Genomic DNA, 105,911 nt, shown 5'->3' with positions numbered 1-105,911 from the left:
AAACAATGCGTAAGACTTTCGTCTTACGCATTGACTTGCTCCGCAAGTCAATCTCATGCTATGCTACCCCCAAACCGCACTTCATTTTTATAAAAACAATGCGTAAGACTTTCGTCTTACGCATTGACTTGCTCCGCAAGTCAATCTCATGCTATGCAGCCGCTGCATTCTGCAAGCAGATGCAGCGGCTGCATAGCATGAGATTGTTTTTCTCCGCTTTATACAAAAAAGCAGCCTCCGAAGAGACTGCTTTGATTTTTGTATTTGATTGCTAATTACAGCAGGCTGCCAACGCTCAGGAACAGAGGAGCGAATACCAGAGAAACTACTGTCATCAGTTTGATCAGGATGTTGATGGAAGGGCCGGAAGTATCCTTGAAGGGGTCACCAACTGTGTCGCCGATTACGGCTGCTGCATGAGCATCGCTGCCCTTGCCGCCGTGGTTGCCTTCTTCGATATACTTCTTCGCATTATCCCACGCACCGCCGGCATTGGACATGAAGATCGCCATCATAACACCTGTTGCCAAGGAACCAGCCAGCAGGCCGCCCAGTGCGCTTGTGCCCAGCAGCAGACCAACTACCAGAGGAGCTGCAACTGCCATAATACCAGGAACCAGCATTTCTTTCAGCGCTGCTGTTGTGGAAATTTCTACGCATTTCTTGTAGTCAGGTTTGCCTGTACCTTCCATGATACCAGGGATAGTACGGAACTGACGTCTCACTTCTTCGATCATCTGGAATGCAGCTTTCCCTACGGACTGCATTGTGAATGCAGAGAACAGGAAAGGCAGCATACCACCGATCAAGAGACCGATGATAACTCTGGGTTCCAGCAGAGAGATTTCTGTCAGTTTTACAGCTTCTGCATAGGATACGAACAGAGCCAGAGCTGTCAGGGCAGCGGAACCAATCGCGAAACCTTTCCCCATAGCAGCTGTTGTGTTACCAACTGCGTCCAGTTTATCTGTGATGTTTCTTACAGAATGATCCAGACCACTCATTTCAGCGATACCACCAGCGTTGTCGGCGATAGGGCCGTAAGCGTCAACGGCTACAGTGATACCTGTTGTTGCCAGCATACCTACTGCGGACAGAGCGATACCATACAGGCCGCATGCTGTGAACGCAATGTAGATACCAATACAGATCAGGATGATAGGGATCGCTGTGGATTCCATACCTACAGCCAGACCGGAGATGATTGTTGTCGCAGGACCTGTTTCAGACTGGTCTGCAATCTTCTTAACGGATTTGTAATCGCCGGAAGTATAAACTTCTGTGATCATACCAATGATCTGACCAACAACCAGACCAGCGATTACTGCGATAGCAGCTTTCATGTGGCCGAACAGCTTCATGCTCAGGGCAAGGGAAGCAATCGCAACCAGGATGGCTGCTGTGTAAGAGCCTGTTTTCAGAGCTTTGTGAGGGTTGGAGTTTTCATCGCCCTTAACAAAGAATGTACCGATGATAGCAGCCAGGATACCTGTAGCAGCCAGCACCAGAGGGAAGATTGCGCCTTCTGCGCTGTAGTAAACCAGACCCAGTGTGATGGCAGAGATCACGGAACCAACATAGGATTCGAACAGGTCGGCACCCATACCGGCAACGTCACCTACGTTGTCCCCTACGTTATCGGCGATAACGGCAGGGTTACGAGGGTCGTCTTCAGGAATACCAGCTTCTACTTTACCTACCAGGTCAGCACCAACGTCGGCAGCTTTTGTATAGATACCGCCGCCAACACGGCCAAACAGCGCGATGGAGGAAGCACCCAGAGAGAAGCCGAACAGGATATCAGCGTTGCCTGTGATTGCATAGATTGCGCCTACGCCCAGAAGGCCCAGACCAACTACGCACATACCCATAACTGCGCCGCCGCTGAATGCGATAGACAGGGCTTTGTTCATACCGCTTGTTCTTGCTGCGTTTGCAGTTCTAACGTTTGCATTTGTTGCTACTGTCATACCGAAGAAACCTGCCAGTGTGGAGAAGATCGCACCCACTACAAAGCAGATTGCTGTAGGCCAGCTTACGCCGAACCCGATCAGCACAAACAGTACAGCTGCGAAAATAACCAGAATTTTGTATTCTGCAGACAGGAATGCTCTTGCGCCTTCTCTGATGCTCGCAGCGATTTCTTTCATTCTGTCCGTACCTTCGTCCATTTTGTTAACCTTGCTTGCCAGGACAAAGGCGAACAGCAGCGCCACGATGCCAAGCACAGGCGCCAGGTAAATCAATTTTTCCATGATAATCCCCCTATTTCTTAAAATTAGAATGTGGATGATAATAACGTGAATATGCCATGCCGTTTTGCCAAGGCAAACGGCATCTCCCACAGAGCAGCGTCAGCCTATTTCTTTCATGGCGTCCCCCAAAAGGGGATGTCATGAAAAAAACAAATACACTGCCGGTTTCCTGTGTGCACGAAAGCCCTGTCTTTGTTCTGCACACGGGCGGCGTGTATCTCCTCCAAACATCTTTCCTATGGGTCAAGTCATATTCTGTCCCACTGATAAGTATAAACGAAAGGCTTTCAAAAAATCAACCCCCATAGCGCACGCAGATATACTAAATTTGACGATAAATTTTGTTATTTTTGAACAATTTTTTCGTATCTTTCTATACAAAAACATAAAACCCCCTTCGCCAGGCGAAGAGGGTAAATTTTTCGATTCGTTTTTTTACTGACACAGGAACTGAGCCACTAACGGAAGGGTCACCACAGAAATGATCGTAGAAACAAAAGTATACTGGGAAGCCCGTTTTTCATCAGCGCCATATTGATCTGCAAAGGAAGGCAGAGCCGCCGCCGCAGGGGTACCCATCAGCACCACCAGAACGCTCAGCGCCATTCCGCTCATAAAAGTACCGCAGATCAGCTTTGTGATGATCGGCATCACGATCAATGTGAAGAAGCTGAAAATATAAACCAGCTTGTCCCTGAAAATTTCCTTTACATTTGCCGCTGCCAGCAGAGAGCCAATGTAAATCATAGACAGACATACTGTGGTATTGGCGGAATATTGTAATACATCATAGATGGGCTGCGGCAGGGAAATGGAATTTACGAAACAGAACACCCCAACCACTGCGGAAAGGCAGATCAGGTTGATGAAGGCTTCTTTCAGCATGCGCCCTACAGATTTCTTAACCCCGCTGCCCATGGCAAACAGCACGGAGCAGACAGTGAACAGGAATACATTGCAGGTAAACATAACAGCCACACAGAAGATCAGCCCTTCTGCGCCATACATGGCCAGAATCAGCGGCTGCCCCATAAAGATTACGTTGCTGTAAACGCCGCCGCCGCTGAACAACCCCAGTTCTCTGGGCTGCATCTTCAAAAACTTCCCAACAATGAAGAACATCAGGGCGCCGATACAACACATCAGATAGGTGGCAACGCAAGTCACCAAAAACCCCCGAAAAATTTCAGGAGAATATTCCCTCTGCAGCAAAACTACCATATTACAGGGGACTGCCACCCGGGTCAGCACAATAGAAAGACCCTTGGCATTTGCCAGAGATAAGAAATTTTTCTTATGTAACACCACCCCAATGACCATCAGAATGACCATTGTGATCAATTGATAAATTACAGGTATCGCCATTGTTTCAACTTCCTTCCTCCTTGGTTTCCCCCTCATACTTTCCATAAAGCTAACTTTTATTTTACTGCAAACCATCTGATTTTGCAATATTTTTTCGTAGGGGTTTCCATATTTTCAACCTTTTGTTTGGAAATCGGGTGTTTGATTTTACAAAATAAGATTTTTTATTTTTACGAATCAGATGCTCTGGGTTCCATCTATCCGAAAAACCCGCTGCACAGCCTTCGCCATGAAAACGCCGATAGCCGCCCCCGCCAGCACATCCGTGGGAAAATGCACCCCCAGATACAGCCGGGAAAAGCCCATCAACGCCGCAAAAACATACGCCGCTGTCCCCCATCTTTTATCTATGGCATAAAGGGCCGTTGCCGCCGCAAAGGATGCCGATGTATGCCCCGAAGGAAAAGACGCATCTCCCACCGGAGGAATCAGGATATCATATCCCAAAAGGTCATAGGGCCGGATCCGGTTCACCAGCGGCTTCAGCAGCAGATTGCAAACCAGCGCATTCGCCGCCAGGGAAAACAGGAGCAGCAGCCCCCGCTTCCGCCAAATCTTATGTTTCCATCCCATCAGCAGAAACAAGACCCCTAGGGCAATCCAAAGAAACCCGCCATCCCCCAGGGCAGAAATAAAAATCATGATTTGATCCATAAGCGGATGGGCAAAAATCCCCCTCAGCCAGAGCAAAAACTGTCCATCCATCTCTAAGATCCACTCCATGCAACGACCTCCTTTCTCTTTTCCGTAGGGTTTATCGTATCATATAGAATATCCCATGGTCAATGAGAAATACATCGAAAAGCGCTTTAGCACCAGGGCCGCAAAAAAACGAAAAACCGGAAGTATCCTTTTCAGGGATTCCTTCCGGTTTTCGTTTTGAAATGAGTACGCTTTTCATTGTTCTTTCAAATGCTTCTATTTATCATTGCGATACAATCTTGTAGATATTCGCCTTGTGGAAAGCTGCGCCAACCACCAGGAAGATCACAAAACCAGCTGCCCCCTGAACGATATTTTCAGGGATAGAGGTTGCTGCTACGATAAAGCTGCTTTTCAGGATGCCGCCGCCGATAAAATAGCCGATGACCATCCAAACAACACCAACGACAGATGCTGTCAGGTTGCGGGCTGTGAAAAATTTTTCTCTGCTGCCTGCGCCTTCAGCAATCTTACCGATCAGCCACCCCATCAGCCCTTTGATGATCAGGGTAAAGGGTACCCAATGGGCATAGCCGCTCAAAAGATCTGCCAGAGCAGAGCCAACGCCGCCGGCAATCATGCCGCATCTTGCGCCGAAAAAAACACCGATCAGCAGAATCATGCTGTCCCCCAAATGGATATATCCCTGCGTTGCGGAAACAGGTATCTGGATCACCATGGTGCACACTGTAACCAATGCGATCATCAAAGCCTGCAGGCAAAGTTCCTTTGTCGTCATTTTCATAAAAATTCCCCCTGTTTTATTGTTTTTTCTGTATCAAGCATATCATACACTTCCAGGGGAAGGCTATCCCTCTGCGTCCGCAAGCCAATATTGCACCCATACAATTTACAAAACTGTTTCGATACAATCATCCATTGCATTCCTGTTTCAGCCGTTCCAGCAGACGTTCCAATTCAAAGGATGCCATCAGGCGGTGGTTTTCCCGATCCAGCAGGCGAAAATGCCCGGAAATCAGATTCTGCTGGATACGATATCCCTTCTTTTTCATAATTTCTCTCCACCAGACCTTGCCGCCCAGTGTCTTAGGATACTGCGGATCTGCATCCGAAAAGGCCAACGCTTCTACCAAATCCGCCAATTCTCCGCCGTATGCCTCCTGCAAAATGCGGCTTTCGCTAAAAATGGCGGCAAAGGCTGCCGCTCCTGTCCACCCCAGGGAGCTGCGGCCTTTTTCGATTTCCACCAGGGTTTTCTTGGAAATTCCCAGCACCGCCGCCATTTTTTCCTGAGTGAATCCATATTCTTTTCGCACGGCTTTCAGGCTTCCGTCCATCTGTGCGGCAAATTCCTTTTTCGTCATCCTTCTGCCTCCTTACATCGGTGGTAAATACATCAGATAAGGGGCCGTCAAGACTGCCATCCCCAAAGCGATTTTTTTCTTTTGTCCTTCTTCCAGCGCATACTTTTTCCACACGAATTTTCGCTGGAAAATATAAATGAAGATGCCCGCCAAAAGCACTGCCGCCGTTGTAAACAGAAACGACGGAATACTGCTGTAGGGCAAATAGAGATTCACATCTGCATCCTGAAAAACAGCACTCAGCCCCTCGCTAAGGATCCAAAAAATGCCCGATGCCAAAAAATCCGCCAAAAACCCAAATCCCCATGTCTTTAAAATCGTTTTTTGATACCACGCTTTCTTTTCCGGCATCTTCAGCCATTGAAACAAAAGCAGCAGCACAAGGCTGTCCACCAAAAAATTTGCCGGCAGTAAAATCAGCAAAAATACGGGAAACAGCAGCCCAAAGAAATAGATGCTCCACATGGGAAAAATCAGATTATACAGCTTGATATCTCTTTTCATCCAGACCCCTCCTTTTTGTGTAATTTTACACTTTTTGAGATTGTCTGTCAAATATAAAAAGGGGTATCCTTTCGGATACCCCTCTAAAATCATCATATATCTTTTATTATGCGTCTTTGATGTCGCTGACACGGCCGTCATCTGCAAAGGTCAGTTTTACGTCATATCCTTTGCCATCCGCCTTGCCGTCTTCCAGTTTGCTCTGGTCCAGCCCGTTTACATCGCAGCTGTTCAGCTTGCTGGGCAGATCGAAGGAGAATTTGTTGCCGCTTTCCGTCAGGATGCGAACATAATTGTTATCGCAGGACTGCAGTTCGCCTTCCGCTTTTCTGACATATACGTTGATGAGCTCGATTCTGTCCTTTTCATCCGGTGTTACTTCTACATAAACTTCCACATCAGGGTCTTCGATCATTTTCTTTACAACGCTGAGGGATTCTGTAGGGCTACTGTAAACACGCAGTGTCGTTCTGCTTTCACTCAGCCAGGTATATGTCTTGCTGCTGCCCTTGATCTTCAGGCCATCTGTCGTTGCAGTTGCAACGCCTTTGATTTTGCCCACAGTGCCGTTGCCCTTATAGCCATTTTCCAGGGTAAGCTTATTGACAACGCCGTTGGTGTTGAAGCCCAGTTCAATGGTCTCGCCTACATATTTGGAAGTTTCGATATCATCCAGTGTGAAATAATCTTCATCTTCATCGGTCAGCTTGGGCTTGCTGAGGGTTTTCAGTTCATATTCGCCCTCGCTGGTTTCAATCTTGATATATTTTTCTTCCTGATCATATTCCACCAGCTTACCTTTTGCCGCTGTCAGTCTTGCATCCACTTCTACCACTTCATTGTTGCCGTTTGCAACGATTTCTGCATACAGTTCCATATTGCTGTCGTTTGCCATTCTGGTCAGCAGTTTCTTGGATTGTGTTTCAGAACCGCCGATCTTGATATCGCCGTCAGCATATTTTGTTTTCATGGTATATTCTATAGAAGATGTTTTAAATTTCAGAACATCATCGACAATAGAAGCAACGGTGCCTTTTCTTTCTGTTCTGTTTTCATCAGAATCATCCCATGCACTCTTCTTTTCAGAAAGGTAAACTTCGCTGAGCTTTCCGCCGCTGTTGAAAACGATCTTACAATAAACAGTGCCGTCCGCATCATCCACAAAGGCCTCTGCTTTGTCTACATTTTTCAGTTCCTGCCAGTCGCTGTCGTCCTTATCATCTTCATCAACGACCCATTCGTAAAATCTGATATTGTCCAGAGGGTTCGTTGTGCCGAAAACATAGGTTGTATCTTCGCCGCCGGCTTCCAGAGTCAGCTTCTTATCCGTCAGTGTTTTTACTTTATAAGTTTTGCTTACGTCTTTTTGGCTGTCCTCAAAAGCATCTTCCGACATGATGACTTTGATCGCTTTCTCGTCTGTGTTTACTGTCACTTTTGCGTAGGTTGTGCCGCCGTCATTCAGTTCCTTCAAATCGGAAACCGTTTCTTTGGAATCGCCAATATAAAATTCACAATCGGATGCGAAGGTAAATGTTTTTTCAGAGCTGCCGCCTGTGGGTTTTACGCTGATGCTCTTCAGGCCGAAATCTTTTACTTCGCCCGTTGTCACATATTCATCTGTAAATGTAACATAGAGCTCTTCGATATAGGTTACATCTTCGTAAACACCGTTGTTCTTTTCCCGTTCTACCGATGTATTGGCCCCTGCGTATGCATGTTCATTATACCGTTCCGACAGCAGATCATCCAATTGCGCACGGGTAACCTTATTCCCTTCCACATAAATATTAACACCGGATTTCAGGGTATATTTTGTTGTTTCACCGGTATTTTCGTTTTCAAAAGAAAGCACATTGTTTTTCAGGGAAATGATATAGCCAGTCATATCATATTTGCCCTGGTTGGTTGTGCCCTTCAGCTGACGCAGGGCTGTTACGTTGTTGCCGCTGCGCACCAGAACGACTTCATCCCCTTCGCTCAGCTTGCTCAGGGAAATGGTTTCAGAAGTATTGCCCACATAAACAGGGAATTCACCCAAAGTTGCCTGGAATCCTTCTCTGCCGCCGGCATCCAGTGTCACTTCGATGTAGTAATATTTATTTTCATTGACTACCAATTCTGTAATCGTCCCGCTGGCGCTGACGCCTTCTGTCAGTACGCTGTTGGTTTTATTCAGCATAACCGCCATTTCCGCACGGTTGATATTCTTTTTGGGGTTGAATCGGTTGGTTTCATCCCCGCTTACGATGCCCAGTCTTTTCAGCAGGTCGATCTGCACCAGGCTGTCTGCAGAAATGCTGTAGTAATCCAAAAATTCCTTGGCTGTGGCAGCATCTTTTTCTTTATCATAGAACATTGCCATGGCATTGCCGAAGATCAGGGCAACATCCTCCCTTGTAGCCGCCTGGTTGCCGCCGGAAAATTTTGTTGCAACCATCTGCATATCGATGATGCCGTTATGCAGGCCATAGGCTACTGCCATCTGGCACCAGCTGGGCACTTTATATGTATTCAGCACTGCCATATAAGAATAGGCATCCACCGCGTCCATAGCCTTTGCTGCCCCTGTTTTGATCAATACGTTATACACCATCTGCATAGCTTCGCAATAGGTAACATTATTGCGGGAACGGATGGTGCCATCTTCATAGCCGCTCAAAAGGCCCAAATCCGCCACGCTGTTGATAACATCCGCCGCGCCGGACCAGGGTACATCATTGATATCTTTGAAATTTGCCGCATAAGCTGTCATGGGCAGGCAGGAAGCTGCCATCACCGCAGACAAAAGCAGCGCCAGTTTGCGTTTCATAACTTTTTACCCCCTTAGGTTTTATTTTTGCAATGCAATAGATCCTACTTCTCCATTGTTACTCTTTAGTTTACCATATTTGTTTGATTCTGCCTAGTCCTTACCTCTTAAGGTTTCTTAAAAAATAAAGGAGGAGCCCCGCGTCATCCCGCCCGTTTCCGTTCCATATCCTCAATGAGGGAAACGATATAGGTGTTCATGGTGATGGAAGTGCTTTCGATCAGCTCATCCGCCTCCTTGGCGGCAGCATCAGTTTCTTTTTTGACGCGGCTCAGGTCATTTTGTTCCATATTTTCTTTCAGCCGCAGCCCAATGATGGCTGTATGCCCTTCCACCACCACGGCGCAGCCTGTCACTTCCTCAATCTGATAAATCCGCCGCTTGATGGCAACAGCCCGTTCTTCCGGGCTTTTTTCCCCTTCCATATCCTCATATTTCACAAAATGCAGTTGAGATAAATTGTTTTCCGTCATTTCCGCCCTGCATCCCGGCAGCATGGCCGCCGCCAAAAAAAGAATCAACCCCGCCTGTTTTTTCATTTCCGCCGCCTCCTTTTCCCATAGTATGGCGTTTTGGCGGATTTTTATAAAAACAAGATTTGTCATCAAAAAGATACGGAAATGGTGTATACTAAAGAAAATCGGGAAATAAAAAAGGAGGACTTTTTTATGCATGAAAAAAGAAAACATTACCGCGTAGCAATGAAAGAAATAAAAGAATCCCCGGCGGAGGGTATCTATGTCACCAATGAAGAACTGAGAAAATGCGGCCTTTATGCTGCCTTTCTATTCGTGATGCTGACGATTCTTGCCATTTTCAACCGAAAAAACTGACACAAAAAAGCAGTACCGACATTCGTCGATACTGCTCTTTTTTATGTAAGCTTAATTTTCTGCCGCTGTGGTATCGGCTGCATCCGCTGTTGCCGCAGCCTTTCTCTGAAATTCCGGATCACTGACCGTATCCCCCGCATCCACAGAGAACCCCTTCCTTTTATTTTTTACCCCTTAAAATAAAATATGAACCATTCTTCCCATATTCAAAAAGTTCTCTTCTTATAATTATGGCATTTCTGTTCCTATTTGTCAAAAAAACTGGGAACTATGATTCCTATATCACCGTATTTAGGAGGAATTTTCATGCTTATTTTTGACTTCAGAAAAATAGGAAATAAGTTGTTCCAGATCTGAAAAAGAGCAGGATTGACCCAGGCCGAAGTGGCCGAAGCCACAGATCTATCTGACCGTACCTACGCCGATATTGAGCAGGGCACGGTAAATATGCGGATTGAACCCCTCCTGACCATCTGCAATCCCTGAAATAAAAGCTTTTTCCCCAATTTCACCTTGCCAAGCCCCCTTCTTTCCGATATACTAAAAGGCAGGCAATAATGAGCGCATTTCGCTTTTGAAAAGAAGAAAAACTTTGAAAGGAAGAACTTAAAATGAAATTAGGTATCGTAGGTTAATTGCCTGTTTCATATCTCAATATACCTTTATAAAGCTCAATAAAACCCATATTTGCGTACTTTTCTGTTACATAAATCCATGTATCTACATATACTTTCATGGCAAATTGGTGCGGAATTGGTGCGGCGTATGGAAATCAATACTCGGGAAACAGGGTTCATCACGACAGATTAAAATAAATCTGTAAGGAGATCGAAACCGTGAGCCAGTTATTATTTTGTGAAATCAACTACACCCTTGTAGGTGACTACTACATCCCCAATATCGCCCTGCCGGAAGAAAACAGACCCATTGGTCGTTGGGGCAGGCTGCACCGGGATTACCTTGAACAGCATCATCCGATCCGCTTTAATGACCTTGTTCTCAGCGGTCAGCTCTGGACATATCTGGCTGATCTGAACGAGCAGGCGCAGGAGCGTTTGTCCTTGATTGTTGAACAGATGAAGGCATCCGAGGGCGTGACAGAGAAACTGAAAGCCGCCGATCAGATGGCGTGGGTTGGTGCTATGAACAGTATCCGTAACCGGGCAGAGGAAATTGTGAAAAGCGAATTGATATATAAATAATGCCACAGCGGGACTTGTGTTCAAATTGAGCACAAGTCCCTTTTCATTTCGCACAAACCGTGTAGAAATTGTTATTATGCTGATCCGCTGAGTATTGTGTATCATTTGAGCAAACAATTTTTCGGGATTGACAATATCGTCAGACGATATTATAATATCTACAGATGATATCGTGTTGCGATATTGGAGAGGAGGTGTCGCAATGGCAAGTAAAGAGCGTGCTGCTTTGACAGAACCGATGTTCTATGTACTCATGTCTTTTTTGCGGCAGGAAATGTGCGGCATTGAGATCACAGAATTTGTGGAAAAGAAAACCGGGGGCAGGGTACGCCTTGGTCCGGGTACGCTATACACATTGCTGGGTAAATTTCAGGACGAGCACCTGATCGAAGAGACCCAGATTGAAGGCCGTAAACGCACATATCGTATAACGGATAAAGGTCGGGAGGCATTTCAGGAAGAACTTGAGCGCCTGCAGGCCTGTGTTATGAATGGAAAGGAGGAGTTGATGTGAGTAAAAGCGTTATCCGAGTATCTCCTTTTGGTGGTTTTGACATACCGGGGTTGGAAAGTTGGCTGGAATCAATGGCAGCAAAGGGTCTGCGCTTTTCTATGACTACAGGTCCGCTGTGCTGCTTTGAAAAAACTGACCCGGAAACAGTTCGTATTCATCTGGAGCCGATACAGGGTGCTGCTAATGATAATCCGGAACTGAATGAGCTCTATGAAAACGCTGGTTGGCATTACTGGGGTATCTTTCGTGGAAGTTTTTATGTGTTTGCATCCTCCAATCCAGAAGCCGAATCACACACGGATGCGGAGACACTGTCTTATGCACTGAGCAAATTTTTTAAAGGAAAACTAATTTCCGGCGTGCTGCTGGTATTGGCAAATATTCTTTTACTGGGACTGTATCACAATGGTGCGCCTTGGGAGATCAGTATGACACGGCTTCAGTATTACCCAGTGGAAACACTCTCCAATGGATCGACGATTCCCTTCATGCTGTCGCTGCTTGGACTGTTATTGATTGACATTTCTTACCTCATAGGACTTTTCCACCTGCTGCAGTACCGAAAAGCGATTAAAAGCGGAAGTAAAGTTCGGGGACACAAAGGGACTGGCTGGCTGCTGATCGTGGGACTTCTGATTTTGCTGCCGGTTTTCATCAACAGTGTTCAGTTATTCATGGGGCGGGACTATAGCCCCTACGACTTGAAGGATTCCGGCTTTGTTACCTTGACGGACATTGAGGGAGAGGATTTCCGACTCACTGGAGACCGTATGTTTAATATGGATTACATCTCCCACGGTGGGACACTGTTAGACCCAGAATACTGGTATTTTCAACAGTACGGTACAGTCCGACATGATCAGAGTATCAATGATGTACCGCACCTCGAGATCAGTATTACCCGATATCCTCTGGAAATTCTGGCAGAACTGAGGACTGAGGAATGGAGCCGCCAAAAATTCAATGGTTCCGGAGACTATGAGCAGTTCGATGTACTGGATGAATGTCTGTATGCCAAACGTGAAGGGCGGACGCATGTCAGTGAGATAACCGGAGAAACCCGTGTTTTTCTGCCTGGTGGAATCCTCGTGCTGCGCCGTGGAAACACCGTGCTTTTCGCAGATTATTATGGCGAACAGGACCTTTCTACATATTTCGAGCAGTTTGCAAAGATGATGATCGGCCTGTAAAGGAGGTGCAAAGGTACTATGAAAAAGATTCGGAAAATACTCCCATTGTCCATTTATGATATTCCCGGCATAGAGCGTTGGCTGGAAGAACAGGCAAGCAACGGGCTGTTTCCTACCTTTATCGATGCATGGGTGACGTTTACGCCAAATGCGGTGGCAGGTACACGGTTTCGTCTCGAGCCTTATGGCAAGATAGGAACCGAGCCTACGGAAGAGCAACTGATGATCTATCGAGAGGCTGGATGGGAATATGCCTTTGCAGTGGGAAAAGTCTATTTTCTCTTCTACACTACCAATCCGGAAGCAGTTGAGTTGTATTCCGACCACGAGAGCCGAGGACTGTCTATCGAGCGGTTGGAGCAGCGGGTACATAAGTACCAGCGGACCCGTCGAGTAATTTATTCCTTGCTGGCAGTTGCGTTGGTATGGGCGCTTTTTTTCCATCAGAGCAAATATGATGTCCAGCCCGACCGATTTGCCAGGATGCCGTTGCTTCTGTTAGAATTGTGCAGCCCGATTCTCCTAACCTTTTTGATCATAGCAGCATTCTCGTGGTGGCGGAATCGACGGGATATACGCATCCTAAGTGAAACATGCCGTGCACTAAAAGAGGGATTTTCTCCTCCGGCATCCCCCGGCCCCAGCAAAGGTATCATATGGGAACAAAAGATTGCCCTTGCCTTGATTCCGGTCCTGCTGATTCTTACTGTAATTTCCTATATGGGGACGCACGGTAATATGGCGAAACCTTTGGATTCATTCTCTTTGCCGTATGTAGTATTGCAGGAGCTGGAACAGGAAGAGGTGGTTGCCTATCAAACGCTGTTTGGCTTTGATGAGCATTACGAAGAAGAAAATTTGGCTGAGCACCATTTGTCACTCCTTGCACCGGTCTGGTATGAGGTGCTGCAGGAAGGGTATGCTACGGCAGCAGGGGATTATCGTGGATTCTCCACCTATCCAGAAGCAGATGACCGCTTTGAGTTAAGATATACCCCAAATCTGGATGCAGTATATTTCCAACTGCTGATACCTGCATTGGCACGCCCGGTAGCCGAAGCACAACTGGATGCTTACCGCCTTGTCAACCTAATGTGGAGCTATGAGGAAGTGGAAGTTCCCGATTTGGACTTTGTCATCCTTGCGGATGAGCCGGATGGAATATGGCAGATGATTGCTATGGGGAAAGGCAACCAAGTGGCAGTGTTCCGCTACGGGGGCCGTGAGGATCTGAGTGAGCATTTAGACTTGCTGGCCACTGCTGTAAAATGAATGCTGATTTACTGCTATACCATTGGATTATCTATGATGATTGGCCAATAAAGGAGGTGCTTCCATGGTGATCAAAAAATGGTTACCCTGCTCCATGTGGGATTTTACAGGGTTGCAAGACTGGATCAATGAGCAGGCCGCTGCCGGCTATGCGCTGATGGCCTGGCCCGGTGTATGGGATATTGGCCGCATTTCGTTTCAGGAAGATCCGACCGCCCGCACTGCAAGGTATCGGCTGGAGCCGATTGATGACCGCATCTGGGAACAGGAGCGCAATGAACTGTACGCCCAGAGCAGCTGGACGTTTATTACGAAGATTCACAAGCTTTACGCTGTCTATCGCTGCGATGATCCCGAAGTGCCGGAGTTGTATGCCGATCCGGAGACCCTTTCGCTGACGTTCAAGAAGCTGATTAAGCGTCAGTGGATAGACATGATTTTTGCCTTTCTTTGGGTCGGCTATTGGATGAGGGATGTGATAGTGGATCTGTTCACGGCGCCCGCACTAATTCCTTTGCAGCTGATCCTCTCCACCGAGATATTGTTGCCGCTGTACCTGATAATGATTGTGGGCATTTCTGCATTCCTGATTCGGACGATCCAACGGTTGATCAGGCTGCGGCGGCTGCGCAAGCAGTTGGCACTGGGCGTTCTGCCAAAGGCGGGCAAACGCCGTTATCAGGAGATTTGTGATAATTGGAGCGCACTGGTCATGTTCCTGTGCGCAGTCTATCTGGTGGTACTGGGAATCTCCGGCGACATGCATACGCAGTATCTGGAAAGCCGAGAGGAATGGGATTTTCCCCACGTTGCGTTGGAAGAACTGGTTTCCGAAAACACAGAACTTCGGATGTATAACGATCAGGAACTGCTGTTCTCCGATAAATTCAAACATTCTGCACTTGTACCGGAGCAGTACGAAACAGCGCAAGGAGCGATGGCTACACTGATAGATGGTACCGAACTTGAGTACCGCCTCTATATCGATTATTTTCGCACCGAATCTCCAGCTGTTGCTGAACTTGTATACTGCGGAAAGATCGCCGAACGGCAGAGGGAGCTGGAGGAATACCGAAAGAACTGGGAAGAAAACGCTTCTACTCTACACATCAACGAGCCTAATGCTTACGACTATGTCCGGCAAGAGGCACTGGACGATTCCGTTCTGGATGATTTGTATGTCTTCACCTATCAGTTTTCCGACCGGGAGCATCCAAATGTCCACTATGTTGGGCGCTACAATGAGCAGGTCTTTACCATGATGTGTACCGGCGGTATTGACGGCGAAGCTGCGCTGGAAATCTTAACACAGAGACTTGCGACGGAACAATAGATTATAATTAAACCGCTGCAATCTTCATCCGGCAATAGGATGAAGGTTGCAGCGGTTTTTTGCTTTTATCAGTACCACCACGGCAGTTCCAACCACACATTATCCAGAGCAAGTGCTTCCGTGGATCTCGCTCTGCTTTCAGACAGATGGAAGTGCTTCGCCGTTTCATTCAGCGGGTGGTATATATCATCCTCAAAACCAAAGCGATACCAGAGGTACGCCCGTTCCCGGCGGTCGATCCGCTGCAATGCGGTATGGATTTCCTCGTGGGTTTCTTTGGCGATATAGATCTGCTCCGGGTTCTTGACTCTGGAATCGGCAATAAACTCATGTCTGCCCTTATTTTCATCTTTTACCACATCATCCAGACGGACGATGCTTCCCAGATTCTTCGCTTCAAAGGTGGGGTTCCATCTGCGGATGTAGTCCACCATAGCGTTGCGGATCGCCGGTGCTGCGTAGGTCAGAAACTTGTTGCCTGTGTCGGGGTCATAACCGGGGATGCAGTCCAACAATCCCAGAGACCCTTCCTGCACCAGATCGTTGATTTCGATACCAAGAGCGGCGTTCAGTTCCCGCTGTGCGCTCCACATTTCATAGGCAGTTCTTTTTATGAAGCGAAGATTGTTCTCTACAAGAGCATTTCTCGCTTCTGTATCGCCGTCCAGGGCGGCAATACAGAGCTGCTCATTACTCATCTGGCTTGTCATTATGTGATTTCATGGCCTCTGCAAAGCCGAGCAGAGCCTTATTTAACTCGTTCAGTGTATCCTGATCGACACCATGCATATTGGAAACCGTACCGGTAATTGCATCAGCAAACTGCTGCGGCACAATAGAAGGGTTTCGCATATCCTGCCCCTTGGTCAGCGCAGCAAACATATCTGCAGTAATTTCTTTGCTGATGGCTTTCTGGGCTTCCACATCACTGCCAAATTCCTTTTTCACCTCTTTTACCGCAGCCATAAAGGTGCTCTGGATATTGGTCAGATCTGCCTGATACATTGGCACTTTACAGGCATTGGCATCTCTTGCCGCCTGTACTGCAGCAGGTGTTTTGTTCTCCGCCAACAGCATAGAGCCAATAGATGCGAGCATCTGGTTTTGTGCAGCAAAACCGGCAGCTGTTATATCATCGAGATACTGCGCAATCATATAAGTAACGGTTGCAAACCGAGGGCTTTCTAAAAGACGATTCACAACATCGGGTTTGACCTTTCCGGTGTAAAGATTCTTGGCAGCTTCCACGGACAAGCCCAACTCGGAAATATCATAATTCTTTTTGTCGGGGATGTTTGTGGTTCCCAAGATAAAGTCCGTGGAAACATTGAACACTCTGGCAATGCGGATCACGCTTTCTTCGCTGAGCTTTTCTGTTGTGCCGTTGAGAAAGCGCCCGAGGGTGCTTTCATGCACACCAATGGAAAGCGCCAGTTTCTTCTGTGTGACCTTGCGCTCTTTCATCAGATCTATAATTCGGGGACGAACGTCAGCCGGTAAATAGGTGTTGGACATTAGCTGCCCTCCTTTTCGTTGGTATGGTGTTTATTTTATTCCAGTAAAAGCCAATCAGCGATGTCGTGGATCTCAATCCCCTCATAGCTGTACTTCGGGTGCTTTGTTCTGGCGATGATCATCTTCGGATAAGCATCCCGGATCTGAAGCAGAGGAGAACATTCTCTCTCAAAGGTTTCCTGTCCGGAGATATTGTCGCTTACCTGAATATAAATTTTCTCGCTGCCCCGCTGAGCAACAAAGTCGATTTCTTTTTGGTAGAGCTTGCCGACATAAACATCGTATCCACGGCGCAGAAGCTCGATACAAACCATGTTCTCATAAACTCTGCCATAGTCCATATTTCTGCTCCCCAAAATTGCGTATCGAATGCCGGTATCGCACAGATAGAACTTTTCAGAGCTTTCAAGATACTTCTTGCCACGAATGTCGTATCGCTTAACATCATAAAACACAAAGGCGTTGCACAAATACTTGATATACTTGCCGATGGTTACATGGTTGGTCGGGGTATCATTTGCGGTCAGAAGCTGGCTGACCTTGTTAGGCGAAGTCAGATTGCTGATGTTGTCCATCAGGAACTCGCTCAAACGCTGCAAAACCAAAGTGTCCGGCAGAGCGTATTTCTGCACCAAGTCCCTTGTTACAATCGTTTCATAGACTTCCTTGATATAGTTCGATCTGTCTTTTTCGGTTCTGTAGGCATAAGATCCTGCCAAACCGCCCTTGATAGCGTAATCATCAAAGAGCTTGTCTTTATCGGTAACATCATCGTAATACTGGCAGTACTCACGGAAGCTGAACGGGAACACATGGATTTCGATGTAGCGTCCGGTAAACAGCGTTGCCAGATCCGCACTCAGCAAAAAAGCGTTGGAGCCGGTTACATAGATGTCGTATTTTCCCTTGGAGTAAAGGCTGTTGATCGCCAGCTCGAACTTGGGACACATCTGGACTTCATCCACGAACAGATAGTTTGTTTTACCTTCCTGGTAATGTTCTTCCACATAGGCGTGCAGGGCATGGTATTCCTTGATTTCTTCATAAGCCAAGTCCATGAAATCAATGAAAATGATATTGATGTTTTCCGCACTGTTCTTCAGGTACTCGATATATGCCTGCATCAATTTAGATTTACCAGATCGACGAATACCTGTAATAATCTTGATGTCAGGGGTTCCATTCAGTTCGATAATTCTGTCGAGATAGTTCGCTCTCGTAATTGTTTTCATATGGTCACCCGCTTTCAAAAGTTGAATAATTTTCGTTTCTTGAAACTGTCCTACGCTCATTATACTGCCTATCATTAGTATATGCAAGTGCACGCTTTCCAAAACACAAAAAATTTACATTTTCGAAAGCGACAAATAAATGATATGGATTTGCCAACATCGCCGCTCCTAAAATTGCATTTTTGCAATTTTTAGGAGCGGCTTTTTTGCTTTCTTGCATGAGCGCCTAATTTTTCGGTTGAAACTGATTTTTTGCGTATATTCGGGTGAGACGAAAAGAAAATCGTCAAAAAAACTCAAGGAGGTACGCAAATGACAATCTATGAAACCATCAAGGCGGCTGTTCCCATAAAGCAAGCCGCCGAACACTACGGGCTGAAAATGAGCCGCAGTGGTATGGCTTGCTGTCCGTTCCACCATGACCGGCATCCAAGCTTGAAGCTGAATGAGGACTATTTCTTCTGCTTCGGCTGCGGAGCCAAGGGGGATGTGATCGACCTCGTGGCAAGACTGTTCGATCTCAGCGGCTATGAGGCGGCGCAAAGGCTGGTATCTGACTTCGGTATCAGCACTGAACCGGGGCAGGCTGCAGCAGCATCCTGCAAGCCCAAACACCTCCACATCCGACAGTTCCGAGAGGACGAAATGATGTGCTTCCGGGTGCTGACCGACTATCTGCATCTTCTGGAGGATTGGAAAGTGCGGTATTCGCCCAAGACACCGGATGCTCTCAGGGTTCCCGCCGAAACCCAGCAAAGCGGTTTCGGTGGGAAAAGGACGAGCAGCGAAATGAGCGAACTCTCGCCGCAAGGCGGGAGCGAGGGATATGGAGCTTGTGAGGACGTGGATGACCGTTTTGTGGAAGCCTGCCAGATGCTCGATTATATCGAATATCTGGCAGATATTTTGACAGTCGGTGATTTAGAAGAAAGGGTTGCTCTGGTGGACGAGCTGATGAAAGACGGTAAAATTGCCTTTCTGAAAGAGTACACCGCACGAAAGAAAAAGGAGGTGGCGCACCGTGGCGAAGAACCGGAAAACGCCTGATAGGAACTTGCCCATGTGGTTTGATGGGCAGAACATCAATGAAGCTCTGTTTTGTGAAGAATTTCTGCAGGAGCGCAGAATCATCTTTGCAAACGGAGCTTTTTTCACGCCCGATGGTCGGGTGACGGATGATCTTCCTCTCCGTGGAGAGATTTACGACAAACTGAAATTCTGTGCTGTGAACAACATCCCCCGGAAGATCACCAACATTCTGGAAGTGCTGAAGCTGGAAGCACAGGTGCCTGACTTTCCACCGGAACAGGATCGCATTCATGTGTCCAACGGTACGCTGCTGCTGGACGGCACATTTACCGATGGCAGACCGGCTATTGTGCGGAGTCGTCTGCCTGTTGCTTACAATCCCGATGCACCTGCACCTGTAATCTGGCTGAATTTTCTGGATGAACTGCTCTATGCAGAGGATATTCCCGCCTTACAGGAATTCATCGGCTACTGCCTGATCCCCTCCAACAAGGGACAGCGCATGATGGTCATTAAGGGCAACGGCGGCGAGGGCAAATCTCAAATCGGCGCTGTGCTGTCCACTATCTTCGGCACGAATATGAAAGACGGAAGCATCGGTAAGATTTCTGAAAATCGCTTCGCCCGTGCCGATCTGGAACACATCCTGCTGTGCGTGGATGATGATATGCGGATGGAAGCCCTACGCCAGACCAACTATGTCAAATCCATCGTGACCGCACAGGGCAAGATGGATTTGGAACGCAAGGGAAAACAGAGCTACCAGGGCTGGATGTTCGCCCGTTTACTGGCGTTCAGCAACGGTGATCTGCAAGCTCTGTATGACCGCAGTGACGGCTTTTACCGCAGACAGCTTGTGCTGACCACCAAGGAAAAGCCCGTAGGCAGAGCTGACGATCCCGACCTTGCAGAGAAGATGAAGGCCGAAGCCGAGGGTATCTTCCTCTGGGCTTTTGAGGGATTGCAGCGGCTTGTTGCCAACAACTTTAAGTTTACGGAGAGCGACCGCATCCGTGCAAACCGGGAAGCGGTCAAGCGTGACAATAACAATATTTTCGATTTCATGGAGTCAGATGGATACATCCGACTGAAAGCGGATGCGTCTATCAGCTCCAAAGACTTCTATGCGATCTATCGGATGTGGTGCGAGGAAAACTCTCTTGCACCGCTGAAATCCCGCAGCTTCAGCGACGCCATGGTTGCCAATGCCGGGAAGTACAATCTGGAGCATTGCAATAATATCACCAACTCTGCCGGACGGCGGGTGTGGGGATTCATGGGCGTGGAGGCTGTGGCACGACCTGATATAAATGGGTTTTACGGAGATTTGCCGTGTACGTACGTACCGGAGGAATGGCGAAACGGAGCATAAAACCGATTGCTGGTACGTATGTACGCAGCAAAAGAGCGTGAAACGCTCGTTATAGAAACAGCACATCCCCCTCGTTTGGGCTGTTTCTATGTCCACGGACTTTTGAAAAAAGCTCCTGTGGACACCGGCTGCAAGAGGAAGTTACTCAGAACAGCTTCATGCAGACGGGCTGACCATGAGAAAAGTTGCAGACATTTTCGCCTTGGTCAGCAGAGGTCACCGCAGTGACCGCACACCCCCTCGGGAGAGCCCACGGCACTTTGCAGCCAGAATGGATGAAAGTGTCATAGTGGGTTATTACACTTTGAAAAAGTGCCGTTCCCCAGCCATCCCGTTGTCTGTAAATCTCAAAAAAAGGAAACGCCAATGGCAAGAAACGATGGAATAGATCGTACCGTAGCCCGGAATCAGGACTTGGAAACACCGGCCGATGTGGCAAAGGTACAGGAACACAATGAACGTGAAAAGGACAGCTACAGCAATCAGGATATCGTGCCGGACCGCTCTGTGCTGAATGTTCACTACAAGGCTCCCACAGACGATTATGTGAAAATGTTTGAGCAGATGGAACAGGATGGCGTGATCTCCACCAGAGGTCTGAAGCCGGATGCCATCAAATACGGCGAGTTGGTTTTCGATGTGAACTCTGCTTACTTCTACAACCACGGCGGCTATGAATTTGCAAAACAGTTTTATGCGGATGCCTATAAAGCCGCCGTGGAGATCGTGGGCGGTGAGCAGTATATCCTCTCCGCTGTGATGCACGCCGATGAGCGAAACCGGGCAATGTCCGAAGCGCTGGGCGAGGATGTGTACCACTATCACCTTCATGTGGTTTATATCCCGGTGGTGGAAAAGCAGATCCTTTGGTCGAAGCGGTGCAAGGATGAAGCCCTCCGGGGAACCGTAAAAGAAACCATCACACAAGTCAGCCGCAGCAAGAAATGGGACTCCAAGCCGGTGCTTGATGAAAACGGAAATCCCATGCTCAATGCAAAAGGAAAAAAGATTTTGAAGTCGTCCTACAGTGTGCTGCAGGATGACTTTTTCAATTTCATGCGAAACGCCGGCTATACCGATGTAGAGCGTGGAGAGCGTGGCAGTACCGAGGAACATCTGACGGTGACACAGTTCAAGGTACAGGCGGAACAGCAGCGACTGGAAGCTGTGACCGGGCAGGTAGCACAGGCCGAGCAGAGTTTGGAGGATGTCCAAGCTGCCACGAAGAAGCAGAAAAAGAAACTGGAAGCTCTGCAAAAGGAAACCAAGACAGTACAGGCCATTGCGTTCACCGCACAGGAGATCGAGTCGATGGGCAAGAAAAATGCCCTCACCGGCAACATCACTCTGACACCGGCCGAGTGCCGCACCTTGAAGGATTATGCTGTCAGCAGCTTTGCGGAAAAGGCTGAGAAGATCAAGTACAAGCAGAAATTCGAGCAAGCGGAGAAAAGCGCAAAGACATGGAAGCAGCGGTACGATGCGCTGCACGAACAATATACAGAACTCAAAAAGAAAGCCCAACCTTTTCTGGATGCACTGGAAATCTCATCCGAAAGGGTTCGGGCTTTTCTTGATGTTGTCCTCAGCAGAGGAAAGGAAACACAGGAACACAAGCAGTCTGCCCGCCGCCGTGGGCATGACATGGGACACTAAAAGAAAGGAAAAATTCTGCCTATGATGAATCATGACCAGCAGGCGATGCCCCTGCCTATTGACCGTAAAATGCTGCTCTCCATTCGTGAGGCAGCCGAGTACAGCAACATCGGAATCAATAAGATTGATGAGATGCTGAAACAACCAAACTGTCCCTTTGTTTTATATGTGGGTACTAAAAAACTGGTAAAACGCAAGGCTTTTGAAGAGTTTATCGAAAGCAGAGTTGCGATTTGATTATAAGGTGATCCGTATTGGTGCGCACCAAATTCATCCGTTGGTGCGCACCAAAAGCATTGAAATCTATTGAAAAAATCATGTTTTTATGTTAGAGTAGAGTGTCGTGATGAACTCACGTTTCCTACTCTAAGGAAAGGAGTTCATTATATGGGCAAAAACTTAAAAGGCAAAGAATGTGGCAAGGGTATCTGCCAGAGAAAAGACGGTAAGTACGCCGCAAGATATACCGCAAAGGACGGTTCCCGCAAGGAAAAGCATTTTGACACGCTTCCGGAAGCCCGCAACTGGCTTGCCGATGCGCAGTACGAAGATAAGCACGATGTTCATAACCCTTCCTCCGAAATGACGGTGGATGCCTGGTTTGAGTTCTGGATCACCAATCTGATTGCCGATCTGGCTCCCAATACCAAAAGGAACTACCGGGAACGGTATAAAAGGAACATCCAGCCGGTCATCGGAACAATGCGTATGTGCGATGTCAAACCCATGCATTGCAAGATCATCCTCAATCGCATGGAAGCAACCTATGCAGGCTCCACCATCCGACAGGCGTATATTGCGATGGGAACTATGTTCCGGGCAGCAGTAATGAACGATATGCTCACCAAGCACCCTATGGACGGAGTTCGTTATACGAAGCCTGTCCGTGCTGTGGATGACATCAAGTTCTTAACTGTGGAAGAACAGACAGCCTTTCTGGAAACCGCAAAACGATCTCACAACTACAGACAGTATGCGCTGCTGTTGGAGACCGGGCTGCGCACTTCGGAAATGATCGGGCTGACTTGGGATTCCATCGACTGGAAGAAGCGTACACTGACCGTGAGCAAGACGCTGGAATATCGGCATAACACAAAGGTTTGGCGTGCCGGTCCTCCTAAGTCAAAAAGCAGTTACCGCACCCTTCCGCTGACAAATCGTGCGTACGATATACTGAAATCGTGCTACGATGAACGTCACACTCGCAAGGAATCGGAAGTCCTGTCTCAGATTCTTGAATACGTGGATCGCCGTACAGGCGAAACCAAGTATCTCTGCATGAGAGATCTGGTGTTTATCAATTTCCGCACCGGAGAGCCTGCAAAAAACAGTTCCTACGATACTCATCTCTACAAGCTGTGCGATGAGGCCAAGATCAAGCGATTCTGTATGCACGCACTGAGACACACCTATGCGACTCGTGCGATTGAAAGCGGAGTTATGCCGAAAGTCTTGCAAAAGCTGCTCGGTCATGCGAGCATCAAAACAACCATGGATCGTTACGTCCATGTCACCGATTCATCCCTCTCCAACGCCATCAAACAGTTCGAGCAAAACACCGATCTGGCAAGTTAAAAATTGGTGCGCTGCTGAAAAATTGGTGCGGAATTGGTGCGGAATGCATCCCCCTAACCCGAAAAACCATTGAAAATAAAGGAGATTTTAGATATATGAAACTTGGTATCGTAGGTCTGCCCAATGTGGGCAAAAGCACCTTATTCAATTCTATGACACTGGGCAAGGCAGAAGCTGCCAACTACCCCTTCTGCACCATCGACCCCAACGTGGGCGTGGTTGCCGTTCCCGATGAACGTCTGGCAAAGCTGACAGAAATGTATCATTCCGCAAAAACAACCCCCGCAGTCATCGAATTCGTTGATATCGCCGGGCTGGTACGGGGTGCCTCCAAGGGGGAAGGTCTGGGCAATAAATTCCTGAGCCATATCCGTGAAGTAGATGCCATCTGCCATGTTGTGCGCTGCTTCGAGGATACCAATGTGGTGCATGTAGACGGCTCCATCGACCCTATCCGTGATATTGAAACCATCAATCTGGAGCTGATCTTCTCTGATATTGAAATTTTGGAACGCCGTATCTCCAAAACCGTGAAACTGGCAAAACAGGATAAATCCCTGCAGCGGGAACTGGATATCCTGATGAAGCTGAAAGAAGCCCTGGAAGCGGGAAAATCCGCAAGAAGCGTGGAATTCGATTCCCCCGAGGATTATGAATTCGTACAGTCTCTGACACTTTTGACAGCAAAACCCGTTTTATATGCCGCAAACGTAACCGAGGATGACTTGGCCGATGACGGCGCATCCAACGAATTTGTGGGCAAAGTCAGAGAATATGCTGCCGCAGAGCATAATGAAGTATTCGTACTGTGCGCGAAAATCGAAGAAGAAATTTCCGATTTGGATGAGGAAGATAAAAAAGAATTTCTGGCAGAGCTGGGCGTGGAAACCAGTGGCCTAGACAGACTGATCGCTGCCAGCTATAAACTGCTGGGGCTCATCAGCTACCTGACAGCAGGCCCCCAAGAATCCCGTGCATGGACCATCACAAAAGGCACAAAGGCACCTCAGGCAGCCGGGAAGATCCATTCCGACTTTGAACGAGGCTTCATCCGCGCGGAAGTGGTACATTATGATGACCTGATGCGCCTGGGCTCCTATAACGCAGCAAAGGAACAGGGTCTGGTTCGTTCCGAAGGGAAGGAATATGTGATGAAGGACGGCGATGTAGTGCTGTTTCGATTCAATGTTTGATAAAAAAGCAAAAAGCGAGACTGTTTCATTTTTTGTGTATGATTTACATAACGCCTTTTTGAAGATACAAGATAACAGAGACTCTGTAAAGGCTGGAAATCTTACCTTGACAGAATCTCTGTTATCTTGGCTTTGGTAATCAAGGCGTCGATGAAAAATTATGTAAACAATATTTACACAAAACTCGAAAGACTCCCCAAAAAGCAGTGCAAATACACTGCTTTTTTTATTGCATCGGCTCTAAATGCAAGCCCTCGAAAATCCAAACCTTTCAAATTTGCCTAGTCGGGGAAAAACAACAGTCAATTGTTTGCAACGGCAATAAACTCGAGTTCTCGAAACTCCAAATCCACAGCCTTGCGCCCTTCGGCGAAAAATACCGGTTAGACAAACCTGCTGCTCGCCCTTTTAGAACCATCTCGGCAAAACAAAGAAGCCCTTTCTTACTTTTTATGCCAAAAAGTAACAAAAACCCGGGCCCCCTCCTCATGGGTCCCGGACCCCCACAGGAGGTCTAGGGGAAACGATGTTTCCCTTAGATATCCCTTCCCTACAAGCCCCTTCGGGCAGTATAAAGTGCCTTTCCGGCACGGCTTTCCCTCTTTTCTAATCGCTGTAAATGAAAAACAGCCACCGAATCATTCGGGACTGTTATTTTTTTCGAGGATATGGAGTGGAAACATCTGTTAGTTCCAAAAGATAGTCGGTACTGGTATCAAAAAAGAGGGCAAGTTTTTTGAGAGTATCTAAAGGAATATTGATCTTGCCAAGTTCATAGTCAGAATATGTTGTTTGCGCCACTTTGAGAATCTCCGCCATTCTTTTCTGAGAAATATCCCTATCTTCACGCAATTCTTTCAATCTTTGCAGCATATTACTCATTCGCTTCAGCATCCTCTACTTCGCAATTTTCCAATGCATATTCTAAAAGCAAACCGATCAGTTCATTTCTACTATATCCTGTTTTTGCGCAAATTTCTTCCAGCTGTGTTACAATTTCATCTTTTATACGAATGGAAAAAACCTTATGTCCGTCTTCTCCCCTTGGTTTTTTAGGTTTTACAATCAACTTTTTGTTCTCCATAGAATCGCCTCCTTGCACATAGTTTATAGTTGCAATTCGGCCATAATATATGTTATATTTTATAACATATATTATGCTCAAAAACGAAGTGGAAAAGATGGAATTATACCGAGATATGTTATGTAAAATATTAGAATCTGAAGAATTTGAAATTCTGTTGCCAAAATGGAAAATGAATGTAGAAGAAATGCTGGAAATGAAGTGTTATCAAGCGTTAAATGAAATTAAAAGAATTTTGGAAGATGAATCCTTAGATGACAGCGATTGCTTTAAAAGCATCGAGGAAATCATCTCTGTTTTCGAAAGACTAGGCAGCGGCATAAATGAAAGACATGATTTTGGATAAAACATAAACGTTTGCCAGCGTTTTTCCTCTAGCCTTCTCTGCCCCCGCAAACAGCCTAATGATGCGGGAAGAGGGCAGCTCGAAAAACCCCCTAAGCCAAAAAATCCCCCTGGGCATTTTCGCCCAGAGGGGTTTTCATTTTTCTAATATTTTTCCTGTTACAGGGATGCTTTCACTTTATCGAATTCATCCTGAATTTCTTTCGAAGGTTCTGCTGTTGCCAGGCTGACGATGACGATTGCCGCCAGTGCCAGCAGGAATGCAGGCAGCAGTTCATAAATATCCCAGATGCCGCCCAGGGGACGCACCAGATATTTCCATACGAATACCATCACACCGCCAACGATCATCCCCGCCAATGCCCCCTGTTTATTGGAGCGTTTCCAGAACAGAGCTGTCAGGACAACGGGGCCGAAAGTGGCGCCAAAGCCTGCCCAGGCAAAGGATACGATACGGAATACGGAGCTGTTGGGGTCTCTGGCGATAAACGCACCGATCACCGCAATGCCCAATACAGAGGCTCTTGCCAGTGTCATGGCTGTTTTATGGGAGATATTCACACCAAAGAAGCCGCGGATCAGGTTTTCAGAAAAACTGGAGGAAGCTGCCAAAAGCTGAGAATCCGCCGTGGACATAGTAGAAGCCAGGATACCCGCCAAAATGATGCCGCCCAAAATGGCCGCCAATGCGCCATACTGGCTCAGGAAATCAGAAATCTCTACAATGATGGTTTCAGAAGAAGAGCCTTCCAGGAAGGGCAGGGCGCCTGCCGCTGTCATGGCATTGCCCACAACGCCGATGAAAATCGCAACACCCATGGCGATGAATACCCAAATGGTGGCGATTCTTCTGGAAAGTTTCAGCTTTTCTTTATCTTCAATGGCCATAAAGCGCAGCAGGATATGGGGCATGCCAAAATACCCAAGGCCCCAGGCCAGTGTGGAAACGATGGTCAGGAAGCCATAAGGGGTTGTTGTGCCTTCGCCTACGGCATGGCTTGCTGTCAGGCTCAGGTAATCCACCATAGAATTTGCGTTTGCCGCTACTGCGTCAATGCCGCCGGCAACATGGATACCAAAGAAAACAACCACCAGCAGAGCAATACTCATAACGATACTTTGGATCAGGTCGGTTGTGCTGGCTGCCAAAAAACCGCCTGTTGCGGTATATGCCACAATGACAATGGCACTGATAATCATGGCAGGCAGATAATCGATGGCAAAAATACTGCTGAACAGCTTGCCGCAGGCCGCAAAGCCAGATGCAGTATAGGGGATAAAGAAAACAATGATAAACAATGCCGCAATCCCCATCAGGATGTTTTTATCATCTCTGTATCTCAAGGAGAAGAAGTCGGGCAGAGTGATGGCATTTACTTCGTGGGTATAGGTACGAATACGCTTTGCCACCATGAGCCAGTTGATATATGTGCCGATGCCCAGGCCAATGGCTGTCCAAACAGGTTCTGCGATGCCGGCAATATATGCCAAGCCAGGCAGCCCCATCAAAAGCCAGCCGCTCATATCCGATGCTTCCGCAGACATAGCCGTCACAAAAGGCCCCAGTTTTCTGCCGCCCAGATAAAAGTCACCTACATTTTCATTTTTCTTGGAACAATAAATTCCAATGCCGACCATACCGCCCAAATAAACGATAATGGTAAGCATAATCAATACTTTTGCTGATACCATAATTTTTACCCCTCTCCTTTTTTCAAAATTCGAACACTTCTGACAGTTTAACACACTTTTCACCAGAACGAAATACAGAACAAAGTCCGAACTATTATTTGGACGATAAAAATAAAAAACAGCTAAAAATATTGAAATATCAATCTTTTTTAGCTGTACGATTTTCAAAACGCATTTTTGTTCAAAAAAAATTCTTTTTAGATTATTTCTCGTCTGCGTCATTTTTTGCCCGGAAGCTTCCCAAAAAAATGGGCATCATTTCCTTGGCATATTGGCAAAGGGAATAATCCCCATTGCTGATGCACCAATCGTAAATCAACGCCCGCTCGCAAAGGGCGTAGGCTTTCACGATTTCATTGACGGAAACATCCTCCCGCAGTTCGCCCTTCTTCTGCCCTTCCGTTACAATCTGCCGCAGCAGCTTATAATAGACACGGTTGTGATCAAGGAGGTGTTTTTCCCCGGACGTCACCAACTGGGAGGAATACATTCTTGCCACCAAATCCAGAGAAACGCTGTTATCAATCATCAAAAATAATTCCTGATTCAGATACATCAGTTGATCGAAACGATCCATCGTTTCATCCAGCGTGGGGATCAGTTCCTGATATTTGTCATCAAATAAATCGGAAAGGGAACTGAGCAGGGCATCTTTTCCACTGAAATAATGATAAAAAGAGCCCTTGGAGGTGCCGGATTCTTCCACGATTTCTTCCACTGTGGTATCATCATAGCCGTTTTCATAAAACAGCTTCCACGCCGCCGAAACGATACGGCTCTTGGTGTTTCGGGTATTTTTCTTCGCCAAGGCGCTCTCCTCCTTACTTCAAGCACTTAAAATTTTCCGGAAGGGTTCGGAAAACAAAGGGGTTCCTGCATGGAATCCGCCGGCGGCATTCCCTTCCGATGAAAAAAACAGGCTGTCGCCCTCAGCCACAGATCTGTTTATTCTTTTGTCTCTCCATTCAAAAGCCTGCTTTCCAGTTAGCACCCAGCGCTATACTTTTTTCCATTTCAGATTCACCAAATCGTGTTCTCTGATGGTTCTGACCAGCCGTTCCCGGAAATCCGGCGCCAGAATATCTCTTTCATCCAACATTTCCAACCCCAGTTCCTTGCAGCGTTCATAGGTGCCGGTCTTTTCCTGTTTTTCTCTGCTGTATGTAACGATCACACCCTTGGAAAACCAGCCGCCCAATCGTTTTTTTGCAATGAGCAGTTCATTCAGTGCCGCCGTATCCGCATCCCGCAGCTTGCAGGAAATAAATACCGGCAGGGAATCATCCATCAGCATCACATCAATTTCATTGCCGCCGATCTTCAAGCCATCATAAGCATCCCAGTCGATCATGGTTCCCAGCTTTACATCATCGAATACGCCGCTGCTGTCTGCCGCTACATAAACATACAGCTCCAGCCATACGCCATAGTTGATGCCATACTGCTTATCTTCCATGGTGCAGAAATCAAACTGTATCCAGTTCTTCTCCAGTTCCAGGTTTTCAATAAACCCGTTTTCCTGAAATTCCATCAAAACTCCATCATCCGGCGCAACGGGTCTGCCGCTTTTCATATGGATTTCTCTGCGGCTTTCTATATGCAGCTCATGGGGCAGCCCACGGGATGCCACCGTTTGCAGCCAGCTGCAGGTGGGTTTCCATTCCTTCAAATGACGGAACAGATACTGCGCCATTTTATTGATGGATTCATATTTTTCCGGCCGTGGCGGGCGATGGGATTCCCCCATAAAGCAGGCCCCCTTGGCATCAATAAAATTTTCCAGGGTCAGCGTCACCGTATCGGCAATCTTTTCATCTGTCTCAATATCCGTAATGCAGCGCTGCACCAAATCTGTATGCACCATCCGAATCCCTGTTTCCATTCCCGCCTTATAGCCGGCAATCATCATTAATTCACTGCCACCGGTCAATTCCAGCGTACAGTTTTCGCCGCCATAGCGTTCCACCACCCGGCAGGTGGCCGCCCGCAGCTTTTCCACGGAACTGATATCCACCGGATAATGCTCCACAATGACATGGGGCATACTTTTTTGAAAACAATTGTGCAAGGAACGGAATACATTCATATCCTCCATCCCTCTGTCATAAAGATAAATCACCTTATCTGGCCGCAGTGTCAGCGGTGCCACGATGTTTTTCAGGACATCTTTATCATAATATTCAATCAAAACCTTCATTAGAGAGCCTTCCCCCTTTCGGCTCAGCGCATCTTATTCTTCCACAATGGTTTCTTCTTCAAATTTCACTTCTTCTTTGGGCGCTTTGCTTTTATTCCTGCCTGTGAAAACAGCACCGAAATTCAGCTTATTCACCACACCGGGCGCCATATCGATCAGCTTTGTCAGGGCATCCTGATTTTTTACATTGATGAGCTGTGTGCCCTCGGGGTGGATCATCAAAATGGCAGAAGGGGTGATCTTTGCCCCCATGCCGCCGGCAGCATTTGCGCTTTCCTTCGCCCCAACCCCTGCGCCTACTGCCACTTCGATCAGGGGCAGCAGTGTCAGATCGCCAATCACAATGGCTTCCCCTACTACTGTTTTTGTAGAAACCAGATCGTCCACTTTATGAAATAATACTTCTACCGCTTCATTAAAATCCTTGCTCATGCGTTTCACCGTATCCTTTCCTCTGATTCATCTTTCTTTTTCAGGAATCTTATCATTTTCAGAAGGGCCTTTCGTACCGGTTTCGCCAATGCGAACGCCAATACCGCCCCTATCAATTTGCCCAATACAATCTTGCCTTTGACCCGCACTTCCATATCCTCAGCTGTGGCTTTGGTGAAATCTCCTTTGATCTGGATATCGTTACCAAATTTTGCCGTCAGGATACCCGCCAGTGCCAAAATATAGCCCGTAGTAGTAGGGTCGCCGGTGCCAATGGTGGCCTTGAGGAACAGATTTCCCGGCAGGATTCCCCTCATCAGCCGCTTCATTAGTTTTCCCAGGGCTTTCAGAATGCCTTTTTTATCCTCAATGTGCCAAAGCTCCTTCACAACAGGAGGCACTTTTTCTTTCTTTTCCTCTTTTTCTGCTTCTCCCGTGAAAAAAGCAGCATCCTCCTCTTCCAGTTCCAGTTGGATATCCATATCCTCTGTGGGAGGCTTTTCCTCTATTTCTGAAAGCTTCACGCGGAACACCGTCTTGGGCTGTTTTTGCTCCATCCGCTGCTGCCTTGTCTTTGACGGTTCTGCGGAGGGGGCTGCCGCTTCCCTCTCCCCCTTGGGCGGCGCGGCTTTCTCCGCTTCCTGTTTGAGGGGCTCCTGCCCTTGGGGGGCTTCCGCCTGTGCCGCCGCAGGCGCTTTCTTCGGTTCTGTTTTTTCCGCCGCCTGCAGATCCGGTTTCAGTTCTTCTTTTTGCGGCGCTTTTTTCTTCTTTTTCGGCTTCTTTTCTTTTTTCTTTTTAGGCTCCCCGCCGATAAGGTCGAACCAAAGCACCTTGACCTTCAATTTCAGCGATTCCGCCGGAGTATAGCCGCCGTCAACCTTGACAGCTCCAAACAGCCAGGACACGCCAAAAGAACCGCAAAGCTCCGCCTTCTTTTCCCCCGCCAGCCGATACCGTATGGGCGAAAGCAGCACCACAAGCACCAACAGCAGGAAAAGCAGCAGCAGTGCCAGCAGCACAATGCCGATCCCTTTTAAAATTCCCAGCAAAATCAGTAAAACCTTCATCATAACATTCCTTTGTTTTTTGCCTTTTTCCTGAACAGCCCCGCCCCCAGCCAGAGAAGAAAGCTGACCGCAAGAAACAAGGCCGCGATGGTATAGGCTGTATCCCGGAAGAAACCTTCGGGTACAATATTGATCAGCAGATCCGTCTTCGGATTCAAAAACCAATCATCATTATCAAAAAAGATCAGATGAAAATAAGTAAAATACTTTGTAAAATCCGTAGCGGCCAAGAAAGCCAGCCCCGCCATGCCGCCAATAAAAAGCCCAACGCCCCACTGCAGCATCCGCAGCAGCACCGGCCCCTGCTTTTTCAGCAAAAGAACCGCCGCCGCCAGCCCAGTGATTCCAACCGCCCCGCGGCGCAGTTTGATGGCGCCTAGGAACAGCCCCTGCACATCGGCCATATGGCGTTTTTCCTTTTCATTGAAAAATTCCCGTTCTTTTCCGTCCACAATGGTATTTACGACCAAATCTTCCCGGCCGCCTTTCAGGTAATCCATCATTTCATCGGTCACATAGAGCAGGTCGTCCATTTCCATATGCACTCGTTCCAGCACATGATATTTTCTGTATTCCTTTTCAAAATAGCCATCGTTACAATAGACCACAGCCTCTACCGATGTGATGAGAACCGTAAACATCAGGCAGAAAGCGGCAAGCAGCCCCATGGCATGATACAATGCTTTCATTTCTTCACCTTACAAAATCAAATCTTTTGGATTTCCGGGGTTTCGTCCGTTTTTCCGCACTTCTTCTGCCATAAAAACCAGCAGATCTACCGTTTCCCTTCTGCCCATGGCAATGCCGGCAATTTTCCCGGGGCGATTGCGGTTCCGTTCCTGAAACAGATCCTGAGAAGATAAAATTTCCAGACGGTTTCTGTCCTCAAAATAAACGATACAATAAAGATGCAGCACAGGGATACCGCGGCGCAGGCTATAAACGATAGTTTCCAGATTCGTCACATTGCCGCCAACAAATAAATTTTCAATCAGTTCCATACTGCTGCAGCCCCCTTCCTCCAATTTCCGAAAAATACCTACAGATAGGTAAAGTATACCATAAATTTGAACAGGAAGATATAGAAAATAGAAAATCCTTTCCCATTCTGCCGGAAAGGGCTGCCCCGCCGGGACAGCCCTTTCCGCTACAATTTCGCCAATGCTGTTTCCAGCTCATTCAGCCGGTCAAGGGGGTACATCCGCAGCAGCTCCTTATACTGGGCGGCGCTCAGCCCCGGCGTTTCCGTATAAATAGAAATCTTCCCCGCTACGTCCGCCTGGGCAAATTTCAGCTTCAGCCTGATAAAATCATCCTTTTGCATTTGTTTTTTCTCCTTTCTTCTCTTTTTTCTTTTTAAAAATCTCACTCAAGCCCATCAAAAACAAAAACCCTCCGAAAATCTTTTTCAATATCTCCGATTCCAGCGATACTGCCAGAAATGCCCCTGCCGCCGCCCCGGCCAAGCCCATCAGGGCAAGGGGCTTTGCCGTTTTCCAGGAAAGATTGCCTTTTTTCTGATGGGTGATGAGTGCCGTGACAGCAGTGGGGATAAAATAAATCAGATTCACCCCTTGGGCCTGATGCTGGTCGATCTCCGTCAAAAACAGCAGGGCAGGAATGAGGATCGTCCCGCCGCCGATGCCCATGCCGCTGATGATGCCGGAAAAAAAGCCAATGGCCGCCACACCCCACATCATAAAATCATCCTCACAGCTGCTGCCAGCATGAATGCGCCGAAGATACGGTGCAGCCAGATGCCGCTGACCTCATTCAAAAGCTTCGCCCCCACTACGCCGCCGGCCAAGCCCCCTGCCGATGCCCAAAGGGCGATGGGCCACACCTGCCCCAAGCCTGTTTTCCAAAGATAGATGGCAAGGGAAAGGATGGACAGGGGCAAAATAACGGCAATGGCAGTAGCATGGGCTTTATGCTCCTCCACCTGTAAAAAGCGTTCCATGGCAGGCACGACGATAGTACCGCCGCCGCTGCCGAAAAGCCCATTGGCAAAGCCCGTTACTGTGCCAATGAGCAATTTTTTCCATTTCTGCGTCAAATCTGCCGCCCCCTTTCGCCTTTAGTATGGAAAGTTTTTCTTTCTTTATTCTTTCCAGAAAGAAAAGCGCGGGTTCTTCCGCGCTCTTCTCTAAAAAAATCAGTCTACCACACTGTTTGTTCTCACATTGGTATTTGTGTTGGTAGTCTTGGTATTGTTGGTGCCTGTCAGGTCATCCCATGTGTTCCGGATATCCTGCCCCAGGGTGGTGCCGCCGTTTCTGGTGCCATAAGTGTCATAATAGGCACCATTATAGCCTGTGCCGGTCAATGTTCTGCCGCTGTTGATGCCATAACCATCCCAGTAGGCTGCGCCGCCGCTGGAATATGTCCCTGTGTTATAACCATTATAGCTCCCATTGCTGCCGTTTCTGGTGCCGCCCAGGTTTGCCCCGGCATTGCCGCAGCCGCCGAAGAGCATCATTGCCACCGCCAGCACCGTAAAAAGTCCTGTTTTTCTGCCAAACATAAAATCCCTCCCAGATTTCATTTTTTATTTTTGCAATGCTTTTGGATTGCTCTGTTATTGTTTGCTGTTTGGAGAGAAAAAAACGTTACTTTCTCTGGCACAGGCGACAGATTTTGACAAAGCCAAAAAAGAGAATAAGCCGCTCAAATCTTGTGAAAGAATAAAAATATTGATATAATAAAAGTTCCGATAAGTCATTTCAAAATATACAAACAATTTTTTCAAAAAATTGTTTCCCAAATATAAAGGAGTGTAACTTTATGACCAAAAGAAAAAGCGGTATCCTGCTGCATCCCACCTCTCTGCCCTCTGCTTTCGGCGTGGGCGATCTGGGGCAGGCGGCATATACCTTCATCGATAAACTGGCAGAAGCCCACCAGACCCTTTGGCAGATTCTGCCCCTGGTGCCCGCCGATGATGGCGGCTCCCCTTACGCAAGCTGCTCCGCTTTTGCCGGCAATCCCCTCCTCATCAGCCCGGAAGAACTGGAAAAGGATGCCCTGCTGACAGCGGATGACCTGAACGCTGCAAAAGTTGAACCCGCCGCAAGGGTAGATTATAAAAAGGCCGCCGCTGTCAAGCTGCCCCTGCTGGAAAAGGCCTTCCAGAATTTTAAAGCAGCGGAAAAGCCGGAGGATTACATTGCATTCTGCGAAAAAAATGCCTTCTGGCTGGAGGATTATGTGCTGTTTGTGGCCCTGAAAAACCATTTCCGCGCCGAACGTGCCGCGGAGGAAACCACAGAAAATTTTGATGCTTTTGCAGCAGAATGTGAAGGGCTTCCCCTGACAGAAAAACAGAAGAAGGACTACTATATCGGCGCCAATTGGAATTCCTTCCCCAGGGGGCTGAAAAAACGCAATCCCGCCTCCCTGAAAAAATGGAGAAGAGAATTGGCAGAAGCCATTGAAAAAGAAACCTTCCTGCAGTATATCTTCCAGAAACAATGGCAGGCCATAAAAGCCTATGCCAACGAAAAAGGTATTTCCATCATCGGCGATGCGCCTATCTTCGTGGCCTATGACAGTGCCGATGTATGGGCAAATCAGAAGCTGTTCCGTCTGGACAGCAAAGGCTTCCCCACCTGTGTGGCAGGGGTACCCCCCGATTATTTCAGCGAAACAGGGCAGCTTTGGGGCAACCCTCTTTACGACTGGAAACAGCATGAAAAAACAGATTTTGCCTGGTGGACTTCCCGTATCCAAAAAACTCTGGGGGATGTGGATCTCCTCCGTATCGACCATTTCCGGGGCTTTGAAGCCTACTGGGAAGTGCCCTTTGGGGCAGAGGATGCCCGGGGCGGCAAATGGGTGAAGGCCCCCGGTCTGAAATTCTTCCAGCGCTTGGAGGAAAAGCTGGGCAAGCTGCCCCTGATCGCAGAAGATCTGGGCATCATCACCGATGAGGTTGTAGCCCTGAGAGATGCCGCAGGCTTCCCCGGCATGCGTATTTTACAGTTCGCCTTCGGGCAGGATAAAAACAATGCTTACCTGCCCCATAGCTACGATAAAAATACCGTTGTATATACCGGCACCCACGATAATGATACCTGCCGCGGCTGGTATGCGGCAGCGCCGGAGGCGGAAAAAGACCACTACCGCCGCTATATGAACGTGGACGGGCAAAATGTGGCCTGGGATCTGATCCGACTGGCCTTTTCTTCCCCTGCGGATATGGCCATCGTTCCTTTGCAGGATGTGCTGAACCTGGGGACAGAACATCGAATGAATATCCCCGGCACTTCCGCGGGCAACTGGGGCTTCACCTTTGCCTTCGACTGGTGGCAGGAAGGCTTCACCGATGGCCTGAAATACCTTTCCGAACTCTTCGGCAGAAACGAAAAAGAAGAACCAAAAACAGCAACAGAATCCCCTGAGTAAGTTGCTTTTCCCACCCCTTTGTGCTACAGTTAATTTGTAGTTTTATGCAATTCGCCTTTTTCGGTTTTTAAGGAGGAAAAAGATATGTGCGGCTTTTGCGGCTTTACCGGGCAGATCGCTACGCCCGAAGAAATATTGGAAAACATGAAAAATAAGATCATCCACCGTGGCCCCGACAGCGGCGGCTCCCATATTGACGACGGCATCGCCATGGGCTTCCGCCGGCTGAGCTTTCTGGACTTGGAGGGTGGCCATCAGCCTATTTATAATGAAACAAAAGATATGGTCATCACCTTCAACGGTGAAATTTATAATCATCAGGAAATTCGTGAAGAATTGGAAGCTAAGGGTCATGTGATGGGCAGCCGTGCCGATACGGAAGTTCTGATTCATGGCTACGAGGAATGGGGGGAAGATATCCTGCAGAAGCTGCGGGGGATGTTTGCCTTTGTCATTTGGGATAAGAAAAACCAGTCCCTTTTCGGCGCCCGCGATTTCTTCGGCATCAAGCCCTTCTACTATACCATCGTCAACGGCAACCTGATCTATGCTTCTGAAATCAAAAGCATTTTAGAGCATCCCGATGTAAAAAAAGAAGTAAACCCCGTTGCCCTGGAAAATTACCTGACCTTTCAGTACAGCGTTTTGGAAGAAACCTTCTTCAAGGGCATTTTCAAGCTGATGCCTGCCCATTGCTTCACCTTCAAGGATGGCAAAATGGACATCAAACGCTATTGGGAGCCTGTGTTCGAGCCCGATCACAGCAAATCTCTGGAACAGTATGTAGAAGAAATCGATGCTGCTATGCAGGATTCTATTCAGGCCCATAAAATTGCCGATGTTGAGGTTGGTTCCTTCCTTTCCAGCGGCGTAGACAGCTCTTATGTAGCTGCCTGCTTCCACGGAGATAAGACCTTCACCGTGGGCTTCGATTACGCAAAATATAATGAAATCGATTATGCCAAGGCGCTTTCTGAAAAAATCCAGATCAAGAACCACAGTAAGCTGATTTCTGAACAGGAATATTGGGATTCCATCCCCAGCGTGCAGTATCATATGGACGAGCCCCTGGCAGATCCTTCCGCCATTGCTCTGTATTTTGTTACAGGCACAGCAGCCCAGTATGTCAAAACCTGCATGAGCGGTGAAGGCGCCGATGAGCTCTTCGGCGGCTACAATATCTATCGAGAGCCCCACGACCTGCTGCCCCTGACCCGCCTGCCCCGCCCTGTCCGCAAAGGCTTGGGCGCAGTGGCAAAAAAGCTGCCCAAAATGAAGGGGAAAAACTACCTCATCCGCGGCAGTAAAGATTTGCAGGAACGTTTCATCGGCAACGCCTTCATGCTGAATGAGGAAGAACGGGAACGCATCCTGAAAAACCCTACAGGCAAATACAACCACATGGAGCTGACAAAGCCCTTCTATGATAAGGTGAAGGATTTGGACGATGTGACAAAAATGCAGTATATCGACATCCATTTCTGGCTCATCGGAGATATCCTGCTGAAAGCAGATAAAATGAGCATGGCCCATTCCTTGGAAGTGCGTGTTCCTTTCCTGGACAGAGTGGTATTTGATGTAGCCCGCAAGGTGCCTCCGGAATATAAAGTAAACAAGGAAAATACAAAATATGCCATGCGGCAGGCAGCCCACCGCTATCTGCCCGATATGGTGGCGGAAAAGAAGAAACTGGGCTTCCCTGTGCCCATCCGTGTATGGCTGCGGGAAGATAAATATTACAACATCGTAAAGGAAGCCTTCCATAGCCCTGCTGCCCAGGAATTCTTTAAAGTAGATGAAATCATGAAATATCTGGACGAGCATAAGGCCGGCAAGGCGGACAACAGCCGCAAGATCTGGACGGTCTATATGTTCCTGGTATGGCATAAGCAATTCTTTGAGGATGCCGCTTGATTGGTACACTAAGACCTTGAGGGCTCTGCCCTCAAACCCCCGCAAGGGCATGATGCCCTTGACCCCAATTTAAAAAAAACAAACCCCTGCACTCACATTTTGTGAGATACTGGGGTTTATTTTTTTGTGATTCTATCCCCAAAGGGTATCCAATTTCAGGCTTTTTCTTTATGGAGATGCAAAACTTTCCCCCATTCCACCACGGAAAGCAGCACTGCGGAAAATACGATCAGCCCGCCGATTAGCACCTTCGGTGTAAAGGGATCCCCATACAACACAACGCCGCAGAAATACCCGATGACCGATTCCGTAGAGATCAGCACCGCCGAATGGGTATCAGAAGTATACCTTTGGGCTACATTTTGCAGCGTATAAGCCACCACCGTATTGATAAACAGAAGATAGGCCAGTGCCCCAATGCCTGCCGCAGGATATGCCGCAGTTTTTTCCTCGAAAAGCAGCGTTGCTCCAATAGAAAGAATGCCTGTTGTCAGATATTGAAAAAAAGACATGGCAAGGGGATTGACCTGCTTCGCCAAAATGCCTGTCGCAACGATCAAAAAAGAATAGAGCAGGGAAAACAGCAGCGTCAGCCCATCCCCCAGTTCCATACCCAAAGAACCGCTGAAAGAAATCAGCCCAATGCCTGCCAATGCCAGCGCCCCCGCCAAAAACGCCTTGATTCCCGGCCGTTTCTGCAGCACCAACCAGGAAATAAAAGGCACGATGACCACATAAGTGGTGATCAGAAACGCCTGTTTAGAGGGGGAAGTATATCGCAAAGCAATGATCTGGATGGGCTGGGCAATAAAAAGGAGACTTCCCAAAATCACTCCCGCCTTCCAATCCGCCTTGGTGCTGCTTTTCACATGGCGGCGGAATAAGATCCCCAGAAAAAGAGCTGCCCCCGTAAAACGAATTGCCATGATAAAAAAGGGCGGAAAATTTTCCGCAGCAATATCCCCTGCCACAAAACCCCCACCCCAGCAAGCCGCCGCCAGCAGGAGCGACAGATCTGCCAGCAGCATTTTTTTCTTTTCTTCCATTTTTCCCGACTCCTTTCCAAGATGTATCAAAAGAATACCATTTTCATACCTCTATTTCAATATCGAATATATTGAATGTTTTGATAAATTCAATCAAAAAAGATGATGATTTTCTTTCCATAGATTTCGTCTGAAAATAATATTTCTCTAAAAAACAGTCTTCTTCTAAAAAAATAGGATGAATCCCAAAAGTTTAAGGATTCATCCTATTTTACTATTTTAACAGTTTCCTCTAAGGATGCGCCTCCTGCGAGGAGCTTTTCCTATTCTCTTTTCTTAAATTGCAGCAACCTTTGCTTCGATATCCTGATCCAGCAGAGCCACTTTATCCTGGGCAGCCTGCAGACTGTCCGCTTTCACGCCGATATAGAATTTCAGCTTGGGTTCTGTGCCGGAAGGACGGATGCAAACCCATGTACCATCCTCCAAAGTATAATGCAGCACATCGGAAACGGGCAGAGGGCTGCCGCTTTCTTCCCCTGTCACCAGGTTTTTGAACACCTGTGTCTTATAGTCTTTCGCAACGACAACTTTATAGCCGCCCAGTTCCGCAGGAGTATTTTCCCGGAAGGTTTTCATGATGAGCTGGATGCGAGCCATGCCTTCCAGACCTTTCATAGTCATGGATTTTACGCCTTCCCGATAGTAGCCGTATTTTTCATACAGAGCCAGCAGTGCTTCGTAGAGAGTCATGCCTTTTTCTTTATAATAAGCCGCCATTTCACAGATCATCACAGAAGCATAGACAGCATCCTTGTCTCTTGCATAGGTGCCTGCCAGGCAGCCATAGCTTTCCTCGAAACCGAAGAGATAAGTGTTGGAGCCTGTCTCATCGAAGCCCTTGATCTGTTCGCCGATGAATTTGAAGCCTGTCAAAACGTCGATTTTCTTCACACCGTATTCTTCGCAGATGGGTGCAATCATTTCCGTACTTACGATGGTTTTGATAACAGCACCGTTTTCCGGCAGTCTGCCCTGTTCTTTTCTGCGGGCAAGGATATATTCTGTTGCCAGTGCCCCCACCATATTGCCGGTCAGGGGAACAAATTCGCCGGTTTCATTTTTCACCATAGCCCCCACACGGTCGCAGTCAGGGTCAGTACCGATGATCACATCGGCGTCTACCTCTGCCGCCAGCTTCTGGGCCAGAACGAATACCTTTGTATCTTCGGGGTTAGGGTAATCCACTGTAGAGAAGGAGGAATCGGGCTGTTCCTGTTCCTTTACGATATAAACATTTTTGAAGCCTGCTTTTGCCAGATTGCGGCGAACAGGCAGATTGCCGGAGCCATGGAGAGGGGTATAAACGATATTCAGCTTGTCCCCCATGCGCTGGATCATATCGGGGCACATCAGCTGTGCCTGTACGTTTTTGTCAAAGGCTTCATCCACTTCCTCGCCAATCAGGTTGAACAGCTTCTTTTCTACAGCTTCTGCCTTATCCATCCGCTGAATCTGACCAAAATCCGTTACAGCGTTTACTTCTGTGATGATGCCTTTATCTCTGGGGGCTACCACCTGGGCGCCATCTGCCCAGTAAACCTTATAGCCGTTATATTCGGGGGGATTATGGCTGGCTGTCAGCACAACGCCCGCCGTGCAGCCCAATTCTCTGACCGCGAAGGAAAGCATGGGAACGGGGCGCAGGGAAGGATACACGAAAGCAGGGATGCCGTTTGCCGCAAAAATCAGCCCTGCCACTTCCGCAAATTCGGGGGACATGAAACGGGAATCGTAGGCAATGGCCACGCCCTTTGCCTGTGTGCCTTCTTTTTTGATATAGTTTGCCAGCCCCTGAGAGGCTTTCCCTACGGTATACTGGTTCAGTCTGTTGCTGCCGTTGCCGATGATCCCCCGCAGGCCGCCGGTACCAAATTCCAGTTCCTTGAAGAAACGTTCCTTAATCTCATTTTCATCATTGGCGATGCTTCTCAGTTCCGCCTTTGTTTCCTCATCAATAGAGGGGTCATCCAGCCACTGCTGGTATCTTACGCGATATTCTTCCATATGCTCTTCCTCCTTACATTGAGTTCTATTTTCAATCACTCTGCTTTTATTCCATGGTTGCGTGGAGCGTTGCCGTGCTTCCCTGAATCTGGATGGTCTGCCGGAAATCAGCATAGCCGCTCTTTTGTACCATTACATTATAGGAACCATAGGGCAGGTTCACCTGCATCGGCGCTACGCCATATTCCTCACCGTTGATATAGACCCATGCACCATCCACATCGGCCGTTATGGTCAAGGTGCCATACTGGATATCCCGCTGCAGTTCCGCATTGACGGTCACACTATCCTGCTGCAGGGATACATGCTGGTTCCATTCCGTATAGCCATTTTTTAAGATCACAAGATCATATTCACCCAAGGGCAGCACTGCGGGGCTTTCCGCCGCTGCACCGTTGATATAAAGCTTATAGTTGCTCACATTGGCATTGACGATGATGACACCCACCTTTTCCTGGGCCTTGGAAAGATCATATTCCAGTTCCCCGCCGGCTTCCACCAGAATGCTGTCCTCTCTGGTCTCAATATTAGAACCAGTCACCGTCACAGTATGTCTGCCTTCCTTTGCGGCTATCCGCATGCCTTCTTCCAAAGAGACAGGTTCCTCTTCATCCAGCTGCAGTTCACCGTTTTTGATATTCTTTGCATTTTCTACAAGGATATAACCATGATATTCCTGCACTTCCACAGACCAGACGATATCTTCATAGCTTTTCAGCAGCAGCACATCACAGGGCTCCAGATCCGCCGGGTCGATCTCTTCCGCATCATAAAGGAACAAAGTTGCCTTATCATATTCATAGGTTTCCTCTTCACCGGAAAGGGTCTGTCTTCTGGTATCCGTTTCCAGCCCGGTCACTTCTTCCGTTTCGATGGCGGGGCTGCTGTAATCAATGGAAAGAACCGTTTCCCCGTTCTCATCCAATTCTGCCAGGAAAAGATCGCCCACTTTTATGCCGCCAGAGGAAACCGAACGCCCCCCTTCTTCGATCATCTTTGTTGTTTCCGTCAGCTTCAGGGGCTTTTTTTCTCCAGCGGAGATATCGTAAACGATGAATTCTTCCGCATCCAGAATTTCTTTCACCAGCATGGGGGAAGCCTCTCCGGAAAGGGCCACCGGGGCCTTGCTGGGGTGGAACCCGCAGCGCACCAGGGAAAACCCAAGGATGCAGGCAAGAACCCCCACCACAGCCAACAGGGTGACGGTTTTTTTGCTCAGGCCAAAATAGCCTTCTTCTCCCTCTTCATCGTATTCTTCCCATTCTTCTTCGTCCGTTTCTTCCGGGGGCAGGGGGCGCTGCACAGGCACAGTCTGCCGGGTATTGCCCAGTTCTTCCTCCTCCGCCTGTTCTTCTATAGGCGTATCAAATTTTTCCGATTCAAAGGCATCCAAAAAAGCATTGGCATCGCCCAGTTCATCATCGGTATCGTTTTGTTTCAGTTCTTTTACTTTTTCGTTTATGGTATCCAGACGCACCGTCTGGTCAAAATCCTGATTATCTTTTTGGAAATGATAATCCTTCATCTGTTTCTCCTCCTTCGGGGAAAATTTCGCAGAGTTCTTCATCCTCTATTTTAATCCCTTCACAGAGAAGTTGCAACAGAAAAAACACAAGGAAGGCCGTTAAGAGAAGCCTTTGCTCCTCTCAACAGCCCCCAGCAACCATATTTTTCAGTTTTACACCGTTTTCTTCTTCTCTGGCTGCCGCTGCCAGCCGTTCCTGCATGGCAGGGGAAACGCAGGCCCTGCGCCGGTTGTAGTATTCATTGACCAGCCGCAGGAATTTTTCCGGATAGACCAGCATGCCCTGCAGGAGGGTCAGGTCTTTTTCCGAAAGGGGGCAATGCTTCCCATAACTTTCCAGCATGGCGTGGATGCCTGCCTCTGCCCCATCGGTCTTTTTGAGATATCTTCTCAAGTAAGCAGCCAAGTCCGCCAGGGGCAGCTCCGTGGTGCATTTATCAAAATTTCCCACAAAAATACGCCCTTTTTCATCCAAACGGAGGGCTTCTCCCTTATAGGCATTATGGCAAAAGCCCCCTTCCCTCTCCGCCTTTTCCACGGCTTCACCGTAGCCGCCTTTTCGCAGCAATTCCTCCGCTTCCGCCGCCTGGGCCATATATTGGTCGTAATACTGCAGCAGCAGCAGATCAATGGCATCATAGCTGCCCCGTTTGTCATTTCGCCGGCGCACTTTCGCCAGTTCGCTCCGCCGTTTGGCATACAGCCTGGGCAGACGGTCTTTTTCCCAGCGGGCAGCTCTGCTTTGCAGGCCCTTTGCCGCCTTGTGCATTTGCCCCAAGGTATCCGCCCCCCGGATAAAAGCGGCTGAACTGTCTTCCTCCAGAACCCCCTGCGGCATCACATCCTCCAGCAGATACAGCACCCCGTCATAACAATAAAAAGGTTCCCCATCCAAAGCGCAGTAAAATCGGCTGATATTGCAGAAGCCCCTTTTTCTGAGCTGCTCCTTCACATCGAAGGCCAGGCGCAGGCTGTCCATACTGCCCCGGGGCTTTTTCAATTCCCGCACGCCCAGATCCGTGCGGCAGACCAGCCCCGTTCGCGTCCTTGTGCCATGTTTAAAATGCAGGCCGTATCCTTCCCACAATATTTTTTCGTAGATCTCCTCCATATTCACTCCCCCTGCTTCCCGACCAAAAATCGTCTCTGAAACATTCTATGGAACAGGCAATCAAAAAAGACCACCAAGGTGGCCTAAATATTCGGCAAAGCCCTGCGGGCATAAAAAAAGAAGCGAGCCAAGCATAAAGCTTAACCCGCCTCTCCTTTATAAGATGCGCCCTCAGGGACTCGAACCCTGGACCCACTGATTAAGAGTCAGTTGCTCTACCAACTGAGCTAAGGGCGCACATCTCAACTGCAGGGAATATAATACCACTAACTTTTCCAAATGTCAACATATTTTTTAAAAATAATTTTTTGTAAATTTAGGCCTGCTCTGCAATGGAATTGGGGCTATCTCTATTCAATTTTTCAGAATTGTGCTATGATGGATACAGAGTAACTTGCAGCAATCAATGGAGGGGATATCATGAAATATCAGAAACTTGGAAATACAAATATCGATGTTTCTGCTGTTGCACTGGGCACATGGGGGCTTGGCGGCGGCAGTGTATGGACAGACAGGGATTCTACGGTGGAGGATACTAAAAATCTGCTGGATGCCTGCCGGGAATTTGGCATCAATTATATTGATACTGCACCCGTGTACGGTACCGGTGTCAGCGAAGAATTGCTGGGAAAAGCACTGAAGGGCCGGCGGCAGGATTTTGTCCTGCAGAGCAAATGCTCCCTGAACTGGCGGAACGAAGGCGGAAATTTCCATTATGAACGGGATGGCTATACCGTCAATAATGATACCCGCCCTGCGGCGATCAAAAAAGACGTGGAGGACTCTCTCCGCAGAATGCAGACGGATTATCTAGATTCTGTCATCGTACATTATGTCTGCGGCAGTTTCCCTGTGGAAGAAACCGTGGGTGCCTTGGAAGAACTCATTCAAGAAGGGAAAATCCGCACCTATGGTCTTTCCAACAGCCAGCCTGCCGATTTGGATGCATATCAAAAGGCTGCTGCAAAAGGTTCTGTTGGTGCATCTGTTGTGCAGGAATTTTTCAGCATCCTTTCCCCTTTCCACGGCAGAGAATATTTTGAAACCTGTAAAAAATACAACACTGTATTCCAGACCTACGGCGTATTGGAAGAAGGTTTCCTGACTTCTCCCCAGTTTATGGACAAGCAGTTTCAGAAAACCGACATTCGTTCCAGACTGCCTTGGACGGAAGAAGCCCGTAAGGAAGGCCTGCGCCGTGCCTTTGAAATTTGGACACCCCTGTGCGAAGCATATCAGTGCAGCTATGCAGCCCTTGTGGAGGCATGGGCTTTGTCGCAATATGACAGAATGAGCCTTCTGGTGGGTATGCGCAGAGCATCCAGTGTAGAAGATACCGCAAAATGTATCGATATCAACCTGCGCCCCGAGGATGTCAAAAGAATGGAAGAGGCTGTGAAATCCATTCAGGTAGAAGTGCTTGATAAATAAGATACCTTCTTAACCCATCATTTTCATACGTATTTTATCATTTTATGCCTAAGCGGAAGTCCGAGATACCAGAGATGACAACTATGCCTGCCAGATTTTGATTGATTTCAATAAAGCGGAACGGGAAGTAACGCCTGGCGATATCAAATAGACTCCTTAGCAAAAGCAGACTTGCATCCCTTTGATGATGAAAAAGTCTGCTTTTTTGCTTCTGTTTATGGTATACTAAGGCAAATCTATCAATTTTATCTGGATGGGAGGGTTTCCCTTTGCGAAAACTGAAAATTACCATACCCGCAGATGCGGCATTGATTTTAGATACCCTGAACAAAAACGGCCACGAAGCCTATATCGTAGGCGGCTGTGTGCGGGATTCTATCCTGGGGCGCATCCCGCAGGATTGGGATATCACCACTTCTGCCCTGCCCGAAGAAACAAAGGCTCTTTTTGACCGTACTTTCGATACAGGCATTCAGCATGGCACCATCACCGTTGTGCTGCATAAAGAAAATTACGAGGTGACCACCTATCGGGTGGACGGCAAATATGCCGACTGCCGCCATCCCGATGCCGTTTCCTTTACCAAAAACCTGACGGAGGACTTGCTCCGCCGGGATTTCACCATGAATGCCATCGCCTATCACCCTGCTGAAGGCTTCCGAGACCCTTTCCATGGACAGGAGGACATTGCGGCAAAAACCATCCGCGGGGTGGGCGACCCTGCCCTGCGCTTTCAGGAGGATGCCCTGCGGATGCTGCGCTGTGTGCGCTTTGCGGCACAGCTGGGCTTTGCCATTGAACCGGAAACCTGGGCGGCCCTCTGTGCCAATACGGCTTTGATCCAGAAAATCAGCGTGGAACGGATTCGGGAGGAGCTGGAAAAGCTATGGCTTTCTCCTTTTCAGGAAAAAATGCCCCTCCTTTGGGAAAGCGGCCTGCTGGCCCAGATCGACCCAACCCTGTCTGCCCGGCTGATTGCCCACAGCCAGCGCATTTTGGATGAACTTTCCGCCTGCCCCAAGAATGCCCTGCTCCGCTGGTGTATTGTTTTGCAGGATTATACACCCGCCGAAGCCAAGGCTTTTCTAAAAGGCTTGAAATTTGATAATCATACCCTGAGACGGGTCTGCCTGCTGTTGGAATATCTGCCCAAGGATGTGCCTACAGAAGCCTACCCTTTGCGAAAACTGGTCAGCATCATTGGCGAAGAAGCCACAGAACAGCTTTTGCTGCTGCAATCCATCCTGCGCCCCGCTTCCCCCCATCGGGAAAGCAAAGCATTATTTGCAAAGATTTTGGCAGACGGCAACTGCCTGACCCTGAAGACCCTGGAAGTATCCGGCAAAGACCTGATGGAGATCGGCGCCCCCCGGGGGAAAGAACTGGGCAGCCTCCTTGGGACGCTGCTGGAAATGGTTCTGCAGGAGCCAGAAAAAAATACAAAAGAAATTCTGACAGAACAGGCTCGCTCTCTTTTGAAAGAGAAAAACTTGCAATAAGGAGGAATCATATGATCGGTGAAAAAGGATTCGTTTTGGAAAACGGTGTAGAACTGCCCTTTTTGGGCTTCGGCACCTATCTGGTAAAAGAAGAAAGCATCCTTCTGGATGCACTGCAGGCGGGCTATCGCCATCTGGATACTGCCAGAAGATATGAAAATGAAAAAGAAGTGGGGCGGGCTGTAAAAAACAGCGGCATTCCCCGCCGGGAAATTTTCCTGACCTCTAAAGTATGGAAAACAGAGCTGGGCTATGATAAGACCATGGCCAGCTTTGAAGCTTCTCTGAAGGACTTGGGGGTAAATTATCTGGACATGTACCTCATCCATTGGCCCATGCCCTACCCCGGCGCAGATTGGAAGCCTTTGGTAACAGAAAGCTGGAAGGCCTTGGAACAGCTTTATGAAGAAGGGGCTGTTCGTGCCATTGGCGTCTGCAATTTCCTGCCCCAGCATCTGCTGCATCTGATGAAAACCGCCAACACTATGCCTATGGTGAATCAACTGGAATTCCACCCCGGCTATCCCCAGCATGCCACTGTGGCTTTCTGTCAGTCCCACGGCATACAGGCAGAAGCATGGAGCCCCTTGGGAAGGGGGAAACTGCTGGATGACCCTCTGATTTTGGAATTGGCGAAAAAATACGGAAAAAGCCCTGCCCAGGTCTGCCTGCGGTTCTGTCTGCAGAATAATGTGCTGCCTCTGCCCAAATCTTCCGCACCGGAGCGGATGAAAGCAAATCTGGAGCTCTTCGATTTCGATCTGGAATTGGAGGATATCTATCGGCTGATGACCATGCCCCAGACAGGATGGTCAGGAATCCATCCGGAACATTTTGCATAAACAAAAAAGCCGAAACTCCTGATCTGCAAGGGTTTCGACTTTTTTTATTTTGTATGTCAGCAGATACCTATTCTACGCTCTAATTTTACCAGTTCATTTTTGTTTTTTATGAGGATAATGATATGGCATGACCCTGCAGACGGGGAGCTTTTCTGTGGCATACCGCCACACAGGTTCCGCAGCCTATGCACTTTTCCTGCTGCACACGGCTGATCCATCCGGGATTCATAACGATCGCCTGTGTGGGGCAGGCAGCAAGGCAGGCTCCGCATCCCACGCACTTTTTCACATCTATCACTGCTTTTTCAGATTTCATCTTTGTCCTCTTCATATTTGTTCTGTGCAAAAATAAGTGCGGCGGTTTTTTCATCTTCTCCCGCCGCTTTTCGGGGATTACAGAACTTTTTTGTTTTCTGCGCCGGGTGTTGTTACAATGATTTTTTCCGGTGTGATCACCAATGCCCCTTTGGCTGTAGCCGCACCATTGAACATTTTTTCCACCATGGCTTTAAAGGTATCCACAACGGCGCCTTCGGTCACATATTCAGCCGTCCCTTTGATCTGATAGCCTTCCAGGCTCTGGCCATCATAAACAGAGACAGCGATTCTGCCATTGTTTGCCTTGATGTTATTTAAAGTTGTTTCCATAAAAACATCCCCAACAACCAGCTTGCCGTCCCCGGTCACATCCTTAAATGCCACAGGCACCACATTGGGCTCCCCCTCTGCACAGGTAGCCAAATCCCACATACTGGATTTCAGCAGATTCTTCACATTTTCATTCATCATAAAAAGCACCTCCAAATTCTTCCAATGAAATTTGCCGTTTGCTCGATCAAGCTGTTCTCAGTATAGGAAATCTACTTGGGGCTGGCAATATATTAGGAAATTTATGAGCCTCTATTTTATTTCATAGTCACTATGAAATAAAATAGTGACTTGTATTGCAAAAGCAAATTTCATATACTGAGTTTAAAAAGAACAAACAGATGCGCTTGAAAAAAGCCGGAGGGAGGAAATGCAAATGTATCAAAGAAAACTGGACAAAGACATTCGGTGTCCATTGGAATATGGCCTCGAGATTTTCGGCGGAAAATGGAATTCCAGAATTATTTGTGTACTGGCCGAAAAAAAGGTTTTGCGCTACAGCGAGCTGCGAAAAGAAATGGGCAATATTACAGATGCTGTGCTGGCGGCGGCTCTGAAAGCCCTGATCGCCAATGATATCGTCCTGCGGAAATCCTACGATGAAATTCCGCCCCGTGTGGAATATTCCTTATCCGCAAAAGGGATTTCCGTTGTGCCCATTTTGCAGAGCATCTGCCAATGGTCCGGCGTTTTTTATAAAGAAGACAGCGGCCATATGATGGTACATTGTCAGAAATGCGATTACCGCTCCTGAATTTTATCCATAAAACAGAGTGTATTTTTGCAAAAAAGTAAAATTTGTATCCCGGCAGGAAAAGGATAAACTGTTACATTCTCCGACGGCAACGGATTTTTTTCTTGTGCAAAAAGTATCCCGCCCGACATATTGACGAAAAACCCCTTTTTTTGGACGTCTTTTTCGCCATACACTGTATCCATTTTCTCTTGTATTCCCCTTTTTTTTCATTTAAAATAAAAAAGGTTAGGGAAAATTCCCTCGAAATCGAAACAGAATGGATATTTTATTTGATATAAGGAGGCAAAACATGGGCGGCTTTTTTGGCGTAACTTCCAAGCAGGACTGCGTACTGGATATCTTCTTCGGCGTAGACTATCATTCCCATCTGGGTACAAAAAGAGGCGGTATGGCGCTCCACAGCAAAAGCAAAGGGTTCCAGCGTCAGATCCACAATATTGAAAACACACCTTTCCGTACAAAATTCGAAAACGACCTGCATGATTTTGAAGGCTGCGCAGGTATCGGCTGTATCAGCGATTCCGACCCTCAGCCCCTGCTGGTGCGTTCCCATCTGGGGATGTATGCCATCACCACCATCGGTGCCATCAATAATGCAGAGGAATTGATTCAGACAGAATTCAACAAAGGGCATCAGTTTATGTCCCTTTCCTCCGGCAAGGTAAACGAAACAGAGCTGATCGCCTCCCTCATCAACCAGAAGGAAGACCTCATCAGCGGTATCAAATATGCTCAGGAAATCATCAAAGGCTCTGTGACCCTGCTGATCCTGACAGAAGATGACGCGATCATTGCTGCCAGAGATAACCTGGGCAGACTGCCTGTGCTGATCGGCAAAGACGAAGAAGGCTACAGCGTTTCCTTTGAATCCTTCGCCTATCAGAAACTGGGCTATGAAAATGAATATGAATTGGGCCCCGGCGAAATCGTAAAGATCACCCCCGAAGGCTATGAAACCCTGAAGCCTGCAGGGGAAGAAATGAAAATCTGTGCTTTCCTGTGGAGCTACTATGGCTATCCCAACTCCAACTATGAAGGCGTCAACGTTGAAGTGATGCGTTATAAAAACGGCGAGATCATGGCTCGCGATGAAGCCCTCAACGGCACGCTGCCCGATGTGGATTATGTGGCCGGTATCCCTGATTCCGGCGTTCCCCATGCCATGGGCTATGCAAAGCAGAGCGGCCAGACCTATGCCCGCCCCTTTGTAAAATATACCCCCACATGGCCCCGTTCCTTCACACCTGCCAACCAGAAGATTCGTAACCGTGTGGCAAAAATGAAACAGATTCCCGTACCCGAACTGATCGAAGGCAAAAAGCTGCTGTTCGTAGATGACTCCATCGTCCGCGGCACACAGCTGAGAGAAACTGTAGATTTCCTGTATCATTCCCATGCAAAAGAGGTACATATGCGTTCCGCTTGTCCTCCCATCATGTATGGCTGTAAATTCCTGAACTTCACCAGCAAAGGCTCCGAAGATGACCTGCTTGCCCGCCGCATCATCCATGAACTGGAAGGGATTGCCGGCGATGCTCATCTGGAGGAATATACAGATGCTTCCACAGAAAGAGGCAAATGTCTGCTGAAATCCATTTGCGAAAAATTCGGCTTCTCCTCTCTGGGCTATCAGTCTCTGGATGGTCTGCTGGAAGCCATCGGCCTGCCCCGTGAAAAAGTATGCACATACTGCTGGAACGGAAAAGAATAATAACACTTGCGTATAAAAAAGTTTGACCCAACCGGGTCAAACTTTTTTTGTTTTCAGGCAGAAGAAAAAACTGCAAGATCCCCATCCGCAGGCATCCCCCAATTTTGGGGGGCATTTTTTTCTGTCCCTTGCGAAATCCTTTTACATTTGTTACTATTTGATTATCAGACAAAATCAAAGGAGGTCATATTTATGGGTGCAAAGGTTTACTTTTCCAGGGAAATCTCTCCGGAAAAAGTTTTGGAATTATATAAACTGGCAGGAAAAGAACTGAAAGGGAATGTTGCCGTCAAGGTGCATTCCGGCGAAGCAGGCAATCAGAATTTTCTGCGTCCTCCCTTTTGGAAGCCCGTTATCGACTATGTACAGGGCACGGTAACAGAGTGCAACACCGCCTATGAAGGGCAGAGAAATACCACCGAAAAACATGTGGCTCTTTTGAAAAACCACGGCTGGAACGACTATTTCAAGGTAGACCTGCTGGATGCGGAAGGCCCCGATCTGGAACTGCCCATCCCCAACGGCAAAAAGATCCAAAAGAATTTTGTCGGCAAAAATCTGGCGAATTATGATTCCATGCTGGTGCTGTCCCATTTCAAGGGACACCCTATGGGCGGCTACGGCGGCGCCTTGAAGCAGCTTTCCATTGGCGTTGCTTCTTCCTATGGCAAAGCATATATCCATGGTGTCAGCGAAGTGGAAAAAATTTGGACGGCAGATCATGATTCCTTCCTGGAAGCCATGGCAGACGCGGCAGGCTCTGTCATCGAATTTTTCAAAGGGGAAATCGTTTATGTCAATGTCATGATGAATATGTCCGTAGACTGCGATTGCTGTTCCCCCGCCAAGGATCCTTGTATGGGCGATATGGGGATTCTGGTTTCCCTGGACCCTATCGCCATCGATCAGGCTTGTCTGGATCTGGTGTATCAATCCGATGACCCCGGCAAAGCCCACCTCATCAAACGAATCGAATCCAGAAATGGCGTGCATACCATCGAAGCTGCCGCTGCTTTGGGCTATGGCACAAGGGAATATGAATTGATTGAAGTAAAATAACTTTTAGAAGAAAGACGGTGCTGCTTTGCGCCGTTCTTTTTTTGCAATGGCCCCAGCCCAATAAAAATGAAGGTGGACGATTCCAAAAAAGCATACTATAATAAAGCCGTAACAAAAGATAACAAAAAATACAAAAGAATGATTTGAGGATTTATCATGTTTGATGTGCTGATTTCCACCCAAAGTTTTTTCTTCCTGATGATCGCCAGCTTTCTGGCGGGATTTCTGGATTCCATCGCCGGCGGCGGCGGGCTTATCACCCTGCCGGCTTATATGCTCAGCGGGCTGCCCATGCACATGGTCTATGCCTGCAACAAATTCGCAGCGGCCTGCGGCACATCCATCGCCACCCTGCGCTACTACCGCAATAAAATGGTAGATATCCCCGTGGGGCTGACAGCGGCGGCAGGGGCGTTCCTTTGCTCCGCCATAGCGGCAAAAATCGTTCTGTTCCTGAACGAGCAGACCCTGCGGACTATGATGCTGGTGATTCTGCCTATTGTTGCCATCATCACGCTGGCAAATAAAAATATGGGCGGCGAAAACCTCTCCCACGCCTTCTCTAAAGGCAAAAAATACGCCTTTGCCTTCCTCATCGGCTCTCTGGTAGGCTTCTATGATGGGATGTTTGGCCCCGGCACAGGCACCTTCGCCCTTATCGCTTTCTGTTTGATTTTAAAATATGATATGCGTACGGCAACGGGCAATGCCAAGTTTTTAAATCTGGCGTCCAATTATGCTTCACTGGTAGTGTTTCTTTTGGCGGGTACTGTTTATTGGGCAGTGGCTGTTCCTGCGGCGGCTTTTAATATCCTGGGGAATTATATCGGTTCCGGGGTGGCCATCAAAAAAGGGGCAAAAGTGATCCGCGGTATGTTGATGGTCGTCATTGTATTGCTGTTCATCAAAGTATTGAGCGAATTTTGGGTATAAAAAACGGTATCGGATACATTTTCCGATACCGTTCTTTTTATGCGTCTTTTTGATTCAAAACGGAGAGATATTCCCCCATGCAGCAGCCCAAAACCGCCACACGGCAGGTATAAAATGCCCAGCCGTCTGCTGTTTCCCCTGTCCATTCGGCAACGCCGCCCTCCAGAAAACGGTTCACCTGTTTTTTGCTTTCCTCGGCGTTATGGAGGGGAAAGAGGCGGATGAATTCTGCCAAGCTGCCTTCAAAGGCCAAATCCTCCGGCAAGGCCGCGCCGGTCATCAAAATGGCGTTTACCTGAGAGGCGGAGAGCATATGGCCTGCCACACCGCCGGCGGCCAGCCAGTCCGCCTTGGCTTCGGGGCTGTTGCCCAGGCAGACCAAAGGCATTCTGCCGTTTTTTACACGCATTTCTTCCAGTTTTTCTTTCAGCATAGAATCACCTCTTTTTCTTGGGACGCTGTCCCAAACCCTGACAGGGGAATGATTCCCCTGTACCCCCATTTGCAGAACCATGTACATGGTTCTGCGGTAACGGGTCGAGGGGGTGACCCCCTCGTGGGGGGAATTGGGGGCAACGCCCCCAAGGTCTTTTATTTTGCTGCTTTTACCTTGATCCACAGCTCTGCCAGTGTCTTTTTCAGCACAGGGTTATCCTCAAATACCTCATCCTTTTCATAGCCGGAACGGGGCAGATATGCTTCATTTTCCGCAAACAGACCGCCTTCGCCGCTCAGTTCATCCAATACTTCCTGATTGGAGGATGCATAGCCTACGTATTCGGAATTGCTCATAGATGCATCATAGGTCAGCACATAATTGATGAATTCATGGGCCAGCAGAGGATTTTCCGCATTAGCAGGGATGACCATAGCATCACTCCACAGGTTTGTGCCTTCGTTGGGCATCCAGAAGCTCATATCCTCATTTTCTTCCAGAATAGTCGTTGCGTCGCCGCTGTAAACCACTGCGATATCCTTGCTGCCTGTAATCATGCCATCGATAACCTCGTCTGTCACATAGATGGGTTCCATGGTGTTGTTCATATCCAGCAGCCATTCATAAGCCGCCTGAATCTCCGCTTCATCCTCTGTATTCATGGAATAGCCCAGTGCTTTCAGCGCCATCATGAAGGAGTCCCGTTCAGAATCGTAGATATAGATTCTGCCTTTATAATCTGTATTCCGCAGGATCTCATAGCCCTGTTCCTCCACTACGGCAGGGTCTACGTTATTGTGGTTGTAAACGATACCTACGCTGCCCCAGAAGTAAGGCACGGAATAGGTGTTATCGGGGTCATAGGGCAGATTTTTTACGCCCTCTGCCAGATTGGAAAGATTGGGGATCAGAGACAGATCTAGCTCCTGCAGCATATCTTCATTCATCAGACGTTCGATCATGTAATCGGAGGGTACCAGCACATCGTAGGAATCCCCTGCCTGCAGTTTGGTGTACATCATTTCGTTGGAATCGAAATATTCTGTGATAACCTTTACACCAAATTCCTTTTCAAAATTGCTGATCAGGTCTTCACCCATGTATTCGCCCCAGTTATACAGCTTCAAGGTATCGGAACCATATTTTTCTACCGCATCTTCAGCGGATGCACCGCCGCTGCCGCCGCAGCCTGCCAGCAGCACTGCCGCTGCCATTGTCAAAGCAACTAATTTTTTCATACCTTCATTCTCCTTTTTTCTTTGATGATTGGCACTACATTTACAACGATGAGAGCAACGGTGATCAATACGATAACCAGCGTGGACAAGGCATTGATAGAGGGGTTGACTCTCTTGCTCATGGTATATACCAAAATAGATATATTGTTGACACCATTGCCTGTAACGAAATAGGAAATGATAAAATCGTCAAAGCTCATGGTGAAAGCAATCAGGGCACCGGAAACGATACCGGGCATGATCTGGGGCACGATGACCTTTGTCAGTGCCTGCAGGGGGGTGGCCCCCAAGTCCAGAGCCGCATCCGCCAGGTTGGGGTCCAAAGACCGCAGCTTCGGGGAAACGGAAAGAATCACATAGGGCGTGCAAAACATGATATGAGCCAAAAGCAGGGTCAGAAAGCCCTTTTTGATGCCAATGGCACTGAAGAACATCAAAAGCCCGATGGCTGTTACGATTTCCGGGTTCATGATGGGCAGGCTGTTCACCTGTTCCACGATATTTTTCAAGGCTTTGCGGGAACGGGAAAGGCCAATGGCCGCCAGCGTGCCGGCAATGGTAGAGATGATGGTGGCCAGAATGGCGATCACAATGGTATAGACCACCGCTTCCATCATGGTACTGTCCGCAAACATCTTTTCATACCACCGCAGGGAAAACCCATCCAGCTTCGTCAAAGAACGGGAGCCGTTGAAAGAAAATACGATGATATACAGGATGGGCAGATAGAAAAATATCATGGTGGCAGCAAGAAGGATCTTGCCAAAAATGCCTGTTTTTTTGTTGTCGTCCATTTCTTACGCCCCCTTTCCGTTGGCCGCAGGGTCTGTATCCACCTTGCGGGTCAGCCACATGGACAGCATAATGATGACTGCCATAATCAGGGAAATGGCAGAACCAAAGTTCCAATCGCCGCTGGTCAGGAACTGGGTTTCGATGACGTTGCCAACCAATACAAACTGACCGCCGCCCAGCAGTTTGGGAATGAAGAAGCTGGATACCGCCGGCAGGAACACGAGGGTAATGCCGCTCAAAACGCCGGGCAGAGATAAAGGCAATGTCACCCTGAGGAAACACTGCACGCCATTGGCCCCCAAATCACTGGCCGCTTCCAGTAAATTTTTATCCATCTTCGCCAAAGAGGCGTGAATCTGCAAAATCATAAAAGGCACAAAATTGTAGACCATTCCCAGAACCACGGCAAAGGTGGTATGGATCATATGGAAAGGCCCAATGCCAAATAAACCCAAAAAGCCATTCAGCAAGCCATCATCCTGCAAAATCCCCACCCATGCGTAGGTGCGCACCAGCATATTGATCCATGTGGGCAGCGTGATGAGCATGACCCAGAAAAACCCACTCTTTTCCGGCCCCTTGGCAATGGCATAGGCAATCGGGTAGCCCAAGATCACACAAATCACCGTTGTGGCAATGGCAATCAGGAGGGAGCGCTTCAAAACGTCCAGAAAAACCGCATCTGTCAGAAAGCGGATGAAGTTATCCAGCGTAAAACGGATAGTCGCCACTTCGTTGCCTGCCGTCGTAAAAGCATATAACAAAATCATCAGCATAGGGACGACGACCATAACCGCCAGCCAGCCCACATAGGGATAGATCATATTGCGAAATTGCCGCATACCGAACCTCCCCCTTCCTTAATAATATTCTCTGGACATGATGTGGATATCCTCGGGCTGGAACATCAGCCCCACTTCATCCCCCACTTCAAATTTGTCCGTTGTATCAATCTTATACTCATAGCCCTTTGTGGCGAAAGTCACATCATAGACACCGGGTGTGATATTTTCCGGGTCGAAGTCATATTTGATATCGGAAATTTCCACGGCTGTGCCGTCCTCCAGGCTCCAGGCAGAGGCATTGGCCCAAGTTTTCAGGTCAGTTTCCAAGGCGATGGATTCCTGAATTTCATCCACCTTTTTGAAGAAGTTCACCGCAAAGATTTCTTCTTCATTTTCCACGCTGGTGACACGGTTTTCATCCTTTACGATCATATTGACCGTTACGGAAGTGCCTGCCGCCGTGGAGAAGGTTACGGGATATTTGCCGTTTTCCTTTTTGATTTCATAATCCACTTCTTTGATGGAGATCAGCTCATCCTCGTCAGGGTTCCATGCCTGGGCATCGGCACGGGCAATGATGGTGGCTTCGTCCAGTTCCTCTACGTCATCCACATCCAGATAGAAGTCGTTGGCGGACATTTTTTCATTGGCAGCCTCGTTATAAACGGGTCTGTCGTTGGAAACCATCATTTTTACAGTGATTTCCGTCCCCACCTTTGTTTCCACCATTGTCTCATAATGAACGCCCTTGAACAGAACGGATTTGACTACGCCCTTCAGCTTGCCCTGCCCCCGGGGAACGATATCCAAATCCTCGGGGCGGATAACAACATCCACCACTTCGTTTTTATCGAAGCCTTTATCGACACAGTCAAAGCGTCTGCCTTCAAATACAACCTTATAATCATCTATCATCATGCCTTCGATGATGTTGCTTTCCCCGATGAAGTTGGCAACATAGGCATTGACAGGCTCATTATAAATATCCGTAGGGGTGCCGATCTGCTGAATTTCCCCCTCCTTCATGACAACGATCTTATCGGACATAGTCAGGGCCTCTTCCTGATCGTGGGTTACATAAATGAAGGTGATGCCCACCTCCTGCTGAATCTTTTTCAGTTCATGCTGCATTTCTTTTCTGAGCTTCAGATCCAGGGCACCCAGGGGTTCATCCAGCAGCAGCACGCTGGGTTCATTGACCAAAGCCCGGGCAATGGCGATACGCTGCTGCTGCCCGCCGGAAAGGGCTGTCACGCTTCTGTCGGCGTATTCCTCCAGGTTTACCAGCTTCAGCATACGTTTGACCTTCTGCTCGATGATATCCTTGGGTTCCTTTTTCAGCTTCAGCCCAAAGGCGATATTATCATATACATTCATGTGGGGGAACAGAGCATATTTCTGAAATACGGTGTTGACCTCTCTTTTGTAGGGGGGCACATTGGTGATCTCCTCCCCATCGAAAATGACCTGCCCTTCATCCTGCGTCAGGAAGCCGCCCAAAATCCGCAGCAACGTGGTCTTTCCGCAGCCGGAAGGCCCCAGCAGGGTCACAAATTCATTTTCATAAATATCCAGATTGATGCCTTTTAAAACTACTTTGCCGTCTTCATAGCTTTTTACGATATTTTTGAACTGAATGAGCTTTTTCTTCATCATATCCTCCTATTATTGCGTCAGAACAAAGGCGGTGTGGAGACCCAAAGCACCTTTGCTGTTGTTTTCCTTTCATTTTTCAGATAATGGCTCCGCTTGCCGGAAAGGTAGAAGGTCTCGCCCTTGTGCACGGTGAATTTTTCTTCCCCGTTCAGCAGCACCACTGTTCCCTCCAGCACGTAGCCGAATTCCTCACCGCTGTGGGGGTCCATCCGGAAGGATTCGTTGCCCTGAGGCAATTCAATGAGGATGGGCTCCATTTCATTTTTCTGGGTATTGGGAACGATCCAGTGGATCGTGTAATTTTCTCTTTCATCCACAAAAAAATCTTTTTTGCGAAAGACAAGCTGCTCCGGCTCTTCTTCCTTGAAAAATTCCGCCAGAGAACTGCCCAAAGCCTCCACGATATCATTCAGGGTGGCAATGGAGGGAGAAGTCAGATCCCTTTCCAGCTGGGAAAGAAACCCCTTCGTCAGCTCGCTGCGGCTGGCCAGCTCTTCCAGCGTCAGCCCCTTCTGTATGCGAAGCTGTTTGATTTTCCTGCCGATTTCCATATCAGGCATCTCCTTTGCTTTGTTTTAGTATTGCTAAACTTTGAAATTATTTTTACTAAACCCAGATTATTATACCGAAACTGTACGCAAATGCAAGCAAAAATAAACAAAAAGTTCGATTTATTAAACTTTTCGTCATTTTGCATCAAAAAAAATAAAAAAATCCCCTGAACTGCGGGGTCAGGGGGAAGGGAAATATAATATATATGGAAGCTTGTTTCTTTTCACGATGGTTATTATAACTGAAATATATTTCAGTGTCAACCATGAAATCCAATGTTTTAGTAAAAAATTTTTTATTTTCCCGCAGCCGCCTCCATCCTTTTCTTTTCCGAAGCAGGCAGCAGAAACCTATGGGAAAAATCAACCTTCCGGCTGCATTTCACGCAAGAAAACCATGAAACATAAATCAGACGCTGTCTCTGCAAAAAGGCTCATCTCTTTTTTATGAATCAAACCTGTATTTTCTTTTCCGCAAATCCCCAAATGAGAATTCCTGTCTTGTATATTCCTGTATTTTCCTGTATAATTTGGTAGATTATATAAAAATATTGGAGGGATATCTATGTTAAAAGTATGGATCGTCGGTTCTGAAAGTCAGGTTGGCAAAACCATTGCCGCTGTGCTGGATACGACAGAACTGAAAGTCCTTTGCACCGATAAAGAGGAACTGGACATCACCCATACGGAAGAGGTATTAAGCTATGGGGAAATCCAGCGCCCTGATGTCATCATCAACTGCGCCGCCATCACCGATACAGACCTGTGCGAAGCAAACCCCGAGCTGGCCTATCGGGTCAATGCCCTGGGCGCCCGCAATCTTTCTTTGGTGGCAAGAAAGCACAATGCAAAAATCGTACAGCTTTCCACCGACGATGTTTTCGATGGAAAAAAAGGCACTCCCTATACAGAATTTGACGACACCCACCCCCTGACGGTCTATGGCCGCTCCAAAAGAGCCGGGGAAAACTATGTAAAAGAATTTACCCATAAACATTTCATCATCCGCAGCAACTGGGTTTATGGCAAAGGCGGCAAAAACTTCGTCAACAACCTGCTGGAATTTACGGGAGAGGAGCTTACCATCCCCGCCGATCAGTATGGTTCCCCCACCAGTGCCCTGGATCTGGCCCGCATCATCCTGCATCTGATCCACACCAATGAATATGGTACCTATCATGCCACCTGCAAGGGCAAATGCAGCCGCTTCGCCTTTGCCCAGGAAATCTTAAAGCTGGCAGGCAAGTCTGTGGTTCTGCAGCCCGGCTCCTCCGGGGAAGTTTCTTCCCCCAGGCCCGCCTATGCGGTATTGGACAACTTTATCCTCCGCATCATCGATGTATATGAAATGCCCACATGGCAGGAATCTTTGAAAGAATATTTGGAGGGGTGAAACAATGGGAAATACAGAAAAAAAAGCAAAAAAGAAAATTGGTTTGACAACAAAAATTTTTATTGCCCTGATTTTTGGTGCAATTTTTGGTATGGTGCTGCATTATGCCGTACCCTCCGGGCATATCAAAGATGATATCCTGATAGAAGGGGTATTATATATCGTTGGGCAGGGCTTTATCCGCCTGATGAAAATGCTGGTGGTTCCTCTGGTATTCTGCTCCATCGTCTGCGGCAGCATGTCCATCGGGGATACGAAAAAACTGGGGACTGTCGGTGTACGGACCCTGGCATTTTACCTTACCACCACAGCCCTTGCTATCTGCGTGGCTCTGGCCATGGGCAATCTCCTGAACCCCGGTGTGGGGCTGGATATGTCCGCCATTTCCGCCAATGCAGCAGAAGTGCAGACCATGGAAGCTACCTCTATGGCCTCCACCATCCTGAATATCATCCCCGATAACCCCATCGGCGCACTGGCCAACGGCAATATGCTGCAGATCATCGTATTTGCCCTGATCGTCGGTGTCATTCTGGCAAAGCTGGGGGAAAAAACAGAAACCGTTGCCAATTTCTTCAGCCAGTTCAACGATATCATGATGGAAATGACTATGATGGTCATGAGCCTGGCTCCCATCGGCGTATTCTGCCTGATCTCCAGAACCTTCGCAGGGATCGGCTTTTCTGCCTTCCTGCCTCTGGCGAAATATATGATCGGCGTGCTGCTGGCTCTGTGTGTCCAGTGCTTTGTAGTATATCTGGGTCTGCTGAAGATTTTCTCCGGTCTGAACCCCTTCAAGTTCATCAAGAATTTCTTTCCCGTCATGGCTTTCGCCTTTTCCACAGCCACCTCCAATGCGACCATTCCCCTGTCCATTGATACACTGGCGGCAAAAATGGGCGTTTCCAAGAAAATTTCTTCCTTTACCGTCCCTCTGGGGGCTACCATCAATATGGACGGTACCGCCATCATGCAGGGCGTAGCTGTTGTTTTCGCCGCCCAGGCCTTTGGTATCACCCTGACCCCTGCCGATTATGTGACCGTTATCGGTACGGCTACCTTGGCCTCCATCGGTACTGCCGGTGTTCCCAGTGTCGGTTTGGTTACGCTGACCATGGTATTCAACTCCATCGGCCTGCCCGTGGAAGCCATCGGGCTCATCATGGGGATCGACCGTATTCTGGATATGGCTCGTACCGCTGTCAATATCACCGGTGATGCTGTCTGCACCACCATCGTTGCCCACCAGAATAACGCACTGGATCGGGAAGTTTTCAAAAACAGCTGATTTCTTACTGAGCAAAAGCCCCTGATTTTTCGGAATCAGGGGCTTTTTATTTATGGATTAGGGAATATTTAGAATAGTCTTATACACAAGCTTTTTTACTATATTGATTTTATATTTGAATGGAGAAGGTATTTTGAGTCATGCAGGCTCGCTGCCCATGGTATGCTTTCAGAGGTCTGTTTATTTGAAGAACAGTTCATACACCTCAGCTGTAGGCATATCCTTGCCTGTGAACAGGTGGAAGGCTGCCGCCCCCTGCCACAGCAGCATACCAATGCCGCCGACAGCAACTTTACAGCCCGCTGCCTTTGCAGACTGCACGAATTTTGTTTCCTTGGGATTATAGACTGCATCCGCTACTACCAGGTCGGGGCGGAATACAGATACATCTTCTACCAGTGTCTGGTCATCCAGGGGCTTCATGCCTACCTTTGTGGCATTGACCAGAATATCACTGTCTGCGATTTCTGCGTACAGCTTTTCTGTATCTTCCAGAGGGTATACGTTCACTTCACACTGGGGCAGCATTTCTTTGATCTTTGCCATAGTGCGTTCCGCATTGGCATAAAATTCATCTTTTCTGTTGAAGATGGAGATTTTTACCGCACCATCCAAAGCAGACTGTACCTGAATGGCTGTAGCCGCGCCGCCGGCACCCATCACTGTCATCCGTTTGCCTTTTACATCTACGCCGTTTTCTCTCAGGTTTTTGACAAAGCCCATGCCGTCTGTGTTATTGCCGTACAGCTTGCCATCTTTGATAACAACCGTGTTGCAGGCACCGATCAGCTTTGCCGCATCGGAAAGCTCATCCACCAGCTCTGCCACTTTTGTTTTGCAGGGCATGGTTACATTGAAGCCCTTGCAGCCCAGCACCTTCAGGGCGTTGACGGCTTCTTCTGTTCTTTCCAGGGGTACATCATAAGCCAGATATGCATTGTCCAGACCTGTCTGGGCAAAGCTATAGTTATACATGGCAGGGGAACCGCTGTGCCCTACGGGGGTACCGATGAGACAGTACATGCCTGTTCTTCCGCTGATTCTTTTTTCCATTGTTTTTTCCTCCTTTTTCTTTTGTTTAGATACTTAAAGCTGCATTCAGCCCTTCGGCTGTTGCGTCCAGTGCTTTTCTTGCCTTGACAGCGTCACCGATGACATAAGTCTCCGCAACGATCTTCTTGATTTCTTCGCTGATGGTATCGTTATTGCGATAGCCCATAGCCAGAACCACATTGTCGAAGCCTTCCAGTCTGCCTTCGGTGCCATCTGCCAGTGTATAAGAAACACCGTCTGTGAAGAACTGGGATACTTTTGCACCTGTTACCCCAGCTACATGATACTGGCCGAAATCCTTCATCAGGAATTTGCGGTGTTCGGGGATGACATCGGGGCCCAGCTGGTCTCTCAGCTCAATGACGGATACTTCATGGCCCAGTTCGCCCAGGAAATCTGCCACTTCGCAGCCAACCATGCCGCCGCCCACAACCAGAACCTTTTTGCCTACAGAAGCCTTGCCATCCAGCAGATCGCCGGCATGGATGACACCGGTATCATTGATGCCGGGGATCGGCAGTACCAGAGGATTGGAGCCTGTGGCAACGATAACTGCATCGGGTTTTGCTTCTGCCACCATTGCAGGTGTCACTTCTGTGTGCATCACCATTTTTACGCCATATGCTTCGCATTTTGCGATATAGCTTCTTACCATGTTTGTGATATCGCCCTTCCCGGGAGGATATGCAGCCAAGCGCATATTACCGCCCAGAATATCGCCTTTTTCATAGAGAGTTACATCATGGCCTCTGTAAGCTGCTGTAAATGCCGCATACAGACCGCCGGGGCCGCCGCCGATGACCATCACATTTTTCTTTGTTTCTGCCTTTGTCAGTTCTGCTTCTCTGCCTACCAGAGGGTTTACCAGGCAAGTGATGGGTTCGCCCTTGAACATATTGGGCACACAGCCCTGCAGGCAGCCGATGCAGGGATTCATCAGATCCAGTCTGCCTTCCTTTGCCTTATTGGGCATTTCCGGGTCTGCGATGCTCTGTCTGCCGAAGGCAACCAGATCTGCTCTGCCCTCTGCCACCATCAGCTCTGCATACTGGGGCTCTGTGTAACGGCCTACGGTGATAACGGGGATGGAAACGGCCCGCTTGATTTCGGAAACGAAATCAGCACTAAAGCCGCCGTGGATCAGGCTGGGCGCCCACATACATTCATCATGGAGATGGACGGCTCTGGAAACATGGATACCGTCTACGCCGCATTCCTTTTCCAGATAGGAAGCCACTGCTGCTGCATCCTGAGCTGTCTGGCCCCCTTCCACATCGTCTGTACCATTGATGCGGCAGAGGATTGCCAGAGAATTGCCTGTTTTCTGACGGATATTTTCAATGATGAGCTTGATCAGGCGCATACGGTTTTCAAAAGAACCGCCAAATTCATCCACCCGTTTGTTGGTTCTTGCAGAAATAAATGTGCTGACCAGATAGCCGTGGGCACAGTGGATTTCCACCGCATCAGCACCAGCTTTTTTCGCTCTGACTGCTGCATCACCATAGCATTCGATCAGGCGGTACAGTTCTTCTCTGGAAATGGACTGAGGTGTTTCTCTGCCGCAGGCCGCAGGGATGGCACTGGCTGCCTTCAGAGGGAAGCCTGTGATTTTTGTATTGCCTTCGGGGCCGGCGTGCTGCAGCTGGATGGAAACCTTTGCCCCCGCCTGATGGCAGGCTGCGATGGCCGCCTGAAAGCTGCTGATGGTGCTGTCATCGTAGAGACAGGGCTTTCTGGGGCCGCCCTTTGCTTCTTTATATACAACGGTTGCTTCAAATGTGATCAGCCCAAAGCCGCCCTTTGCTCTTGCGCCATAATAGGATGCGGAGCGTTCGCTCATGGTGCCGTCTGTATTGGCGAAGTTGTTGCCCATGGGGGACATGACGAAACGGTTTGCCACTGTCATAGGGCCGATCTGGATGGGCTGGAACATCTTTTCAAATTTCATACCAAATTTCCTCCTTTATCTGGTTTTTTTCTGCATTCTCATTCGGGCATGGCTTCCTGCCAGGAATTTTTCAGTACCTTTATGGTGTTTTCAAAGTTATATTTTGCCGCTTCTGCAACGCCCTTTGCCAGAATGGCATCGCTGATTACCTCTACGCCCAAAGCCTTGGGTTCGATGCCCTTTTCCTTCAGCATACGGCAGAAAGCTTCTGTGTTGCCGCAGCCTGTGCCAGGGGCCAGTCTGTCGTGCATGGATTCATCCCGCAGGATAGAATCCGCATAGGGTCTGTCATAAACATCGTTGATCTGAACAGAAACGATTTTTTCCGCAGGGATGCCCTCCAGAACAGAAAGATCTACGGGCTGGTTTGCTCTCAGCCAATGCCAGCTGTCCAAAATCAGCTTTGCATTTTCGCAGCCGCTTTCTTTCACAACGGCCCATGCTTTTTTCACATCGGGCAGGCCGCTGTAGGGCATGGGTTCCACGCCGATGGTATATTTGCCGGCTCTGTGGCACAGTTCTCTCAGCTTCTGGGCTGTGTGTTCTACAGAGTAGTTTTCCATCAGGCCGCAGTTGATGTGGTTCACGCCGAATAATCCGCACATGTGGAAGCACATCTGTTCTTTGTATTTCTGTTCATAGGAGCGCACATCATCCGCCCACTGGACGATATATTCCACTTCTGTGACCTTCATATCATATTTTTCCAGAATTGCCAGAATATCTTCATCAAACAGGCCTTCGTTCAGGGCATCTACGTATGTTTCCGCCCGCAGGCCGATGCCTTCAAAGCCTGCTTCTTTTGCTGCTTTTACTCTTTCCTCAAATGTGCATTTGTCGCCCAATGTCCAGGAGCTGACCGTAATAGGATATTTTTTAGACATGTTGTTTCCTCCTTACATTTCCTTTTATGCTTTTTATCTTCTCAGTGCGGAAAGCTTTTGCAGCAGTTCCTCACAAATTTCCTGAATCTCTTTCCCTGTGGTATCCACCATGATATCCGCAGCTCTTTCGTATTTTTCTCTGCGGCTTTCCATCAGATTTTGGATAAACGGAATGTTCATATTGCCGTTGAGCAGGGGACGCTCTGTGCTGTCCTTCACTCTGTCATAGATGGCTTCCGGCGTTGCTGTCAGCCAGACCACATAGCCGCTGTTTTTCATCAGTTCCACATTTTTTTCCCGCAGGGGCACGCCGCCGCCGCAGGAAACCACCATGTGCTTGCGTTCCCGCAATTCAATGAGGGTATTGCTTTCGCAGTTGCGGAAATATTCCTCTCCGTGGACTGCAAAGATTTCTTTGATGGTCATGCCCTCTTTCTGCTGGATATGAGCATCCATTTCCATGATTTCCATAGCCAGCAATTCGCTCAGCTTGGCGGAAACGGTGCTTTTCCCCGCTCCCATGAAGCCGATGAGCAGGATATTTTTATCAAACAGGGTTTTGGCCTGGATGCGCTTGCTGTTTTCGATGATGCCCGCAAAAACCTGCAGGATCTCTTCTTCAAAAACCGTTCCTGCAACATCCTTTGCCACTCGTTCCATCTGTTTTTTTTCCTGTTCCGGCTGCAAAACGGGCAGGCCGTTTTCTTTTTTATAGGTAATGATGCCTTCGATGCATTCCATTCTTGTTTTCAGCGCCGCTGTGATCTTCTGGTCACAGTCCGCGATGATGCTCCGCAGGCAGGATAATTCTTTTTCCATTTTGTTCCCCTTTTCTTTTGTAAATAAGTTGATCGGTTTACTGGGCGTCCTTTTCAAAGCGCAGGTTCAAAATAACGGCAAATACAACGCCGATGGCTGTTACCACTGCATTAAACAGCAGAATATATCTAGGGCCTTCCGCACCGCCAATGCTTGTCAGCAGGCTGGCCACATTCAATACCGCGTAGTTGGCAACGCTGGAGGCGATCATAACTACCGCAGTGATTTTCCCTTTATCTCTGGGGAACATTTCATTGGCTGTGGAGGTTGCCAGCTGCAATACCCCGCCGGCTGCGAAGTAGCCAATGAGGAAGCCGCCCACCACGCAGATCTGAGGAATCTGCACAAAATACATCAGCAGCAGAGAGCAGAAAGCTACCGCGGGATAGATGACCAAAACACGAATGGGCTTCAGGCCCTTTTTCATCAATACGGATGTCAGCAGTACCGCGCAGATGATACCTGCAGAATAGAAGGACTGAATCATAGAGGGATTTGCCATGCCATAGAGCAGACCCAATTCCTGATTGCAGTTCATAAACAGCATGAATGTGGTGGATGCCGTAAAGCCAATGCAAACCAACAGAATGGCAGAGGGTGTCAGCTTTATTTTTCTTTTTTCTGCCTTGCCGTCTGCCGCCTTGGGGGCTTCTTCTCTGGGAGGAAAGGGCAGGATTGCCAGGAAAATACCATCAATGATGATGATCGCCGCCGCCAGGAAATACAGGGTTCGGAAGGACATATCCTTTGCTGCCACAAAGGTAATCATAAAGGGCAGCAGGAACTGAGCCATAGAAATGGCGAATTTCGTAAACAGGTTGGCAATGGCACCATTTTCCTTGAAAATTTCCATACAGGAAGGAGTGATGCTGGTATCCAAAAAGGAGTTTGCCATGCCGCTGAAAATCATCAACACATAGGCCAATGCAGTGTTTGTTGTAAAGGTAATGCCGATAAAGAATACAGCGAAGAACACAACGCCCACCAGAGCACTGGGCTTTCTGCCGTATTTATCGGAGAATGGCCCCGCGAAGGGGAACGCAATCAGGCGTCCCAGACCTACTGCCGCAATGATCGCCATGACCTTGCTGACATCGAAGGTGCCGTCTGCCAGTTGATTCGCACCCCACATGGCCGCAAAGTTCTGTTTATACTGGCCCATGATGGTTACGGCAATCCCCAGAATGAAATAGGTCACATACAATGCGATCGCCGTCGGATAATATTTTTTCTGATTCATGTTTTCCCCTCTTTTCTCTTACTTTGCAAAAAATTTCTGTTTGATTTCTTCTACAGGCATGTCCAAACCGGTGTAAAGCTTTGCCGCGGCTGCGCCCTGATAGATGAGCATGCCCAGGCCGCCGATGGCCTTGCAGCCTGCCGCTTCCGCTTCTTGCAGCAGCTTTGTTTTTTCCGGGTCGTAAACCACATCTGTTACCACCAGTTCCTTGCGGAATAGGGATTTGTCTGTAATCAGGCTGACATCCTCCAAGGGATGCATCCCCACCTTTGTGGCATTGGAAAGGATATCGCTGGTTTTGATCTCCTCCGCCAGCCGTTCTGCATCATCCAGATCAAATAATGTAATTTTCTGTTCCGGAAAAGCAGTTTGATATTCTTTTGTTTTTTTCTCCGCCATCTGCCAGAAGGCATCTCTTTTGTTGAATACAGCAATCTCCCGGGCGCCGTCCAGCAATGCCTGGGCCTGAATGGCAGAGGAAACACCGCCGGCCCCTAGGATCGTGATTTTCTTTCCTTTGATCTCCACGCCTTCCTGCCGCAGGTTTTCCACATAGCCTTCGCCATCGGTGATATATCCTGTCAGCACGCCATCTTCATTGACGATGGTGTTGCAGGCGCCCACCAGCTTGGCCGCCGGGGAAATCTTATCCAGATACTGCAGCACCTCCTGCTTGCAGGGCATGGTGATATTAGCCCCCTTCATCCCAAAGGTACGGAAGGCTTGGATGGCATCTTCTGTCTTATCTTTAGCTACATCAAAGGCAAGATACTTATAATCCAATTTCCATTTTTCAAAACAGTAGTTATACATGGCCGGGGATTTGGAATGTTCCACTGGGGAACCAATCAACCCCAAAAGCCTTGTTTTTCCTGAAATCTCCATAAAAAGATTCTCCTTCTCGTTTGTATTTCGGCGCCGCTGTTGTTTTACAGGCTCAGTGTATCTCAGAAATTTCCAAAGCACAAATTGATTATTTGTTATATTTTGATAGATTTTGTCTATGTCGTATGCTATACTGGATATAAAAAATAAGATTAATATGCTATTTCCATAAGAGAAATCTGAAGAAAGGAGTTCTAATGAATCAATGAATCTATATCAGCTTCGTTATTTTGTCACCCTTGCGGAAACGAGCCACTTCGGCAAAGCTGCCGAAAAGCTCTGTATCGCCCAGCCCAGCCTGAGCCATGCCATTGCCCAGCTGGAGGCGGAATTGGGCGTCACGCTTTTCGAACGGAAAAACCGCTCCTCCTCCCTGACGAAGGAAGGCAGGCAGTTCCTCAGCTATGTGGAAAAATCCCTGGAAATTCTGGACAGCGGCATTCAGACCATGGAACGGATCGCCCGGGGCGAAGGTGTCATCGAATTGGGCTTTCTGCGTACCCTGGGTATTTCCTTTATCCCCGAGCTGGCGGCAGATTTTTTGCGGGATCCAAGGGGAAAAAATGTGCGCTTCCAATTTCACAGCGGCGTCTCTCAGCCCCTGCTGCAGGGCTTAAAGGACGGCAAATTTGACATGGTCTTCTGCACAAAGATCGATTCAGAAAAATCCATTGAATTTATCCCCGTTTCCAAGCAGGATCTGGTGCTCATCGTTCCCAGGGCCCACCCCCTGGCCAACCGCTATACCGTCGACCTGACGGAAACCCTGCCCTATCCCCATGTTTATTTTGCGGAAAATTCCGGCCTGCGGGTGGTCATCGATCAGCTTTTCGACAAAATCGGCAAACGCCCCCAAATCGCTTATGAAATTCAGGAAGATCAGGTCATTGCCGGTTTGGTGGCCCAGGGCTTCGGCATCGCCGTGGTGCCTTATATGGAGGAGCTGCTCCGCCTGAATGTGAAGATCATCCAGATTTCCTATCCCTATTGGGAACGGAATTTCTATATGGCTACCTTGAAAGACCATTATCTGCCCCCCGCAGTGCAAAAATTCAAACAATTTGTCATGGAGAAACACCATCTATAAAAAATAGACAAAAAAAACAGCACTTTTTTGACATATCGAAAACATCTATCCAAAAATAGATACTTTCTATCAAAAAAGCTGTTTTTCTATTGCTGCGGCAGCAATAATACGAAAAACCCATTGGCTATGCCAACGGGCTTTTCATCGTTACGCTATTTTATTTATCAGGATAAATGAAAACCTGCTGTGTCGGTGCATTCCACTGCACTTCAGCGTCAAGCCCTTCGGAAATAAATCTTACAGGCAGATAAGTTCTGCTGTTTTCCATAAATGCGGGGCTGCCCAACTTTGCCAATTCTTTATCCACAAAAGCGAAGGAGTGATTGATTCCCTTTCGGAAAGCCTATATACAAAAAACAAGGAGGATTTCTCAAGAAATCCTCCTTGTTTTTCTGTCTTGCTTTTCCCCGCTTTTTGAAGCTATCCTGCCAATCCGGCGTTGCCAGATAGCATATTATTTTTGTTTGCCTCCCACTGACGCAAATGCCCGCACTTTTTCAAACTGCTGTATCTGCCATTCCGGAATCTGATAGGGAGAATCCTTCTTCTTCATGGTCTGCACCGGCAAAAGGATGGTCACCACCAATATCAGCAGCAGCATCCCCACGCCAAAGATCCAATCCCTTCCGGTAACGGTGCAGTGATGCAAAAGATAAGAAAAATAAGAAATGCTGATGGGCAGAAACAAAAACAGCGATGTGGCCATTCCCGGATTATACCATGTTTTCATCTTGATGTTCATTTCAAGGATGTGCCCCAATACCTGAAACAGATTGAACAGCATTGTAGCAATCCCCAGCCAAAGGATATCCGGAAAAACCAGCGCCAAAATATAAAAAAGATAAGCGGAAAGGTTCACAACCATAATAGAATTCCAGTTACCCGGATATTGCCGATAAAGTTCTTTTTCTCCATAAAACACCCTGTTCATGACCACTGGGCCGCCGCCCGGCAAAACGTATTCTTCAAACTGATGCACCGGCAATATCATCAGCGATGCCATTAAAAATTTCTGAATCTCCGAAAAAGCATTGCCCCAGAAAATCATAAAAAAGGAAAGGCAAACAAAGGCATGCGGGTAGAACGGCAAATCAAAGATACCAATCCGCAAAACTGGCCCTTCAATCAAGTCTCCGCCATGTATGGGAACCTATGCTTTGCTGTTTTGGTGTATATTCTGCCATTCTTTCTGCCTGATGTCCGCTTTTTGACCCTTGCCGCTGTCCTCTTTGCATTTGCCGAAGTTCTGATGCACGGGGTCGTCTTTAATATCGCCCTTCGGGATTTTTATAATCCCGGCCTCATCACATCCCTCTTTGGTCTGCTTCCTGTTTCCATTTGTTATTTCGTCCAAACCTGGGGGCAGCATTTATACCAAGGGACAGATTTCCTGCTGGCCATTGTGTGGATCATTTTGAATTATTGGCTGGCTTTTCTCTCTCCCATCTGCAAAAGGCTCTTGCAAATGAACAGCCGTTACGCATTTACGGAAGAAGAAGTTTTCCGCGCCGAGCGATATATAAAAAAATGTAAATAAAAACAATCAAAAGAACCTCTTGATTTCTCAAAAGTTCCTTCTGGCTATTCTGTCTTGCCTTCCGGGAACGCACACAAAAAGCTCCTGCAAATGCAGGAGCTTTTCTATTTTCATCCAAAGCGTTTTTGTTCTTTTGAAGTACCCAAAATTGGGTGAGAAATCCGCCTTTTCCCTGGGCTATACTCTCCCAAAAGCTATTTTTCCAATTTTTATCAAAGAACAAAGAGAGCGGCCATTCCCAGCACGACCGATGCCGCTGCCAATCCCTTCGCTGTCAGGAAGGCCTTCTCACTTTTGCCGCAAAGCTGTACCAAAAGGGCAATCACAGCCAAAGCGCCAAACCCCCAGGAGAGCATCTGTTCCTTGATATAATTGGTGGGATAGCTGTTAGCTGTCATCCATGCAATGACCATGCCCCATATCGCCATAAAATAAAACACGGCCTTCTGTCCTTTTTTCCCTTTGATCAGAAATAAAAGTGCCAACCCCAGAATACTGATGATACTCATTCCCATAAATAAAACTAGCAATAAACCTAATGCCATTTTTCATTCCTCGCTTTCTTTTTATTTTGTGGAATCATCATAGCACAGGATTCTAAAGAAATTTGCAAGATAATTCTGAAGAATTCTAAAGATGGGGTTCCTGGATTTCAGAAAGAGTGATTTGAATCCAAAAAACTTCCTCTGCCATAGAAACCGATACCGCCCCTCCATAGAAAGCAGCAATCTGCCGTATGCTTTCCAGCCCGATCTGGTTGCTTTCCGCGGCGGTACGCTGCTTTTCGATTCCATTTTTTTGCAGGATCCGCAGGCGGTGCCCCATAGAATCAATCCGTAATTCCACAGGCTGTTCCCTATCTGCGTATTTTTCCACATTGGAAGCAAGGTTATCAAAAATCCGCCGCAGCTCCTGAATATCGAACATCCCGGAAAACTGAGGGCAATCCTTCGTTTCCACAGAACAGGAAAACATCTCCTCCAAAGTTTCCTCCCATTCTCCTGCAAGCTGCTCCATCAGCAGCCTGCCATCCTCGATACATTCCAGCTGACGGCTGCCGCTGTCCAATAATCTGTCGGTCAATGCCTTGATCTGCCGGGCTTTTCTCTGCATCAGGGCAATATATTCCTGTATTTCCTCCTGCTCCGGCCTCTCCTTCTGCCCCATATAATCAGAATACGCTAAGATAGCCGTCAGGGGCGTGCGGATATCATGGGAAAGTTCACGCATCAGCCTTTCCTTTTTCTCCTGCAGCTCCGTTTCCCGCTGCCGCAGCCTGCGTTCCGTTTCCGAAAGAAAATTGATGCTTTCCGCCAGCTCTGTCAATTCGTCATCCCCCTCCACAGGTATCACAAAATCCAGCCGGTGGGTACGCAAAGCCTCTACCCCTTGTATCATCTCCTGCAAATAAGCCATTTTCTGCCCCAGCAGGAATAAAAACAGTGCAAGGAAGAAAAGCACTGCTGTCAAAAGGCTGATGCTGCGGATCCACGCCTGCAATGTCAAAAGCTGCCCCTCTGTCAGCACAATCCCCTTTTCAAGGTAATAGGTCACCGCAATGGAATCTGCAGTCAAATATAAAAACCCGAAGAAAAATAACGCTGTGGCTGCTGTAATGAGCAATCGCCCCATGATTTCCCTGGAGAGTTTTTTGGGAGGCTTCTTTTTTTCACTGCTCAACATAATATCCCCGTCCCCATGCTGTCTTAATATATCTGGGGTTTCTGGAATCATCCCCCAGCTTCTTTCTGATATTTTTGATATGCACCATGATGGCACTATCCCCTACAGCATTTTCTTCCCAGATGCTCTGATATATATTTTCCAGGGAATAAATTTTCTTTTTGTGGGTCACCAGTAATTCTAAAATCTTAAACTCTGTATAAGTCAGAGAAATGACCTCCCCCTGGCGCAGCACAGCCTGCCTTTCCAAATCCAGAATCAGATCGGAAAAGGAAATCTGTCCTGTCTTTTTTTCAGATACGGGCACTTTCCCGCTCATGCTGCGCCGCAGGATGGCCTTCACCCGCATCAGCAGCTCCATATTGGAAAAGGGCTTCACAATATAATCATCTGCCCCCACGGAAAAGCCCATGACCTTGTCCGACTCCCCTGAATAAGCCGTCAGAAAAATAATAGGAGTATCAAATTGTTTTCGGATTTCTGCCCCTGCCATAAAACCAGATAATTCCGGCATGTTCACATCCAAAAGGTAAAGATCCACCTCTGCCGAAGCCAGCGCAAGGGCCTCTTTTCCATTTTCCGCTGTAAGAACCCCATAGCCATCCCCCGTCAGGAGCAGCCGCAAAATATCCAGAATTTCTTTTTCATCATCTGCAATCAATATGCAATATTTTCCATCCTTCACTGTTTCACCTCTATGCCCCTTATTTTCTGTCTCTATCTGTTCTTTCCAGATCCCTTAACCCCTTCGCTTTCTCTGTTTGCCATATCATATCATGCCTTTATGGAAATGTACATCAAATTTTAGCCGTGTGTATAAAATAGAAGGACCGCCGTCCTTTTTTATTATTGAAATGTGCTTTTCTGCCATGCCTGAATATGATTCCGGGTATAAAATTATGCCAGAAGAAACAGCAGCACTTCTGTTCCAAAAGAATGTGTTAAACTTTTAATGTCATTAACAAAAAGCTCCTGCAAATGCAGGAGCCCTCTTTCATGCAAAGTATTTTCTGTGATTCTGAGATACTCAAACCTTAGCGGAAAATCCTCTTTTTCATTTGGTTTGCTCTCGCTTGGTTTTCAGCCAATCTCAATCGAATCAGTCATTGATAGGCTTCATGGCAGGGAAGCAAAGCTGCCGTCTGTAGGATGCCGTAAGATGGCGTAGGATTCGGCTTCCCATAAAAACCAACAAAGTATTATCAGGTATCATTTCGTAACATTAAAATCCAATTTGTTGCACCTGTTCCATCAGAGGTTTTTTCATCCAAAAATATGCTTGATTCCTCAGATAAATCTATTCTAATGCAGCATAAAACTCATCCAGACACAGCTTTCACTGCATTTTCCCTGATTTATATAAACTGAAACGAAAGTTCGCACATTCCATCTGTATAGCAGGCGATTTATCTTTCTATATAAAATCTTTCTATATAAAATAGTTAATCCTCCGTATATTGCGATCATACGGAGGATTATTTTCTGCACATAATTCAATTCTAACTTGCTGACGGAGAATGAAGCTCCTCAGGGCCCATGCTATTCCCGACAGGAGAAGATAGCATGCATCATTTCTTTAGAATGAATTTTCCCTTACTTGCCCATATAGTGATACAGGAAGGTCACGATCTGGGCACGGGTGCAATCAGCATCAGGGCTGAATGTAGTGTCGCTGGTGCCCTTGGTGATTCCATTGGCAACCGCCCACATCACAGCTTCGCCGTAGTAGTCTTCCGGGTTCACATCGGTGAACGAATTCTGGAACATCCACTGGCCCTGCATGCCGCCGCCCTGTGCCTGCTCACTGCGGTAGATAAAGCTCATGATCTGAGCACGGCTGCAAATATTGTCAGGGCTGAATGTGGTGTCGCTGGTGCCCTTGGTGATTCCATTCTCCACAGCCCACAGCACTGCATCATAGTAGTAGCTGTCCTTGGCAATATCCTCATAAGGCATCACACTGTTCTTGGGCGCAGGGCACCCTGCTGCGCGCCACAGGAAAGTAACAGCCTGGGCGCGGGTACAAGGAGTATCGGGGCTGAAAGCAGTATCGCTGATACCACTGGTGATACCCTTATCCATAGCCCACAGTACTCCGTTATAATAGTAAGCGTCAGCAGAAACATCTGCGAAACGATTCACAGAGGGTTGTTGAACAGGTGGTTGAACAGAAGGCTGTTGGATTTCCACGAAAGAAACCGCGATCGTTACTTTGCCACTGGGCTGGGTAAAGGCGAAGGTTCCATCCGCGTTCTTCTTGATTGCGACAGGCTTATCATCCTTGTCGGTGACAATGATCTCATCCACCTCATAGCCGTCCTCCGGTTTGGGGGTGATGGTCACGGTGTCGCCCTTCTTCGGATTCTTGGGGCTGACGGTCACGCTGCCGCCCTCGTCAGCCTGTTCAACGGTGGGCGGATAGGTAGGAGTAGAGGAGCCGCCGCTGCCATGGGAGCCGCCGCCGGAAGGTTTGGTATAGCCGCAGACGGTACAGGTGCTGCCGCTGTGATCCGCCCGGTCAAGCTCGGCTCCGCAAATGGTGCAGAAGCGCCAGTGCTGGTTGCTGTCGTGTTCCCATTCGCCGGGGGTGTGGCCAGCGGATTCGATCTTTACTGCCGCTGCATCGAAGGATTCCGGACCGAAGGTCTCGCCCGCTTCTTTTTCCACATAGACCTCAAGCGTTTCAAGGCTGCTGCCGGATTTTACAATGTAGCTGTGACCATTGCTTTGCTGGAACGTAAGCGTGTAGCCGACGGCCTTGCCAGCTCCCTGATTGACGATCTCCACATTGCCGGAGCAGGTAATGCTGACATAGTTGACAGTAGCCGCGAGGTCGCTGTTCGCGGTGACCTTGACGTTCTGCGCATCTTTGACGGTCAGCGTTCGGGACACAGCCTGGCCGCTCTTCGCGGTGACCGTGACGTCCTGCGCACGGTTGACGGTCAGCGTGCCTTGCACAGCACTAGCACTACCGCCACCATTATTGACGATCTCCACATTGCCGGAGCAGGTAATATCCGCAACGTTGTTGATGGCACAGGATCCGCTGTTCGCGGTGACCTTGACATCCTGCGCGCTGTGGACGATCAGCGTGTAGCCCACAGCCATGCCGCCGTTGTTAGTGATTTCCACATCGCCGGAGCAGCTGATCTCCGTAGCGCCGTTGATAGCCCCGTAGCTGTTCGCGGTAACCGTGACGTTCCGCGCGCCGTTGACGGTCAGCGTGCCGACCACAGCCTGGCCGCCGCCGTTGTTGGTGATCTCCACATCGCCGGAGCAGGTGATATTCGCGCCAACTCCGGTTGAGCTACCATAGATAGCCGGGCTGGCGCTGTTCGCGGTGACCGTGACATTCCGCGCGCCGTTGACGGTCAGGCCAAAGGCGGCGGGAGAATTGTCAACGCCATTGATGACAACATCCGTCGTGCCATTGCCGCTGATGTTGGTTCCCCCAGACAGGGCACCGTTGATGGTAAGGGTATTGGTGTCCGCATCATAGCTAACGTTGCCGTCTCCGAGTACATCGTCCTCATTATCTCTGGTGACCTCTACGCCATTGACGATCATGGTGACACTGTTGGTGGCGCTGTTGGAGACATACACTGCCTTCTGGCAAGGGAATACATCATCGTCAGTGAGTTCCGTCTGAACGCCATCTTCTTCCTTGTACCAGGTGACATTGGCAACGTTACTCTTAAGCCACGAAGCGGCCTTCTGGCCCACCGGGCAAGATGTTGTCTCTCCATCAACCGTCATGTTGACATAGGTAATACTGCCGAAATCATTGTGAACATCCTCCAGGTCGATGAGCAAAATCATGTCGTAGCAGACGCTGTTACTATTCGTGATCGAACCTGTGACGGTAACACCGCGCACTGTACATCCGTTGTTCGTAGTGTCAATATTGGTAAGGTCTTCCACAGTGCCTCCAGTCATATTGCCATAGTTAGAAACCTTATCAAACTCACCACCTTCGATCAGCCCATCAGGGGCTCGGTTCAACACCTCGTCAAAGTCACCGCCGGAAATCGTACCGTAATTTTCAAGTGCGTACGATTCCTTTTCAAAGGTGCCTCCGGTGATCTTACCATAGTTGGTCACATCAACGGTATAGGTACCGTCTGTGACCTCCCCGGTGGATGTGATCTCGATGCTCTTATATCCCTCAGTGGGAAGATCCGAGCCATCAGTCGTTCCGGAAATTATGAGTGTCTCCGTTTCATCATCAATGCTGTAGCTGAGCGTTTCATCCGCCAGAGCCGTGGAAGGCAGCAGCCCTAAGCACAGCACCAGAGCAGTGACGATGCTCAACAATCGTTTCCATCGTTTTTTCATAGACTTTCCTCCTGCTTTTGTTTTTTATTAAAAATTTTTTATATCTAGCTTAAAGCTATATCTAGCTTAAAGCATTAACTTAAAGCATTAAAAATTTTAAGTATTTTTGCCATGCTTTTCAAGCGATATTACGTAAATCGACATAAAAACGGCGTAAATCGACATAAAAATGCCGCACACCCTGTTGTTGAACCAATCACCCGTATGCGGCGGTTCGGATATGGGTTTGTCACAGTTGGCCGTCTGTCTCCGGCAACCTGCCAAAGTAGCGCATCAGTGCATTTTCGGCGTCGCTGCTGATTTTGGTAAAGGCAATCTCAGTGATATCGAACAGGATGCAGCCGCAGTGGCCCTTGAAGGTGGGGAAACAGATCACCTTCAGCCAAGCGTCAATCTCTGGGCTGAATTCCATGACCTCCAGCGTTTCACCGTACAGGGCAGCCCGCTCGTACAGGCGCAGCCATTTGGCGTCCATGTTGGAAAACAGGCTGCCGAAGGAGCTGCCCATGAGCTTTTCCAGAGGCAGCTTTTCCAGCTTCGCCAGGGCCGGGTTGCCGTAGCGGAAGATCCAATCCACGGCGCGGCTCTCCTCATCGAACACCATCTCAATGTCCGCGAAGGCGAAGGGCATGGCATCAAAGCTGCGGTAATGCGCCCGGTACTCCTTCTCCGTTTCCGGAATGCCCTCCCGGGTGAAGCCGCTGATCAGGCACTTTTGAGCCTCCTGAAATTGGGCGATGATCTGGTTCTTCTTCCGGAGGGTGTAGATCAGGGACTCGCCGTTGTTGAGATTGATGTGGTCGGTGATGTTGTGAATGGCCATGGCAGACACCAGGCATCCCCGGTGCACCTTGAGAAAGCCGTCACCGAGTTCTGTCTCCAGCTCTTTCAGGGTCGTTCTTGTTTCATATACCTTGCCGCCGGAAACGTGAATTTCGGCGGTCTTTTCTATCATCAGGACATACAGGATCGTGCTGACGTTTAGCACCTGCTTTGTTCCGTTGGATAAAATTGTTATGTATTTTTCTTTCTGCAACTCAAATACCTCTTTTTCTGATTGGTCAGGGGTACCCCTTGAAGATTTTTTCCTTTGTGCTGGCGTGTGCGCCCATGAATATAAAAATTATCGCATTTTTTCTTTTAAATTTCAACTCTGTTCGACACATGGATACGGTTACATCGGATCTTAATGAACACACGCAAACAACGATTAAACGCTGTTCATAAGCTGCGCTTCCAACATAACAGCAAGACCTTACGGAGGAAATCTCACCGCAGCCAATGGCAATTTTGCCTTCCACCTGTTCCTCCTGCTCTATAAGTTCCTTTTCCGTTTTGCCCACAAGCTGCAAGATTTTTTCTGCACGCCTACGGAAAAGAATCCCCTCCTGCATATGATATATTCAGTATACCATATAGAAAGGGGATTCTCTTCCATTTGTCAACAGGTCCATTTTTTCACAGTCTTCCCCATTTGCATCATCCCACTCATTATGACATACAGTATTTTTTGATCAAACGATACGCTGTCGGCTGGCTTACCCCCAGCACCTCCGCAACCTTAACACTAGTACCATGGGCTTCAAAGGCATCCCTTACCATTTTTCTCTCTACCTCTTCCACCGCTTCACGCAAGGTCCTTCCGGCATATCCGGGTTCTTCCTCCTGATAACTGATCTGTACGCTATCTTGTGAATAATCAAATACACTCTTTGGCAGGTCGGTTACCTGAATTTCCTTCCCATTGGTCAAAACCACTGTTTTTTCAACGATATGGGATAATTCCCTTACATTCCCTGGCCATTTATATCGCAGGAGCACCTGCATGGCCTCCTCGGAAAACACATGATTTCTGAAATATATCTTATTATATTCCTCCAGATAATGTGCAATCAATACTTTGATATCCTCCGGTCTTTCCCGCAGAGGCGGTACTGTTACTTCAAAAATATTCAGGCGATAATAGAGATCCTCCCGAAAAGATTTTGCTTCTACCATCTGCTTTAAGTCTCGATTGGTTGCCGCAATGATTTTCACATCCACCTTTTGCTTCTTTTCGCTTCCCAAAGGCATAAACTCTTGATCCTGCATAAATTGCAGCAGCTTCCCCTGCAGGTCATAGGGGATTTCCGAAATTTCATCCAAAAACAGGGTTCCGCCATTGGCAACCTCCACGATCCCCTTTTTCCCCGCTGCATTTGCACCTGAAAAAGCCCCTTTTTTATAGCCGAATAATTCCGATTCGATCAGGTTGGGATTCATACAGGCACAGTTCACCGCCACAAAGGGCTTATCCTTTCTATCGCTGATGCTGTGGATATATTTTGCCAGCTGGCTTTTCCCCGTGCCGGTTTCCCCAAGGATCAGGCAGGGACTTTTCACATTTTTGATACGATGCAGCGTTTCCATAATCCTTTCCATGCTTTGTGCCGCGAAAATATAGTTTGCATCCTTTTTACTGGGCTCCTCCATAATATTCAGAAATTTTTCTTCCGCCTTGCCCTGCTGCGTATAATTATAAATATCATTTACATTCTGTGCTACATATTTGATCTCCCCATTTTCGCCAAAAACAGGTACAGAAATCGTAATGATATCCAGCCCCAGATTGGTGATCTGGCGTTTTGCCACCATAGTCTTTTTCTGATATACCTCCGGCAATGTGGAATTTCCCCAATAGGTCTCATCCAATTGAGAAAACTTCTTGCCGATCATCTCCTCCTGAGAAATGCCATAATGCCTCAGTGCCGCTTTATTGACATACAAAAGATTGTAATCATTATCATAAATCATAATTTCATCATGCAAATGGTCCACAATATTCCAGAGGTCTGCGCTGCTAATTCCATTGATTCTTTTTTTCATGCAAATACCTCCTCTCAAGCTGCCGTTTCTTTCATTATACATCATAAAATCCATTCTTTCTTCCAAAAACCTCACAAAACCAGCTTCTTTTCAAAAAAATCCCGCTTTCAAAAGAAAGCGGGATTTTTTTATTTACTGGTCTTCTTCCATACGGCTCAGCGCAATGATTTCATCCTTTGTTTTTCCACCAAAATCCTTCATCAACTCTCTTAAGAAGCCATGATAGATAATGACCAGAATGACCAGCAGAGGGAGACCGGTCGCCAGAACGATCGCTTTAATCGTACTGATATCTGTACCAGCGTATGCAATCGCAATAGGGATTGCTACCAGAAGCAAGCACCATGCAAATTTCAATTTTTTATCGGGTTCTTCTCCATTACCCAGTTTTCTTGTAATGGTAGAAGACAATGTAAAGGAGGTTGCATCCAGTGTTGTCGCCAAAAACAGGATGATAACCACCAGATACAGCACCATAGCAATCTTTGCAAAGGGCAATGTATTGATTGTCGCTGTGGCAATCATTTCAGATTCACCATTGGTCAGCATAGCAGGTACGTCCAGAATGCCGTCGATACGCAGACCCTGCTGATATGCTGTTACAATACCAAAGAACAGGAACAGACCGGCAGTACCTGTGATCAGCATATTGATAATGATTTCTCTGACCGTTCTGCCTTTGGAAATTTTTGCAACAAACAGACCGGTAAAGGGACCGAATACCAGCCAATAAACCAGATAAAATACTGTCCAGTCCTGAGGATAGCCTGTTCTTGCCACAGGGTCTGTCCACAGGGTCATTCTGCCAAATTCTTTGGAAAGGATCCCCAGTGCATTTACCATAGAATCCAAGATATATTGGGTATTGCCTGCAATGAAGATGAATGCCAGCAGGGAAATACAGAAGTATACGTTCCAGTCGCTGATTTTTCTCATCCCTTTTTCAATCCCCAGCAGGGAAGAAATGGAATACAGCACCGCTGTACCAATCAGTACAATAACCATCAATGTAAAGGAGGTATTGATACCGATTAAATCCGCAATGGCAGCAGCGATGGTGGATGCTGCGGAACCGGCCGAAATACAGATAGAGCCTACTGCCGCAAAGATAAAGATAAAGTTTACGATTTTGCCAAACCAGCCATTTACGGCTTTTTCACCGAGAGAGTATTTGCAAAGGGCGCCAAAACGCAGTTCGTTGTCTTTTTTGATGTAATAATGATATGCAAAAGGCAGTACAAATACACAAAGCAACGCCCAGGCCGCAGGGCCCCAGTCATAGATTGCATAAGTCAAGGACAGTTCATAAGCATAGGCTTCGGAAATGGGGACACCTGCCAGAGCCGGAGCTGCATTAAAATGATAGCCCCATTCCAGAAAAGCCCAGTATACAGTACCGGCACCCAAACCTGTAAAAAACATCATGGCAACCCAGCTCATGGTACGATATTCCGGCTTACAATTCCCAAAACGGATATTCCCGTATTTAGAGAATGCCAAAGCCACCAGGAAAATCAGAATAATTGCTGTAAATAACTGCATCGCAGAACCAAATGTATAAGTCAGCGCGTGCATAACGGCAGCGCCAATGGCTTTCCCCGTCTCGGGAAACATGGTCATCCCTACCATCAAGGCTATGATGATGACAACGCTGATAATCATCAAGCCAACTTCATATTTTTCATTCAAGTTTTTCTTTTCCTTCATACTACTTCCTCCCATCCTGCAGTCTTGATTTTCACAGATGCATCAGACTACTTTCTTTTCTTTCAGTGCTTTCATCTCATCCGCTGTATATCCCAAACGGCTCAAAATCTCATCGGTATTTTCCCCTAATGTTGGAGAAGGGACATTTGTGATCGGTGTATTTTCAGACAAATGGATTGGGTCACCCACCAGCTTCACAGGCCCCATCACAGGGTCATTTACTTCAATCACCATATTTCTTGCCAACAACTGAGGATTCTCCAAGGATTCTACGATACCCATGACAGCGGAGGCCGCCACACTGCTTCCATCAAAGAGAGCTTCCGCTTCCTTTGCGGTCAGTTCAGCAAATCTTTTTTCAATCAGTTCTTTCAGCAAATCCTTTTTCTCCAGTCTATCTGCATTGGTCCGGTAATCTGCTGTATTTTCCAAACCTGTTCTTTCGCAGAATTCCGCCCACTGGGCATCATTTTTTACAGAGATGGCTACATAGTCATCTTTGGTTTTGAAAATATCATTGGGTGCAGAATAGTGGCTGGCATTACCGGAACGGCTCAGCACCTTACCATTGTTTGCATACTCCAGCACGGGATATTCCAGCAGCCCAAACAATGCCCCCAGCATCGTTACATCTACCTGCTGACCTTTTCCCGTTTTCTGTCTGTTGTAGTAGGCAATCATCAGCCCCAACAGCAGCAGCAAACCGGAATAGCTGTCCCCAATAGCAGGGCCGATCTTTGTAGGCCCTTTATCGGCAAACCCATTCACATCCATAATGCCGCTCATGGCCTGAATCACATTGTCATAGGCCGCATATTTTGCCAATTCTCCCTTTGTGCCAAAACCGGAAATTGTTGCATAGATGATATCCGGCTTTATTTTTTTCATCTGCTCATAGCCAACACCGTATTTTTCCAAGGTGCCCGCCTTAAAGTTAGAGCAAACGATATCTGCGTCCCGAATCAAATCATAGATGATCTTCTGTCCTTCTTCGCTTTTGATATCCAACGTAATGCTTTTTTTGCCTCTGTTAAAGGAAGCATAATAAGCACTGTAATCATTCTTAAAAGGCCCCCATGTTCTGGCCTGGTCACCGCCATCCACTCTTTCGATTTTGATGACCTCCGCACCATAATCTGCCAAAAACAAAGAGCAGAAAGGTCCTGCATACGCATGTGTAAAATCTACTACCTTAACACCGTCTAAAAATCCCATAGTTCCGCCTCCTTAAATGATTTCTTTCTCTTTCCATGCTTTCATTTCCGCTTTTCCGTAGCCTGCCGCTGTCAGCAGTGCTTCTGTGTCACTGCCCAGGGCAGGGGCATCCTCAAAAGGAACCGCAGGGGTATCCCGCAGCATAAAAGGAATGGAGGGATATTTCAAAGTACCGAAGATATCACTTTCCGCTGTGGTCATATATCCATTTTCCAAAGTATTCGGCAAATCTGTAATCTCCGGAATCGTCAGAACTGCACAGCAGGGAATCCCCTGTTTTCTGCATTTCTTCTCAACATCCATTTTTTTGTGTTGAATGATTCTTTCCGCCAGAATGGGTCTGAGATGATTCATATAATCTGCTCTTCTTTTTTCATTATCATCGAATCTGGGGTCTTCCTTTAAATCCTGCATATCCAGTGCATCACAGAAATTCAGCCACTGCTGCTGTGTTGCCACACCGATAGCCACATAACCATCCTCTGTTTCAAAGGTATCGTAGGGCGCACAGGAAGGGTCGAAGTTGCCTTTTCTTTTATGAATCTCTCCTACTGTGGAATAAGCCGCCGGAGCTGCTTCAATGCAGGAATAAATAGAATCCAGTAATGCGATATCCACCTTCTGCCCAATGCCTCTGATATTTTTATCGATCAATGCCATAACGATGCCTGTGGCAATATATGCAGCGCTGTAATGCTCTGCAATAGATGGCGCAGATTGAACGGGATACTGTTCATGCATACCAGTCATATCCATGGCAACCCCCTTTGCCTGAGCCGTCAGGGAAGAAGCAGGCTTATTTTTATAGGGACCTGTCTCCCCATAATAAGAATAGGACCCATAGATAATATCTTCTTTGATTTTTTTCAAATCCTCATATCCCAGGCCAAGAGATTCCATGTATCCGGCTTCCTTGTCCACGCAAATCACATCGAAAAAAGGAACCAATTTTTTGAAAATCTTCGCTCCTTCTTTCGTCGCAATATCCAGAGACAAGCTTTTTTTACCGCTGTTCAGATAGTTAAAATAAATACTTTTCTCCTCTTTTACAGGGGCCCATACTCTGGCTCGGTCGCCAATACCGGGTTGTTCCACCTTTGTCACTTCAGCACCATAACCAGAAAGGTACATAGTCGCTAAACTGACAGTCAGCTTTTCAGATAAGTCTAAAATTTTAACATTTTCTAACGCTTTCATTTGCACAGCTCCTTTATTTTTTTATTTTCTTATATTAGAAGCAAGAAGCGTGCCAAAACAAAAAATACCATTTTACAGCATTTTTTCACAAAAAAATAACAGCACAATATTCAAAAACGAATAATGCACTGTTATTTTCAATTCTAAACTGAATTTTAGCTACATTCTTCCATTCAATTTTGAATAAATTATTCAAAATTGAATGGAAGAGATCTTCTTTTTTAGAAAGAAGCAGCAAAATAGGTATTTTCTACGCAAGTAAAAATTTTAGAAAAAGTAAATACAAATTTAATCAATACCGTAATTCGTTGCGTAATCGGGCGGGAGGTAGATAATTGTCTTATCACCTCCCATAGTACCATATGTTCTCCAGCGTGATTATGGCATTCGCATCAGCATCGGACGAGTGTACCGATTGATGCGAACACTTCAACTGCCTCGTATGTCTACGACTCCAAGAGACCACATGGTTCCCTTGGAATGATGACCCCTAACGAAAAGGAAGAACTATTCTGGAATCAGGCTTAGCTGTCTGATTTCAGAATAGTATCTTTAAAAATTGTATCTACTTACTTGACTATGAAGCAGCTCTTTTGCTTAAGCTTTAATTTCACCCGCAGAGCGGGAGGTTGTGAAAGCCCGCTTCGCGGTCTTCAGCACTGAGGTAATCATGCAAAAACCCCGTATCCAGGAAAAGGATACGGGGGGATTTTTTTTGCGTTTTTCTTTATTCTGCAGGCAATTCCTTTTTGCCGTACATCTTGCGGATCACCAGAATCACCACGATCATAGAGATGATGGCGATCGGCAGGTTGATGATCCAATTCTGGATAACTGCCGCCAATACATAGTTCACAGCGGATACTGCTGCAACGGTCAGAGCATAGGGCAGCTGTGTGGATACATGGTTGATATGGTCACACTGGGCACCTGTGGAAGCCATGATCGTTGTATCGGAAATGGGAGAGCAGTGGTCACCGCAGACAGCACCGGCCAATGTTGCAGCCACTGTAATCGTCAGCAGTTCACTGGTGGGGTCCATAATCGGCACAACGATGGGCAGCAGGATACCGAAGGTACCCCAAGAAGTACCTGTTGCGAAGGCCAGGAATACGGCAATACAGAATACGATGACAGGAATCAGCATCTGCAGTACGCCTTTGCTGCCTTCCAAAATACCTGCTACGAATACATCCGCCCCCAACAGGCCTGTGATACCGGACAATGTCCAAGCAAAAGTCAGGATCATGATAGCGGGCACCATTGCCTTGAAGCCTTCCGGCAGGCAATCCATAAACTGACGGAACGTCAGCACACGGCGGGGAATATACAGCACAAAAGTGATGAGCAGCGCTGCGGCAGAACCCAGCAGCAGGCCAACGGAAGCATCGCAGTTTGCAAAGGCATTTACGAAGGATTCCCCATCAAAGAAACCGCCGGTATAGATCATACCAATAATACAGCAAGCGATCAGCACGATAACGGGCAGCACCAGGTCGATCACCTTCCCATTGCCAACCACTTCCGCCGTGGCATCCGCCCCTGCGAAGGGTCTTGCATCTGTGGTATACAGGTCATCGTTCAGCTGTGCGTTTCTTTCATGTTCCAGCATAGGGCCGAAATCTGTATTGGTGATGGTCAGTGTCAGCATTGCTACGATACTCAGCAGGGCATAGAAATTATAAGGGATGGCTCTGATGAACAGATCCAGACCATTTACGCCCTCTACAACGCCGGCAACCGCGGCAGCCCAGGAAGAAATGGGCGCAATGATACAGATAGGTGCAGCAGTTGCATCAATGATATAGGCCAGTTTTGCTCTGGAAACCTTATGGGTATCTGTCACAGGACGCATAACAGAGCCTACAGTCAGACAGTTGAAATAGTCATCTACAAATACCAGCACGCCCAGCAGGAAGGTGGACAGCAGCGCACCTTTTCTGGATTTGATGGCTTTGGTCGCCCAACGGCCATAGGCTGCAGAGCCGCCTGCCTTATTCATCAGGGCAACCATGATCCCCAGGATGACCAGGAAGATCAGGATACCGACGTTCCAGCTATCGGACAGATTGGCCAGCATGCCGCCGTCTGTGCTGTTGGTGAAAATGGTCAGGTAAGCCAGCTTAATGTCAAAATTCGCATAGAACAGCCCCCCTACCACAATACCAATGAACAAAGAGGAATATACTTCCTTTGTGATCAGCGCCAGAATAATAGCAACCAGGGGAGGCACCAAAGACCACGCCGTCGCGTACATATTACTGGTGTATTCTGCTGCTTCGGCTTCCCCACCGAAAGCAGTTGTGGCCATGGCTGCTGCTACCAGTGCAACCACAAAGAACATGCCAAGCCACGTGTTTCTTGTTTTGGTTTTCATAACCCTTCTCCTTTCCGGAATTGAAAAATAATGATGAAATAATACCAGGTTTGGAGCCACCGAAAACCCACTTCATGGTTTTTTAGTGTGGATTTGTAAAAGCTTTCGCTTATGCAAGCATGCACGCTCATTTCCTTACAAATCTGCATGGCTCCAACGGAAACATAAGAAAAAGACCATGCAAAGGCACGGTCTTATAAGCATAGGTAAAATATGCTGCAAGTTTCCGATAGCGCTCCACATCCGTGACAGTACATTACATTTTTTGCAATGTCCCAGCGGCAGACCCCCTTTGGGCAGGGAAAACCGCTTCGGCAATGCCGCCTTTCCGCCCCCGCCGCCCACGGCTTTTCTGGGGAAATACTCATCGACATTGCGCCTCTATCTTATATTGTTGTCTGACGTTGCATCAGACTATTCTTCATTCATAACACACCCACCCGATAAAGTCAAGCCTTTCCGCAAAAAAGCCTTCATTTTCGGTTTTTTTGTGGATTTTTGCAGGGAAATGGCTGCAATAGTGAGCAAATATCAGCGCATCCGTTTTTCCCCTGTTGCCAGATAGATTTCATACCATTCCCAATGTTCCAGCCGGATATCCAAAGCGGCAATGGCGTTGTCCAAACGATACAGCTTATTGCTGCCCACCAAGGGCAGCATCCCCGCAGGATGATACAAAATCCATGCATAGAGGACGGTTTCCGGAGCAGTATGATGTCTTTCGGCAATCTCTTCCAAAACAGAACGTACCTTTTGATAGGGTGCTTCTTCGGAAGTAAAGATTTTGCCGCCAGCCAAAGGAGACCAGATCATCGGGTGGATGCCCTTTTCCAGCAGCAGATCCAGCATGCCGCTGTCGAGATGTTCATAGCAGACGGGGCTGAATTCGATTTGATTCATCACCAATTGCCCGCCGGTGCAGTTGTTCAGGGCATTGAATTTCCAAGGGTCAAAATTGGAAACCCCGATTTCCCTTACCAGCCCCTCCTCCTTCAGTTCCAGCAAAGCCTTTGCCGCTGCATGGGGATCCAGCAGAGGGTCCTCCCGGTGGATAAGGTACAGGTCAATATAGCCGCAGTGGAGCCGTTCCAGGCTGTCCCTGCAGGCCTGTTTGATGGTTTCATAGCGGGTATCATAATGTTTGGCAATTTGAACCGTTTTCCCCTCTCCATAGGGCATTCCGCCAATCTTTTTAATACCTGTTTTGGTCACCAGCTGAATCTGCCGGCGAATTTCCGGATATTTGGCAAATACTTTCCCCATTTCTCTTTCGCAAAGGGTATTCCCGTAGATTTCCGCCGTATCAAAGGTAGTAACTCCCCGGACAATGCAGCCCCGCATAAATTCCGCCAGTGTTTCCGTATCCCAATGCCAATCCGTCAGCCGCCAAAAGCCCTGTATGATGCGGGATAGGCTCAAATTTTCTGTGATCTTTACATATTCCATAGCGGCATGCCCCCTTTATTCATATATTCACATAAATATTGTATATTTATTGTATACAATACACAGCAAGACCGGTATCAGCGGAAATTTCAGAAGAAATCTCTCTGATCCGCCCCTGTCATGCACAAAAACATTGAGAGCAGCTCTCCATATTTTTGTGCAATTCTCCATATAAAATTGCCAGCTTTCTCCATAACTTCCTGCAATCCGCTAAAATTGCATAATTATGCACAAAATGATTGACTTCATTTTTGAGAGGTATATAATTAGTATAAATCATTCAACCCTTGAATCCAACAGAAATTTCAAATAAACGCAGAACAAAGAAAGGACGGCTCTATGAAACATAAGGTATATATCGACGGGCAGGCAGGCACAACGGGCCTGCAGCTCCGCCATAAGCTGGAAAATCATAAAGATGTTGAAATTTTGCTCATCAGCGAAGAACTGCGAAAGGATGAAGCAGAACGAAAAAGACTGATGAACGAGGCGGAAGTGGTGTTCCTTTGCCTGCCCGATGATGCGGCGAAGGAGGCGGTGAAGCTGGTGGAAAACCCCAATACCTGCATCATCGATGCCAGCACCGCCCACCGGGTCGACCCCGATTGGGCCTATGGGTTCCCGGAACTTTCCCCTGCCCATCGGGAAAAGATCAAACATTCCAAGCGCATCGCCAACCCCGGTTGCCATGCTACAGGCTTTATTGCGGCGGTGTATCCGCTGGTGGAAATGGGCATCATCGGCAAGGAGTATCCCCTGACCGCCCATAGCCTGACAGGCTACAGCGGCGGCGGCAAGGCTATGATCGCCGATTATGAAGCAGCCGACAGACCTTTCCTTTTCGACAGCCCCAGACAATATGGCCTGAGCCAGAAGCATAAGCATCTGCCGGAAATGCAGCATGTAACAGGCATTGATGCGCCCCCTGTATTCTGCCCCATCGTTGGGGATTATTACAGCGGCATGGCAACCTGCATCCCCCTGATTGCTTCCTTATTTAAAAAGAAAGTGACAAAAGAAGAACTGCTGGGGATGCTGAAGGAATATTATAAGGATGCAAAGCTCATCAGCGTGGGTACGGAGGAAACCAATTTCCTGGCATCCAACCCCCTCAGGGATACCAATGCACTGAAGCTGTATCTGGAAGGCAATGACGAACGGATGACCCTCATCAGTGTATTCGACAATCTGGGCAAGGGTGCTTCTGGTGCAGCAGTACAGAACATGAACATCGTCCTTGGTCTGGATGAAACAACCGGGTTGATTTGAGACCTTGGGGCTCTGCCCCAACCCCCCGCTGGGGTATGATACCCCAGACCCCCATTTGCAAAAAACTAACGTTTTTTGCGGAATATATTTTGATAAAGTATCTCTATCCCTTGCTGCTATCAAACGCAGTCTGATGGCAAATAAGGGTCAAGGGGCACCCCTTGCAGGAGTTTGAGGACAGCGTCCTCAAGAAAAAAGGAGGAATCGATATGCAAAAGATAACCAGCGGCGTGACCGCACCCAAAGGCTTTCTCGCCGGCGGCCTGCACTGCGGCGTAAAAACAAATAATACCGATAAAAAAGACATCGCCATGATTTACAGCGAAAAACCCTGCCACGCAGCAGCGGTTTATACCCAGAATAAAGTCTACGGCGCACCCATCACCGTCACCAGAAAAAATATTGCCGACGGCATGGCCCAGGCTATGGTCTGCAACAGCGGCAACGCCAACACCTGCAACGCCGACGGCGTGGAAAAAGCCCAGATGATGTGCGAACTGGCGGCAAAGGCTTTGAACCTGAAACCGGAGGATATCATCGTTGCCTCCACCGGGGTCATCGGTCAGGTGCTGCCCATCGAACCCATTGAAAAAGGCATTGCAGCTCTGGCACCCATCCTTTCCAAAGAAGGCAATCTGGACGCCGTGGAAGCCATTATGACAACAGATACCAAGCCGAAAGAAGAAGCCTATGAAATCGAAATCGGCGGCAAACCCGTAAAAATCGGCGCTATGGCAAAGGGCAGCGGCATGATCCACCCCAATATGGCGACCATGCTGGGCTTCTTGACCACCGATGCCGCCATCACCACGCCTATGCTGCAGAAAGCCCTGAAGCTGGCAGTAGACGATACCTTTAACATGGTCAGCGTAGACGGCGATACTTCCACCAATGATATGGTCTCCATCATGGCAAACGGCATGGCGGAAAACCCCGTCATTGACAAAGTCGGCGAAGATTTCGACCTGTTCGTAAAAGTTGTGAAGGAAATCTGCACCTCTATGGCGAAAAAAATCGCCGGAGACGGGGAAGGTGCAACGAAGCTGGTGGAATGCACTGTTACCGGTGCGCCTACCATCCCTCTGGCAAAGGCCATTGCCAAATCTGTCATCACTTCCAGCCTGACAAAGGCTGCCATGTTCGGTGCCGATGCCAACTGGGGCAGAATCCTATGCGCCATTGGCTATACAGAAGGGGATTTTGCCGTAGATACCATTCAGGTGGATATCTCCTCTCCCAAGGGCAGTATTCTGGTCTGCGAAAACGGCGCAGGCGTTGCCTTTGATGAGGATAAGGCGAAGGAAATCCTGCTGGAGGAAGAAATCCACATCGAGATTGCTATGAAGCAGGGGGATGCCACAGCAACGGCCTGGGGCTGCGACCTGACTTATGACTACGTGAAAATCAACGGCGACTACCGCACATAAGACCGTGGGACGCTGTCCCACCCCCTGCAAGGGGGATAATCCCCCTTGACCCTTATTTGCAACAACATGTACATGTTGTTGCGGTATCAGGTTCCAAGGGAATGATTCCCTTGGTGGGGTGCAGGGGCAAAGCCCCGCAAGAAAGAGGAAGGATTTATGGAAGATATGAATACAAATATGAATAGCCTGAAGGCAAAAGTGCTGACCGCAGCCCTGCCTTATATCCAAAAATACAACGGAAAAACAGTTGTCATCAAATACGGCGGCAATGCCATGATCCACCCAATGCTGAAAAAAGCCGTGATGAGCGATATCATCCTGCTTTCTCTGGTGGGCATCAATGTGGTGCTGGTTCACGGCGGCGGCCCGGAAATCAGCAGTATGCTGAAACGGCTGGATATCCCCTCCAAATTTGTTGACGGCCTGCGTTATACGGATGAAGAAACGGCAAAAGTGGTCCAGATGGTGCTTTCCGGCAAAACCAATAAAGATCTGGTCTCCCTCATCGGCCAGCTGGGGGGCAAGGCCATCGGCATGTGCGGCATCGACGGCGGCATGATCCACGCGAAAAAACTGGAAGGGGATTATGGTTTTGTAGGTGATATCACAGAAATCAATGTTGCCCCCATCAATCACGCCATCCACCACGGCTATATCCCCGTGATCGCCACCGTAGGCACCGATGACGAAGGCAATGTTTACAACATCAACGCCGACACAGCGGCAGCAGAGATCGCCGCAGCCCTGCAGGCGGAAAATATCATCACCCTGACAGATATCCGCGGTCTTTTGCAGAATGTGGATGACCCCGATTCTCTAATCTCCACGGTAACCATGGCGGATATCCCCCAGCTGATGGAAAAAGGCATCATCAGCGGCGGCATGATCCCCAAAATCAAAGGTCTGGAAAATGCCATTCGCTCCGGCGTGAAAAAAGCCGTTATGATTGACGGCAGAATCGAACATTCCATTCTCATCGAAATGTTCTCCGATGAAGGGATCGGCACCATGTTCACAAAATAAATCTGATGGAAATAGTTTGAAACGAAAGAAGGGATCCCCATGCGTTTTGAAGATATTAAAAAACTGGACGATACTTATGTTGCCCATACATACGGTCGTTACGGCGTAGCACTGGATCATGGCAATGGCGCCATCTGCTACGACCATGCCGGTAAATCCTATATCGACTTCACCAGCGGCATTGGTGTAAATTCTTTGGGCTTTGCCGATGCGGGCTGGGTCAAGGCTGTCACTGCCCAGCTGAATAAATTGCAGCATATTTCCAACTTATATTATACGGAGCCCTGCATTCAGGCAGCAAAGCTGATTTGTGAAAAAAGCGGCATGAAAAAGGTATTCTTCGGCAACAGCGGCGCAGAGGCCAACGAAGGCGTCATCAAAGCCGCAAGAAAATACTCCTTTGAGAAATATGGCGAAGGCAGAAGCACCATCGTGGCTCTGGAAAATTCCTTCCATGGCAGAACCATGGCTGCCCTTTCCGCCACAGGCCAGCCCGCTTATCATAATTTCTTCTTCCCCTTTGTAGATGGCTTCTCCTTTGCAAAGGCCAATGATCTGGAAGATACCCTTTCCAAGCTGACTGAGGATGTTTGCGCTGTCATCATGGAAATGGTACAGGGGGAAGGCGGCGTCATGCCACTGGAAAAAGAATATGTACAGGCCGTTTATCAGGCTTGTCAGGAAAAGGACATCCTCTTTATTGTGGATGAGGTACAGACCGGCGTCGGCAGAACCGGCACCTTCTACAGCTATCAGCAGTTCGGCATCCAGCCCGATTTGGTCTCCTCTGCAAAGGGTCTGGGGGGCGGCCTGCCCATCGGCGCGGTGCTGTTCGGGGAAAAAACAGAAAACGTACTGGTCCCCGGCGACCATGGCTCCACCTTCGGCGGCAACCCCGTTGTCTGCGCCGGTGCGGTGGAAGTCCTGCACCGTATGGATGAGGATTTCCTGCAGGAGGTCACTGCTAAGGGCAATTACCTGAAAGCGGAGATTGAAAAAATGCCCCATGTGACAGGCGTTGCAGGCATGGGTATGATGCTGGGCATCGAATTGGATACGGATGTAAAACCCATCGTCAACACCCTGATGGAAAATGGCCTGCTGGTGTTGACAGCAAAGCATAAAATGCGCCTGCTGCCTCCTCTGAGCATCACCCAGACGGAGCTGGAAAAGGGCTTATCCATTTTGAAAGATACATTAGCAAGTATTTAATTTTTTCGGGCTCTACCCGACTATCGCTTGAAAGAAAGCTAAACAAAGAAAATATATAATAACAAAGTAAATTATTTTTCCCTCGCAGAAACGAATATTTCTGCATAACGAGGTCCAGGGCATCATGCCCTGGCAAGGGTCGAGAGGGGACGAATTCCCCCGGAAAGGATTTTAATATGAAACATTTTTTGAAATTATTGGACTGCACCACAGAAGAAATCTATGAACTGCTGGACTTGGCAGCAACCATGAAGCAGTATGTAAAGGAAGGCAAGGAACACCATTTCCTGAAGGGCAAAACATTGGGGATGATCTTTGAAAAATCCTCTACCCGTACCCGCATCTCCTTTGAAACCGGTATGTATCAGCTGGGCGGTCATGCCCTGTTCATCAGCGCAAAAGATTCCCAGATCGGCCGCGGCGAGCCTACCCAGGATACTGCCCGTGTTATGAGCCGCATGCTGGACGGCATCATGATCCGCACCTTTGAACAGAAGGAAGTGGAAATGCTGGCGGAATATGGTTCTATCCCCGTTATCAACGGCCTGACAGATCTGTGCCACCCCTGCCAGGTCATGGCGGATCTGCTGACCATCCGGGAACATAAGGGCACATTAGAAGGGCTGACCATGTGCTATATCGGTGACGGCAACAACATGGCCAACTCCCTTATCGTCGGCGGGCTGAAAACAGGCATGCACGTGCAGATCGCTACCCCCGAAGGCTATCGGCCCGACCCTATGGTCATGGAATTTGCCGCTCAGTTCCCCGATCAATTTTCCATCACCGATGACCCTATGACAGCCGCAAAAGGCGCAGATGTTGTCATCACTGACTGCTGGACTTCCATGGGGCAGGAAGAAGAAAAGAAAGAAAGAGAAAAAGCCTTCGCCGGCTATCAGGTAAACAAGGCCCTGATGGGCGTGGCAAAGCCCGATGCCATGGTGCTGCATTGCCTGCCTGCTTACCGGGAACAGGAGATCACCAACGAAGTATTTGAAGAACACGCCAATGAAATTTTCGATGAAGCAGAAAACAGACTGCATGCACAGAAAGCAATCTTGGTAAAACTTCTTGGCTAAATAAAAAATACACCCCCAAAATCAAAAAGCACCTCAATCTGAGGTGACCCCAAAAAGTTAGACTTTTTAAGCGTAGCAGTTTTATTGGCTGCTACGCTGTTTTTATGCAGCCAATAGGCTGAGTCTGTATTGAACAGGACTCTTCCATCCTAGTTTTTCTTTTATTCTTTGTTCATTGTAATACTTTATATATCGTTCTATTTCTGATTTCAATTCTTCGTAGCTATAATAAACTACACCGTAGTATATTTCTTGCTTTAACAAGCCAAAAAAGTTTTCCATTACAGAATTATCGTGGCAATTACCCTTTCTGGACATACTTTGAAATATACGTTCTTCTTTAAGTCGATGTGAGTAGCTCTTCATCTGGTAAGCCCATCCTTAATCGGAATGAAAGGTTCTGCGATAAGGACAATCTGATGTCTTTTCGATTGCTTGTTCTAAGGCATCCACCACATTTTTTGCTGTTGGTTGTTTCGCGATTCCAAAGCTAAGTATCTCTCCATTGCACATATCCATAAATGGGTCCAGATATAGCTTATGCATTGTCATATTCCCCTGAGAATCCACTTCGTAGTACTTAAACTCAGTTGTATCCGTTGTTATTTTCTGATGAGGAATGGGAGTATTAAAGCGTCTTCGTATCCTATTAGGGGCTATACCTCCAACCTTTCCCTTATAAGAACTATATTTTCTACTTTTGCGCGTGAATTCCATAAAAACCAACAAAGTATGATCAAGTACGATTCAGCAGCATTAAAATCAAATTTGTTGCATGATCGTTGCAGTAACGCTCATTTTGTTGCAGTGGTTCGATCAAGGATTTTTTCATCCAAAAATATGCTTTATTTCTCAAATAAATTTATTCTATTGTAGCATAAAACTCATCCAGACACAACTTTCACAGCATTTTCCTTAATTTCATTGATCTTCTGAATCAGTGCCATCCTCGTCTTGGAATCAAACATCTTGATAAATGCAATAGGCTTATCAAAGGGAGGCTTCTGCAGATCTGCAACAGTTTCCATATAGCCATTCTGCTCAATATGATTAATGATTTTCATCACGAACGCAATCTGCTTTTGATTCAAAGATTCATCATTGATAAATGCAGAAAAAGCCTCCATCGCTGCAGCATGATCCAGCTTTGCAATCTTACGAATCAACAGACCGAAAGGCGTATCCCCAAATTCACGCTGATAATCCTCTTTGCTGCCCAATTCACTGGTCAAAATGCGTTCCAACTCCGTATAATCCCCAATGGAAAGAGGGATATTATGGGTCAGCTTGTGAATTGCCAAGGTGTCACCATGTTCCTCTACATAACGGTTGACCTTTTTGCGATAATCTTCAAAATCATAGGCAGGGTCCAACTGCATATTTTCCTGCTCTCCGATAATTGGGTCTGCCAGCTTTGTTACGATAGGCGATTTGGCAGGACTTTCATCCATCAAAAACTTTATCAATCCCCGCAGCTCCCGCCGAATGGTTTCAAACAGCAAAATATCATTGGCTGCCCAGAAATCATCTGTATTGATTTGCTTAATCCTATCCAATTTTGCCTTAATCTGTGGAATCGTAGCTTTTCGTTCCAAAAGAACCGCTGTATCGCAAAGCTGCTTTTTTGCATATTTGAAACTGGGCAATCCTTCCAGATGGGCAATCATCATGCCATACATAAAATTATCGAACCGCTTCGCCGCTTCATCATCATCCTTCAAATAAACCAATGGTGCGATTTCCTTCGTCAATTCCCCCTTGTCCCCTTCGCTTAGCATATCAAAGGCAGAACGGACTTTATATTTTTCTACATACTGCCGTCTCAATCTCACAGACACAATATCCATATTTAAGTCCAGAACTTGTCCATGGCAGATATCCGCCAGTTCCTTGCGCCAATCCTGGTAAGCATCCTCCGCAAAGGCACCATCCTGCAATGCCATCATCAGCCGAACCTGCTTATCAAAAATATTTTCCGCAAGAGTTTTTGTTTCTTTCCCTTCAAAGCCATTGGGGTGTTCTCTGAAAAATTCAAAATTTCCGCAATAGTCAAAAATCAGGAAACGCTTCTTGCCGATATATTCTCCGTCAATTTGGTCAGTACAGATTAAATTGGGAGCCAGACGAGTCCCTCTGCCAATCATCTGCCAGAATTTTGTTTTGGAACGCACCTTCTTGAAAAACACCAGATTTACACATTCCGGCACGTCGATGCCGGTATCCATCATATCAACAGATACAGCAATATGCGGCTCTTTCTCAGGCACCTTAAAATCATCTATTATCGTCTGGGCATAAGCATCATCACAAATGACTCTCTGGGCAAAGTGCCCCTTATACTGAGGATAGAGCTGATTGAACCGTTCCAAAATAAATTCTGCATGGCGTTTATTCTGGGCAAAAATAATGGTTTTGCCAACACGATCCCCACCTGCAACCTTGATGCCCCTTTCCATCAAATCCTGCAAGACTTTATCCACAGTTTCCTCATTAAAAACAAAGTCATTCAATGCCGCTGACGGAATAAAATCAGGCATCCCATCATCTTCCGCAAAATCATCCTCATATCTTTCTTTGTCCTCATCAGAAAGGTCATCATAGGTGATCCCTTCTTCCAAGAATTTTGTTTTCACCTCATAGTTATAATACGGCACCAACACATGATCTTTGTAAACTGCCGTTTCATAATCATAGGCATAGGTCGGCACACCGTGTTCCATTTCAAAGAATTCATACGTATTGCGGTCAACATCCGTTTTCGGCGTTGCTGTCAGCCCAACCAGAATTGCATCGAAATATTCAAAAATCGCACGATATTTCTTAAAAATACTTCTATGGCTTTCATCCACAATAATCAGATCGAAATGGGCAGGGGTAAACAGCTTTCTGCCGTCCTTTGTTTTTGTGGAATCGATGGCATTCAGCATGGTCGGATATGTAGAAAATACGATTCTCGCCCCGCGGTCATCCTTATTAGAGCAAAGGTTACACAAAGACATATCCGGCAGATAGTTTTTGAAATCATCCTTCGCCTGCTTTACCAAGGCAGTACGATCCGCCAGAAAAAGAATATTTGTTACATATCCGCCACGGCTTAAAACATCCGTCAAGCTGGAGGCTGTCCTTGTTTTCCCCGTGCCTGTTGCCATAACCAGCAGATTTCTGCGGAAGCCCTGGGTGATATTATCACAAACGGCACGGATCGCTTCCTTCTGGTAATAACGGTCAGTAATTTTATCATCAATGGGCACAGTACTCAAGTCTTTGCGTTCTGCACGGCGATTCATCAGCTTTTGCAGATCATCCTTGCTGAAAATACCGCTTACCCTTCTCTGGGGTCCTGTTTTGTCATCCCAGAAATAGGTTTCAAAGCCATTGGTGGTAAACATCATAGGGCGGCGGCCAAATTTTTGTTCCAGACAATCCGCATACAGCACCGCCTGTTTCCGCCCAATATTCGGGTCTTTGCTGGCACGCTTCGCTTCGATGACTGCTAAAGGCAAACCATCCTTGCCAAACAGAACATAATCCGCATAACCCTTCTGCCCCATTACACCGGTCATGTTATCAACTTCATATTCTTCCCAGACATCCGCATTTTCGCCGTCAAATTTCCAGCCAAGCTCCTTCAAATCCAGATCAATATATCTTTTGCGGGTCTGGAATTCAGACAAATCTTCAGGTTCAAAGGTACGCTCCTGCTGATGCTGTTCTTTTTCCGCTGTGTATGCAGCGGACATTTCTGCGATTTTCTTCCGAAGGGCTTCTATCTCCGCCTCCTTCTCCCCAAGAAGGCTTTCCTGCTCTTTGATTTTTTTCGTATCAACAACGACCTTCTCCTTGGGAATCCTTGCTTCTTCAAAGGTACGTTCTTCGTAATCGCTGCCATAGCAATAATCAATCCACTGGATAAATTCAAATAAACCTTTCAGAGAAAATAATACATCACTGTTGGAAATCGTTTTATCCGTATGTACCGCCATATTTCCCAGCTTAATGATGAAAGGCAGCTTGCCCCATGTCTGCTGGTCCACAGCGAAACGAAAGCTATGCTCATGAATCAGAGACTGCAGGTTGTCCCTGTAAGGCATCGTCATGGTGTTATCCGCAGCATAGACCCATTTCACAGCAAGTTCTAAGGCCTTGCGGCAGCCAACGGCACACATGGCAGGAGCAGAGGTATAGACCTTTTCCGCTTCCATGGCAGCGGCGGAGAAAAGGGCATATTCTTTTTTGTTTTTCAAAAAATCAAAATTACACATACGCGTTCTCCTTTCATCCACCAAAACGCCCTTAAATTTCCTCTATTTCTTCTTTTAGCTTAACAAAAGCCGGAATATATTGCTTTAAAATGGTATCAACCTTTGCAAAACATACTATCTCTAATTCTATTATACACAAAAAATCTGCTTCTGTCGTAGTATTACCCAAAATATTCCTGCATCAAGCTGTCAAACAGCAACTGTGTTTTATCTAATGCTGCCTGCACAGCAGCTTTTGATTTGTCGATCTGTTTGATAAAAGCAGCAAACTCATTTTGCAGTGTGATAGGCACATCAAATACTTGGCATTTTTTTAGCGCAAAAATCTTTAACTCTGCAAATGTTGTTCCAGACGCAATGCTACTATAGTCAGTCATAATCCTATCTTTCAAAGTGTAGAGCAGAAAAACGGGATTATAGCTGGTGTCAATTGCGTGAACCCACAGGACACGGCCATCTTTGAAGTAGAATGGTTTATCTGTATTAACTAACCAAATTCGTCCATCCGGGCAAATAGAGGGCATCAACAAGTCACCAATCCGAGGGGTTCCTGTAGCTTTGCAAAGTTCCGCATAGTGTTGCTCTGTAATGAACAACTCCGGAGTAATCTGTTTTCCTTCAGCCAAAGCACCTACTTCTGTTCCACGATAAAAAGGAATACCATTCTCCCGTAATTCTTCAACAAATACCCGCTTACTGGAGCCAACCTCAGCAATGTCCTCAAGACACTTTGTTTTCCAGCCTTTGGGATTGCTTAAACAATCACCAAATAGTTCGACAAATCGGGCTTTGATGAGATCATCTAACTTTTGAAGTTCTTTCTGACGAAACTCAATAATGTTTTCAACTCTTTTTAGGATATCAACAATCTCTCTCTGTCGATCCAGTGTATCCAAATTAAACTCTTCGCTTTTATAATCCTTAAAATAAATATGTGGAATTGTTGCACCAGTAAAATACTTCTCCAAATGCATATATCTCACAACATAGCAAAGATATTCTACTAAAACATTTTCTTTTGGCAAAAGATACTGCATAGTGCCTATTACTGAAGATTTTGCCGGATGTAAGGTAGTTCTACCAATACCTGCGCCATCTTTAACAACTGCCACATAAGGCTTTTCCTGATGATAAAAATCAACATTTCCTAAATAACCAGTAGCTCCATAGATTGGATATTCTCCTATTTTATCTATAATATCTGATTGTTTAAGATTCGATGAACCTCTTTCACAAACATCTTCGAGTTTTACTCTCATATCTTCATCCCTACAAATCCGAATTTCTACAGATTTGTTTTTCCTTTCTATAAGCCTAACAGTCTTTCCAGTTCATCCATGGCATTACCGATTTCCATTTCAATTTCACGAATATCTGCCATAATTTCCTGTGTGGAAGGATATTCCACAGGCACATATTCCACCTTTTTATATTTATTGATGGAAAGGTCATAGCCATTTTCTACGATTTCCTCCTTCGGCACAAAGAAGGACTGTTCTGTTCTCTCTCTTTCCGCCTCCTGCTCCATGTTATGGAAGCGGGCAATAATGTCCGGAATATCATTTTCACTGATTTCAGAACGCTTATCATCCAAGCTAAATCCATCGGCCTTCATATCATAGAACCATACATTTTCTGTGCCGCCTGCCCCCGTTTTCGTAAACACCAGAACGGCAGTAGATACCCCTGCATAAGGCTTAAATACGCCAGAGGGCATGGAAATTACCGCCCGAAGCTGATGATTTTCCACCAATTCCTTGCGGATGGACTGGTGTGCTTTGCTGCTGCCAAAAAGAACCCCATCGGGAACGATGCAGGCACAGCGGCCGCCTTTTTGCAGCATACGCAGAAACAACGCCAAAAAGAGAAGCTCTGTTTTCTTTGTATTGGTCACTGCTTTCAGATTATCATTGATGCTTTCCGCATCAATCGTACCCTTGAAAGGGGGATTTGCCAAGCAAACGGTATACTTCCCGCTGATTTCATTTTGCTTGGAAACGCTGTCTTTATAATCAATTTCAGGTTTTTCGATGGAATGGAGCATCAGGTTCATGGCAGAAATCCGCAGCATAGTGCGGTCTGTATCAAAACCCGTAAAGGCTTTCCCTGCGAAATGCTCCCACTGCTCACTGGTCATAGTATCCTCATAATTTCTGCGGATATATTCAGATGCAGAAACAAGGAAGCCCGCTGTGCCACAGGCAGGATCACAGATGATATCATCAGGCGTGGGCTGCAGCAGTTCCACCATCATTTCACGAATGTGCTTGGGTGTACGGAACTGCCCATTTTGTCCTGCTGTCGCCAGCTTGCCCAACATATATTCATACAGGTCCCCCTGCATGTCCAAGTCGGCAATATCATGCTCATATAAATCATCCAAGCCTGTAATGATTTTCTGCAACACCTGCGGTGTAGGAATCAAAAACATGGCATCGTCCATATAGCGGGCAAAGGCTGTTTTTCCTTCCTCCGTTTTATCGAAATGATCCTCTATTTCTATCAGCTCACCCTTTTCATCAAAATCAGGCAACCGTCCGTATTTCATCTTTTTGATTGCAGGGAATACCCTCTGGGAAATGATGTTGAAAATTTCTCTTGGGTCTTTGTCCTTGAATTTGCTCCAGCGCATAGACTGCCCTGCCGCAGACTGCGGGAAAATTTTATCCATTGCCTCCCCTGTCATATTTTCAAATTCTTCTGTTTCCAGTTCCTTTTCATCCAGAGAACGGATAAACATCAAATAAGTAAGCTGTTCAATGACGGTCAAGGGATTTGTAATGCCCCCGGCCCAGATATCCGTCCAAATCTTATCCACTTTATTTTTAATTACACCAGTAATCATAAGAATCCTCCACCATTCTTTTTAGTTAATTTAGATAAACATAAATATTTAATTTCATTTTATAGTATTTGTAAGCAAAAATCAATTTCTGGTATTTTTCAAGAAATCGGATGCATAATCTAAAAAAGCTCCTACAAATTTGCAGAAGCCATAAGTCTGTAATCAATTTTTTCATGCCTTACTATATGCAATCGTTTTCCCATGATTGAATAGACTAGATAATTAGATATTATCTATCTCGTCTTTCCATTCCACCTGATTCTTCATATTATAAAAATACGCAGCAATAGATGCACCTACAATCAAAACTCCTCCAAACAATGTACAAGGGGTTGGAATCTGATTCAAAAACAAAAACCCTAACACAATGGCAAACACCACAGAAAATTGATCATAAATCGCAATTTCCGACGCAGGTCCAAGACGGTAGGCATAAGTGAGAAAAATCTGTCCCAGTGCTCCCGTAATCGCAATCATTATCAAGTAAACCATGCCCATTCCCCGGGGCAGAATAACGCCTTTCATCAGAAGCAAAGTTGCCATCTGTACGATGCCGTAGGATGGCGTAGGATTCGGCTTTCCATAAAAACCAACAACGTATGATCAGGTATGATTCAGCAGCATTAAAATCAAATTTGTTGCAGAACTGTTGCAGTACCTCTCGTTTTGTTGCAGTAATTCAATCATGGTTTTTTCATCTAAAAAGTAGTTTTCTCCTCGAATAAATCTATCGTTATTATAGCATAAATTATAGATATTTCAAATTGTCCGAAGCTTTCCAAAAAACCCCTTTGTTTCCATGGCAATATTTTTTAGATACTGAACTTCGTACACACAAAGAATAATAGCTCGGTCGAGGAAACAACCTTGACCAAGCTATTTTAGGTGATCCATAATCATATGGGAAATCTTAGAGTTCTGCCCATGAACTACGACGTCTAATACCAGTTCGTTATTTTTCAACAGGATTGCGTTACCCGTCTTTCCTCCAATGCCATTCCAATCAAGCGATCTGTCTGGTCTGCCATAAACAGAGGAATATTCAGCACATCATCATCCAGCTTTAAATTGTCCAGGGAAAACCGGACACGGAGCTTGACCTGATCCGGGAACAGCTCCTTGAATTTCTTCAGGCTCCTACTGGTTGTGTTGGTTTCAGATTTCACTTCCACAGGGATAATATCATTCTCCCGCTGAATGAGGAAATCCACTTCATAAGAAGGATTGTTCTGGCTCCAGTACCGGGGAACCACCTCAAACTGCGTGATCAAGGTCTGCAGCACAAAGTTCTCGGTCAGTGCGCCCTTGAATTCAGTGAACAGGCGGTTGCCTTCCCCGAAGGCCGTAGGAGCCAGCTGTGCCAAGCGGCGGAGCAAACCCACATCCACCAGATAAATCTTAAATGCAGACAGGTCATCGTAGGCAGCCACCGGCAGACCGGGAGCGCTGCTGCGGTAAATCTTATGCACCAGTCTGGCATCCACCAGCCACTGCAAAGCATCCTCGTATTCACGGGCTCTTGCGCCTTCTTTGACAACCTTGTAGATAAATTTCTTATTCTCCCTTGCCAGCTGAGACGGTATGGATTTCCAAATCATAGAGATCTTCGGAAACTCGCTGATGTTAGGATGCTTGGCAAAGTCCCGCTCATAAGCACCGATGATCCCGGAAAGGGCTTCCTGCATAGCAGAAACATCTCGGGCTTCCGTCCACATCAGAACGGGCTCAGGCATACCGCCGGTAACATAGTACATCTTTAATTTCTCATAGAGCGGATTGAAAAAGGCATCTGGGATTGGCTCAATGGTATCCACGCTTTCCAGATATTTGGCGAGATTTTCGTCGCCGTTAGCAAGTAGGAATTCCGTGAAGGTCATTGGATCAATCTGCATAAAGTTAACCTTGCCTACCGGGAAAGAGGATGGCTTCGCCAGAGCAATCCCCAGCAGAGACCCGGCACAGGCAATGTGGTACTGCGGGGCATTCTCGCAGAAATACTTCATGGAGTTAATGACCTTGGGGCAATCCTGCACCTCGTCAAAAATGATGAGGGTCTTTTCCGGCACGATCTTCTGACCGCTGGCCAGTATCAAATTTTGCAGGATGCGATCCACGTCCTTAGTAGTCTCAAAGAACTGCTTATACTCTTCGTTTTCATCGAAGTTAAAGTAGGCTGTATTTTCATAATAGCGTCTGCCGAATTCCTTGAGAATCCAAGTCTTCCCCACCTGACGTACGCCCTTTAAGATCAGCGGTTTGCGGTAGGGTGAATTCTTCCAATCCAGCAGCTTATTTAAAATCAATCGTTCCATAGATACACCCCTTCACATTTTTATTGGAGTTTCAGTGTGTTGTAATCACATTTTTATTATATATCGCTTGCGCCGAAATCACAACCGTCATCACAAAATTATTTGCATTTTAGGTACACTATATCACATTTTTATATTTTTTCTGCCATAAGGAGATGAGAAAAGGATTCAGAAAAGATGAGGACTAGATTTTTCCTTCATAGTGGAATCCAATTCCCTTTTGTGTTCCCGGAGACTAAAATCCGTACCCCTTTGTAGGTTTATTCATCAGGGGACATAATAGGAAAGGAGTAAGGTATGTTTCAACCTTACTCCTTTTCAGTTCTGTCGGATTTATTATTACAAAATATTCTCACAGAAGCGGTGCAGGAACGCTGCGACCTGTGCCCTTGTGGCATTACCCATAGGCATCAGGTTTCCGTCACTGCCGCTCATGATACCCTCGCCGCAGAGCCACTGCATAGCAGGAACTGCATATTCGGAGATATCCAGTGCATCGTTGTAGCTGAGGATATTGGTGTCCTCGCCCACGCTGACGTCAAATCCTTTATACTGGGCGTATCTATACAAAATTGTGGCAAGCTGCTCACGGGTGATTGCATCGTCCGGTCCGAACAGGCCATTGTCATAGCCGCTGACTATGCCATTTGCTGCAGCCCATGTAATGGCATTTTCGTAGTACGAGCCAGATTTCACATCATCAAAGGCGCAGCTGCCCGAGATTTCAGGTTCGCCCTCCAGACGGTAGAGGATCGTAACGATCATGCCTCTTGTGGTGGCTGTTTCCGGGGAGAATGTATCTGCGCTTGTACCGCTCATCAAACCGTTTTCATATGCATATGCCACATCTTCAAAGAACCAATCGTCTGTATCAACATCCGCAAACGGGAACTCATCTGTGACTGGATCTTCTTCGATTGCTTTCCAGCCGGCATAAACGGTGGTGTTGCTTGTCAGCTTAATGCTTGTGATTTTGTCGGTAAGCTCCCTGTCACTGTACCAGCCTGTAAATGCAAAGCCGTCTTTTTCAGCCTTATACTCTTCAAGGTTTATGTTTGTTCCTCTTGATTTAGTGATACCGGAAATACTGCTGCCGCCATTGGTGTCAAATGTCAGCTTATAATGAATGCTGCTGTTTCCGCCGCCGGAAGAGCTGCTTTGGCTGTGAAGCGGCTCAAATACACCGTATATACGTGCAACATTGTCTACATATTCATCTGAGTAAACAGGGCCGAGGGTTTCAACATGAGCCTTTCCGTTTAATGTGGCGGTTGTGTCATTTGTAAAGCAGAAGCCGTCATTTTCAACAGCGCCTACAAGAACGGAATAATAGCAGCCCTCTTTAAATGCCTCGTCCTGTGCCACTAATTCCCAGCCGTCATCGGCTGTGCCTGTATATTTATCCTCAGGAATCTTGTACCATATAGCCTTAAAAGGCTCGGCACTGCCGTCAGGCGCAGATGTAATTTCAGGGCTAAAGTCAGGTGTGTTGCCAATAACAGGCGCATCAACCTTTGCGGCTATGCTTGTTATAGGCTCATCTACATTAACCGGCTTTTCCGGCTTAAATGCAACAAACGTGGGTATCTCATATTCTCCAAATGCGCCGGGGATGACTTCCATTCCGTTTATGGTAGGCTTAATCTGCGTATCAAGACAATATCCGTACTTTGTCCGGAATGTTGTCATAATTATGTAACAGTAACCCTCTTCAAATTTCTCGTCTTTTCCTAATTCTACACCGGGATTTCCAAGGATATCCCCATTAGATGGATTCTCATTATCAGTTTTATACCATTTAACGTCATAAACCTCAACACTGTCCGCAGGGTCTGATGTAACCCTTGGTTCATAGTCAGGTGTTTTGCCTATAACAGGAGTGTCGACTTCTGCGGCTATGCTTGTTACTTCAATAATTTTATCCGAAAGCGGGCCCAAGGTACGGCTTACATAGGCGCATGTACTGTCTTCGCCATAAACAGGTCTGTCGCCATTATGCCTATAGCCGTTTACTTTAGCCTTTGTGTCTGTGGTGAAGCAATAACCGGTATTTGTTTCAAACTCTGCGTCAATACGGTAATAGTACCCTTCCTCGAACTTGTCATTCTCATCCATTACATCCCACTGACCGTTTTCTTCATCGCTTTCGTACCATTTAACTTTGCCGTCTTTCAGTTTAAGGATGTTTACTTCGTCATACTGCTTACTGTCATTAATGGCCGCACCATAGCCAACAGGTGTAAAGTTAGGGCTATCGCCTATACAAGGATCGACAACTGTAACAAGAATGTTTGTTACAGGTATAGGCGCAAGGGGACCGAATGTGGCGCTTACATAGGCTGTGCTGTTGTCAGAAGAAAGAGTAAGCTGACAGTCGTTAAAGTTTACATAAGCCGTTGTGTCTTCGGTGAAGGAATAAGGGGTTTTTGGTTCAAATGCCGTATCAAAGCGGTAATAGTATCCTTCCTTGAACTCGTCATCCTCATCCATTACATCCCAGGGACCGTTTTCATCCTTACTTTCGTACCATTTAACACTGTCATTTTCAAGTTTAATGACGTCATTCTGCCAACCGCTGCCATCAATGGTCGCATCATATTCAGGGTCAAAGTCAGGCGTTTTGCCTACAAGTGGAGTGTCAACTTCAACATGAATTTCTGTTACAGGTCCGGGCGTAAGCGGTGCAAATGTGGCGCTTGCACAGGCGGCTGTCAAATCTTCACTTAAAATAGGAACATCATAATCATTAGACCTGCCGTTTACTGTAGTCTTTGTGTTTGCGGTGAAGAAATATTTGCCAACTGTATCAAACGGCACCTCAACACGGTAATAGCAATCCTTTTTGAACACATCCTCCTCATGTATGGTCTGCCAATTTATCTTCTCGATTTCGCCGTTTTCGTAGCTTTCGTAGCTTTCTTTAGAACATTCCCGCCAAAACATGGATTCCGGCTTCCATGAAACACTGTCCGCAGGGGTTGATGTAAACTGCGGTTTAAAGTCTGGCTTTTCGCCTATAACAGGAGCGTCAACTGTAACGTCGATGTTTGTTACTTCGCCAAAAAGATTATCGAAAACCTGAATAGCAACTACATCCTCAACAACAGAAGAATCAGTTACCTCCTTTCCATTTACATAAACTTCAAAAGACGTGGAGGGTGTCCAATCGTTGGGTATACCATAAAAAACTAGGTAATAAAAACCTGCTTCAAATTTTTCCCCTGTATTCATCATTACCCACCCAGGCTCATTTGGGTCGTTTGTTGTGGAGTTCTTCCGCCATGATACATCGATACCCTCAGACGTAGAGTAATTAGGGGTGAATTTGACATTTATAGCAGTGTCAGGCGTTTCGCCAATTACAGGCTCTGTAACAGTAAAGTCTATCCTTTGAACCTTCCCTGCAAATGCCGCTGTGGGCATTATGCCAAGCGCCATGATACAGCTAAGTATAAGGCAAAATATTTTTTTTC

Annotated in this window: 92 protein-coding genes, 1 tRNA gene, 2 pseudogenes and 1 riboswitch; of the genes and pseudogenes, 32 read left to right on the top strand and 63 right to left on the bottom strand. The window is 47.3% G+C overall.

Annotated features, from left to right (window positions below; genetic code table 11):
• Window positions 1–275 precede the first annotated feature (275 nt).
• The 8 genes from ACI39P_RS08545 to ACI39P_RS08510 form a co-directional block, all read right to left on the bottom strand.
• Window positions 276–2,255, bottom strand: a complete 1,980-nt coding sequence (locus ACI39P_RS08545; protein ID WP_439720241.1) for a sodium-translocating pyrophosphatase — start codon at window positions 2,253–2,255, stop codon at window positions 276–278.
• Between the two features lie 435 nt (window positions 2,256–2,690).
• A complete protein-coding gene (locus ACI39P_RS08540) occupies window positions 2,691–3,620 on the bottom strand; it encodes an AEC family transporter (RefSeq protein WP_439720240.1) in 930 nt (309 codons plus the stop codon).
• Window positions 3,621–3,797: 177 nt separating this feature from the next.
• Window positions 3,798–4,343 (bottom strand): phosphatase PAP2 family protein, encoded by a 546-nt coding sequence (locus tag ACI39P_RS08535; protein ID WP_439720239.1) that lies wholly within the window; start codon window positions 4,341–4,343, stop codon window positions 3,798–3,800.
• A 202-nt stretch (window positions 4,344–4,545) separates the two neighbouring features.
• A complete protein-coding gene (locus ACI39P_RS08530; protein ID WP_439720238.1) occupies window positions 4,546–5,067 on the bottom strand; it encodes an ECF transporter S component in 522 nt (173 codons plus the stop codon).
• A 127-nt stretch (window positions 5,068–5,194) separates the two neighbouring features.
• Window positions 5,195–5,647 (bottom strand): helix-turn-helix domain-containing protein, encoded by a 453-nt coding sequence (locus ACI39P_RS08525; RefSeq protein ID WP_439720237.1) that lies wholly within the window; start codon window positions 5,645–5,647, stop codon window positions 5,195–5,197.
• Between the two features lie 12 nt (window positions 5,648–5,659).
• Window positions 5,660–6,151, bottom strand: coding sequence for a hypothetical protein (locus ACI39P_RS08520; protein ID WP_439720236.1), 492 nt, complete (start codon window positions 6,149–6,151; stop codon window positions 5,660–5,662).
• Window positions 6,152–6,257: 106 nt separating this feature from the next.
• Window positions 6,258–8,963: an S-layer homology domain-containing protein gene (locus ACI39P_RS08515; protein WP_439720235.1), complete on the bottom strand. Its 2,706-nt coding sequence runs from the start codon at window positions 8,961–8,963 to the stop codon at window positions 6,258–6,260.
• Between the two features lie 143 nt (window positions 8,964–9,106).
• Complete coding sequence (locus ACI39P_RS08510; protein ID WP_439720234.1) at window positions 9,107–9,502, bottom strand: YhcN/YlaJ family sporulation lipoprotein; 396 nt, start codon at window positions 9,500–9,502, stop codon at window positions 9,107–9,109.
• A 129-nt stretch (window positions 9,503–9,631) separates the two neighbouring features.
• On the opposite strand from ACI39P_RS08510, the gene ACI39P_RS08505 reads away from it, so the two are divergent.
• From ACI39P_RS08505 to ACI39P_RS08475, 7 genes are all read left to right on the top strand, one after another.
• Window positions 9,632–9,796: a hypothetical protein gene (locus ACI39P_RS08505; RefSeq protein ID WP_439720233.1), complete on the top strand. Its 165-nt coding sequence runs from the start codon at window positions 9,632–9,634 to the stop codon at window positions 9,794–9,796.
• Window positions 9,797–10,165: 369 nt separating this feature from the next.
• Window positions 10,166–10,282, top strand: coding sequence for a helix-turn-helix domain-containing protein (locus ACI39P_RS08500; RefSeq protein WP_439720232.1), 117 nt, complete (start codon window positions 10,166–10,168; stop codon window positions 10,280–10,282).
• Window positions 10,283–10,632: 350 nt separating this feature from the next.
• Window positions 10,633–10,998, top strand: a complete 366-nt coding sequence (locus tag ACI39P_RS08495; protein ID WP_439720231.1) for a TnpV protein — start codon at window positions 10,633–10,635, stop codon at window positions 10,996–10,998.
• Between the two features lie 202 nt (window positions 10,999–11,200).
• Window positions 11,201–11,512 carry a helix-turn-helix transcriptional regulator gene (locus ACI39P_RS08490; RefSeq protein WP_439720230.1) on the top strand — a complete coding sequence of 104 codons (312 nt, stop codon included), beginning with the start codon at window positions 11,201–11,203 and terminating at the stop codon, window positions 11,510–11,512.
• Complete coding sequence (locus tag ACI39P_RS08485) at window positions 11,509–12,702, top strand: DUF2812 domain-containing protein (protein WP_439720229.1); 1,194 nt, start codon at window positions 11,509–11,511, stop codon at window positions 12,700–12,702. Before ACI39P_RS08490 ends, ACI39P_RS08485 begins: the two co-directional genes overlap by 4 nt.
• Window positions 12,703–12,720: 18 nt before the next feature.
• The gene (locus tag ACI39P_RS08480) at window positions 12,721–13,974 is read left to right on the top strand and encodes a DUF2812 domain-containing protein (RefSeq protein ID WP_439720228.1); all 1,254 of its coding nucleotides are present in this window, start codon (window positions 12,721–12,723) and stop codon (window positions 13,972–13,974) included.
• A 64-nt stretch (window positions 13,975–14,038) separates the two neighbouring features.
• On the top strand, window positions 14,039–15,307 hold the full coding sequence (locus ACI39P_RS08475) for a hypothetical protein (protein ID WP_439720227.1): 1,269 nt from the start codon (window positions 14,039–14,041) through the stop codon (window positions 15,305–15,307).
• Between the two features lie 68 nt (window positions 15,308–15,375).
• On the opposite strand, the gene ACI39P_RS08470 is transcribed toward ACI39P_RS08475, so the two are convergent.
• The 3 genes from ACI39P_RS08470 to ACI39P_RS08460 are packed head-to-tail and all read right to left on the bottom strand — an operon-like array spanning window position 15,376 to window position 18,054.
• Entirely contained in the window at window positions 15,376–16,017 is a 642-nt protein-coding gene (locus tag ACI39P_RS08470; protein WP_439720226.1) for a sigma-70 family RNA polymerase sigma factor, read from the bottom strand.
• Window positions 15,998–16,822: a helix-turn-helix domain-containing protein gene (locus ACI39P_RS08465; protein ID WP_439720225.1), complete on the bottom strand. Its 825-nt coding sequence runs from the start codon at window positions 16,820–16,822 to the stop codon at window positions 15,998–16,000. Before ACI39P_RS08465 ends, ACI39P_RS08470 begins: the two co-directional genes overlap by 20 nt.
• Window positions 16,823–16,857: 35 nt before the next feature.
• Window positions 16,858–18,054, bottom strand: coding sequence for an AAA family ATPase (locus tag ACI39P_RS08460; protein WP_439720224.1), 1,197 nt, complete (start codon window positions 18,052–18,054; stop codon window positions 16,858–16,860).
• Between the two features lie 312 nt (window positions 18,055–18,366).
• On the opposite strand from ACI39P_RS08460, the gene ACI39P_RS08455 reads away from it, so the two are divergent.
• The 6 genes from ACI39P_RS08455 (at window position 18,367) to ychF (ending at window position 24,879) form a co-directional block, all read left to right on the top strand.
• Window positions 18,367–19,101, top strand: coding sequence for a CHC2 zinc finger domain-containing protein (locus ACI39P_RS08455; RefSeq protein ID WP_439720223.1), 735 nt, complete (start codon window positions 18,367–18,369; stop codon window positions 19,099–19,101).
• Between the two features lie 13 nt (window positions 19,102–19,114).
• Entirely contained in the window at window positions 19,115–20,455 is a 1,341-nt protein-coding gene (locus ACI39P_RS08450) for a DNA primase family protein (RefSeq protein ID WP_439720247.1), read from the top strand.
• 366 nt (window positions 20,456–20,821) lie between these two features.
• Window positions 20,822–22,111, top strand: a complete 1,290-nt coding sequence (locus ACI39P_RS08445; RefSeq protein ID WP_439720222.1) for a plasmid recombination protein — start codon at window positions 20,822–20,824, stop codon at window positions 22,109–22,111.
• Window positions 22,112–22,132: 21 nt separating this feature from the next.
• A complete protein-coding gene (locus tag ACI39P_RS08440; protein WP_439720221.1) occupies window positions 22,133–22,348 on the top strand; it encodes an excisionase in 216 nt (71 codons plus the stop codon).
• Between the two features lie 150 nt (window positions 22,349–22,498).
• Complete coding sequence (locus tag ACI39P_RS08435; protein WP_439720220.1) at window positions 22,499–23,686, top strand: tyrosine-type recombinase/integrase; 1,188 nt, start codon at window positions 22,499–22,501, stop codon at window positions 23,684–23,686.
• A gap of 95 nt (window positions 23,687–23,781) precedes the next feature.
• The gene (ychF, locus tag ACI39P_RS08430) at window positions 23,782–24,879 is read left to right on the top strand and encodes a redox-regulated ATPase YchF (protein ID WP_439720219.1); all 1,098 of its coding nucleotides are present in this window, start codon (window positions 23,782–23,784) and stop codon (window positions 24,877–24,879) included.
• A 651-nt stretch (window positions 24,880–25,530) separates the two neighbouring features.
• Here the strand turns inward: ychF and ACI39P_RS08425 are convergent.
• A complete protein-coding gene (locus ACI39P_RS08425) occupies window positions 25,531–25,761 on the bottom strand; it encodes a helix-turn-helix domain-containing protein (protein ID WP_439720218.1) in 231 nt (76 codons plus the stop codon).
• Window positions 25,754–25,963 carry a ribbon-helix-helix protein, CopG family gene (locus ACI39P_RS08420; protein ID WP_439720217.1) on the bottom strand — a complete coding sequence of 70 codons (210 nt, stop codon included), beginning with the start codon at window positions 25,961–25,963 and terminating at the stop codon, window positions 25,754–25,756. The genes ACI39P_RS08425 and ACI39P_RS08420 overlap by 8 nt, the downstream gene beginning before the upstream one ends.
• Before the next feature lie 97 nt (window positions 25,964–26,060).
• Between ACI39P_RS08420 and ACI39P_RS08415 the strand changes: the two genes are divergently transcribed.
• Window positions 26,061–26,309, top strand: coding sequence for a hypothetical protein (locus tag ACI39P_RS08415; protein ID WP_439720216.1), 249 nt, complete (start codon window positions 26,061–26,063; stop codon window positions 26,307–26,309).
• Window positions 26,310–26,467: 158 nt separating this feature from the next.
• Here the strand turns inward: ACI39P_RS08415 and ACI39P_RS08410 are convergent, their stop codons facing one another.
• From ACI39P_RS08410 to ACI39P_RS08360, 11 genes are all read right to left on the bottom strand, one after another.
• Window positions 26,468–28,000 carry a sodium/proline symporter gene (locus tag ACI39P_RS08410; protein WP_439720215.1) on the bottom strand — a complete coding sequence of 511 codons (1,533 nt, stop codon included), beginning with the start codon at window positions 27,998–28,000 and terminating at the stop codon, window positions 26,468–26,470.
• Window positions 28,001–28,202: 202 nt separating this feature from the next.
• Window positions 28,203–28,808 carry a TetR family transcriptional regulator gene (locus ACI39P_RS08405; protein WP_439720214.1) on the bottom strand — a complete coding sequence of 202 codons (606 nt, stop codon included), beginning with the start codon at window positions 28,806–28,808 and terminating at the stop codon, window positions 28,203–28,205.
• A 189-nt stretch (window positions 28,809–28,997) separates the two neighbouring features.
• Window positions 28,998–30,197 carry a Card1-like endonuclease domain-containing protein gene (locus ACI39P_RS08400; RefSeq protein WP_439720213.1) on the bottom strand — a complete coding sequence of 400 codons (1,200 nt, stop codon included), beginning with the start codon at window positions 30,195–30,197 and terminating at the stop codon, window positions 28,998–29,000.
• 33 nt (window positions 30,198–30,230) lie between these two features.
• Window positions 30,231–30,629 (bottom strand): GerW family sporulation protein, encoded by a 399-nt coding sequence (locus ACI39P_RS08395; RefSeq protein ID WP_439720246.1) that lies wholly within the window; start codon window positions 30,627–30,629, stop codon window positions 30,231–30,233.
• Between the two features lie 5 nt (window positions 30,630–30,634).
• On the bottom strand, window positions 30,635–31,696 hold the full coding sequence (locus tag ACI39P_RS08390; RefSeq protein WP_439720212.1) for a hypothetical protein: 1,062 nt from the start codon (window positions 31,694–31,696) through the stop codon (window positions 30,635–30,637).
• Window positions 31,696–32,385, bottom strand: a complete 690-nt coding sequence (locus ACI39P_RS08385; RefSeq protein WP_439720211.1) for a TIGR01906 family membrane protein — start codon at window positions 32,383–32,385, stop codon at window positions 31,696–31,698. Before ACI39P_RS08385 ends, ACI39P_RS08390 begins: the two co-directional genes overlap by 1 nt.
• Before the next feature lie 9 nt (window positions 32,386–32,394).
• Window positions 32,395–32,697 (bottom strand): hypothetical protein, encoded by a 303-nt coding sequence (locus ACI39P_RS08380; protein ID WP_439720210.1) that lies wholly within the window; start codon window positions 32,695–32,697, stop codon window positions 32,395–32,397.
• A 146-nt stretch (window positions 32,698–32,843) separates the two neighbouring features.
• Window positions 32,844–33,020, bottom strand: a complete 177-nt coding sequence (locus ACI39P_RS08375) for a hypothetical protein (RefSeq protein ID WP_439720209.1) — start codon at window positions 33,018–33,020, stop codon at window positions 32,844–32,846.
• Window positions 33,007–33,396 carry a TSUP family transporter gene (locus ACI39P_RS08370; protein WP_439720208.1) on the bottom strand — a complete coding sequence of 130 codons (390 nt, stop codon included), beginning with the start codon at window positions 33,394–33,396 and terminating at the stop codon, window positions 33,007–33,009. The genes ACI39P_RS08375 and ACI39P_RS08370 overlap by 14 nt, the downstream gene beginning before the upstream one ends.
• Window positions 33,393–33,752 (bottom strand): TSUP family transporter, encoded by a 360-nt coding sequence (locus tag ACI39P_RS08365; RefSeq protein ID WP_439720207.1) that lies wholly within the window; start codon window positions 33,750–33,752, stop codon window positions 33,393–33,395. Before ACI39P_RS08365 ends, ACI39P_RS08370 begins: the two co-directional genes overlap by 4 nt.
• Window positions 33,753–33,851: 99 nt before the next feature.
• Window positions 33,852–34,220 carry a hypothetical protein gene (locus ACI39P_RS08360; RefSeq protein WP_439720206.1) on the bottom strand — a complete coding sequence of 123 codons (369 nt, stop codon included), beginning with the start codon at window positions 34,218–34,220 and terminating at the stop codon, window positions 33,852–33,854.
• A gap of 260 nt (window positions 34,221–34,480) precedes the next feature.
• Between ACI39P_RS08360 and malQ the strand changes: the two genes are divergently transcribed.
• Together malQ and asnB are read left to right on the top strand one after the other, a co-directional pair.
• Complete coding sequence (gene malQ / locus ACI39P_RS08355) at window positions 34,481–36,100, top strand: 4-alpha-glucanotransferase (RefSeq protein WP_439720205.1); 1,620 nt, start codon at window positions 34,481–34,483, stop codon at window positions 36,098–36,100.
• Between the two features lie 84 nt (window positions 36,101–36,184).
• Complete coding sequence (asnB, locus tag ACI39P_RS08350) at window positions 36,185–38,014, top strand: asparagine synthase (glutamine-hydrolyzing) (RefSeq protein ID WP_439720204.1); 1,830 nt, start codon at window positions 36,185–36,187, stop codon at window positions 38,012–38,014.
• 155 nt (window positions 38,015–38,169) lie between these two features.
• Here asnB and ACI39P_RS08345 read toward each other — a convergent pair whose 3' ends face one another.
• The 5 genes from ACI39P_RS08345 to ACI39P_RS08325 form a co-directional block, all read right to left on the bottom strand.
• The gene (locus ACI39P_RS08345) at window positions 38,170–39,060 is read right to left on the bottom strand and encodes an EamA family transporter (RefSeq protein ID WP_439720203.1); all 891 of its coding nucleotides are present in this window, start codon (window positions 39,058–39,060) and stop codon (window positions 38,170–38,172) included.
• Between the two features lie 276 nt (window positions 39,061–39,336).
• Window positions 39,337–41,067, bottom strand: coding sequence for a phospho-sugar mutase (locus tag ACI39P_RS08340; RefSeq protein WP_439720202.1), 1,731 nt, complete (start codon window positions 41,065–41,067; stop codon window positions 39,337–39,339).
• 46 nt (window positions 41,068–41,113) lie between these two features.
• Window positions 41,114–42,592, bottom strand: a complete 1,479-nt coding sequence (locus ACI39P_RS08335; protein ID WP_439720201.1) for a PEGA domain-containing protein — start codon at window positions 42,590–42,592, stop codon at window positions 41,114–41,116.
• A 121-nt stretch (window positions 42,593–42,713) separates the two neighbouring features.
• The gene (locus tag ACI39P_RS08330) at window positions 42,714–43,703 is read right to left on the bottom strand and encodes a hypothetical protein (RefSeq protein WP_439720200.1); all 990 of its coding nucleotides are present in this window, start codon (window positions 43,701–43,703) and stop codon (window positions 42,714–42,716) included.
• A gap of 164 nt (window positions 43,704–43,867) precedes the next feature.
• Window positions 43,868–43,940, bottom strand: a tRNA-Lys gene (locus ACI39P_RS08325).
• 183 nt (window positions 43,941–44,123) lie between these two features.
• Between ACI39P_RS08325 and ACI39P_RS08320 the strand changes: the two genes are divergently transcribed.
• From ACI39P_RS08320 to ACI39P_RS08310, 3 genes are all read left to right on the top strand, one after another.
• Complete coding sequence (locus tag ACI39P_RS08320) at window positions 44,124–45,134, top strand: aldo/keto reductase (RefSeq protein WP_439720199.1); 1,011 nt, start codon at window positions 44,124–44,126, stop codon at window positions 45,132–45,134.
• A gap of 269 nt (window positions 45,135–45,403) precedes the next feature.
• Complete coding sequence (locus ACI39P_RS08315) at window positions 45,404–46,633, top strand: CCA tRNA nucleotidyltransferase (RefSeq protein ID WP_439720198.1); 1,230 nt, start codon at window positions 45,404–45,406, stop codon at window positions 46,631–46,633.
• Between the two features lie 11 nt (window positions 46,634–46,644).
• Window positions 46,645–47,475, top strand: coding sequence for an aldo/keto reductase (locus ACI39P_RS08310; RefSeq protein WP_439720197.1), 831 nt, complete (start codon window positions 46,645–46,647; stop codon window positions 47,473–47,475).
• Between the two features lie 106 nt (window positions 47,476–47,581).
• On the opposite strand, the gene ACI39P_RS08305 is transcribed toward ACI39P_RS08310, so the two are convergent.
• Window positions 47,582–47,791, bottom strand: coding sequence for a 4Fe-4S binding protein (locus ACI39P_RS08305; protein WP_439720196.1), 210 nt, complete (start codon window positions 47,789–47,791; stop codon window positions 47,582–47,584).
• A gap of 77 nt (window positions 47,792–47,868) precedes the next feature.
• Window positions 47,869–48,264 (bottom strand): pyridoxamine 5'-phosphate oxidase family protein, encoded by a 396-nt coding sequence (locus tag ACI39P_RS08300; RefSeq protein WP_439720195.1) that lies wholly within the window; start codon window positions 48,262–48,264, stop codon window positions 47,869–47,871.
• Window positions 48,265–48,499: 235 nt separating this feature from the next.
• Between ACI39P_RS08300 and ACI39P_RS08295 the strand changes: the two genes are divergently transcribed.
• From ACI39P_RS08295 to ACI39P_RS08280, 4 genes are all read left to right on the top strand, one after another.
• Window positions 48,500–48,877 carry a winged helix-turn-helix transcriptional regulator gene (locus ACI39P_RS08295; protein ID WP_439720194.1) on the top strand — a complete coding sequence of 126 codons (378 nt, stop codon included), beginning with the start codon at window positions 48,500–48,502 and terminating at the stop codon, window positions 48,875–48,877.
• Window positions 48,878–49,169: 292 nt separating this feature from the next.
• Complete coding sequence (locus tag ACI39P_RS08290; protein WP_439720193.1) at window positions 49,170–50,591, top strand: amidophosphoribosyltransferase; 1,422 nt, start codon at window positions 49,170–49,172, stop codon at window positions 50,589–50,591.
• Window positions 50,592–50,783: 192 nt separating this feature from the next.
• Window positions 50,784–51,650, top strand: a complete 867-nt coding sequence (locus tag ACI39P_RS08285; protein WP_439720192.1) for a DUF362 domain-containing protein — start codon at window positions 50,784–50,786, stop codon at window positions 51,648–51,650.
• A 156-nt stretch (window positions 51,651–51,806) separates the two neighbouring features.
• A complete protein-coding gene (locus ACI39P_RS08280; RefSeq protein WP_439720191.1) occupies window positions 51,807–52,583 on the top strand; it encodes a TSUP family transporter in 777 nt (258 codons plus the stop codon).
• A gap of 37 nt (window positions 52,584–52,620) precedes the next feature.
• Here the strand turns inward: ACI39P_RS08280 and ACI39P_RS08275 are convergent, their stop codons facing one another.
• The 6 genes and pseudogenes from ACI39P_RS08275 to ACI39P_RS08250 form a co-directional block, all read right to left on the bottom strand.
• Window positions 52,621–53,016, bottom strand: coding sequence for a hypothetical protein (locus tag ACI39P_RS08275; RefSeq protein WP_439720190.1), 396 nt, complete (start codon window positions 53,014–53,016; stop codon window positions 52,621–52,623).
• A 158-nt stretch (window positions 53,017–53,174) separates the two neighbouring features.
• A complete protein-coding gene (locus ACI39P_RS08270) occupies window positions 53,175–54,257 on the bottom strand; it encodes an extracellular solute-binding protein (RefSeq protein WP_439720189.1) in 1,083 nt (360 codons plus the stop codon).
• A complete protein-coding gene (locus ACI39P_RS08265) occupies window positions 54,254–55,051 on the bottom strand; it encodes an ABC transporter permease subunit (RefSeq protein ID WP_439720188.1) in 798 nt (265 codons plus the stop codon). Before ACI39P_RS08265 ends, ACI39P_RS08270 begins: the two co-directional genes overlap by 4 nt.
• Window positions 55,052–55,054: 3 nt before the next feature.
• A complete protein-coding gene (locus ACI39P_RS08260) occupies window positions 55,055–55,894 on the bottom strand; it encodes an ABC transporter permease subunit (RefSeq protein WP_439720187.1) in 840 nt (279 codons plus the stop codon).
• 582 nt (window positions 55,895–56,476) lie between these two features.
• Window positions 56,477–57,490 (bottom strand): annotated as a pseudogene (locus ACI39P_RS08255) (ABC transporter ATP-binding protein); the annotation flags it as partial.
• Between the two features lie 20 nt (window positions 57,491–57,510).
• Window positions 57,511–58,044 (bottom strand): cupin domain-containing protein, encoded by a 534-nt coding sequence (locus ACI39P_RS08250; protein ID WP_439720186.1) that lies wholly within the window; start codon window positions 58,042–58,044, stop codon window positions 57,511–57,513.
• Between the two features lie 565 nt (window positions 58,045–58,609).
• On the opposite strand from ACI39P_RS08250, the gene rfbD reads away from it, so the two are divergent.
• Window positions 58,610–59,437, top strand: coding sequence for a dTDP-4-dehydrorhamnose reductase (gene rfbD, locus ACI39P_RS08245; protein WP_439720185.1), 828 nt, complete (start codon window positions 58,610–58,612; stop codon window positions 59,435–59,437).
• A 4-nt stretch (window positions 59,438–59,441) separates the two neighbouring features.
• Complete coding sequence (locus ACI39P_RS08240; protein WP_439720184.1) at window positions 59,442–60,725, top strand: cation:dicarboxylate symporter family transporter; 1,284 nt, start codon at window positions 59,442–59,444, stop codon at window positions 60,723–60,725.
• 180 nt (window positions 60,726–60,905) lie between these two features.
• Here ACI39P_RS08240 and aroE (ACI39P_RS08235) read toward each other — a convergent pair whose 3' ends face one another.
• From aroE (ACI39P_RS08235) to aroE (ACI39P_RS08210), 6 genes are read right to left on the bottom strand one after another with little or no spacing between them, the layout of a single operon-like run.
• Window positions 60,906–61,778: a shikimate dehydrogenase gene (gene aroE, locus ACI39P_RS08235; RefSeq protein WP_439720183.1), complete on the bottom strand. Its 873-nt coding sequence runs from the start codon at window positions 61,776–61,778 to the stop codon at window positions 60,906–60,908.
• A gap of 25 nt (window positions 61,779–61,803) precedes the next feature.
• Window positions 61,804–63,729: an oxidoreductase gene (locus tag ACI39P_RS08230; RefSeq protein WP_439720182.1), complete on the bottom strand. Its 1,926-nt coding sequence runs from the start codon at window positions 63,727–63,729 to the stop codon at window positions 61,804–61,806.
• A gap of 38 nt (window positions 63,730–63,767) precedes the next feature.
• Window positions 63,768–64,613, bottom strand: coding sequence for a TIM barrel protein (locus ACI39P_RS08225; protein WP_439720181.1), 846 nt, complete (start codon window positions 64,611–64,613; stop codon window positions 63,768–63,770).
• A 33-nt stretch (window positions 64,614–64,646) separates the two neighbouring features.
• Window positions 64,647–65,432, bottom strand: a complete 786-nt coding sequence (locus ACI39P_RS08220; protein WP_439720180.1) for a shikimate kinase — start codon at window positions 65,430–65,432, stop codon at window positions 64,647–64,649.
• A 37-nt stretch (window positions 65,433–65,469) separates the two neighbouring features.
• Entirely contained in the window at window positions 65,470–66,672 is a 1,203-nt protein-coding gene (locus ACI39P_RS08215) for an MFS transporter (protein ID WP_439720179.1), read from the bottom strand.
• Window positions 66,673–66,690: 18 nt separating this feature from the next.
• Complete coding sequence (gene aroE, locus ACI39P_RS08210) at window positions 66,691–67,557, bottom strand: shikimate dehydrogenase (protein WP_439720178.1); 867 nt, start codon at window positions 67,555–67,557, stop codon at window positions 66,691–66,693.
• 205 nt (window positions 67,558–67,762) lie between these two features.
• Between aroE (ACI39P_RS08210) and ACI39P_RS08205 the strand changes: the two genes are divergently transcribed.
• Complete coding sequence (locus ACI39P_RS08205; protein ID WP_439720177.1) at window positions 67,763–68,644, top strand: LysR substrate-binding domain-containing protein; 882 nt, start codon at window positions 67,763–67,765, stop codon at window positions 68,642–68,644.
• A gap of 157 nt (window positions 68,645–68,801) precedes the next feature.
• Here the strand turns inward: ACI39P_RS08205 and ACI39P_RS08200 are convergent, their stop codons facing one another.
• Window positions 68,802–68,972, bottom strand: coding sequence for a stalk domain-containing protein (locus ACI39P_RS08200; protein WP_439720245.1), 171 nt, complete (start codon window positions 68,970–68,972; stop codon window positions 68,802–68,804).
• 126 nt (window positions 68,973–69,098) lie between these two features.
• On the bottom strand, window positions 69,099–69,647 hold the full coding sequence (locus ACI39P_RS08195) for an HXXEE domain-containing protein (protein WP_439720176.1): 549 nt from the start codon (window positions 69,645–69,647) through the stop codon (window positions 69,099–69,101).
• 69 nt (window positions 69,648–69,716) lie between these two features.
• On the opposite strand from ACI39P_RS08195, the gene ACI39P_RS08190 reads away from it, so the two are divergent.
• The gene (locus tag ACI39P_RS08190) at window positions 69,717–70,181 is read left to right on the top strand and encodes an HXXEE domain-containing protein (protein WP_439720175.1); all 465 of its coding nucleotides are present in this window, start codon (window positions 69,717–69,719) and stop codon (window positions 70,179–70,181) included.
• A gap of 212 nt (window positions 70,182–70,393) precedes the next feature.
• On the opposite strand, the gene ACI39P_RS08185 is transcribed toward ACI39P_RS08190, so the two are convergent.
• The 11 genes from ACI39P_RS08185 to ACI39P_RS08135 all read right to left on the bottom strand — a co-directional run bounded on the left by ACI39P_RS08185 (window position 70,394) and on the right by ACI39P_RS08135 (window position 87,006).
• A complete protein-coding gene (locus ACI39P_RS08185; protein ID WP_439720174.1) occupies window positions 70,394–70,726 on the bottom strand; it encodes a hypothetical protein in 333 nt (110 codons plus the stop codon).
• 85 nt (window positions 70,727–70,811) lie between these two features.
• Window positions 70,812–71,864: a histidine kinase dimerization/phospho-acceptor domain-containing protein gene (locus tag ACI39P_RS08180; RefSeq protein WP_439720173.1), complete on the bottom strand. Its 1,053-nt coding sequence runs from the start codon at window positions 71,862–71,864 to the stop codon at window positions 70,812–70,814.
• Window positions 71,851–72,549 carry a response regulator gene (locus tag ACI39P_RS08175; protein WP_439720172.1) on the bottom strand — a complete coding sequence of 233 codons (699 nt, stop codon included), beginning with the start codon at window positions 72,547–72,549 and terminating at the stop codon, window positions 71,851–71,853. Before ACI39P_RS08175 ends, ACI39P_RS08180 begins: the two co-directional genes overlap by 14 nt.
• Before the next feature lie 908 nt (window positions 72,550–73,457).
• Window positions 73,458–76,199, bottom strand: coding sequence for an S-layer homology domain-containing protein (locus ACI39P_RS08170; RefSeq protein ID WP_439720171.1), 2,742 nt, complete (start codon window positions 76,197–76,199; stop codon window positions 73,458–73,460).
• 229 nt (window positions 76,200–76,428) lie between these two features.
• Complete coding sequence (locus tag ACI39P_RS08165) at window positions 76,429–77,235, bottom strand: LytTR family transcriptional regulator DNA-binding domain-containing protein (RefSeq protein ID WP_439720170.1); 807 nt, start codon at window positions 77,233–77,235, stop codon at window positions 76,429–76,431.
• A 455-nt stretch (window positions 77,236–77,690) separates the two neighbouring features.
• Window positions 77,691–79,064: a sigma 54-interacting transcriptional regulator gene (locus tag ACI39P_RS08160; RefSeq protein WP_439720169.1), complete on the bottom strand. Its 1,374-nt coding sequence runs from the start codon at window positions 79,062–79,064 to the stop codon at window positions 77,691–77,693.
• A 132-nt stretch (window positions 79,065–79,196) separates the two neighbouring features.
• Window positions 79,197–80,771 carry a BCCT family transporter gene (locus ACI39P_RS08155; protein ID WP_439720168.1) on the bottom strand — a complete coding sequence of 525 codons (1,575 nt, stop codon included), beginning with the start codon at window positions 80,769–80,771 and terminating at the stop codon, window positions 79,197–79,199.
• Between the two features lie 42 nt (window positions 80,772–80,813).
• A complete protein-coding gene (locus ACI39P_RS08150) occupies window positions 80,814–81,986 on the bottom strand; it encodes a CoA transferase (protein ID WP_439720167.1) in 1,173 nt (390 codons plus the stop codon).
• A gap of 12 nt (window positions 81,987–81,998) precedes the next feature.
• On the bottom strand, window positions 81,999–83,183 hold the full coding sequence (locus tag ACI39P_RS08145; RefSeq protein WP_439720166.1) for a CoA transferase: 1,185 nt from the start codon (window positions 83,181–83,183) through the stop codon (window positions 81,999–82,001).
• A 727-nt stretch (window positions 83,184–83,910) separates the two neighbouring features.
• Window positions 83,911–85,560, bottom strand: coding sequence for a Na+/H+ antiporter NhaC family protein (locus tag ACI39P_RS08140; protein WP_439720165.1), 1,650 nt, complete (start codon window positions 85,558–85,560; stop codon window positions 83,911–83,913).
• A 222-nt stretch (window positions 85,561–85,782) separates the two neighbouring features.
• Window positions 85,783–85,952, bottom strand: a riboswitch (Lysine riboswitch).
• A gap of 139 nt (window positions 85,953–86,091) precedes the next feature.
• Entirely contained in the window at window positions 86,092–87,006 is a 915-nt protein-coding gene (locus ACI39P_RS08135; protein WP_439720164.1) for an aldo/keto reductase, read from the bottom strand.
• Between the two features lie 339 nt (window positions 87,007–87,345).
• On the opposite strand from ACI39P_RS08135, the gene argC reads away from it, so the two are divergent.
• From argC to argF, 5 genes are all read left to right on the top strand, one after another.
• Window positions 87,346–88,275 carry an N-acetyl-gamma-glutamyl-phosphate reductase gene (gene argC / locus ACI39P_RS08130; protein WP_439720163.1) on the top strand — a complete coding sequence of 310 codons (930 nt, stop codon included), beginning with the start codon at window positions 87,346–87,348 and terminating at the stop codon, window positions 88,273–88,275.
• Between the two features lie 209 nt (window positions 88,276–88,484).
• Window positions 88,485–89,702, top strand: a complete 1,218-nt coding sequence (argJ, locus tag ACI39P_RS08125) for a bifunctional glutamate N-acetyltransferase/amino-acid acetyltransferase ArgJ (RefSeq protein ID WP_439720162.1) — start codon at window positions 88,485–88,487, stop codon at window positions 89,700–89,702.
• A 156-nt stretch (window positions 89,703–89,858) separates the two neighbouring features.
• A complete protein-coding gene (gene argB / locus ACI39P_RS08120; RefSeq protein ID WP_439720161.1) occupies window positions 89,859–90,725 on the top strand; it encodes an acetylglutamate kinase in 867 nt (288 codons plus the stop codon).
• Window positions 90,726–90,764: 39 nt separating this feature from the next.
• Complete coding sequence (locus ACI39P_RS08115; RefSeq protein WP_439720160.1) at window positions 90,765–91,937, top strand: aspartate aminotransferase family protein; 1,173 nt, start codon at window positions 90,765–90,767, stop codon at window positions 91,935–91,937.
• Window positions 91,938–92,113: 176 nt separating this feature from the next.
• Complete coding sequence (gene argF, locus ACI39P_RS08110; protein WP_439720159.1) at window positions 92,114–93,019, top strand: ornithine carbamoyltransferase; 906 nt, start codon at window positions 92,114–92,116, stop codon at window positions 93,017–93,019.
• 102 nt (window positions 93,020–93,121) lie between these two features.
• Here argF and ACI39P_RS08105 read toward each other — a convergent pair.
• The 7 genes and pseudogenes from ACI39P_RS08105 to ACI39P_RS08075 all read right to left on the bottom strand — a co-directional run.
• Window positions 93,122–93,730: pseudogene (locus ACI39P_RS08105) on the bottom strand (IS3 family transposase); the annotation flags it as partial.
• 173 nt (window positions 93,731–93,903) lie between these two features.
• The gene (locus ACI39P_RS08100) at window positions 93,904–97,281 is read right to left on the bottom strand and encodes a DEAD/DEAH box helicase family protein (RefSeq protein ID WP_439720158.1); all 3,378 of its coding nucleotides are present in this window, start codon (window positions 97,279–97,281) and stop codon (window positions 93,904–93,906) included.
• A 161-nt stretch (window positions 97,282–97,442) separates the two neighbouring features.
• Window positions 97,443–98,540 (bottom strand): restriction endonuclease subunit S, encoded by a 1,098-nt coding sequence (locus tag ACI39P_RS08095; protein ID WP_439720157.1) that lies wholly within the window; start codon window positions 98,538–98,540, stop codon window positions 97,443–97,445.
• Window positions 98,541–98,587: 47 nt separating this feature from the next.
• A complete protein-coding gene (locus ACI39P_RS08090) occupies window positions 98,588–100,126 on the bottom strand; it encodes an N-6 DNA methylase (RefSeq protein ID WP_439720156.1) in 1,539 nt (512 codons plus the stop codon).
• 222 nt (window positions 100,127–100,348) lie between these two features.
• A complete protein-coding gene (locus ACI39P_RS08085; protein WP_439720155.1) occupies window positions 100,349–100,669 on the bottom strand; it encodes an EamA family transporter in 321 nt (106 codons plus the stop codon).
• Window positions 100,670–101,085: 416 nt separating this feature from the next.
• The gene (locus ACI39P_RS08080; protein ID WP_439720154.1) at window positions 101,086–102,438 is read right to left on the bottom strand and encodes a DUF4143 domain-containing protein; all 1,353 of its coding nucleotides are present in this window, start codon (window positions 102,436–102,438) and stop codon (window positions 101,086–101,088) included.
• Window positions 102,439–102,777: 339 nt separating this feature from the next.
• A complete protein-coding gene (locus ACI39P_RS08075; RefSeq protein ID WP_439720153.1) occupies window positions 102,778–105,861 on the bottom strand; it encodes an S-layer homology domain-containing protein in 3,084 nt (1,027 codons plus the stop codon).
• Window positions 105,862–105,911: the final 50 nt, after the last annotated feature.

The organism is Anaerotignum sp., from assembly GCF_051877975.1.
Classification (GTDB): domain Bacteria; phylum Bacillota; class Clostridia; order Lachnospirales; family Anaerotignaceae; genus Anaerotignum_A.
This window is presented reverse-complemented; position numbering and strand designations above follow the sequence as displayed.

What these genes read in the sequence shown, in the direction of transcription:
- ACI39P_RS08545 (WP_439720241.1), bottom strand. Translation starts at nt 2,255, where the DNA reads ATGGAAAAATTGATTTACCTGGCGCCTGTGCTTGGCATCGTGGCGCTG.
- ACI39P_RS08540 (WP_439720240.1), bottom strand. Translation starts at nt 3,620, where the DNA reads ATGGCGATACCTGTAATTTATCAATTGATCACAATGGTCATTCTGATG.
- ACI39P_RS08535 (WP_439720239.1), bottom strand. Translation starts at nt 4,343, where the DNA reads ATGGAGTGGATCTTAGAGATGGATGGACAGTTTTTGCTCTGGCTGAGG.
- ACI39P_RS08530 (WP_439720238.1), bottom strand. Translation starts at nt 5,067, where the DNA reads ATGAAAATGACGACAAAGGAACTTTGCCTGCAGGCTTTGATGATCGCA.
- ACI39P_RS08525 (WP_439720237.1), bottom strand. Translation starts at nt 5,647, where the DNA reads ATGACGAAAAAGGAATTTGCCGCACAGATGGACGGAAGCCTGAAAGCC.
- ACI39P_RS08520 (WP_439720236.1), bottom strand. Translation starts at nt 6,151, where the DNA reads ATGAAAAGAGATATCAAGCTGTATAATCTGATTTTTCCCATGTGGAGC.
- ACI39P_RS08515 (WP_439720235.1), bottom strand. Translation starts at nt 8,963, where the DNA reads ATGAAACGCAAACTGGCGCTGCTTTTGTCTGCGGTGATGGCAGCTTCC.
- ACI39P_RS08510 (WP_439720234.1), bottom strand. Translation starts at nt 9,502, where the DNA reads ATGAAAAAACAGGCGGGGTTGATTCTTTTTTTGGCGGCGGCCATGCTG.
- ACI39P_RS08505 (WP_439720233.1), top strand. Translation starts at nt 9,632, where the DNA reads ATGCATGAAAAAAGAAAACATTACCGCGTAGCAATGAAAGAAATAAAA.
- ACI39P_RS08490 (WP_439720230.1), top strand. Translation starts at nt 11,201, where the DNA reads ATGGCAAGTAAAGAGCGTGCTGCTTTGACAGAACCGATGTTCTATGTA.
- ACI39P_RS08480 (WP_439720228.1), top strand. Translation starts at nt 12,721, where the DNA reads ATGAAAAAGATTCGGAAAATACTCCCATTGTCCATTTATGATATTCCC.
- ACI39P_RS08475 (WP_439720227.1), top strand. Translation starts at nt 14,039, where the DNA reads ATGGTGATCAAAAAATGGTTACCCTGCTCCATGTGGGATTTTACAGGG.
- ACI39P_RS08470 (WP_439720226.1), bottom strand. Translation starts at nt 16,017, where the DNA reads ATGACAAGCCAGATGAGTAATGAGCAGCTCTGTATTGCCGCCCTGGAC.
- ACI39P_RS08465 (WP_439720225.1), bottom strand. Translation starts at nt 16,822, where the DNA reads ATGTCCAACACCTATTTACCGGCTGACGTTCGTCCCCGAATTATAGAT.
- ACI39P_RS08460 (WP_439720224.1), bottom strand. Translation starts at nt 18,054, where the DNA reads ATGAAAACAATTACGAGAGCGAACTATCTCGACAGAATTATCGAACTG.
- ACI39P_RS08455 (WP_439720223.1), top strand. Translation starts at nt 18,367, where the DNA reads ATGACAATCTATGAAACCATCAAGGCGGCTGTTCCCATAAAGCAAGCC.
- ACI39P_RS08450 (WP_439720247.1), top strand. Translation starts at nt 19,115, where the DNA reads ATGTGGTTTGATGGGCAGAACATCAATGAAGCTCTGTTTTGTGAAGAA.
- ACI39P_RS08445 (WP_439720222.1), top strand. Translation starts at nt 20,822, where the DNA reads ATGGCAAGAAACGATGGAATAGATCGTACCGTAGCCCGGAATCAGGAC.
- ACI39P_RS08440 (WP_439720221.1), top strand. Translation starts at nt 22,133, where the DNA reads ATGATGAATCATGACCAGCAGGCGATGCCCCTGCCTATTGACCGTAAA.
- ACI39P_RS08435 (WP_439720220.1), top strand. Translation starts at nt 22,499, where the DNA reads ATGGGCAAAAACTTAAAAGGCAAAGAATGTGGCAAGGGTATCTGCCAG.
- ychF (WP_439720219.1), top strand. Translation starts at nt 23,782, where the DNA reads ATGAAACTTGGTATCGTAGGTCTGCCCAATGTGGGCAAAAGCACCTTA.
- ACI39P_RS08425 (WP_439720218.1), bottom strand. Translation starts at nt 25,761, where the DNA reads ATGAGTAATATGCTGCAAAGATTGAAAGAATTGCGTGAAGATAGGGAT.
- ACI39P_RS08420 (WP_439720217.1), bottom strand. Translation starts at nt 25,963, where the DNA reads ATGGAGAACAAAAAGTTGATTGTAAAACCTAAAAAACCAAGGGGAGAA.
- ACI39P_RS08415 (WP_439720216.1), top strand. Translation starts at nt 26,061, where the DNA reads ATGGAATTATACCGAGATATGTTATGTAAAATATTAGAATCTGAAGAA.
- ACI39P_RS08410 (WP_439720215.1), bottom strand. Translation starts at nt 28,000, where the DNA reads ATGGTATCAGCAAAAGTATTGATTATGCTTACCATTATCGTTTATTTG.
- ACI39P_RS08400 (WP_439720213.1), bottom strand. Translation starts at nt 30,197, where the DNA reads ATGAAGGTTTTGATTGAATATTATGATAAAGATGTCCTGAAAAACATC.
- ACI39P_RS08395 (WP_439720246.1), bottom strand. Translation starts at nt 30,629, where the DNA reads ATGAGCAAGGATTTTAATGAAGCGGTAGAAGTATTATTTCATAAAGTG.
- ACI39P_RS08390 (WP_439720212.1), bottom strand. Translation starts at nt 31,696, where the DNA reads ATGAAGGTTTTACTGATTTTGCTGGGAATTTTAAAAGGGATCGGCATT.
- ACI39P_RS08385 (WP_439720211.1), bottom strand. Translation starts at nt 32,385, where the DNA reads ATGAAAGCATTGTATCATGCCATGGGGCTGCTTGCCGCTTTCTGCCTG.
- ACI39P_RS08380 (WP_439720210.1), bottom strand. Translation starts at nt 32,697, where the DNA reads ATGGAACTGATTGAAAATTTATTTGTTGGCGGCAATGTGACGAATCTG.
- ACI39P_RS08375 (WP_439720209.1), bottom strand. Translation starts at nt 33,020, where the DNA reads ATGCAAAAGGATGATTTTATCAGGCTGAAGCTGAAATTTGCCCAGGCG.
- ACI39P_RS08370 (WP_439720208.1), bottom strand. Translation starts at nt 33,396, where the DNA reads ATGATGTGGGGTGTGGCGGCCATTGGCTTTTTTTCCGGCATCATCAGC.
- ACI39P_RS08360 (WP_439720206.1), bottom strand. Translation starts at nt 34,220, where the DNA reads ATGTTTGGCAGAAAAACAGGACTTTTTACGGTGCTGGCGGTGGCAATG.
- malQ (WP_439720205.1), top strand. Translation starts at nt 34,481, where the DNA reads ATGACCAAAAGAAAAAGCGGTATCCTGCTGCATCCCACCTCTCTGCCC.
- asnB (WP_439720204.1), top strand. Translation starts at nt 36,185, where the DNA reads ATGTGCGGCTTTTGCGGCTTTACCGGGCAGATCGCTACGCCCGAAGAA.
- ACI39P_RS08345 (WP_439720203.1), bottom strand. Translation starts at nt 39,060, where the DNA reads ATGGAAGAAAAGAAAAAAATGCTGCTGGCAGATCTGTCGCTCCTGCTG.
- ACI39P_RS08340 (WP_439720202.1), bottom strand. Translation starts at nt 41,067, where the DNA reads ATGGAAGAATATCGCGTAAGATACCAGCAGTGGCTGGATGACCCCTCT.
- ACI39P_RS08335 (WP_439720201.1), bottom strand. Translation starts at nt 42,592, where the DNA reads ATGAAGGATTATCATTTCCAAAAAGATAATCAGGATTTTGACCAGACG.
- ACI39P_RS08330 (WP_439720200.1), bottom strand. Translation starts at nt 43,703, where the DNA reads ATGGAGGAGATCTACGAAAAAATATTGTGGGAAGGATACGGCCTGCAT.
- ACI39P_RS08320 (WP_439720199.1), top strand. Translation starts at nt 44,124, where the DNA reads ATGAAATATCAGAAACTTGGAAATACAAATATCGATGTTTCTGCTGTT.
- ACI39P_RS08310 (WP_439720197.1), top strand. Translation starts at nt 46,645, where the DNA reads ATGATCGGTGAAAAAGGATTCGTTTTGGAAAACGGTGTAGAACTGCCC.
- ACI39P_RS08305 (WP_439720196.1), bottom strand. Translation starts at nt 47,791, where the DNA reads ATGAAATCTGAAAAAGCAGTGATAGATGTGAAAAAGTGCGTGGGATGC.
- ACI39P_RS08300 (WP_439720195.1), bottom strand. Translation starts at nt 48,264, where the DNA reads ATGATGAATGAAAATGTGAAGAATCTGCTGAAATCCAGTATGTGGGAT.
- ACI39P_RS08295 (WP_439720194.1), top strand. Translation starts at nt 48,500, where the DNA reads ATGTATCAAAGAAAACTGGACAAAGACATTCGGTGTCCATTGGAATAT.
- ACI39P_RS08290 (WP_439720193.1), top strand. Translation starts at nt 49,170, where the DNA reads ATGGGCGGCTTTTTTGGCGTAACTTCCAAGCAGGACTGCGTACTGGAT.
- ACI39P_RS08285 (WP_439720192.1), top strand. Translation starts at nt 50,784, where the DNA reads ATGGGTGCAAAGGTTTACTTTTCCAGGGAAATCTCTCCGGAAAAAGTT.
- ACI39P_RS08280 (WP_439720191.1), top strand. Translation starts at nt 51,807, where the DNA reads ATGTTTGATGTGCTGATTTCCACCCAAAGTTTTTTCTTCCTGATGATC.
- ACI39P_RS08275 (WP_439720190.1), bottom strand. Translation starts at nt 53,016, where the DNA reads ATGCTGAAAGAAAAACTGGAAGAAATGCGTGTAAAAAACGGCAGAATG.
- ACI39P_RS08270 (WP_439720189.1), bottom strand. Translation starts at nt 54,257, where the DNA reads ATGAAAAAATTAGTTGCTTTGACAATGGCAGCGGCAGTGCTGCTGGCA.
- ACI39P_RS08265 (WP_439720188.1), bottom strand. Translation starts at nt 55,051, where the DNA reads ATGGACGACAACAAAAAAACAGGCATTTTTGGCAAGATCCTTCTTGCT.
- ACI39P_RS08260 (WP_439720187.1), bottom strand. Translation starts at nt 55,894, where the DNA reads ATGCGGCAATTTCGCAATATGATCTATCCCTATGTGGGCTGGCTGGCG.
- ACI39P_RS08250 (WP_439720186.1), bottom strand. Translation starts at nt 58,044, where the DNA reads ATGGAAATCGGCAGGAAAATCAAACAGCTTCGCATACAGAAGGGGCTG.
- rfbD (WP_439720185.1), top strand. Translation starts at nt 58,610, where the DNA reads ATGTTAAAAGTATGGATCGTCGGTTCTGAAAGTCAGGTTGGCAAAACC.
- ACI39P_RS08240 (WP_439720184.1), top strand. Translation starts at nt 59,442, where the DNA reads ATGGGAAATACAGAAAAAAAAGCAAAAAAGAAAATTGGTTTGACAACA.
- aroE (WP_439720183.1), bottom strand. Translation starts at nt 61,778, where the DNA reads ATGGAAAAAAGAATCAGCGGAAGAACAGGCATGTACTGTCTCATCGGT.
- ACI39P_RS08230 (WP_439720182.1), bottom strand. Translation starts at nt 63,729, where the DNA reads ATGAAATTTGAAAAGATGTTCCAGCCCATCCAGATCGGCCCTATGACA.
- ACI39P_RS08225 (WP_439720181.1), bottom strand. Translation starts at nt 64,613, where the DNA reads ATGTCTAAAAAATATCCTATTACGGTCAGCTCCTGGACATTGGGCGAC.
- ACI39P_RS08220 (WP_439720180.1), bottom strand. Translation starts at nt 65,432, where the DNA reads ATGGAAAAAGAATTATCCTGCCTGCGGAGCATCATCGCGGACTGTGAC.
- ACI39P_RS08215 (WP_439720179.1), bottom strand. Translation starts at nt 66,672, where the DNA reads ATGAATCAGAAAAAATATTATCCGACGGCGATCGCATTGTATGTGACC.
- aroE (WP_439720178.1), bottom strand. Translation starts at nt 67,557, where the DNA reads ATGGAGATTTCAGGAAAAACAAGGCTTTTGGGGTTGATTGGTTCCCCA.
- ACI39P_RS08205 (WP_439720177.1), top strand. Translation starts at nt 67,763, where the DNA reads ATGAATCTATATCAGCTTCGTTATTTTGTCACCCTTGCGGAAACGAGC.
- ACI39P_RS08195 (WP_439720176.1), bottom strand. Translation starts at nt 69,647, where the DNA reads ATGGCATCGCTGATGATATTGCCGGTGCATCAGTTTGAAGAATACGTT.
- ACI39P_RS08190 (WP_439720175.1), top strand. Translation starts at nt 69,717, where the DNA reads ATGCGGGTAGAACGGCAAATCAAAGATACCAATCCGCAAAACTGGCCC.
- ACI39P_RS08185 (WP_439720174.1), bottom strand. Translation starts at nt 70,726, where the DNA reads ATGGCATTAGGTTTATTGCTAGTTTTATTTATGGGAATGAGTATCATC.
- ACI39P_RS08180 (WP_439720173.1), bottom strand. Translation starts at nt 71,864, where the DNA reads ATGTTGAGCAGTGAAAAAAAGAAGCCTCCCAAAAAACTCTCCAGGGAA.
- ACI39P_RS08170 (WP_439720171.1), bottom strand. Translation starts at nt 76,199, where the DNA reads ATGAAAAAACGATGGAAACGATTGTTGAGCATCGTCACTGCTCTGGTG.
- ACI39P_RS08160 (WP_439720169.1), bottom strand. Translation starts at nt 79,064, where the DNA reads ATGAAAAAAAGAATCAATGGAATTAGCAGCGCAGACCTCTGGAATATT.
- ACI39P_RS08155 (WP_439720168.1), bottom strand. Translation starts at nt 80,771, where the DNA reads ATGAAGGAAAAGAAAAACTTGAATGAAAAATATGAAGTTGGCTTGATG.
- ACI39P_RS08150 (WP_439720167.1), bottom strand. Translation starts at nt 81,986, where the DNA reads ATGGGATTTTTAGACGGTGTTAAGGTAGTAGATTTTACACATGCGTAT.
- ACI39P_RS08145 (WP_439720166.1), bottom strand. Translation starts at nt 83,183, where the DNA reads ATGAAAGCGTTAGAAAATGTTAAAATTTTAGACTTATCTGAAAAGCTG.
- ACI39P_RS08140 (WP_439720165.1), bottom strand. Translation starts at nt 85,560, where the DNA reads ATGAAAACCAAAACAAGAAACACGTGGCTTGGCATGTTCTTTGTGGTT.
- ACI39P_RS08135 (WP_439720164.1), bottom strand. Translation starts at nt 87,006, where the DNA reads ATGGAATATGTAAAGATCACAGAAAATTTGAGCCTATCCCGCATCATA.
- argC (WP_439720163.1), top strand. Translation starts at nt 87,346, where the DNA reads ATGAAACATAAGGTATATATCGACGGGCAGGCAGGCACAACGGGCCTG.
- argJ (WP_439720162.1), top strand. Translation starts at nt 88,485, where the DNA reads ATGCAAAAGATAACCAGCGGCGTGACCGCACCCAAAGGCTTTCTCGCC.
- argB (WP_439720161.1), top strand. Translation starts at nt 89,859, where the DNA reads ATGGAAGATATGAATACAAATATGAATAGCCTGAAGGCAAAAGTGCTG.
- ACI39P_RS08115 (WP_439720160.1), top strand. Translation starts at nt 90,765, where the DNA reads ATGCGTTTTGAAGATATTAAAAAACTGGACGATACTTATGTTGCCCAT.
- argF (WP_439720159.1), top strand. Translation starts at nt 92,114, where the DNA reads ATGAAACATTTTTTGAAATTATTGGACTGCACCACAGAAGAAATCTAT.
- ACI39P_RS08100 (WP_439720158.1), bottom strand. Translation starts at nt 97,281, where the DNA reads ATGTGTAATTTTGATTTTTTGAAAAACAAAAAAGAATATGCCCTTTTC.
- ACI39P_RS08095 (WP_439720157.1), bottom strand. Translation starts at nt 98,540, where the DNA reads ATGAGAGTAAAACTCGAAGATGTTTGTGAAAGAGGTTCATCGAATCTT.
- ACI39P_RS08090 (WP_439720156.1), bottom strand. Translation starts at nt 100,126, where the DNA reads ATGATTACTGGTGTAATTAAAAATAAAGTGGATAAGATTTGGACGGAT.
- ACI39P_RS08085 (WP_439720155.1), bottom strand. Translation starts at nt 100,669, where the DNA reads ATGGCAACTTTGCTTCTGATGAAAGGCGTTATTCTGCCCCGGGGAATG.
- ACI39P_RS08080 (WP_439720154.1), bottom strand. Translation starts at nt 102,438, where the DNA reads ATGGAACGATTGATTTTAAATAAGCTGCTGGATTGGAAGAATTCACCC.
- ACI39P_RS08075 (WP_439720153.1), bottom strand. Translation starts at nt 105,861, where the DNA reads ATGCCCACAGCGGCATTTGCAGGGAAGGTTCAAAGGATAGACTTTACT.